Source organism: Pseudomonas sp. Kh14 (genome assembly GCF_900291005.1).
In the GTDB taxonomy this organism is placed as follows: Bacteria; Pseudomonadota; Gammaproteobacteria; order Pseudomonadales; family Pseudomonadaceae; genus Aquipseudomonas; species Aquipseudomonas alloputida.
The window spans coordinates 114,273-226,042 of sequence record NZ_OLKJ01000037.1; the positions used below are offsets into that span (position 1 = coordinate 114,273).

A 111,770-nucleotide genomic window follows, 5' to 3' on the forward strand; every position below is an offset into this window, starting at 1 on the left:
AGCGAATCGCGAAACTCGATGTGGCGCGGTACCTTGTAGCCGGTAACGTTGGCGCGCATGTGCTCCATCACCTGCTCCTTGGTCACGGTCATGCCCGGCTTGACCACGATGAAGACCTTGATCACTTCACCCGACTTCTCGTCCGGCACACCGATGGCTGCGCACTGCAGCACGCCCGGCAAGGCCGCCAACACGTCTTCCAGCTCGTTGGGGTACACGTTGAAGCCCGAGACCAGGATCATGTCTTTCTTGCGGTCGACGATGCGCATGTAGCCGTCCGCCTGGATCACGGCGATGTCACCGGTCTTCAGCCAGCCTTCGCTGTCGAGAATCTCGGCCGTGGCGTCTTCACGCTGCCAGTAGCCCTTCATCACCTGCGGGCCCTTGACACACAGCTCGCCCACTTCGCCAAGCGGCAGCTCATTGCCGGCATCGTCGATGACCTTGCACAGGGTCGACGGCACCGGAATACCGATGGTGCCCACCTGGTTCGCTTCCGACGGGTTCACCGCCGCCACCGGGCTGGTTTCGGTCATGCCGTAGCCTTCGCAGATGGCGCAACCGGTAACGGCCTTCCAGCGCTCGGCCACGCTTAGCTGCAAGGCCATGCCGCCCGACAGGGTGATTTTCAGCGCCGAGAAATCCAGGGCTCGGAACGCCTCGTTATTGCACAGGGCAACGAACAGGGTGTTGAGGCCCACAAAGCCGCTGAACTTCCACTTGCCCAGTTCCTTGACCATCGCCGGCAAGTCTCGCGGGTTGCTGATCAGCACGTTGTGGTTGCCGATCAGCATCATCGCCATGCAATGGAAGGTAAACGCATAGATGTGGTACAGCGGCAGCGGGGTGATGAGGATTTCGCAGCCTTCGTGCAGGTTGGAGCCCATCAGTGCCCGGCACTGCAGCATGTTGGCCACCAGGTTGCGGTGGGTCAGCATGGCGCCTTTGGCCACACCGGTGGTACCGCCGGTGTACTGCAGCACCGCCACGTCGTTGGCCTGCGGGTTGGCTTCGGTCACTGGCTGGCCCTTGCCCAGCGCCAGGGCGTCATTGAAACGCACGGCCTGTGGCAGGTTGTAGGCCGGCACCATCTTCTTCACGTACTTGATCACGCTGTTGATCAGCAGGCGCTTGAGTGGCGGCAGCAGGTCGGCCACTTCAGTGACGATAACGTGCCTGACCTTGGTTTTGGGCACCACTTTCTCGGCCAGGTGGGCCATGTTGGCCAGGCACACCAGGGCCTTGGCACCCGAGTCGTTGAACTGGTGTTCCATCTCCCGCGCGGTGTACAGCGGGTTGGTGTTGACCACGATCAGCCCGGCACGCATGGCACCGAAGACCGCGACCGGGTATTGCAGGACATTGGGCAGTTGCACGGCAATGCGGTCACCCGGCTTGAGGTCGGTATGCTGCTGCAGCCAGGCGGCAAACGCCCCCGACAACGCATACAACTCGCCATAAGTGATAGTCTTGCCCAGGTTGCTAAAGGCCGGTTTGTCGGCAAAGCGTTGGCAGGATTGCTTGAGTACTGCCTGGATATTGGGGAATTCGTCAGGATTGATTTCCGCCGTAATCCCGGCTGGGTACTTATCCTTCCAAAAATTTTCGATCATGGAAGCCCACTCCTTCAGCAACAGCGAAGTTCGATTCACGCGTCGATGCGCTTATTATTGATATGAGATGACGGTTCGTTGCAAACCGGATCATCTGGAAGCGGGCCGAGAGTAACAGCTTTGTCTGGGGTCGCCTAGAGGCCAAAACAGGCCTCTCGGTCACAAAAATGACTCAATGAACAATACAGGTCATTTTTAGAGTAATTATCCAAAATGTCGCAGATAAGGCTGTATATGGCCTGTTAGAGCGGTTTGAGGCATTCGCGGGTAAACCCGCTCCTACATTGGGCGGTGTAGGAGCGGGTTTACCCGCGAAGAAGCCATCCCGGTATCACGCTATATCGCGCAACTCCCGCCGCAAAATCTTGCCCACCGGCGTCATGGGCAACGATTCACGCAGCACGATGTGCTTGGGTACTTTGTAGCCAGTGAAGTTGGCCTTGCAGTAGTCCTTCAGCTCATCAACGCTCAGCCCCCCCTCGCGCGGCACCACGAACAGCTTGACCGCCTCGCCGGAACGCTCGTCCGGCACGCCGATAGCCGCACAGTTGGCGACCTTGGGGTGCCCCATCACCACATCCTCGATTTCGTTGGGGTAAACATTGAAGCCCGAGACGATGATCATGTCCTTCTTGCGGTCGACAATGCGGGTGAAGCCGTCCGGGTCGATCACCGCGATATCACCGGTCTTGAACCAGCCTTCTGCATCCAGTGCCTGGGCCGTTGCTTCGGGCTGCTGCCAGTACCCCTTCATGACCTGCGGGCCTTTGATGCAAAGCTCGCCCCGCTCGCCCAGCGGCAGTTCGTTGCCGTCATCATCGATGACCTTGAACGCAGTACCCGCCACGGGGATGCCCACCGTCCCCAGACGCGCCAGCTGGCCGTATGGGTTGGTGCTGGCTACCGGCGAGGTTTCTGTCAGGCCGTAGCCTTCAACGATACGGCACCCGGTAAGGTTTTCCCAACGCTCGGCGGTCGCTTTGACCAGCGCTGTGCCACCAGAGTTGGTGACCTTCAGCGCCGAGAAGTCCAGCTGACGGAAACCCGGGTGGTCCATCAGTGCGACAAACAGGGTATTGAGGCCCAGCAAGGCAGAGAAACGCCACTTGCCCAGTTCCTTGATGAAGCCGGGAATATCCCGCGGGTTGGTAATCAGCACGTTATGGTTGCCGGTGACCATCATGCACATGCAATTCGCGGTGAAGGCATAGATGTGGTACAGCGGCAGCGGCGCGATCATCACTTCCTGGCCGTCCTTCAGCAGCTTCTGCCCATCGGGGCCGTGCTGCGAGAAGCAGGCCAGCACCTGCAGCATGTTGGCCACCAGGTTGCCATGGGTGAGCATGGCGCCCTTGGCCAGGCCAGTGGTGCCGCCGGTGTACTGCAGCACGGCGATGTCATCGAGGTTCAGCGACACCGGTTTGGGCGACAGCCCGCGGCCCTCGCGCAGCACCTGCTTGAACGGCACCGCCTGGGGCAACTGGTAGGCCGGCACCATCTTCTTCAACTTGTCGACCACGGTGTTGACCAGCCAGCCCTTGGCGGCCGGCAGCAGGTCGCCCATCTTTGCCTCGATCAGGTACTCGATACCGGTATCGGGCAGCACCTCCTGCACGCGCTTGCCGAACATGTTCAGGTACACCAGCGCACGCGCGCCACTGTCCTTGAACTGGTGGCGCATCTCGCGCTCGGTGTACAGCGGATTGGTATTGACCACGATCAGCCCGGCGCGCATGGCACCGAATACGGCGATGGGGTACTGCAGCACATTAGGCATCTGCACGGCAATGCGCTCACCCGGTTTGAGGTCGGTGTGCTGCTGCAACCAGGCAGCGAAGGCTGCCGAATGGCGTTCCAGTTCCGCGTAGCTGAGGGTCACGCCCAGGTTGCTGAACGCCGGGCGGTCGGCAAAGCGCTTGCAGGAGCGCTCGAACACCTCGACGACCGAGGCGTAGGCATTGATGTCGATGGTGGAAGGCACGCCTGCCGGGCGCTTGTCATTCCAGAAGTCGGCTTGCATTTATTATTGTTCCTCTGCCTGGACCTGCACTGCGTCCTTTAGTCCTTTACCTGACCGCCTGCTGGCGAAAAGGCGTTGATTCGACGTTAGCAGGTAAACCCAAGGTGGCATATACGCCAAGTGCCGCCATTAACATTGTGAATCTTATTTGTGCCCCTCCTGCAATCCGGCCGGTTGTGCATACACTGTTCGGGTAACCGCGCGCACAAGGACCCGCCATGCCTCACGATGCCTTCTGGCTGCCCGCCAGTGAGCACTGCAGCCTGTACGTACACCAATGGCTGCCGGCCACACCGGTAAAGGCCGTGGTGCTGCTGGCCCATGGCATGGCCGAGCATGCCGGGCGCTACCACCGTCTGGGCCAGGCCCTGAGCGAGGCCGGCTTTGCCCTGTTCGCTGCCGATCAGCGTGGCCACGGGCGCACTGCCGAACTGGGCAGTCTCGGCCTGTTTGCCCGTCATCATGGCTGGAATGCCGTGGTCAATGACCTGGGGTGTGTGGCCCAGCACATCGGCCAGCAGTTCCCGTGCACGCCGCTGTTCCTGTTCGGCCACAGCATGGGCAGCTACATCGCCCAGGCTTACCTGCTGCATCACAGTGGCAGCCTGCACGGGGCGATCCTCAGCGGCTCCAACTATCAACCGGCCGTGCTGTACCGCTTTGCGCGGCTGATTGCCCGGCTGGAGTCCTGGCGCCAGGGGCCACTGGGCAAGAGTGCACTGATCGAATGGTTGTCCTTCGGTTCGTTCAACAACGCCTTCAAGCCCAACCGCACGGCCTTCGACTGGCTCAGCCGCGACCCGGGCGAGGTCGATCAGTACGTGAATGACCCGTTGTGCGGCTTTCGCTGCACCAACCAGTTGTGGCTCGATCTGCTGCAAGGCTTGGCGCAGATCAGTCAGCCGGGTAACCTCGCGCAGATCGATCCCAACCTGCCGATGCTGGTGATCGGCGGTGAATGTGATCCGGTCAGTGCCGGCAAGCGTCTCACCCATCTGGCCGACGCCCTGCGCGCGACCGGCAACCGACATGTACAGCTGCGCATCTATCCTGAGGCGCGGCATGAAGTACTCAACGAAACCAACCGTGGCGAGGTCATCGCCGATATTCTCGGCTGGCTGGAACAGGCGCTGGCCCTTGGCCGCCCTGCGCGCAGTGAATGATAGCCGCCCTCGCCCAACGCTTAAGGAAGCATCGATGTCCCAGGTCACCAACACGCCTTACGAAGCCCTCGAAGTCGGCCAGAAGGCCGAGTACAAGAAGTCCGTTGAAGAACGCGACATCCAACTGTTCGCTGCGATGTCCGGTGACCACAACCCGGTTCATCTGGATGCCGAGTTCGCCGCCAAGAGCATGTTCCGCGAACGTATTGCCCATGGCATGTTCAGCGGCGCGCTGATCAGTGCTGCAGTGGCCTGCACCCTCCCTGGCCCTGGCACCATCTACCTGGGCCAGCAGATGAGCTTCCAGAAACCGGTGAAAATCGGCGACACCCTGACCGTGCGCCTGGAAATCCTCGAGAAGCTGCCCAAGTTCAAGGTGCGCATCGCCACCAATGTGTACAACCAGAACGACGAGCTGGTGGTCGCGGGTGAAGCCGAGATTCTGGCGCCGCGCAAGCAGCAGACCGTCGAGCTGGTGTCGCCGCCGAATTTCGTGGCGAGCTGAGGTGTGATGCAGCCAGCATCTTCTTCAAGGCTGCTCTCCTGGGTAACCCGCTAACGCGTTGATTTGGCAGGCATCCTGTGGGAGCGGGCTTGCCCGCCAAGAGGCCGGCACACCTCACATCATTCGATAGCCTGCAAACGCCGCTCGATATACCGCCGCTCAGGCGCCTGCCGGGTCAAGGCCAGCGCCTGCCGCCAGGCCGCCCGCGCCTCTTCCACCTGTCCCAGCTGGCAATGCAACTCGGCGCGTGCCGCATGTGCCAGGTGATAGTCCAGCAACTCCCCCCGTGCCAGAATCCCTTCGACTTCCCGCAAGCCAGCCTCCGGCCCATCCCGCTTCGCCAGCGCCACCGCCCGGTTAAGCGCCACCACCGCTGATGGCCAATACCGCTGCAACACGTCATACAGCCCGACGATCTCTCCCCAGTCCGTCTCTTCAGCCGTCGCCGCTTCGGCATGCACGGCAGCAATCGCCGCCTGGATGGTATAGGCCCCGAATGCACGGCTCTGCAGGGCCTGGCGCACCAGAGCACAGCCCTCGGCAATGAACTGCCGGTCCCACAAGCTACGGTCCTGCTGCTCCAGAACCACCAAATCGCCTTTGCCATCGATGCGCGCCCGCTGCCGGGACGCCTGCAACAACATCAACGCCAGCAGGCCGACCGCCTCCGGGTCGGGCAGCAACTGCACCAGCAACCGCGCCAGGCGAATGGCTTCATCGCTCAGCGCCTGCTGCAGCAGTGTCTCGCCCGATGACGCCGAATAGCCCTCGTTGAACACCAGGTAGATCACCCGCAACACGCTTTCCAGGCGCTCGGGCAGTTCACTCAGCTCCGGTACCTGGTACGGTATGCCCGCGTCACGGATCTTGGCCTTGGCGCGCACAATACGCTGGGCGATGGTGGCCGGGCTTTGCAGAAAGGCGCGGGCGATCTGCTCGGTCGTCAGGTCGCAGACTTCGCGAAGCGTCAATGGCACCTGAGCGTCGGCCGACAGGGCCGGATGGCAACAGGTGAAGATCAGCCGCAGGCGGTCATCCACCAGCAGCTCTTCTTCACTGGGATCCTGCGCCTGGTCATCCAGCAGCATGCTCAAGTCCGCCTGGGAGCGGTCGAAGCGGACGCGCCGGCGCAGCGCGTCGATGGCCTTGAAGCGCCCGACAGAAACCAGCCACGCTCGCGGGTTGGCGGGAATACCGTCGCGTTGCCAGCGTTCGACGGCAATGAAGAAGGCATCATGCATGGCCTCCTCGGCCAGGTCGAAATCACCCAGCAAGCGGATCAGTGTCGCCAGTATGCGCCGCGACTCCTGCCGATACACAGCCTCGACTTCGGCGCGCACCTGGGCCAGTGCGGCCATCAGTCGGGCATCCGCTGGGTCACCACCTCCACCAGGCGGTCCAGGCTTTCTCCCCAGCCTTGGTGGAAGCCCATTTCTTCATGGGCCCGGCAGTCGGTGGCATTCCAGTGCCAGGCCCGGGCGGTGTAGCGGGTTTTGCCCTGTTCCTCGTCAAAGCTGATCACGGCGGTCATGAAGGCCTTGTCCGATGGCACCCAACCGGGGCCGAAGGCATCAGTGAACACCAGCCGGCGTGGCGCGGCAATTTCCAGAAAAACGCCCTGGTTGGGGTACTCGCTGCCATCCGGCGCCCGCATCAAGGTGCGAAACAGGCCACCGGCCCACAGCTGCATTTCACACTCCGGGGTGGTCATGCCGTGCGGCCCCCACCACTGCATCAGCCACTGGGGTTCGGTCCAGGCGCGAAATACCTTGGCCGGTGGGGCGTCGATCAGGCGGCTGATGGATAACTCGTGTTGCGCCTGGGCAATGGGGGCAAGGCTCATGCTGATTGTTCTCCTTGGCTGTCAGGGTTGCAGCTCACGCACCGGTCGCACCTCGACACTGCCGACCCGCGCGGCAGGGATGCCTTTGGCGATATTCAGCGCTTCGTTTAGGTCGCGGGCCTCCACCAGGTAAAAGCCGGCCAGTTGCTCCTTGGTTTCGGCGAACGGGCCGTCGGTCAGGCTCATGTGTCCGTTGCGCATGCGTACCGTGGTGGCCGTCTGCACCGGCTTCAGCGCCTCGGCCGCCAGCATGCGCCCGGAACCCTGAATGGCTTCGGCGTAGGCCATGCATTCGGCGTCTGCCGGGCTGTCGGGCAGGCTGTGCAACAGCCCCTCGTCACAATAGACCAGGCACAGGTATTTCATGGTCGCCTCCAGGGTATTGGCAAAGTGCGTTTGGCGATAACGGCTCAGGGCTTGAGATCGAACAGGGCTTTTTGCGTTTCCATATCGAAAGGCGCCGACCAGTGTTCGTGAATTACCTGCCACTGGCCGCCTTGACGACGATAGCCCACCGTGGCGCGCATGAAGCCGCACTGGCTTTCGTCGTCGCCCGGGCCGCAGCGGTTCAGCCAATGGGCCAGGGCCAGATCGCCAGCGGCGTGCACGGTGAGTTGGGCAAGTTCGAACACCATGGGGCCGGGACACATGCCCATGCACATTTCCCAGTGCGCCGTGTAGGCTGACTTGCCTTTGAATTGCAGAGCCTGGATGGCATCGAAGGCGACGATATCGTCGGCGTAGGGGGCGATGATGCCCGGGATGTCGCGATCGCGCACGGCTTGCATCCAGCGCTCGATCAATTGACGGATTTCGGATTCGGCTGCGGTGCTCATCGGGGTACCTCCGAAAGATCATAGGGGGTGGGGCACGGTGTGAAGCGTGCCTTCAGCTATGGTCGAACGGTAAGCGGAGGATTCGACAGGCGGGGGAAATTATTCTGTATTGGCGGAGCACCTGTGAGATCGCATCAGGGTTAGCAAGTGCCCGCCACAGCGTTTTCAGACCCTGTGGCGGGCACCGCCAGTCAACCCTGCTGGCAACCTTCACCCATGGCCCGGTACTGAATGGTGTGCACCTGGCCCTGATGGTCTTCATAGGTCATGGTCGCAGGTACCACTTCGCAGACATTGGGGATGGTCGACAGGTTGATCACCCGCTTGATGTCCAGGTTCATCGAGTAGTCATACTGCTGAGCCACAGGCTCGCTGGAGACGGGTTTGGCCTCATCGGCGAGGGCGAACGAGGACATACCGACCAATGCAAGAATCAGTAATGGTTTCATGTGGTTTTGCCTTTTGAGCGTTCAAGCTGATCGATTGACTTCTATTGCCGTATCCGGCGCGGAGAAGTTGTCATCTAGGGTCTAGATGGCACGAAGTACCGATCCCGCTTCGTACTGCCAGGGGGGATGAACAAAATTCTACTCCCGGCCAGTAATAGTTGAACCCCGGAGTCGGATATTCACCCTTGCCGGTTTTGCAACAATCTGCGACAAAGTGGCCGCAAGTCATTAGGCCAGAGCCTCTGGCCACGTTTCAGGGTAGGACTCGCCATTTCTGAAAAATTGTCCTGTTCGAGGCTTTCGGACACAGAACGCCGTTTGCTGGACCACTTCTACCGCCAGCACAGCTCACGCATGCGCGCTGCAAGCGACGCCGCACTTTGGGTAGCACGGGCCCCTGGCATCATCGCCGGACTGAGCCTGAGTGCGGTGGGTGAGGGATTCTGGCTGACGGGCCTGTTCGTCGCCCCGCGGCGGCGCAACCAAGGGGTGGCTGCACGGTTGGTCGAGGCAGCACTGGCGCAGGTTGACGGGCCCGTCTGGCTGTTCTGTCATCCCGACCTGACGCCCTTCTACCAGCGCCTGGGTTTCGACCTGGCCCAACAGCTGCCAGAACCCCTGGCCAGCCGCCTGCAACGCTATCAGCGCAACAAACGCCTGGTAGCCCTGCAGCGAGGTCAGTCGTCGCTGACCTCAAGCCCAGGGAACAGCACCTCGGTGTAGCCGAACCTGGCAAAGTCCTGGATGCGCGAGGGGTATAGCCGGCCGATCAAGTGGTCGCACTCGTGTTGCACCACCCGCGCATGGAAGCCATCGGCAAAGCGGTTGATCGGGCTGCCCTGGGGGTCGATCCCTTGGTAGCAGATATGCTTGAAGCGCGGCACCACGCCGCGCAAACCAGGCACCGACAGACACCCCTCCCAGCCGTCCTCGACCTCGCTGGAGGTCGGGGTGATGACCGGATTCAGCAGAATGGTCTGCGGCACCGCCTCGGCATCGGGGTATCGCTCGCTGCGCTCGAAGCCGAAGATCACCAACTGCAGGTCGATGCCGACCTGCGGGGCGGCCAGGCCCACACCGCCGACGTGACGCATGGTTTCGAACATGTCGTCGATCAATTGCTGCAGTTCGGCACTGCCAAGCATGTGCTCGGGCACTGGCGGAGCGATGCGCAGCAGGCGTTCGTCGCCCATCTTGAGAATGTCACGGATCATCAGGGGTTCGGCTCGACGCTATGAGGCTTGCTCGGGTTCGGGTGCTCGTGACCCAATACAGTCAAGGTTTCCTTGGGTTTTTCCCCGTCGAAGTCTTTCTCGCCCGGGTTCTTGCCTTCGGCTGACATGTGCTCGATCACCGCATTCATTTCGGCGCCGAGCAGCAGCACGGCAGCCGAAATATAGAAATACAGCAACAGCACGATGATTGCACCAATGCTGCCGTACATGGCGTTGTAGTCGGCAAAGGTCTTCACGTAGTAGGCAAAGCCCAGTGAGGCCACGATCCACACTACAACCGCCAGCACCGAGCCCGGGGTGATGAAGCGAAACTGCTGTTCCACATCAGGCATCACGTAATAGATCAGGGCCACTGCCACCATCAGCAGAATGATGATCACCGGCCAGCGCAGGATGGTCCACAGTGTGACGATGAACTCCTGCATGCCGATCTGGGCAGCTATCCATTCCATCACCTGCGGGCCGAGCACCATCAGCGCTGCGGCCGCCAGCAGCATGCCAGCCAGGCCCACGGTGTAGAAAATGGAAAGCGGGATACGCTTCCACACCGGGCGACCTTCGGGCACATCGTAAGCGGCGTTCATGGCGCTCATCATCAGGCGCACGCCGGCGGAGGCGGTCCACAGGGCGATCACGATACCCACCGACAGCAGCCCACCCTTGGATTGTTGCAACTGGTCGATCACCGGATTCACCTGCTCCAGCGCCTGGGGCGGCAATACCAGTTCCGATTGCAGACGCAGCCAGGAGAAAAAGTCCGGCAAGTGCAGGAAACCGATCAGGGCAATCAGGAACAACAGGAAGGGAAATAGCGAGAACAGCGCCTGGTAGGCCAGCGCTGAGGCATAGGTGGACATCTCGTCGTCGAGGAATTCCTTGACGGTGCGAACCAGCACGCGGTGCAGGGGCAAGCCGCGCAGGTCGGGGAAAATCATAGCGTCTCCTTTCGCCGCTTGATCGTTACACAGGCAAGTCTAATAGACCCTGTCCGTGCTGTGCTGCTCCCGGCCGTGGTTGAAGAATTTGCTTACCAATAGTGCGGGTCTCTTCGCGGGTTCGCCCGAGAAGAGACCCGCACCGCCTCAAGTCAAGGTTTCTTCACCGCATCCTTCACATTGCCCTTGACCTGCTGCGCCTCGCCTTTGAGCTCCTGCGCCTTGCCTTCGGCCCGCAGCTTGTCGTTGTCGGTCACCTTGCCAACACCCTGTTTCACGTTGCCGATCGCTTCGTTGGCCAAGCCTTTCGCTTTGTCTTTAGTACCGCTCATGGCAAAACTCCTGCAAATGGAGACACGTGAACCGTGTCGACAGAAGGTTGACCCAACGCCTGGGCCAGGAGTTTCAACGGATTTCCCGGCCAGAAGCCGAACGGTAAAACTGCAGGCGAATACCGTCCAAGCCCGCGAAGAGGCCGGCACTGGCACCGCAAGTCACAAACCTTGCTCCGCCCCGTGCCACCCCTCACAATGCAGGCCTTCATAGCGTCAACGCGCAGGAACCTGCATGAAACTCGACAAACCCGCCGCCATCGCCCGGCGCAACGAAGCACTGGCACGGCCGGTGCTGACCAGCAGCAATACTCTGTTCGCCACTCTGGACAGCAAACGCAACCTGTGGTGGTTCGAAGTGCCAGTGGCACTGCTGGGCAAGGGCCAGGCCGACTGGGTCAACCTGCTGCTGCACACGCCGGAAAGCGATGAGCTGCAGCACCTGAAGGTGCCCACCAATTTCCTCAAGGCTCACCTTGAGCAAATGGAAGTGCGCAAGCCTGGCAAGCGCCGCTCCACCATCAGCCTGGCCCTCAGCGCCGACCGTGACTCGCTGCTGCGCGACACCCGTCCGGGTGGCGAGCAGCTGGACTTCCGCAACTTCGTACAGGCGTAAGGCCGTCAGGCTTTCTCGATGCGATCGTCATGGATGACGATCAGGCCCTGCTTGAACAACCCGCCAATGGCCTTCTTGAAGTTGCCCTTGCTGACGTTAAACAGCTTGCTGATCAACGCAGGGTCACTCTTGTCGCACACCCCCAACACCCCGCCTTCGGCTTCCAGGCGCGCCATGATCTGCTCTTGCAGGGTGTCCGCCAGGGCGGCGCCTACCGGCTGCAGGCTCAGTGAAATCTTGCCGTCCTGGCGCACTTCCTTGATGAAGCCCTTCTCGTGCATGCCCGAGCGCAAGAACTTGAACACCTCGTTCTTGTGGATCAGGCCCCAGTGGCGGTTGTTGATGATGGCCTTGAAGCCCATCGGCGTTTCGCCGGCCACCAGCAGCTCGACCGGCTGGCCAACCTTGTAGTCGGCCGGGGTGACATCGAGGTAGCGGTCCAGGCGCGACGTGGCAGTGATCCGGCGGGTGCGCTTGTCGAGGTACACGTGCACCACGCAGTAATCACCGATCTTCAGAGGCCGTGCCTCTTCCGAGTACGGCATCAGCAGGTCCTTGGACAGGCCCCAGTCCAGGAAGATACCGGCACCGTTGATGTCCTTGACCTTCAGGCTGGCGAACTCGCCAACCTGCACCTTGGGCTTCTCGGTGGTGGCGATCAGCTGGTCTTCGCTGTCCAGGTAGATGAACACGTTCAACCAGTCATCGACTTCGGTCTCGGCGTTTTTCGGGATATAGCGCCCGGGCAGCAGTATTTCGCCATCGGCGCCGCCGTCCAGGTACAGACCGAAGTCCACGTGTTTCACGATTTGCAAACTGTTGTAACGCCCAAGCAGAGCCATTTCCGATGATCCTCAAGACAAGGCGGCTATTCTACACCTGAAGCCACCACATGGCCCGACCACTCATGCAGTGGAACCGCCAGGCCGCACTTGCATCTACCTTCTGGCCAGCCTGAGGAAGGAACAGCACATGCCGCTACGCCTGCCCAAAGCCCTGCTTATCGCCATCGGCTTCGCCCTGGCCTTGGCCGCCTGCAGCCGCATCGACCTGGCCTATCGCAACCTCGACCGCCTGGTGCCGTGGTCGCTGAGCGACTACCTGGACATGAACCGCGAGCAAAGGGCGCTGCTGGACGATCGGTTGCGCGAGCACCTGGCCTGGCATTGCAAGACTCAACTGCCCGGCTACCTCGACTGGCTCGACCGGCTACGTGACATGGTCGCCGACGACCAGGTCACCGACCAGGCCCTGCAGCAAAGCACCCGCGAGGTCCGTGAGGCAATTGGTCGAGTGGCCGAGGAAATCACCCCTTCGGCCACCGAACTGCTGCGCGGCATGAGCGACAACCAGGTAGCGCAGATGCGTGAAGCCTTCCGCGATGACATCAGTGAACGGCAGAAGCAGTATGTGGATACGCCATTGCCGAAGCAGATGGCCCGCCGTAGCGAACGCATGGAAAAACGCCTGACGCCATGGTTTGGCGAGTTGACGGCGGTACAGAAGCAACGCATCCAGACCTGGTCTCAAGCGCTGGGTGACCAGAACCGTGAATGGATCGCCAACCGTGCCCACTGGCAGCAGCAATTACTGTTGGCAATGAACCAGCGCAACGACTCCAGCTTCCAACCGCGCCTGGCGACCTTGTTGCAACGCAAGGAGAGTTTGTGGACACCCGAATACCGGGCGGCATATCAGAATGCCGAGCAGCAGGCACGCAGCCTGCTGGTGGACCTGGTGCGACAAAGCACCCCGCAGCAGCGGAGATTCCTGCAGGAACGGCTGGGCAAGGTGCGGACCCATTTGAGCGAGATGAAGTGTTTGAAGGAGTGACAGGCCTGTTCGAGCTGATTCACCGGGCCTTGCGCCGATACGGAAACACATCGATCACTTTCCCTTCACGTATCGCCGCCTGCAGCCCCTTCCAGTAATCCGCGTCATACAGTTCCCCATGCAAGCGGCTGAACAACCGCCGCTGGCCCATATCGGCAAACAGAAACGGCGGAAACTCTTCGGGAAACACATCATGCGGCCCGATCGAGTACCACGGCTCGCCCGACATTTCGTCCTCCGGGTAACGCGGTGGCGGGATGTGGCGGAAATTCACCTCGGTCAGAAAGCTGATTTCGTCATAGTCGTAAAACACTACCCGGCCATGACGGGTCACACCAAAGTTCTTCAGCAACATGTCGCCGGGGAAGATGTTCGCCGCCGCCAACTGCTTGATGGCCAGGCCGTAGTCCTCCAGCGCCTCCAGCACCTGGCCCTCGGTGGCCTGCTCCAAGTACAGGTTCAACGGCGTCATGCGCCGCTCGGTCCAACAGTGGCGAATCAGCACCGTGTCGCCCTCCAGCGCCACCGTCGACGGTGCCACCTCCAGCAACTCGGCCAGGCAATCCGGCTCGAACTTGCTGCGCGGAAAGCGAAAATCGGCAAACTCCTGGGTGTCGGCCATACGCCCCACCCGGTCGACGCTCTTCACCAGCCGGTACTTGTCGATCACCGTGGCGCGGTCCACGGTTTTCGATGGCGAGAAGCGGTCCTTGATGATCTTGAACACGGTATTGAAGCCGGGCAAGGTGAACACGCTCATGACCATGCCCCGCACCCCTGGCGCCATGACAAAGCGGTCATCACTGCTGGCCAGGTGGTTGATCAGTGCGCGGTAGAACTCCGACTTGCCCTGCTTGTAGAACCCGATCGAGGTATACAGCTCGGCAATGTGCTTGCCCGGCAGGATGCGCTTGAGGAAATTGACGAACTCGGCGGGCACCGGGACATCGGCCATGAAGTAAGAGCGGGTGAACGAAAAGATGATCGACACCTCGGCCTCGTCGGTGATCAGTGCATCGGCCTCGATGCCGTGGCCCTCGCGGTGCAACAAGGGAATCACCAACGGCCACTGCTCATCGCTGTTGTACAGGCGGCCGACCAGATAGGCCCCCTTGTTGCGGTAAAGCACGGGTACAAACAGCTCCACGGCCAGCGCCGGGTCCTTGCACACCCAGTCGGGCAGGCATTCGCGCAGTTGTTCTTCCAGCCGCGCCAGGTCGCCTTCCAGGTCGCCATAAGGCATGTCGAACGGGTAATCGGCGAACACCGCACGCAGCAAGTTCCTGAGACTGCCGTCAAGCCGATAGGTACGGGTTTGCGCGGCGCGCTCGCGGCCGCGCATGGAAGGCCGGGTAGTGTGGATGAACATGCAGCCGTCGCTGATCAGGTCATGGCTGAACAGGCTGCAAAACAGCGAGTTGTACCAGGTCTCTGCCAACTCGTCGTCCAGGCGGGGGTCAATCAGGTGGATATAGGCGTTTTTCACCAGAGGCCACTGTTCCACGTCCAGCAGCACCTCTGCGGCAAAGGCCTGGCGCAGCCAACCGTTGACTTCGGCGACTTTCTCTTCATAGAGATTGATGCGGGCAGCGGCGGCCTGCTGAATATCCTGCCAACGCGCCTGCTCGAAGCGCTGGCGAGCACCAAGGGTGATGCGCTGGAAATGATCGCGGTAGTCGTCGAAGCCGGCGAGGATCATCCGGGCGATTTCGACAGCGGGCCAGGGCTGGGACATGCGTGGTGCCTCGGAGCTGGGATTGAGTACAGAGCTTAGCCGCCCTTGGCTTCATGGGTTACTGCCATTGAAGGCCAGAGCTGTAGTTGCAGCTGCCTTGCCCAGAGCCCCGCAGCCCCAAGAGGAATTACACAGCAAGAAAGCACAAGAATCCCCCCGCCCCCTGGCGTACACTCGCGCCCCTGCCTTACCTCCGGAGACCGTTGTGAGCCCCATCGCCCTAGCCCGCCTGCTGACCCTTGCCGCCGTCTGGGGAGCGAGTTTCCTGTTCATGCGCATCATCGCCCCCGAACTGGGTACGGTGCCGACCGCGTTCTTCCGGGTCTCCATCGCCTGCCTGGGCCTGATCGTGATACTGGCCGCCGCCCGTGTGCGCTGGGACTTCCAGGGCAAGCTCGGCGCGTGCCTGGTGCTGGGCATGATCAACTCCGGCATCCCCGCCACCTTCTACTCGGTGGCGGCCCAGGTGCTGCCGGCCGGCTATTCGGCAATCTTCAACGCCACCACCCCGTTGATGGGCGTGCTGGTCGGCGTACTGTTCTTCCGCGAGCCAATGACCCTGGCCAAACTCTGCGGCATCTTCCTTGGCCTGTTCGGCGTCGGCATCCTTAGCGGCGCCGGCCCGGTGGCACTGGACATGGCCCTGCTGCAAGGCGCCCTCGCCTGCCTGGCGGCCACCACCTGCTACGGCTTTGCCGGGTTCCTCGCCCGCCGCTGGATCAGTGGCCTGGACAGCCGTCTTTCCGCGCTGGGCAGCATGCTCGGCGCAACGCTCATGCTGACCCCGCTGTTCGGCTGGAGCGCACTCACCCAACCACCCGCCAGCTGGGGGGGCTGGGAGGTGTGGTTGTCGTTGCTGGGGCTGGGTTTGCTGTGCACCGCCTTTGCCTACATCCTGTACTTCCGCCTACTGGCCGAGATCGGACCGGTCAAAGCCAGTACCGTGACCTTCCTGATCCCGGTATTCGGCGTATTGTGGGGGGCATGGCTGCTGGATGAGCCGTTGTCGATGGCGCACCTATACGGCGGCCTGCTGATTGGCCTGGCCTTGTGGCTGGTGCTGCGCCCGGCGCGCAGCTGAAGCGGAGTACGGCATGAACAGCGCGTACAAAAAGGTCCTGTTCCGCCTGGAACAGGACGAGAACGGCTACCCACCGGCCTCGGTCGAGGGCCTGTGGGCCAAGGCTGTGGAAGGCGGCTATGCCATCGACAACATACCCTTCCATGTCTATGGCATCGCCCCGGGCGACGTGATCGACACTCGCGAGGAAGCAGGCGAAACCTGGTTCGCAGAACTGCGCCACAGCAGCGGCAGCTCGGTGTTCCGGGTGGTCGTCAAACCACCGGAAACCCTCGACCAGGTACGCGCAGCATTGCTGGATTTCGGCTGCGCCTGTGAAACCGAACAAGCAGTGAAGATGTTGGCGGTCGAGGTCCCGCCGCAACGCTCGCTCGATACCCTGCTCTACTACCTGCTCACCCAGCGCGAAGCCGGCCTGCTGGACTTCGAGGAAGGCGTGTTGCGCCACGCCATCCCCGAAGAGTTCCGCTAGGGCCTACGCTTCCGCCAGGCGCGCGGCGGGCTTGCGAAACACGAACAGCAGCCCAACCACGATCAGCCCCATGCCCAGCAGGCTGAGTGGTGCCAGGCGGTTACCGAAGATCAGCAAGTCCATCACCGCAGTCACCGCCGGCACCAGGTAGAACAGGCTGGTGACATTGACCAGGTTGCCCTTGGCGATCAGCCGGTACAGCAGCAAGGTTGCCAGCAGCGAGACCACCAGGCCCATCCACAGCAGCGCACCGACGAAGCTGCCGGTCCACTCGACATGAAGCGGTTGCAGAGGTGCGAACAGCGCGCACATGGCAAAGCCGGCCAGGTACTGCAGCGGTAGTGTGCCCATGGGGTTGTCGGTAATGCGCTTCTGCAGGATCGAGCCAAAGGTCATGCTGACCAGCGCCAGCAGGGCGAACAGCATGCCCGCCAGCGAAACCCCGCCCAGGTTGATGCCCTGGTAGACCACCATGATCAAGCCGCCCAACCCCAAACCCAGGCCGAACAAACGGCTCCAGGAGCGCTGGCGTTCCATCAGCACCACGGTGAGGATCGGTTGTACCCCCATCACCGTGGCCATGACGCCGGGGGTGACATGGGTATCAAGCGCCAACAGATAAAAGATCTGATAGGCACCGAGCAGCACACACCCTGTACCAAGGGCGCGCAGAATGCTCCCGCGAGTACGCGGCCAGCGCAGCCCTAGCAACGGGCCGATCAGCAACAGGCCAGCCAGGGCCAGCGCCGAGCGCAACAGCAGGAAGGCGAACGGGCTGGCATGCGCCAGGCCGAGCTTGGAGACGATCGCCCCGCTGCTCCACAGCAGGACGAACAGGCAGGTAGTGGCCGCAGAGGCCACGGACGTTTTGGTAAAGACAGACATGAATTGCCACCTGATAGTAGGCAGATAAGCCAAACGGACGGCGTGCGCTTCAACGTGAGCAGTGGCCGACCGTGTTCAGTAGGTTGCGCGTGTGAAGGGGTACGGCAAGAAGCCGATCAGCCCAGCACGACCACGCAATGAGGCGGAGCTACGCCGCCTACGACGCCACTGACAGGTGGTGGGGAGTGACAGATCATGACCGGCTGCTGGCTACCACGCACGACCATGCCCGCGACTGGCGCGATGGCAAAGCGTGTGGTGGAAGGGATGGCGGGCATGACAGGGTTCTTTGCAGAAGTGAATGTTCTGGAATATAGCGAGTGATTCTTCGCAGCACAACCCCGCTTCCACGCGCGCGCCCTCGTCCTTGAAGGATGAGGCGCACAGGTGGCAGCGGGCTGGCCCCGCAAAGATGCCGGTTAGACCAGAAGAAATCAGAACAACCAGCGATACAACAGATACGCCACCACCACCGCCAGTACCGGCCGCAGCACGCGGTAAGCCTTGGGGTTGGCGCGCTTGAACTGCTTCACGTGGTTGCTGATCCTGTTGCTGAAGCGCTTGCTCCAGGCGTACGCCTGGTTGATCCCGCCCACGCGCTCGTCGTCGGTGTTCTGCGGCGCGGTGGCGCGGCCGAGGAAGGCACTGACCTTACGGTTGATGCGCGTCATCAGCGGGCTACTCAGCGGGCGCTCGATGTCGCAGAACAGGATCACGCGGGTAACGTCGGTTTCGTTCTTGACCCAGTGCACGTAGGTTTCGTCGAACATCACGTCTTCGCCATCACGCCAGGCGTACTGCTCACCGTCCACGTAGATGCGGCATGCGTCGGAGTTGGGCGTGGACAGCCCCAGGTGATAACGCAGCGAGCCTGCGAACGGGTCGCGGTGCGGGTTCAGGTGGCTGCCGCCGGGCAGCAGGGCAAACATTGCGCCCTTGACATTGGGGATGCGGCTGACCAGCTCGACAGTGCGCGGGCACAGGGTTTGCGCCGAAGGCAGAGGTTTGTCGTACCACTTCAGGTAAAAGCGCTTCCAGCCCTTCTTGAAGAACGAACCGAAGCCGGCGTCGTTATCTTTCTCAGCGGCACGGATATAGCCTTCGTCGAACAGGCGCATGGCCTCTTCGCGGATTTCCTGCCAGTTGTCCTTCAATACGTCCAGCTCGGGGAAGCGCTGGCGATCCAGGTAGGGCTTGGACGGCACGCCGGAAAACAGGTACATCAACGCGTTGTAGGGGGCGAACAGCGCCGAATGGTTGACGAACTGGCGCAACACCGGCAAGCGGGCCTTGCCACGCAAGTGCACGAACAGCACGCTGCCGAAAAACACCAGCAAGACACCCGCCTTGGCTGCAAAGGAAAAGGTCATGCTTTCACTCCTTGAGGAAGAGTCAGGGCTGCGCTGCCTGCTCTCCAGAAAATCATCCTGCCATCATAAACCGATCCCGCCGCGGTAAAAACAACCCGGGCGGGATCGCATTCATGAAGATTTTGCAATAAACCAGGCCGCCGATTGTTGCGCCGGATCAGCGGCAAGGCCGATTACTGCTGGTTTTCCTGCTCGCTGAACATGTCGCTGAACAGCATGCTCGACAAATATCGCTCGCCCGAATCGGGCAGGATTACGACGATGGTCTTACCCTGCATTTCCGGTTTTTCGGCCAGGCGCACAGCTGCCGCCATTGCCGCACCGCAGGAAATACCACAAAGGATGCCCTCTTCCTGCATCAGGCGAATCGCCATGGCCTTGGACTCTTCGTCGGTCACCGTCACCACTTGGTCTACGATCGACAGGTCGAGGTTTTTCGGCACGAAGCCAGCGCCGATGCCCTGGATTTTGTGCGGGCTGGGCTTGAGTTCTTCGCCGGCCAGGGTCTGGCTGATCAGCGGCGATGCCACAGGCTCCACTGCCACCGACAGGATGGCCTTGCCCTGGGTATGTTTGATGTAACGCGACACGCCAGTAATGGTACCGCCAGTGCCCACGCCCGCCACCAGCACGTCGATGGTGCCGTCCGTGTCGTTCCAGATCTCAGGGCCGGTGGTTTTCTCGTGAATGGCCGGGTTGGCCGGGTTTTCGAACTGGCCCGGCAGGAAGTACTGCTCCGGGTCGGAGGCGACGATTTCGTTGGCCTTCTCGATCGCGCCCTTCATGCCCTTGGCCGGATCGGTCAATACCAGCTCGGCGCCCAGTGCCTTCAGCACCTTGCGGCGCTCCAGGCTCATCGAGGCGGGCATGGTCAGCATCAGCTTGTAGCCGCGGGCGGCGGCAACGAAGGCCAGGCCGATACCGGTGTTGCCCGAGGTGGGCTCGACGATGGTCATGCCCGGTTTGAGCCTGCCGCTGCTCTCGGCGTCCCAGACCATGTTCGCGCCGATGCGGCACTTGACCGAGTACCCGGGGTTGCGCCCTTCGATCTTGGCCAGGATGGTCACACCGCGCGGGGCGATGCGGTTGATCTGCACCAGCGGCGTGTTACCGATGGAGTGGGCGTTGTCTGCAAAGATACGGCTCATGGCAGGGGTCCTTGGCATGAAAAAGCAGGGAAATGCCTCAAGGGTAAGCCTGCGGCGGTGGCCCGTAAAGCCTGTTCGAACTCAGCCCGCCACGTTGCGGTCAACCGCACATCCCGCCTTGGAGACAGCCTCATGAAAGCCCGCTATCGCTGGCCGCTGGTCGGCCTGGCCAGCCTGATCGTGCTGCTGGTGGCGCTGCACCTGGCCCTGCCCTACCTGGTGCGCGACTACCTAAACGACAAGCTGGCCGACATGGGTGACTACCGCGGCCAGGTAGCCGATGTGGACCTGGCCTGGTGGCGCGGTGCCTATCAGATCAATGGGCTGAAAATCGTCAAGACCACCGGCAAGGTGCCCGTACCGTTTCTCGACGCCCCACTGATCGACCTTTCGGTGAGCTGGCGTTCGTTGTGGTACGACAAGGCAGTAGTGGCGGAGGTGACCTTCGTGCACCCCGAGCTGAACTTTGTCGACGGTGGTAGCAAACAGGCATCGCAGACCGGCCAAGGTACCGACTGGCGCCAGCAGCTGGAAAAACTCCTGCCCATCACCCTCAACGAAGTGCGTATCGACAATGGCGTGCTGACGTTCCGCAACTTCAATTCCAAGCCACCGGTCGACCTCAAGGCCACCCGGTTGAACGCCAGCATCCACAACTTGACCAACGTGCGCGACCAGCAAGGCCGTCGCGATGCAAGTTTCGAAGGGACGGCGCTCATCGCGGGGGATGCGAAGGTAGAAAGCCGTGCCACCTTCGACCCTTTCAGTGATTTCGACGACTTCGAATTCAGGCTTCGCGCCACCGGCATCGAGCTGCGCAAACTGAATGACTTTGCCAGCGCCTACGGCAAATTCGACTTCAATGCCGGGCACGGAGACGTGGTCATCGAGGCCCAGGCAGAAAACGGCCGGCTGAACGGCTATATAAAACCGCTGCTGCGCGATGTCGACGTGTTCGACTGGCAACAGGACGTCGAGGAAAAGGACAAGGGCTTCTTCCGCTCGGTGTGGGAGGCCCTGGTGGGTGCGACGGAGACGGTGCTGAAGAACCAGCCGAAAAACCAGTTCGCCACCCGGGTGGAACTCAGCGGCAGTGTGCGCCAACAGGATATCAGTGCCTTCGAAGCGTTCTTGCAGATCCTGCGCAATGGGTTTGTCCAGGCATTCAATGCGCGCTATGAGCAACCAGCGCCGAAGTCTGACTGAGACAGCGTGACGGGGCATTCAGGGACTGAATACCCGGTCTGCGTTTGCAGCCGCCTGGCCCCGCGTTATAGTCGGAAACAAATCCAGATCATGTGCTGCCTGTTCGGGCCTCTTCGCGGGTAATCCCGCTCCTACAACGTTATTAGGCGCGGGTTTACCCGCGAAGAGGCCCGCAAAGCCCTAAACAGAGGACAACCCCCCATGAAGTTCGAAGGCACCCGCGACTACGTCGCCACAGACGACCTGAAACTGGCGGTAAACGCGGCCATTACCCTCGAACGCCCGCTGTTGGTCAAGGGCGAACCGGGCACCGGCAAAACCATGCTCGCCGAGCAGTTGGCGGCCTCGTTCGGGGCGCGCCTGATCACCTGGCACATCAAATCCACCACCAAGGCCCACCAGGGGCTCTATGAGTACGACGCGGTCAGCCGCCTGCGCGACTCGCAGCTGGGCGTGGACAAGGTGCACGATGTGCGCAACTACCTGAAAAAGGGCAAGCTCTGGGAGGCCTTCGAGGCCGACGAGCGGGTTATCCTGCTGATCGACGAAATCGACAAGGCCGATATCGAATTCCCCAACGACCTGCTGCAAGAACTCGACAAGATGGAGTTCTACGTCTACGAAATCGACGAGACCATCAAGGCCAAACAGCGTCCGATCATCATCATTACCTCGAACAACGAAAAAGAGCTGCCGGACGCCTTCCTGCGCCGCTGCTTCTTCCACTACATCGCCTTCCCCGACCGCACTACCCTGCAGCAGATTGTCGACGTGCACTACCCGAACATCAGCCAGTCGCTGGTCAGCGAGGCGCTGGATGTGTTCTTCGACGTGCGCAAGGTGCCGGGCCTGAAGAAAAAGCCGTCCACCTCCGAGCTGGTCGACTGGCTCAAGCTGCTGATGGCCGACAACATCGGTGAAGCGGTGCTGCGCGAACGCGATCCGACCAAGGCCATCCCGCCGCTGGCCGGTGCGCTGGTAAAAAACGAGCAGGATGTACAACTGCTCGAGCGCCTGGCCTTCATGAGCCGGCGCGGCAACCGCTGACAGGAGCAGGACCATGCTGCTCAATCTGTTCAATGAGATGCGTGCGGCCAAGGTGCCGGTTTCGGTGCGTGAACTGCTCGACCTGCACCAGGCCTTGCAAAAGCGCGTGGTGTTCGCCGACATGGACGAGTTCTACTACCTCGCCCGCGCCATCCTGGTGAAGGATGAACGCCACTTCGACAAGTTCGACCGTGCCTTCGCAGCCTATTTCAAGGGCCTGGAAAACCTTGACCGGCACATTGAGGCACTGATCCCAGAAGACTGGCTGCGCAAGGAATTCGAGCGCTCGCTGACCGATGAAGAACGCGCGCAGATCCAGTCGCTCGGCGGCCTGGACAAGCTTATCGAGGCCTTCAAGCAGCGCCTCGAAGAGCAGAAGGAACGCCACGCTGGCGGCAACAAGTGGATTGGTACCGGCGGCACCAGCCCATTCGGCTCGGGCGGCTTCAACCCCGAGGGCATCCGCGTTGGTGAGGCCGGCAAGCGCCAGGGCAAGGCGGTAAAAGTCTGGGACCAACGCGAGTACAAGAACCTCGACGACCAGGTCGAGCTTGGCACCCGCAACATCAAGCTGGCCCTGCGCCGGCTGCGCAAGTTCGCCCGCGAAGGCGCCGCCGAAGAGCTGGACATCGACGGCACCATCGACCACACCGCGCGTGATGCCGGGTTGCTGAACATCCAGATGCGCCCCGAGCGGCGCAACACCGTGAAGCTGCTGTTGCTGTTCGACATTGGCGGTTCGATGGATGCCCACGTCAAAGTCTGCGAAGAGCTGTTCTCGGCCTGCAAGACCGAGTTCAAGCACCTGGAGTATTACTATTTCCACAATTGCGTTTATGAGTCGGTGTGGAAGAACAACCTGCGCCGCACGTCCGAACGTTTTTCCACCTTCGACCTGCTGCACAAGTACGGCGATGACTACAAGGTGGTGTTCGTCGGTGACGCGGCCATGGCGCCCTACGAGATCACCCAGCCGGGTGGCAGCGTGGAGCACTGGAACGAAGAAGCCGGGTATGTGTGGATCCAGCGTTTCATGGAAAAGTTCAGGAAGGTCATCTGGATCAACCCGTACCCCAAGCAGGCCTGGGAGTACACCGCCTCGACCCATCTGGTGCGCGACCTGATCGAGGACAAGATGTATCCGCTGACCCTGCAAGGGTTGGAGGACGGGATGCGCTACCTGTCCAAGTAACATCGCCGTCAAGGCATGCACAGCACGTGTGTAGGAGCGGGTTCACCCGCGAAGAGGCCGCCCGCTCTACCGCCAACGGTTCAGGTAATCCTGCTGCTCTCGCCAGGCCTCGTCCTGCACCACCGCCCTGAACCGCACCACCGCCCCCGGCATGCACTGCGCCAGTTGCGCCAGCGCCAGCGGCGTCAGCGCGCCCAGCCGCGGGTACCCACCAATGGTCTGCCGGTCATTGAGCAATACGATCGGCTGCCCGTCCGGCGGCACCTGTACCGCCCCCAGCGGGATCCCTTCGGAGATCATCGGCGCGCCTTGGTACACCAGCTGCGGCCCTAACAACCGGATGCCCATGCGGTCGGCCCGGCTGTCCAGCGTCCACTCCCGGTTGAATGCCTCGAACAAGCTGGTACCGCTGAATTCACCGATCTGCGCGCCCATCACCAGGTCCAGCACCGGCTTTTGGGCGAACTGCGGGCACAACGCTTGCGGCACTTCGCGCAGGGGGGCATTGCCACCGGTAAAAGCCAATGCCTGGTGTTTAGCCAGCGCAGCACCCTGGCCATCGATGCCACCCAGTGCTTCACGTACCACGGTGGCACAGCTGCCCAGTACATCCTCGCCCAGAAACCCACCCGGTGCCGCCAAATACGCCCGCACACCGACTTTGGGCTGCTTCAGGGTCAAGCGCTGCCCCTTGGCCAGGGCAAAGCTGCGCCATGGCGCCAGGGGCTGATCATCGACACACGCACCCAGGTCGGCACCGGCCAGGGCCAGCACGCAATCCTGTTCGGCCACCACGCAAAAACCACCCAGCGCCACCTCGACCACCGGCGCCCCCAACGGGTTGCCCAGCAGCCAGTTGGCCCAGTGCATCGCCACCCAGTCCAGCGCCCCGCCCTGGGTCACGCCAAGGTGGCGCACGCCAAAGCGCCCGGCATCCTGTAACTGGCACAACGGCGTACTGGCCTCGATCATCAACTGCTTCATCCCTGCGCCTCCACATCACCACCCATGGCCAGGAATTCGCTGCGCGAAACCGGCACGAAGCGCACACGGTCACCGGGTTGCAAGAGGCTGTAACCCTCACGTTCACGGTCGAACAACCGCACCGGGGTGCGCCCGATCAGGTTCCAGCCACCCGGCGATACTGCCGGGTAGGCCGCCGTCTGGCGCTCGGCAATACCCACGCTGCCCGCCGCCACGCGCTTGCGCGGGGTACTCAGACGAGGGCTGGCCAGGCGCTCGTCGACCAGGCCCATGAAGCCGAAACCAGGCGCGAAGCCCAGGGCAAACACCGGGTAATCACGTTCACCGTGCAAGCGAACAATCTCGGCTTCACTCAAGCCGCTGCGTGCCGCCAGCACAGGCAGCTCGGGGCCGACACTGACGTCATACCACACCGGGATCTCGTGTCGGCGGCCGCCACTGCCGGTGTCAGGCTGCAAGCCCTCCAGCGCCTGAGCGATTCGCGCCCTGGCTTCGCCTGGCGGCAGGGCAGACTGCACCATCAGCGTGGTATAGGACGGCACCAGGTCCAGCAAATGCTCGCCGAACGCCGCGCTCAAGCACCGGCTGGCGGCGAGCATCCATGGCATGTTGGCCTCATCGATACGGTCGAACAGGCGTACCATCAGGCTGTCGATGGCGACCACTTCGATTCGCGGCTTCATCACACCTCCAGCCCATCGAGGGCTTGGCGAATCTGCCGCACCGCCGCCACCGAACTGTCGTTGTCGCCATGCACGCAGAGGGTGCTGGCGGCAAGCTGCAAGGCACTGCCATCGTCAGCCAATAGCGTTTCGCCTCGGGCCAGACGCACCGCCTGCTCCACCACCCGCGCCGGGTCGTGATGCACCGCACCCGGCAGGCGCCGCGACAGCAGATGGCCGCTGGCGGTGTATGCGCGGTCTGCGAACGCCTCGAACCACAGCGGCACGCCGATTTCATCGCCCAGTGCCTGGGCGGCACGGTTGTCGGCGGTGGCCATCAGCATCAATGGCAGGTTGCTGTCATAGGCCGCTACGGCCTCCAGCACGGTACGCAACTTGAGCGGGTCGGCCATCATGTCGTTGTACAGCGCGCCATGCGGCTTCACATAGGCCACGCGACCACCCAGCACTTTGCAGATGCCATCCAGCGCACCGATCTGATAATGCAGCAGGTCACGGACTTCTTCCGGGCTGCAGGCCATGGAGCGGCGGCCGAAGCCGACCAGGTCCGGGTAGGCCGGATGAGCGCCAATAGTCACCCCGTGCTCCAGCGCCAGGGCCACGGTGCGGCGCATGATGCCGGGGTCGCCGGCGTGGTAGCCGCAGGCGATGTTGGCGCAATCGATGTAAGGCATGACCTCGGCATCCAGGCCCATGCGCCAGCTGCCAAAACTCTCGCCCATGTCGCAATTGAGTAGCAGGCGTTCCACCACGCAGTCTCCCTTGTCGTTGTGCATATGCCTACCTTACCGCGCCTGCAGCTGTTTGCCGCGTGTTTCCGGCAAGCTCAAGGCCGCCACGATCACAATGCCGTAGGACACCGCAGAAAACACGCCGATGCCCAAACCCAGCGGAACGTTCTGGCCGAGCATGCCAATCATCAACGGAAACAGCGCGGCAATGACCTTGCCGATGTTGTAACAGAAGCCCTGCCCCGAACCCCGAATGCGCGTGGGGAACAGTTCGGTCAGAAACGCCCCCATGCCGCTGAAGATACCCGAGGCGAAGAAGCCCAACGGGAGGCCCAGCCACAGCATCACGCCATCGCTGACCGGCATCTGCGTGTACAACAGCACAATGACGAAAGAGCCCACGGCGAACAGGATGAAGTTCTTCTTGCGCCCCAGCAGGTCGGACAGATAAGCACTGACCACATAGCCCATGTACGAGCCGACGATCACCATGGCCAGATAGCCACCCGTGCCCAGCACACTCAGGCCGCGTTCGTTCTTCAGGAAGGTTGGCAGCCACGAGGTGATGGCGTAGTAACCGCCGAGCGCGCCGGTGGTCAGCAGGGATGCCCGCACGGTGGTCCAGAGCATGCCCGGGGCGAAGATTTCGTAGAAGCGCGAAGGTGCCTCGGCGTTTTCCACTGCCTTGGCCTTACGATAGACCTCAGGGTCCTTGACCAGGCGGCGAACGAAGATCACGAAGATTGCCGGTACCAGCCCCAGCAGGAACAACGCACGCCAGGCCTGCTCTGCCGGCAGCCAGGAGAACAGCAGCGCATAGAGGATGGCCGTGAGGCCCCAGCCGATTGCCCAGCCGGACTGCACCATGCCCACCGCCTTGCCGCGGTCCTGGGCGCGGATCACCTCGCCGATCAACACTGCACCGGCGGTCCACTCGCCACCGAAGCCAAAGCCCATCAGGGTTCGGGCAATCAGCAATTGCTCGTAGTTCTGAGCGAAGCCACACAGGAAGGTGAAGAAGGCGAACCACAACACCGTCAGTTGCAGGGTACGCACCCGGCCGATGCGGTCGGAGAGGATACCGGCCACCCAGCCTCCTACAGCCGAGGCGATCAGCGTGCTGGTGTGGATCAACCCGGCTTCAGTGGTGGTGATACCCCACAGCATGATCAGCGTAGGGATGACGAAACTGAGCATCTGTGTGTCCATGCCGTCCAGGCCATAGCCAATCTTGCAACTCCAGAAGGTACGTCGTTGCTGTTTGTCGATGTCGCGGTACCAGGCGAAAGGCCCGGACGAAGGGAGGGTACTGACCTGCTGCTGCACGCCGGTGGGGTTCATGGATGCCTCGGCTTGTTGGTATTGTTTTATGGGCGACATGAAGCGTCGCGGCCTGGGCGCCATTGTTCAGAGGCCGCCTCGCCTGCGTCCAACGAAAAAAACCGCCGGTCTGGAACAAGAAAAACTGATCATGAACCTTCGCTTCCTCGAAACCTTCGTCTGGGTCGCCCGGCTCAAGAGCTTCCGCCTGACGGCAGAAAAGCTGTTCACCACCCAGGCTTCGGTATCCAGCCGCATTGCCGCACTGGAGGCCGACCTGGGCGTGAAACTGCTGCTGCGCGACTCTCGCGGCGTCAGCCTGACCCCGGAAGGCGGCAAGGTGCTGGAATACGCCGAACGCATGCTGGAAACCGCCAAGGCCATGAAGCAGTCGCTGGACAGCGACCGGGCCAAGGTCGGGCGCATTCGCATCGGGGTGATGGATACTGTGATCCACACCTGGATGAGCGCGCTGGTGGCGGAGCTGACCGAGCGCTACCCGCAGGTGGAAATCGAACTGGTGGCCGACACCGCGCTGAACTTGCGCGAGCAGCTGCAGAAGGGCTTTCTGGACGTGATTTTGCAGACCGACTTGCTGCGCGAGCAATCGATCCGCAGCCTAGACCTGGCGCGCTACCCAATGGGCTGGGTGGTGGCCGCAGGCGCCCACCAGCACCGGGACTATGCGTCGCTGGCCGAACTTGGGCGCGAGCGCATCATCACCTTCTCGAAGAATTCACGGCCGCACCAGGAGGTGCTGAGCTTGCTGCAGGCTGCGGGGGCAGAGGCACCACGGTTGAATTGTGTGAACTCGGTGGCGGCGATTACCCGGCTGTTGCGCGACGGCTTTGGCATTGGCGCGCTACCGCCGGCGCTGGTGGATGCCGAGTTGGGCCGGGGCGAGCTGGTGCTGCTGGAAGGGTTGCAGCCGCCGCCGAGCCTTGAGCTGGTGGTGGCGTGGCAGACCGGGGTGGCGTTGGTCGATGAGGTGGTTGGGGTTTGCCGGCAGGTGTTGGCGCGGTATGCGCGGGATGTGGGTGGGCAGCGGATCGTACTGGTCTGAACGGCAGTCTCTGCCTGTACCGGCCCTTTCGCGGGCCCGCCCGCTCCCACAGGATCATCACAGGCCTGGCGGGCCAGGTTGTACCTGTGGGAGCGGGCAAGCCCGCGAAAGGGTCGGTACAGGTACAGCAGACCTTAGCGCCAGCTCTCTTTCACCACCCTGCGCCGCCCGCCCAGGATCAGCCAGCCAATCCCCAACAACAGGCTTTCGACCACAAAGGCCAGCACAAAACCGGCACCCACACCCCAGCCAATCGCCTCGGGCACCAGCAGAATCTGGTAGCTGTAGCCATTGAGGGTTTCTTCACGTAACTGCGGGTCGGCCTGTACCAGCACATGCCAGGTACGCTCGGCCCATGACCCTTGCAGCACCTGCCATTCGTTTTCCAGCAATTCGTTGCGGATCATCAGGCTTTCGATGCTGTTGGCGTCACTGTTGAACACCGGATCGTCGCTGCTGCGGTAGTGCTGCAGCAGCGCCTGCAAGTCGCCCTTGAAAAAGCGCTCGGCCGTTTGCCGGAACCCATCGAGCGCCTCGCGCGATTCGAACAGGTGCGCCTCGACCCGCTGGCTATAGTCCTTGACCAGCCCCGGGACCTGGATACCGGCCAGCAGGCCGAAGGTGAACAACAGCAATCGCAGGTAACTTCTGAACATGCAGCGTCCTTAGCTCTGGCCGTGCGCCACGCACTCTCCGTGCCGCCACAGGGCCCACTGACCCGGCGCGTAGCGGTGCCAGGTCTCGTTCTCGGTCAGGGCCTCGGTGGCAATCACCGTGACCACGTCGTTGGGGGTGGTTTCGGTATGAAAATCGACGATCAGGTCGACATCCTTCAACCGTGCGGCACCGAATGGCGCACGGCGGGTAATGTGCACCAGCTTGGTCGAGCAAAAGCAGAACAGCCAGTCGCCATCGCTGAGCATGCAGTTGAACACGCCCTGACCACGGTAGCCGGCACAGGCATCGACCAGCACTGGCAGCAGCTGTTCCACCGGCACCGGTTCGGGGAAGGCGCTGCGGATGCGGTTGAGCAAGTCGCAGAAGGCCGCTTCGCTGTCGGTGTCGCCCACTGGCCGGTAGAAACTGGCCAGGCCCTTGAAGTCACCCAACTGGCCGTTGTGCGCGAAGCACCAGTTGCGGCCCCACATTTCCCGCACGAACGGGTGGGTATTGGACAGGCACACCCTGCCGACGTTGGCCTGACGGATATGACCGATCACCACTTCGCTTTTGATCGGGTAGCGCTGCACGAGGTTGGCCACTTCCGACTCGCTGCTCGCGGCCGGGTCCTGGAACAGGCGCAAGCCGCGGCCTTCGTAAAAGCCAATCCCCCAGCCGTCACGGTGCGGGCCAGTACGCCCGCCCCGCTGCATCAGGCCGGTGAAGCTGAAAACGATGTCGGTAGGGACGTTGGCACTCATGCCCAGCAGTTCGCACATAGGCGTGTCTCCGTTTACAGACGAGGCTCGACCCGGCCTGTGCCACGCGCAGCGGCTGGCGGCAAGTCGTCACGGTAACGGTCGCTACGCTCGGCAGCCAGCGGCGCCTGGGTGCCGAGCTGGTCATCCTCGGCCCGCTGACGCCTGGCGGCGGCTTCGGCCTGCTCACGGCGTGCGTGCGCGCGCTTTTCCAGCGGCCAGCGCAGCAGCACGAAGAGGAAGTACAGGCCGAAGGCGATCATGCCGTACATGGCGAAGTCGGACACAGCGCGCCAGGCGTTGTTGCCGACCTTGAAAGCGACATCCAGCGCAGTGATGGCGATTGCAGGGGCGAAGCTGTCCTTGACCGGGTCGACGATGGTCGGGGTCAGCAGCAGCACCGCCAGCACCACCCGTAGCGGTTCGCGCAGCCAGCGCCACATCCAGCCGGTGAGCTTGAAGCCCACCAGCAGGCACCCTAAGGCGGCTACTGCGTACAAGCCCCAGGCGAAGGTGTAGTCGTTCTCGGTCATGGTGTTCGTGCAAGCCAGGCAAAGAGATGCCTATGATAAACACTTTTCCGGGCGCAGACAGTGTTTGCCTGTGCCGGCCTCTTCGCGGGTAAACCCGCTCCTACACGATCTGCGACGGACTTGGGAACGGTGCGACCCTGTAGGAGCGGGTTTACCCGCGAAGAGGCCGGCACAGGCAACTCCAATCAAGAGACCTTCAATGCCAACCAAGCCCCAACCCCCGATTGCCCAAGCCGACCAGGCCACCGACCCGTATGCCTGGCTGCAACAGCGCGATACCCCCGAGGTACTCGCTTACCTGCAAGCTGAAAACGCCTACCAGGAAGCCTGCCTGGCCGACCAGGCACCGTTGCGTGAGCGACTGTTCGAAGAAATCAAGGGCCGCATCCTGGAGACCGACCTGTCATTGCCGGCGCCTTGGGGCCCCTACCTGTACTACACCCGTACCACCGCCGGTGACGAATACCCGCGTCACTACCGCTGCCCACGTCCGGCCGACGACTCGAACACCGTCGATGAAAGCCAGGAGCAACTGCTGCTCGACCCCAACGTCCTGGCCAACGGCGGCTTCCTCTCCCTCGGCGCGTTCAACATCAGCCCTGACCACCGCCTGCTGGCCTACAGCCTCGACACCAGCGGCGACGAAATCTATACCCTGTACGTCAAAGACCTGACCAGTGGCCGTGTCACTACCCTGCCCTTCGACGACTGCGACGGTAGCCTGACCTGGGCCAACGACAGCCAGACGCTATTCTTCGCAGAACTGGACGACACCCACCGCCCATGGCGCCTGCGTCGCCACACCTTGGGCACCGACGCCGCACACACCGTGTTCGAAGAGCCGGACGGGCGTTTCTTTCTGCACTGCTACCGCACCAGTTCCGAGCGCCAGCTGGTGCTGCTGCTGAACAGCAAGACCACCAGTGAGGCCTGGGTACTGGACGCCGAAACCCCGCAGGCGCCGTTCACCTGCCTGGCGCCGCGCGTCGAAGGCCACGAATACTTCCCCGACCACGGCCAACTCGACGGCCAGTGGCGCTGGTTCATCCGCACCAACCAGGATGGCATCAACTTCGCCCTGTACCACGCGCCAGTCGCGCCAGTGCCAAGCCGCGAACAGTGGCAGGTGCTGGTGGCGCACCGCGATGCGGTCATGCTCGAAGGCCTCAGCCTGAACACCGGCGCCCTCACCCTGAGCCTGCGCGAAGGCGGCCTGCCGATCATCGAAGTACGCCCGCAGGGCTTGCCGGCCTACCGCGTCGACTTGCCAGACGCCGCCTACAACCTTTACGTGCAGGACAGCCTGGAATTTGCCAGCACTCGCATACGCTTGCGCTACGAAGCACTCAACCGCCCGGCCCAGGTGCGCCAGCTGGCGTTGCCCACGGGCGCCCAGGTGGTGCTCAAGCAAACCCCGGTGCTGGGTGCATTCGATGCCGATGACTATGTCAGTGAGCGCCTGTGGGCAACCGCAGCGGACGGCACCCAGGTGCCGATCAGCCTGGTACGCCGCCGCCAGGACCTGGGCAAGACGGTGCCACTGTACCTGTACGGCTATGGCGCCTATGGCGAAAGCCTCGACCCCTGGTTCTCACATGCGCGCCTGAGCCTGCTGGAGCGCGGCGTGGCCTTCGCCATCGCCCACGTGCGTGGTGGTGGCGAACTGGGGGAGGCCTGGTACCGTGCCGGCAAGCAGGAGCACAAGCACAACACGTTCAGCGACTTCATCGCCTGCGCCGAGCACCTGATCAGCCAGGGCGTGACTGCCGCCGACCGCCTGGCCATCAGTGGTGGCAGCGCCGGCGGCCTGCTGATCGGCGCGGTGCTCAACCTGCGCCCTGAGCTGTTCCGCTGCGCCATTGCCGAAGTGCCATTCGTCGACGTGCTCAACACCATGCTCGACCCGGAGCTGCCGCTGACCGTGACCGAGTACGACGAATGGGGCAACCCTGAGGAGCCGGAGGTGTATGAACGGATCAAGGCTTATGCGCCGTACGAGAATCTGAAAGCGCAGGCCTACCCGGCGATGCTGGTGGTGGCGGGCTACAACGACAGCCGCGTGCAGTATTGGGAGGCAGCCAAATGGGTGGCGAAGTTGCGCACACTCAAGACTGACAACAACCTGCTGCTGCTCAAGACCGAGATGGGGGCTGGGCATGGCGGGATGAGCGGGCGGTACCAAGGGTTGAAGGATGTGGCCCTGGAGTATGCGTTCGTATTTGGCGAGCTGGGTATCCTTTGAGAGAGCTGGGGGCGCGTTGCGCCCCTTTCGCGACACAAGGCCGCTCCCACAAGACAGTGGACTACACCCCAGATGTTGGACATCTGTCCATCTTCTGGGGTGCAGTCCACAGCGCGGAATCCAGTCCAACCTGTGGGAGCGGCCTTGCGTCGCGATGGGCTGCAAAGCAGCCCCAAACGCCCCCAGCTACCGCCCGTCAATCATCCTCCACAACCGGCTTCGGCGGGTCCTGCCGCAACCCGGGCAATGGCTGATCCTTCGGCGGGCCGGGCACTGGCATCGGCGGCAACAAGGGCGCCCCCGGCTGGCTGTCATAAGCCTTGGGCGGCGTACTCGGGGTAATCTGCGGGTATGGCGTAGGCGTCGGCGTACCGGGCGCGGCGGGTACTGGCGGCGTGAGCCTGGGTGGCGGGCTGGCAGCTTCTGCCAGGGGCAGGCCAGCCATCACCAGAGCGGCGAGGATCGCGTGAAACATCAGCAACCTCCTGTCGGGAACCTTTCTACAGGCTACGCCTAAATCAACGCTTTCGCCTGTCCGCCGGACCTGCAAGCGCGCTAGACTCAATGGCATAACCGTCACCTGCCTGATCAGAACAAAGGAAACACCATGAGCTCCACCTCTTCTGCCGCCGCTACCGCGCGCCTCGACCGCATCCTGGCCGATGCCAAGCGCGACAAGGAAATGGGCTACCGCGACAAGGCCCTGAGAATGTACCCGCACGTGTGCGGTCGCTGCGCCCGCGAGTTCGCTGGCAAGCGCCTGAGCGAGCTGACCGTGCATCACCGTGACCACAACCACGACAACAATCCTCAGGACGGCTCCAACTGGGAGCTGCTGTGCCTGTACTGCCACGACAACGAACACTCGCGCTACACCGACCAGCAGTACTTCAGCGAAGGCTCCACCAGCACCCCGAGCATTGCCAAGGCTACGCACAACCCGTTTGCCGGGCTGGCGGGCATGCTGAAGAAAGACTGACCATCGATTCGCCCCCCGCTGCTACCGGGCAGCCCGTATAATCGCGCTTTTTTCGCGAAGGGCCCCGGTACGTGGCAAACAAACGATACAGCTGCATCGGCCTGTTCAACCCCAAGTCGGCAGAAAACGTCGGCTCTGTGATGCGCGCAGCGGGCTGCTATGGCGTCAATTCGGTGTTCTACACGGGCAAACGCTATGAACGCGCACGTGACTTCGTCACCGACACCAAGCGCGTGCACTACGACATCCCGCTGATCGGCATCGACGACCTAAAGCGCATTATCCCGCTGGGCTGCACGCCCGTGGCGGTAGAACTGGTGGAGGGAGCGCGACCATTGCCGGATTACACCCATCCGGACCGGGCCATTTACATCTTCGGGCCAGAGGATGGTTCGTTGAGCGAAGAGGTGCGGGGATGGTGTGAAGAGACTATCTACATCCCGACCGAGGGCTGCATGAACCTGGCAGCGACGGTGAATGTGGTGCTGTATGACCGCATGGCCAAGGGGCTGAATACCCGTTCGGGGCCCAAGTTCAAATAGAAAGGCCGCCACTGCGGCAACAGGACAGACCTGCCAACACAGGGCGACCGAGTGCTGAGCTCCGTCAGAACAGCACCGAAACCGGGCCGAACATTGCCTCGACAAACCATGGGTTGTCGCAATCAACGTTGCCGACGATGGTTGGCTGCACGCTCCCCCTCCTCGGTTTCGCCCCGTGAACAATGCTGAGTTTCTGCTCCGCGGTGTATTCCAGGTACGACTTGATACGCTTGAAATGCGACTTGCAGACGATGCCGCCCTGCCGATTGTCAGGCGCAGGGATGCCTAGTGCAGCACCTTGCTCTGCAGCACATCGGAACGCCGCCCCAGCACGTTCTCGCTGATCTGTACGAAGTCTTCAGTACTGACGCTGGGCAGGCGCATCAGCCCACGTACCACATCGTCCAACGAACGTTTGGCCTGGGTGTGAATGCGGATTTCCTTGTCCAGCGCTTGCAACAGCATCACGCCGCGGGCCACCTGGGCCGGGCTTGCGCGTTCACCCTTGAGCCGGTTGACCTTGGCGCCCTGCTTGCTCAGACGCGCCTGCCAGACCTGGTAGCGGTCATCACTCATCCCGCCCGAGCGGCGTAGCAATTCGTTGGCGTAATAATCGGTCAGGCTCTCTACCAGCCAGTCACTGCCGTCACGCCCGTGAATCTGCGCGAACAGTTGCACCAATTCGCGCAGCAACGGGCTATTGCCGTTTTCGCTGACCATGGGCCGGGCACTGTTCAGGTACAACGAGCCCTGCGCAGCCATAGCCCCTCGCCACATGCCGTCACGCGCCCCGACCAACAGCAGCTTGGGCGGGTTACGCGGGAACACAGCTTGTAGTTGTGGCCAGACGAATGTGAGCAAGGTCAGGCTGTCCATGCGCCGCATGCCCTGCCCCACCGGCGCGGCCACGGTCACTTCGGTCTCGCCCAGGCGGGCGCGGCGGCTGCCCAGGTCGCCGGCAAGCATCCAGCCGGTCGGGCGATCGAACAGGCGCGACACGTTGTCGATGCGAAACTTCCCCTTGCCGATGCGCGGCCAGGACGTTTCGATGCTCTTCCAGCCCTCGGGCAGGTCGAAAGCCAGGCGCGCCACCAGCTCGGTACCATCCTGCTGGTCGAGGCGCGCAGGGGGTATCAGCTGGTCGCCGAGGAACAGTGCCCAGTGCGGGGTGACACGTGATGAATAGGCGCCGCTGGCCAGCTTCTGGTCCAGCTGCACGCGGTAGCTAAGGCTGGTCTTGCCGGCCGCTGGCTGCCATATGCCACGCTGCCCCTTCAGCTGCCATTGCCCATCAGCCTGGAAGCCGCTGTAGGCCCCAGCCTTGCCCAGGTCGAAGTCCAGGCTGCGCACGGCGCTGCCTTCAGCCAATGTAACGCGGACCTCGGCCTGGCCACTGGCAGGCAGAAGGCGCACCTGGTAGTCGAGGTCGACCTTTTTCGCCCAGGCCGGCGAACTGGCCATCAGGCCCAACAGCAACAACAGCTGGCAACGCATACAGAAACTCCTTGTTTCCCCGAGGCAGCGGGCCGCGCCGGTCAGCTGGCGCGAAAGATCAGGTGGTCTTCCCAGTCGTCTTCGTGCACATCGTGTTCACTGAGCATACGCCCCGACTGGGAAATGCGCTGTTCATGAACCTGTTGCCGGTCGCCACAGACCAGGTGATGCCAAGCCGGCAAATCCTTGCCCTCACTGACCAGACGGTAACCGCAGGTACTCGGCAGCCACTTGAACTGGTCGGCCTTGCCCGGGGTAAGCTGGATGCAGTCTGGCACTTGGGCGAAGCGGTTGGGGTAGTCGCTGCACTGGCACGTATTAAGGTCCAGCAATTTGCAGGCGATGCGCGTGTAATAGACGCTGTTGTCGTCTTCGTCCTCGAGCTTTTGCAGGCAGCACAGGCCGCAGCCATCGCACAGCGACTCCCACTCTTGCTGGCTGAGCTCTTCGAGGGTCTTGCGCCGCCAGAACGGCGCGTTTTCAGCGATCATCACACAGGGTTCCTGCCTTCATCTTGGGGGCCACGGCGCGCGGCGGCGCCAGTCTAGAGCCTGGCCTTCGGCAAATCCAGACCGCTTGTCAGTCGCGACGGCAGGCAGTAGCGTGCGCTTTTCCCGTCCGTTTGCAGGAGCCGCCATGAGCGCCAACCCCCGCATTGCCGATTACGCCATCAACGAGCAGTTCATCAACCGCTGGTCGCCACGCGCCTTCACCGCCGAGCCGATCAGCGAAGAAACCCTGCTGAGCTTCCTCGAAGCCGCCCGCTGGGCACCTTCGGCCTATAACTCGCAGCCTTGGCGCTTCCTGTATGCCCGCCGCGACACGCCGAACTGGGAGCGTTACCTGAGCCTGCTGGTGCCCTTCAATCGCAGCTGGGCGCAACAGGCGTCGGCGCTGGTGCTGGTCATTTCCAAGACCACGTTCGCGGCCCCGGGCGCTACGGAAGAAAAACCGGCGCTGTGGCACACCTTCGACACGGGCTCTGCCTGGGGGCACCTGGCCCTGCAGGCCAGCATCAGCGGCTGGCATACCCATGGCATGGCCGGCTTCGATCAGGACCTGGCACGTCAGGAACTGAAGATTCCCGAGGGTTACGTACTGCATGCCATGGTGGCGATCGGCAAGCTGGGGGACAAGGCCAGCCTGGATGAAGCCCTGCAGGCGCGTGAAGTGCCGAGCCCGCGCAAGCCGCTGAGCGAGCTGGCTGCTGAAGGCGACTTCAGTCTGTAAGGTTTGTGTTGGCAGTGCTGGCCTCTTCGCGGGCAAGCCCGCTCCTACGGGGGGTATCACCACCCTGAGCTGGAGCGGGCTTACCCGCGAAGAGGCCGGTACAGGCCACAGCGATCAGTAGCCCCGGGCGAAATCGACTTCACCCCGCAACCTCTGCCCCGCTTCATAAGCCCGCACATTCTCGACAAACAAGCGCACCATCGCTGTCGGCGAAGTGGGCGCCGAGCTGTGCCCGGTCAGCAGCAAGCCCCAGGCGGTCCAGAACGGGTGTTGCTTGGGCAACGGCTCCTGGCGGCACACATCGATCACCGCACCGGCCAGATGGCCCTCTTTCAACGCCTCGACCAGGTCGGCATCGACCACCGCCACACCACGTCCGGCATTGATGAACAAGGCCGAGGGCTGGAAGCATTTGAACAGCGCGGCGTCATACAGGTCATGAGTCGCCGGGGTATCCGGCAGCAGATTCAGCACATAGTCGACCTGGCCGACCATGCGCGGCAGGTCGGCCAGCGCCGCCACCTCGACGAACGGGGCCTGTTCACGGGCGCTGCTGGCAACCCCGTACAGCTCCACACCAAACGGCTGCAGGAACTCGGCCACACGCTGACCAATGTCGCCTACACCCACAATGAGGACCTTGCGCCCTTCCAGGCTGCGCCCCGGGCGTTCATCCCAGCGCCGCTCGACCTGGCTGACCAGGCGTGACAGCACCTCACGCTCATGGCCTAGCATATAGGTGAGCATGTACTCAGCCATTACCTGCCCAAAGATGCCTACTGCGCGGCTCAGGCGGTAATCACGCGGCAGGCCATCGGCCAGCAACGGCGTGATACCGGCCCATGTCGACTGTATCCAGCCAGGCTTGTGGCCTTGGCGCAGCAGACTGGCCAGCAAGTCCGGCTGGCCCAGCCACACCGGGCACTGCGGTGCCTGGCGGGCCAGTTCGGCAGAGTCGCCGCTGGTCAGCACTTCCACTTCTGGCGCGGCTGCGCGCAAAAGCCCGGCGTATCGAGCATGGTCATGCTCAGCGATCAGTACACGCATGGTCAGACGGGGTCGTTACGGCGCAGCAGCTCTTCGGGCAGGTGCTCGATGTACTCATCTTCCAGCGGCGGCATCTGCAGGTGGTAGCCTTGGCTTTCGAGGTTCTCCAGCACCTTGGTGATGTCCTCGCGGGCCAGCTTGCGCTCAGGGCTGAGCACCAGGTCGAAAGCGTGCACGGGGGTGCCGAAGAACGGCAGCAGGCCTTCAGGCACGCGCTCCAGGCCGTCAGCCTTGAGCACATACAGGTACATTTCGTTCTTGCGTGGGCTCTTGTAGATCGAGCAAATGCGTTTCATCGGGTTTCTCCGGCGCCTGCCAGGTTGTCCAGCAGGGCCTGGCCCATGCGCTCGCGGCGCCAGCCGCGCAGCGAATCGGGCAGTTGATAAGGGCCATTGGGGTATCCGCTCTTGAGCAGCGCCTCCAGGGCTTTCTTGCGCAGCATCAGCTCGGGCGCAATCCCCAAGCGCTCGCCTTCGGCCTGGCCGATGGCACGCAGCTGCTTGAGAAGGCCGGCAGCCTCGATCGGCAGCGGCTCGGGCAAGGGCGCTGGCCATTGCTCGGCCGGCAGGCTGGCGGCGCGCTTGATCAGCTGAATGAGGAACTCACCGTCCTGACGAATGGTGCGCGGGTGCATCTCGTCGATCTTGGCCAAGGCCGACAGGTTGTTCGGCTGGCTTTTGGCCATTGGCCACAGCGAGTGCTCCTTGAGGATACGATTACGCGGCACATCGCGGTTGCGCGCTTCGCGCTCGCGCCAGGCGCACAGCTCACGTAGCACTGCCAGTTGTTGAGGCGCCAGCTTCCAGGCCAGCTTGACGTCGCGGTAAAGGCTTTCAGGCTCGACTTCACGGCGCAACGCAGCCACCAGCTCGGCGCCGTCTTCCAGCACCCAGGCATACTTGTCGTCACTCAACCGCGGACGCAGCACGCTGAACAGCTCGGCCAGGTGCACGGCATCTTCGGCAGCGTAGCTGACCTGGGTTTCCGAGAGCGGGCGTTGCAGCCAGTCGGAGCGGGTTTCGCCTTTGGGCAATTCGATGCCCAGCACTTCCTGCACCAGCCGCGAATAGCCCATGGAGAAGCCCAGGTTCAGGTAACCGGCGGCCAGCTGAGTGTCGAACAGCGGCTGAGGCAGCTTGCCGGTCAGGCGCAGCAGCACTTCAAGGTCTTCGCTGCAGGCGTGCAGCACCTTGACCACACCGCTGTCTTCCAGCAGGTCGGCCAAGGGTTGCCAGTTGCCGATCAGCAGCGGGTCGATCAGAAAGGCGCGTTGGCCGTCGCCGATCTGAATCAGCCCGGCTTTCGGGTAGAAGGTGTCGACCCGCATGAATTCGGTGTCGACGGCGACGAAGGGCAGCTGGTGCCAGTCGCGGCAGTGTTCGGCCAGGCTCTGGTCGTCACGGATCCAGTGAATTTCGATGGCCACAAGGCTCTCCCACTAACATTGGCGCGCAGTATATACGGCGCGGGCACTACGGGTGAAACTGTCCCGCTTTTCGGGGGCAGTCCACCCTGTGGGAGCGGGCGCACCCGCGAATGAAGGCAACACGGTGTAAGGCCCGGGCTTGCCCGCTCCCACAGGGATCGCGCAAGCTTGCATGACACCCGACTGGCTTCAGCGCTTGGCCGCCAGCCAAGGCCGGCAACTGGCGAACATGTCCAGCGACTGTTGGTAGAGCTCGGTATGTACCTGCAACAGGCCAAGCATCGAGTGGAACAGGTTGTCCTGGGACAGCGGGGCATCGCTGAGCCGTGCCAGGCAGTCGGTATCGACGCCGAAGTCCTCCTTGTAGCTGTCGGAGAACCAGGTCAGCAGCGGCACGTGCTTCTGCGGCTCGGGAGCGATGGCGTAGGGCGTGCCGTGCAGGAACAGGTTGTACTCGCCCAGCGACTCGCCGTGGTCGGACAGGTAGATCATCGCCGTGTCGACCTTGTCTTGCTTGCTGCGCAGGGTATCGATCAGCGAGGCCAGCACCTTGTCGGTATAGGCAAGGGTGTTGTCGTATCCGTTGATGATTTGCTCCTTGCTGCACTGGTTCAACGCGTTGCTCTGACAAACCGGGGCGAAGCGCTCGCCATCACTGGGGTAGCGCTTGAAGTACTCGGGGCCGTGGCTGCCCATCTGGTGCAGCACCAGCACGGTGTCCTTGTCGAGGTTGTCGATCAACGCGTCCAGACCTTGCAGCAGGATCTGGTCATGGCATTCGCCATCGGCGCACAGCTGCGGGTCCTTGAGGTTACTGACGTCGATGAACTGCACGCGATCGCACGTGCCTTTGCAGCCCGACTGGTTGTCACGCCACTGCACGGCCAGGCCGGCACGCTGGAGGATGTCCAACAGCCCTTCACGGTTCTTCGCTACGCGGGCGTCGTAGTCCTTGCGCTTCATGCCCGAGAACATGCAAGGCACCGAAACCGCCGTTTCCGTACCGCACGAGTGCACGTCGGAAAACGCCAGCAGGCCCTGCTCCCTGGCGAGATTGGGCGTGGTATCGCGGTCATAGCCCAGCAGACCGAAATGGTCTGCCCGGGCACTTTCCCCGACCACCAGCACGGTCAGCGACTTGCGCTCATGTTTTTGCCAGGCCGCATCACGCTTGGCATCTTCGCCATAATGCTGGAACGGGCGCGAGGCCGTACCGACACGCTCGTCGACATAACTGATGGAGGCCCCGACGATATTGCTGGGGGTGAGCATCAGACGCAGTTCATGGTGATTGCGAAACAGCGACGACAGCCCTTGATAATTGACCAACGCGACCGAGCCGATGGTCACTACACAGGCACCACTGACCACCAACTTGCCCAGCAGCTCGCGGTGCCAAGGGCGGTAGGCGATCTGCGCCTTCCACAGCAGCACCGATGGCAGCACACCCAGCAGCAGGATATACGCGGCAAACTTGAACGACATCAAGTCGCGCACTTCCGCAACATTGGTCTCGGCCATATTGCGGAACATGGCGGCGTCAATAAGTACGCCGTACTGGTTCATGAAGTAAGCCACGCCCGCGCCACTTATGAACAACACGATAAGTACTGGCTTCAATACATACCGGAAGGCAAGTAACGTGAGTATGAGATTGAAGGCGAAGAGCATCAGCACAGCAAACGCCAGACTCAGCCACAACCCCGACAGGCCGGCAGGAACCGCCGCTTGCAGATGCTCCCAGAGGAACATGTTGAAGCCGATCAGCAGGTAAAGACTGGCCAGCAGCGTGACCCATTCAGTCCGCAGGGATTTGAAGTTGAGCATTAGCGTTCGCAATCAAGAGTGATTATCAACCCCAGACCAGATGGCACTGTGGGAAAGTTGGCCGAACTCTAGAAAGTACGTCATCAATTTTTTGTGAAAAAGTTGGTAACAATTTCGTGAGGGCGCGTCTTTTACCAATTATCTCAAAACCATTCAGCTGCCATTCAGCCTGCACCGCCGTCACAAGCCTGCGCAAAGACAGCTATCCTCAATGGTCAGGACCTTACCGACAACCCTGACAGAGGTGAAGAAATGCCAGTTCCGCACGATCTGCTCGCTGACCTGCACGTTACCGCTGATGCATTCCAGGCACTCATGGAGAAGGATCAGGACCTGCACAAACTGCACAAGGAGTACAACGCCAAGGACAAGGAGGTGGTAGCCGCCGAAGGCAACGGCACCAACGACGAAGCCGTCAACCGCCTGCGCAAGGAAAGGTTGCTGATCAAGGACAAGATCGAACGGATCATTCATCCGCCCAAATCCTGACAGGCATCTATTGAATCCACCGGCCTCTTCGCGGGCAAGCCCGCTCCTACACCGATGCGCAGACCGTCGTAGGAGCGGGTTCACCCGCGAAAGGGCCGGGCCTGCTGGCCAGTGGCCCTGGCCGTTCACCGTTGCCGCCGCCACCGTATTCGCGGGCAAGCCCGCTCCTACATTGAACTGCGACACCTGCAGGAGCGGGCGAGCCCGCGAAGAGGCCAACAGCCCTTACACAGCAACCAGCGCTTTCAACGCCCCATCCAGGTCCTCGACCAGGTCACGGTAATCCTCGATCCCTACCGACAACCGCAGCAGGTTTTCGCTGATCCCCATCACCCCTTTCTGCTCTGGGCTCAGTGAGCAGTGCGACATGCTCCAGGAGTGGTTGATCATGCTCTCCACCCCGCCCAGCGAGTCGGCCAGCACAAAAATCTGCAGCGCCTCCACCAGGCGGTTGAGCGCGGCCCGGTCGCCTTTTACTTTCATCGCCACCACCGCCCCGCCACTGCGCATCTGGCGTTTGCACAGTTCATGCTGCGGGTGGCTTTCCAGGCCCGGGTAATACACCTGCTCGACCTGCGCGTGGTTTTCGAGGAAGCGCGCCACCTGCAGGGCATTGGCACACTGGCGCTCCATGCGCACATCCAGGGTCTTCAGACCGCGCAGAGCCAGGTAGCAGTCGAACGGCCCCTGCACTGCACCAATCGCCATGCTGATACGGCGCAGGCGTGCCAGCAACGCATCGTTGGCCGCCACCACCACACCGCCGGTGAGGTCGGAGTGGCCACCTATGTACTTGCTGGCCGAGTGCATCACCAAGTCCACGCCCAGGGTGATCGGGCGCTGGTTCCACGGCGAGCAGAAGGTGTTGTCGATGCAGGTGAGGATGCCCTTGGCCTTGGCCAGGTCGCACACCGCCTTGATGTCGACCAGGTGCAGCAACGGGTTGGTCGGCGACTCGATCCAGATCAGCTGGGTTTCCGGCTTGATCGCAGCCGCTACGGCTTCAAGGTCGTTGAGATCGACATAGGTGGTGGTCAGGCCAGAGGTGCGGCTGCGGTAATCTTCCATGATGCGGAATGTGCCACCGTACACGCCGTTCATCACCACCACGTGGGCATCCTTGGGCAGCAGCTCAAGCACGGTTGCGGTGGCATTGACTCCCGAGGCGCAGGCCACAGCGCCCACGCCTTCTTCCAGGGCAGCGACACAGGTTTCGTAGGCATGCCGGGTGGGGTTGCCGACGCGGCTGTAGGAATATTCCGGCTTATCGTCCAGGCTGCGCTTGGTGAACGAACTGGCGGTGACGATGGCCGGAAAAATGGCGTTATCGGCAACGCTGAACTGCTCGCCGGCGTGAATGGTACGGGTGGCGAAATTGCGCGGCTTGTCGGACATGGTCAGGCCCATTGGCAGAATGAAAGCTGCAACTATCGCACAACCCAAATCGTCTGGCCTTGGGGTAATCTGTGAAATATTTTTCTGCACGGCCAGCGCGCGATATGGACAGTTTCGACCAGCACATTCTTACCCTGCTACAGCGTGATGCCTCCATCTCGCTGAAGGACCTGGCCGAGGCCGTCAACCTGTCCACCACACCGTGCTGGAAGCGGGTCAAGCGCCTGGAGGAAGAGGGCTACATCCTCGGCCGCGTCGCCCTGCTGGACCCCGAACGGCTGGGGTTGGGGCTTACCGTGTTCGTCCAGCTCAAGACCCAGCGCCACGACAGCGCATGGCTGGAGCAGTTTGCTGCGACCGTGACCGGGTTCGAGGAAGTGATGGAGTGCTACCGCATGTCCGGGGACTGGGACTACATGCTGCGGGTGGTGGTAGGTGATATTGCGGCGTATGACCGGTTCTACAAAAAGCTGATTACCCGTACCGATGGGCTATCGAACATCACCTCCAGTTTTGCCATGGAGCAGATGAAGTACACCACGGCTTACCCGGTGCATCGCGCCTGACTGGTGCTGGATTCTTCGCGCCCCCCAGGATCACCTCAACCTCAAGCGCTGTGAGGTCCCGTAGGAGCGGGTTCACCCGCGAAGGGGCCCGTACAGGCCCCCCATCAATCCGAGGCCAACACCGCCGCAATGCGGTTCCCCACCTTGGCTTTCACGACCTTGATCGCGACAAATTTCGAGGTCGGGGTATAGGTCCCCTCACCATAACTTTCCAGCGGTACCAACGGGTTGGTTTCCGGGTAATACGCCGCCGCCTGCCCCTCGGGCACGTCATACGCCACCAGGCGGAAGCCCGACACCCGCCGCTCCACGCCATCCTCCCACAGCGACACAAGGTCCACCTGCTCACCCGGTTCGAAGCCCAGGCGACGGATGTCCGCCTCATTGACGAACACCACTTCACGCAGGCCGAACACCCCACGGTAACGGTCGTCCAGGCCATACAGGGTGGTGTTGTACTGGTCGTGCGAACGCAGGGTCTGCAAAATCAGATCGGGCTTGTCACCACGGGCCAGTACCTTGGCGTTGACCAGTTCCTCGGGCAGCGCGTGGGGCATGAAGCGGGCTTTGCCCGTGGCCGTGCGGAAGTTGCGATCGGCGGCATTGTTGCCAAGGTGGAACCCGCCGGGGCTGTTCAGGCGTTCATTGAAACCGGTGAAGCCCGGAATCACGTCAGCGATCATGTCGCGAATGCGGTTGTAATCGGCCACCGCGTACTCCCAATCGATCGGCTGGTTGCCCAGCGTCGCCTTGGCCATACCGGCAATGATCCACGGTTCCGAGCGCATATGCGGCGAGCGCGGGCGCAACTGGCCGTGGGAGATGTGCACCATGCTGAACGTGTCCTCCACGGTCACGCCTTGCGGCCCTTCGGCCTGCAGGTCGATTTCGGTACGGCCCAGGCACGGCAGGATCAGCGCATCGCGGCCGGTGACCAGGTGCGAGCGGTTGAGCTTGGTGGAAATTTGCACGGTCAACGCACAGTTCTGCAGCGCCGCGTGCGTGCGCGCGGTGTCCGGGGTGGCTTGGGCAAAGTTGCCGCCCAGGCCGATGAACACCTTGGCCCGCCCCTCTTCCATAGCCTTGATCGCCAATACCGCGTTGTGCCCATGGGGACGCGGCACACTGAACTGGAAGCGTTGTTCGATGGCATCGAGTAGCGCCGCCGACGGCTTCTCGTCAATGCCCATGGTACGGTCACCCTGCACGTTGCTGTGGCCACGCACCGGCGACAGGCCTGCGCCGGGTTTGCCGACGTTGCCGCGCAGCAGCTGCAGGTTGACGATTTCCTGCACGGTCGGCACCGAATGGCGGTGCTGGGTGACGCCCATGGCCCAGCACATGATGACCCGCTCGGCCTTGCGATACATGCGTGCGGCCAGCTCGATCTCGGCCAGGGTCAAGCCCGACTGTTTGACGATGTGCTCCCAGGACGTGGCGTCCACCGCCGCCAGGTAATCGTCGACGCCGCTGGTGTGCTCGGCGATGAAGGCATGGTCGAATACCGCCGGCTCGCCTTTGGCCTGTGCCTCGCGCTCCCATTGCAACAAGTACTTGGCAATACCGCGCATTGCCGCCATGTCCCCACCCAAGGCCGGGCGGAAGTAGGCGCTGGAGGTCGGCTCGGAGCCATTGCTGAGCATTTCGAACGGGTGCTGCGGGTGCTGGAAGCGCTCGAGGCCTCGCTCTTTCAGCGGGTTGAAGCAGACGACCTGAGCACCACGCTTGACCGCTTCGCGCAGGGGTTCGAGCATGCGCGGGTGGTTGGTGCCGGGGTTCTGCCCGATGACGAATATCGCGTCGGCCAGCTCCAGATCGTGGAACACCACGGTGCCCTTGCCCACCCCGAGGGTTTCCGACATGCCCGCGCCGCTGGCTTCATGGCACATGTTCGAGCAATCCGGAAAGTTGTTGGTGCCGTAGGCACGTACGAACAGCTGGTAAAGGAACGCCGCCTCGTTGCTGGCCCGGCCCGAGGTGTAGAATTCGGCCTCATCCGGCGACCGCAGCGCACGCAGGTGCCTGGCGACCAGCTCGAAGGCCTCCTGCCAGGTAGTTTCGACATAGTGGTCGGTGGCGGCGTCGTAGCGCATCGGGTGGGTGAGGCGGCCCTGGTATTCAAGCCAGTAGTCGGTCTGCTCCTTCAGCGCGCTGACGCTGTATCTGGCGAAGAAAGCCGGGTCGACCGAGCGGCCGGTGGCTTCCCAGTTGACCGCCTTGGCGCCGTTTTCGCAGAACTTGACCATGTCGCTTTCCGGCGACTCGCCCCAGGCACAGCCGGGGCAGTCGAAGCCGCCGTTCTGGTTGGTCTTGAGCATGGCCCGCAGGTTCTTGAAGGCGTTGTCGCTGCCCAGCCAGCTCTTGGTCACGCTTTTGAGCGCCCCCCAGCCGGCAGCGGCGCCCTTGTAGTCCCTGATGTGTTCGTCCTGGCTCATGCGATGAATCCTCACGCTTCGATGCTTTTTTCCAGCCTATGGAGCGTGGGAAGGGGCGTCCAATCGAAAGATCTTACGGCGTGATAAGCGGTTTCGATCATGGCTGCCAGATGCTGCACCAAGCGATAGAGGCCATCGATCAACCGGTCAGGCAAAGCAATTTGACGCCCTTGCGGCCAGGTTATAGCTTGGAGTCATGTCCCAACCCATTCGAGTGCGAACGTGGAACAGAACAGCCGGGCCCTGATCGACGGCTTCAACCGGAAAATCGACTACCTGCGGATGTCGGTCACCGACCGCTGTGACTTCCGTTGCGTGTACTGCATGGCCGAAGACATGCAGTTTCTGCCGCGCCAGCAAATCCTCAGCCTCGAAGAACTGTTCCAGGTGGCCGAACGCTTCGTCGCCCTCGGCACCCGCAAGATCCGCCTGACCGGCGGCGAGCCGCTGGTACGCCAGGGCATCGTCGACCTGTGTGGGCGCATCGCCGCCCTGCCCGGCCTGCGTGAGCTGTGCCTGACCAGCAACGGCTCGCAACTTGGCCGCCTGGCCCAACCGTTGTTCGACGCTGGCGTGACACGCCTGAACATCAGCCTCGACAGCCTCGACGCCGAGCGCTTCAAGCAACTGACCCGCACCGGCGACCTGCGCCAGGTCATCGCCGGCATCGATGCCGCCCGCCAGGCCGGGTTCAAGCGTACCAAGCTAAACTGCGTGGTGCTCAAAGGCCGCAACGACCATGAGCTGGTCGACCTGGTGCGCTTCGCCATCGACCGCGAGCTGGACATCACCTTCATCGAAGAAATGCCGCTGGGCGTGATCAGCGAGCATGAACGCGGCGAGTCGTTCTGCTCCAGTGATGAGGTACGTGCGTTGCTGGACGAGCAGTTCACCCTGATCGAGTCGACCGAGTCTTCCCAAGGCCCGGCCCGCTACTGGCGCCTGGCCGAAGCCGCGAACACCCGGGTCGGCTTCATTTCCCCGCACAGCCACAACTTCTGCGCCACCTGCAACCGCGTGCGCCTTACCGTCGAAGGCCGCCTGCTGCTGTGCCTGGGCAACGAACACTCGGTCGACCTCAAGCACGTACTGCGCGCTCACCCTGGCAACCCCGAACGCCTGGAAAAGGCCATTCGCGACTCGCTGCACCTCAAGCCCTATCGCCATCACTTCGAAGTCGGTGGCGATGTGCAGATCCTGCGTTTCATGAACATGACCGGCGGCTGAGCAGCCGTCTCTGGACTTCCATGATCGTCCCCCCCTCCACCGATGTGTTGCGCGTGTTGTTCACCCTCAAGGGGTCGATCGTCAAACGCATTGCCCTGCGTTGCCTGATGGTGACACTGCTGGCCGCGCTGATCGTGCTGGTCGAGCGGCATTACCCGGCGTATTTCTACCCGGTCAGCGCCACGCCGTTCACCTTGCTGGGCCTGTCGCTGTCGATCTTCATGAGCTTTCGCAACAACGCGTGCTATGACCGTTGGTGGGAGGGGCGCAAGGCCTGGGGCAAACTGATTATCGAAACCCGCTCGTTCGTGCGGGAAAGCGTGGCGATTGCCGACGAAACACTGCGCACCGAACTGCTGCGCAACCTGTGTGGTTTCGCTCATGCACTCAATGCCCGGCTGCGTAACGAGGACGAACGGGCAGCTGCCAGACCGTGGCTGGCCCGGCCCGATGCGATCAGCCCGCACAATGTGTGCGACGGCATCCTGCGTGAAATCGGCGAACACTGTTCACGGTTGGCCACACAGCAACAGATCAGCGAATGGCGCTACAACCTGCTGGAGCAACGCCTGGTGGGCCTGACCGAAGTGCAAGCCACCTGCGAGCGGATCAAGGGCACACCCTTGCCGTTCCCCTACACGCTGCTGCTGCACCGTACCATCTACATTTTCTGCCTGCTGCTCCCGTTTGCCCTGGCCGAGCCACTGGGCTGGCTGGCACCGCTGTTCACCACCATCGTGGGGTACACGTTCTTCGGGCTGGATGCGATCGGCAACGAGCTGGAAGACCCGTTCGGGCGCGATGAAAACGACCTGCCGACCGATGCCATGGTGCGGACTGTGGAGCGCGATGTGCTGGCCGGATTGGGGGAACAGCAGCTGCCTCCCGCCTTGTTGCCGGTGGGGTATGTGTTGAGCTGACGGTGGGTGGTTGCCTGTTCTGGCCTCTTCGCGGGTAAACCCGCTCCTACATCGGCAACAGGTGTTTGACGAAGTTGCATGGCCGGTGCCGTGCATCCAGCTGCTCGGCCAGAATGCCTTCCCAGGCGGTGCGGCAGGCCCCGGTCGAGCCCGGCAGGCAACACACCAACGTGCGGTTGGACAACCCGGCCAACGCCCGGCTCTGCACGGTCGAGCTGCCAATATCGAGAATCGACAATGCCCGGAACAACTCGCCAAACCCATCGATACGCTTGTCCAGCAGGCACTCGACCGCTTCCGGCGTGCTGTCGCGCCCGGTAAAGCCGGTACCGCCAGTGATCAGCACCACCTGGACCTGTTCATCGGCAATCCAGCTGGCCACCTGAGCGCGGATCTTGTACAGGTCGTCCTTGAGCAGCGCTCGCGCCACCAGCCGGTGACCGACCTCGACCGAGCGGTTGGCCAGCAGCGCGCCGGAAGTATCGTTATCGTAGGTACGGGTGTCGCTGACAGTCAGCACGGCGATGTTCAGCGGTACGAAGACCGCATCAAGTTGGACGCGCACGGTGAAGCTCCTTGAAGGGCATTTTCACCACGCTAGAGGCATACCCCCAGAGGCGTCCAATCGATATGACGTACCGGCCGATCAATGACATCTATCGCAGACGTGGGTTAAGGTCTGCATAACCAGACGCCAGGCACTTCCATGGACATCAAGCAGCTCAAGTTCCTCATCGCCCTCGACCAGACCCGCCACTTCGGCCAGGCGGCGGCGCTATGCCATATCACCCAGCCGACGCTGTCCATGCGCCTGCGCAACCTGGAAGACGAACTGGACCTGGTGCTGGTCAAGCGGGGCCAGCGCTTCGAAGGTTTCACCGAGGCCGGCGAGCGCATCCTGGCCTGGGCCCGCACCCTGCTCGCTGCCCATGACGGCCTGCAGGCCGAGGCTGCCAGTTGCCGTGGCCAGGTGGTCGGCAGCCTGCGCCTGGGCACGGTGCCGCTGGCCAGTTTCAACCCCATGCACCTGCTGCTGCCCCTGCGCGAAAAATACCCCGAACTGCACTTTCAGCTCAGCTCGCTGAGCTCGGAACAGGTCATCGACGGCCTCAGCCGCAACCAGCTCGACCTGGGTATCTGCTACCTGGACCAGGTCAACACCAGCTTCTTCGAAGTGATCGAACTCGGCACCACCACCATGGGCCTGCTGCACGATACGCGGCACTTCCAGTTCGCCAGCGACCGGCTGCGCTGGGACGAGCTCGGCGATATTCCGCTGGGGCTGCTGAGCAAAGGCATGCACTACCGCCAGTCGCTGGACCTGAGCTTCCGCAGCCGTGGTCTGGAGCCCAATGCGGTGCTTGAGAGCGACTCGAGCTTCCAGCTCATCCAGGCCATCAACACCGGCATATGCTGCGCGATCATGCCACTGAACTGCGGCCTGGAAGACCTCAGCGAGCACCTGCGCATCGTACCGGTGGCCGACGCCGCCATCCACAGCCCGGTCGGGCTGCTGCTGCGCCGCAGCGAGCCACGCTCGGCGATTGCCGAGCAATGCTTTACCGAAGCCCGGGGGCTGTTTCAGGCCACCTGATCGGCGGTAGCCTGGCGATACTGGCGTGGCGTAAAGCCGGTCAGTTGCTTGAACTGGCGGCTGAAGGCGCTGTGGTCAGTGTAGCCGCAGCGCATCGCCACTTCAGTGATCGGCAGCTCCGAATGCAGCAGGCGATGGGCATGCTCCAGGCGTGCCTTGTGGATCATCTGCCGGGGCGTGAGGTGGAACACCCGCTTGCAATAGCGCTCCAGCTGGGCCACGGAAATACCGGCGATGCGGGTCAGCTCGCCCATGCTGATCGGCTGATGGAAATGCTGGCGGATGTGCTCGTCCACCGCGGCCAGGCGTTGATAGGCGGGGTGGCTGTCGGCAGCTGACTGCAAGTCGACCGAGATGCCGACCAGGCCGATGATTTCGCCGGCAGGGTTGTACAGCGGGCGCTTGTGGGTCAGGCACCAGCCTGGCTCACGGCTGCCGTAGAGGTGCAGCTCCAATTGGTCCTCCAGCACCAGGCCTTCCTTGAGAACACGTCGATCCTGCTCGGTATAGCCGGGGCCAAACTGTGCCGGAAACACCTCGGCACTGGTCTTGCCCAGCAACGGTTGCAGGCGCTTGAGGCCACAGCGCTGGACCAGTGTGTTGTTGGCCAACGCATAGCGGGCAGCAGAATCCTTGATGAAGATCGCGGCGTTGGGGATGGCGTCGAGCATCGGCAGCAGCAGCGATACACCGGCGAGCAGGGCCTCGAGGGTGGCGGGGCGGTGCTGGTCCACGGACTGGTAGAGGGTTGCCAGGGGGGTGTCGGTCATCTGTCGGTTCTCTGCTGGCTGTGCTGGCCCTTTCGCGGGCTCGCCCGCTCCCACAGGTCCTCCACACATTTCGAATGTCTGCGCCGTACCTGTGGGAGCGGGCATGCCCGCGAAGAGGCCGGCACTATCAACACACCCCTACAGGCCTTGTGCGGTGTGGCCTACAGCCTATCCATCAGCCCACCCTGACCGCCAGCATTTTTCACAACTGTGCCGATTTCGTCATTCCCTCTGCAGAAAACCATCAAGAACCGTCGCCCCGACCGGTTCACTCTATGCCCCACGCAAGCCGCCCAAGTCCTACAAGAGCGCGGCCCAAAAAGCCGCATCTCGTGACATCAGACCTGCCTATCCAATAACCAACAAAAAGGCGAACCCATGTCAGGCAAATTCAAAAAACAGTTATCACTGCTGGACCTCACCTTCATCGGCCTAGGCGCCATCTTCGGCTCCGGTTGGCTGTTTGCCGCCAGCCACGTCTCGGCCATCGCCGGCCCGGCCGGCATCCTCTCCTGGTTCCTGGGCGGGTTCGCCGTACTGTTGCTGGGCATCGTCTACTGCGAGCTGGGCGCCGCCTTGCCCCGCGCCGGTGGCGTGGTGCGCTACCCGGTGTACTCGCACGGCCCGCTGTTGGGCTACCTGATGGGCTTCATCACCCTGATCGCCTTTTCCAGCCTGATCGCCATCGAAGTAGTCGCCTCACGCCAATACGCCGCCGCCTGGTTTCCCGGGCTCACCAAGGCCGGCTCCAGCGACCCGACCGTGCTCGGCTGGCTGGTGCAGTTCGCCCTGTTGGGGCTGTTCTTCTTCCTCAACTACCGCAGCGTGAAAACCTTCGCCAAGGCCAACAACCTGGTCAGCGTGTTCAAGTTCATCGTGCCGCTGCTGGTGATCGGCGTGCTGTTCACCTTCTTCAAACCGGAAAACTTCGAGGTCCAGGGCTTTGCCCCGTTCGGCCTGTCCGGGGTGGAAATGGCGGTATCCGCCGGTGGCATCATCTTCGCCTACCTGGGCCTGACGCCGATCATCTCGGTGGCCAGCGAGGTCAAGAACCCGCAGCGCACCATTCCGATTGCGCTGATTCTTTCGGTGTTGCTGTCCACCGCGATCTACGCCTTGCTGCAACTGGCCTTCCTCGGCAGCGTGCCGACCGAAATGCTGGCCAACGGCTGGGCCAACGTGACCAAGGAACTGGCCCTGCCCTACCGTGACATCGCCCTGGCGCTGGGTGTGGGCTGGCTCGCCTACCTGGTGGTGGCCGACGCAGTGATCTCGCCAAGCGGCTGCGGCAACATCTACATGAACGCCACCCCGCGCGTGATCTATGGCTGGGCGCAGACCGGCACCTTCTTCAAGTACTTCACCCGCATCGATGCAGAATCCGGCATCCCGCGCCCAGCCCTGTGGCTGACGTTTGGCCTGTCGGTGTTCTGGACCCTGCCGTTCCCGTCGTGGGAAGCGCTGATCAACGTGGTATCCGCCGCCTTGGTGCTGAGCTACGCCGTGGCCCCGGTGAGCGTCGCCGCCCTGCGCCGCAATGCACCACACATGCCGCGCCCGTTCCGGGTCAAGGGCATGGCCGTGCTCGGCCCGCTGTCGTTCATCATCGCTGCGCTGATCGTGTACTGGTCGGGCTGGAAAACCGTGTCGTGGCTGCTGGCCCTGCAGATCGTGATGTTCGTGCTGTACCTGCTGTGCAGCCGTTTCGTGCCCACCCAGCACCTGTCGCTGGCTCAGCAAGTTCGCTCGTCGGCCTGGCTGATCGGCTTCTACGCGGTGACCATCCTGCTGTCGTGGCTGGGCAGCTTCGGCGGCCTGGGCGTCATCGGCCACCCATTCGACACCGTGGTCGTGGCGGCCTGCGCACTGGGCATCTACTACTGGGGCGCGGCCACGGGTGTGCCTGCCCACCTGGTGCGCCTGGAAGGCGACGACGAAAGCGAAGCCTGCGCTGAAACCACTACCGGCCGCCCTGTCGCCGTCGCTTCCTGATTTTTTACGCAAGGGACAAGCCCATGAAACAGATTCACGTCATCGACTCCCACACGGGTGGCGAACCCACCCGCCTGGTGATGAAGGGGTTTCCGCAACTGCGGGGCCGAAGCATGGCCGAACAGCGTGACGAACTGCGCGAACTGCACGACCGGTGGCGCCGCGCCTGCCTGCTGGAGCCACGCGGCAACGATGTGCTGGTTGGCGCACTGTACTGCCCGCCAGTGTCGGCCAACGCCACCTGCGGGGTGATCTTCTTCAACAACGCCGGTTACCTGAACATGTGCGGCCACGGCACCATCGGCCTGGTCGCCTCGTTGCAGTACCTGGGCCTGATCGCACCGGGTGTGCACAAGATCGACACCCCGGTCGGCCAGGTCAGCGCCACCCTGCATGACGACGGCGCCATCACCATCGGCAACGTGCCCTCCTACCGCTACCGCCAACAGGTTGCGGTGGACGTGCCCGGCCATGGCGTGGTGCACGGCGACATCGCCTGGGGCGGCAACTGGTTCTTCCTCGTTGCCGAACACGGCCAGCGCATCGAGCTGGATAACCGCGAGGTGTTGACCGAGTACACCTGGGCCATGCTCAAGGCGCTCGAAGCACAAGGCATCACCGGCGAGAACGGCGCGCCCATCGACCATGTCGAGCTGTTCGCCGACGACGCCAACGCCGACAGCCGCAACTTCGTGATGTGCCCCGGCAAGGCCTACGACCGCTCGCCGTGCGGCACTGGCACCAGCGCCAAGCTGGCCTGCCTGGCTGCCGACGGCAAGCTTGCCGAAGGCCAGACCTGGGTGCAGGCCAGCATCACCGGCAGCCAGTTTCACGGCCATTACGAGCGCGAAGGCGAGCGTATTCGACCGTTCATCACCGGCCGCGCCCACATGACCGCCGACAGCACCCTGCTGATCGACGAACAGGACCCGTTCGCCTGGGGCATCTGAGCCCCCGGCCTTTTGACCAAACCCAATTTCGCCAGGAGTAACAACAATGACCAACAACATTTTCACCGGCACCATGCCCGCCCTGATGACCCCATGCACCGCCGAGCGCAAGCCGGACTTCGACGCCTTGGTGCGCAAGGGCCGCGAACTGATCGAAGCCGGCATGAGCGCGGTGGTGTACTGCGGCTCGATGGGTGACTGGCCGCTGCTGACCGAGGCCGAGCGCCAGGAAGGCGTGGCGCGCCTGGTGGCGGCCGGTATCCCGACCATCGTTGGCACGGGCGCGGTGAACACTCGTGAGGCAGTTTCGCATGCTGCACACGCCGCCAAGGTTGGCGCCGCCGGCCTGATGGTCATCCCCCGCGTGCTCAGCCGCGGTGCTTCGCTGATCGCCCAGAAGCACCATTTCTCGGCGATCCTCGCTGCCGCACCGAAACTGCCGGCGGTGATCTACAACAGCCCTTACTACGGCTTTGCCACCCGTGCAGACCTGTTCTTCGAACTGCGCAGCGCGTTCCCCAACCTGATCGGCTTCAAGGAGTTCGGCGGTGGCGCCGACCTGCGCTACGCCGCCGAACACATCACCTCCAAGGATGACGATGTCACCCTGATGGTCGGTGTCGACACCCAGGTGGTGCATGGCTTCGTCAACTGCAACGCCACCGGCGCCATCACCGGTATCGGCAACGCGCTGCCGCGCGAAGTGCTGCAACTGGTGAGCCTGAGCAAACAGGCCGCCAAAGGCGACGCCCGTGCCCGGCGCCTGGCGCGCGAGCTGGAAGCGGCGCTGGCGGTGCTGTCGTCGTTCGATGAAGGCTGCGACCTGGTGTTGTATTACAAGCACTTGATGGTGCTGAACGGCGACACCGAGTACAGCCTGCACTTCAACGAGACCGACGTCCTGACCGACGCCCAGCGCAACTATGCCGAACAGCAGTACGCGCTGTTCCGCAGCTGGTACGCCAGCTGGTCGGCTGAGCAGAACATCGCCTGAGCAGCCACTGCTCTACCTGTGGGAGCGGGCATGCCCGCGAATCAGGCGACCCGGTGCATGGCACCGGCTTCGCCGATGTTCGCGGGTGAACCCGCTCCTACAGGGGTCGTAATCCCCCCATGCATCTGCATTAGATTTCCAAGGAGGCTCCATGCCCCTCACAGGCAACCTGCTGATCGGCCAGAGGCCGGTAACCGGCACCCGCGACGCCGTCCATGCCATCGACCCAACCACCGGTCAGACGTTGGAGCCGGCCTACCTCGGCGGCACAGGTGAACACGTGGCCCAGGCCTGCGCGCTGGCCTGGGCGGCATTCGATGCCTACCGCGAAACCTCGCTCGAACAACGAGCAGACTTCCTTGAAGCCATCGCCACACAGATCGAGGCCCTCGGCGATGCCCTGGTCGACCGCGCCGTGATCGAAACCGGCCTGCCCAAGGCGCGCATTCAGGGTGAGCGTGGTCGTACCTGCACCCAGCTACGCACCTTTGCCCGTGTAGTGCGGGCCGGCGAATGGCTGGACGTGCGGGTCGACAGCGCCCTGCCTGAGCGCCAGCCCCTCCCCCGCGCTGATCTGCGCCAGCGCCAGGTGGCCCTGGGGCCAGTCGCCGTGTTCGGCGCCAGCAATTTCCCGCTGGCCTTCTCGGTGGCCGGTGGTGACACCGCGTCGGCATTGGCCGCTGGCTGCCCAGTGGTGGTCAAGGCCCACAGTGCCCACCCCGGCACCAGTGAGCTGGTCGGCCAGGCAGTGGCGCAAGCAGTGAAGCAGTGCGGCTTACCGGAGGGCGTGTTCTCGCTGCTTTATGGCTCGGGCCGTGAAGTGGGCATTGCCCTGGTCAGCGACCCGCGCATCAAGGCCGTCGGTTTCACCGGCTCGCGCAGCGGTGGCATGGCACTGTGCCAAGCCGCCCAGGCGCGCCCGGAGCCCATCCCGGTGTATGCCGAAATGAGTTCGATCAACCCGGTGTTTCTGTTCGACGCCGCCCTGCAGGCCCGTGCCGAAGCACTGGCACAAGGTTTCGTCGCCTCGCTGACCCAGGGCGCCGGCCAGTTCTGCACCAACCCTGGCCTGGTAATCGCCCGGCAGGGGCCGGCACTGCAGCGGTTCATCACCGCAGCCGCCGGGTACGTGCAGCAGGCCGCCGCCCAAACCATGCTCACCCCTGGCATTTTCAGTGCCTACCAGGCCGGTATCTCAGCCCTGGCAGACAACCCCTGTGCCCAGGCCATCGCCAGTGGCCAAGCCGGTCAGGGCCCCAATCAGTGCCAGGCACAGCTGTTCGTGACCCAGGCCGAAGCGTTTCTCGCCGACCCGGCGTTGCAGGCTGAAGTGTTCGGTGCAGCGTCGCTGGTCGTTGCCTGCACCGACGATGAGCAGGTCCGCCAGGTTGCCGAACACCTGGAAGGTCAGCTGACCGCCACCCTGCAACTGGACGAGGCCGACATCGACAGCGCCCGCGCCCTGCTCCCCACCCTTGAGCGCAAAGCCGGGCGCATTCTGGTCAATGGCTGGCCAACGGGCGTCGAGGTGTGCGATGCCATGGTCCACGGCGGGCCGTTCCCGGCCACTTCCGATGCCCGCACCACCTCGGTGGGCACCGCGGCGATCCTGCGTTTCCTGCGCCCGGTTTGCTATCAGGACTTCCCCGATGCGCTGCTGCCGCAGGCATTGAAACATGGCAACCCGCTGCAACTGCGGCGCCTGCTTGATGGTAAACGGGAAGACTGAGCATGGTCGAAACCGCTGAAACCGATATCGCCGTGGTGGGCGCCGGCATTGTCGGCGTCGCCTGTGCCCTGCAATTGGCCCGCCAGGGCCATCGGGTAACGCTGGTCGACCGCCAGGCGCCCGGCCTGGGCGCGTCCTTCGGCAATGCCGGGCACCTGGCAACCGAGCAAGTGTTCCCGATTGCCGACCTGGCGATCCTCAAGCGCCTGCCTCGCATGCTGCTTGACCCGATGGGCCCGCTGCGCCTGGACTGGAAATACCTGCCCAAGGCCATGCCGTGGTTCACCCGGCTGCTGCTCAACCTGCGCCCGGCGCCCTTCCAGCGCAGCGTGGCGGGCATCCGCACGTTGAACGAAGGCAGCCTGGGCGCCTGGCAACGGCTGTTGGGCTCGATCGGGCGCAATGAATTGTTTCAAGAGGATGGTTCGTTGCTGGTGTTCGAGAAGCCGGAGTCACGCCAGGCGCTGGAGGCGTTGCGCACACGCATGCAACAGCAGGCGGTGCCGGTGGACTTCTGGTCCGCCGAAACCGTGCGCGAAGCGGCGCCGCAACTCAGCCCGTCACTGTTGGGCGGCCTGTTCTTCCCGCGCACGGGGCACTTCATCGACCCTTATCGGGTGGTGTGCGAATTGTTCGAAGCGGCCAAGGCCTGCGGGGTGCGCTTTGTCCAGGCGCAGGTCGATGGCGGGCAGTTGCACAGTGCCGGCGTGAGCCTTGCCAGCGACCGGGGCACGCTCAAAGCCCGCCAGGTGCTTGTCAGCTGTGGCGCCCATTCTGCGAAACTGACCGCCGCGCTGACAGGCAAGCGGGTGCCGCTGGATACCGAACGCGGCTATCACCTGATGTTGCCGGGTGAGCACCAGCGCCTGCCGTTTGCAGTCACCTCGCTTGAGCGAAAATTCATCATGACGCCCATGGCCGAAGGCTTGCGCCTGGCTGGCACAGTGGAGTTCGCCGGGCTGCGGGCACCTCCGAGCATGCAGCGGGCTTGGCAGTTGCACCGGTTGAGCAAGGGGTTGTTCCGGCACGACTTGAGCGCCGAAGGGGCAACGCCGTGGATGGGTTTCAGGCCTTCGTTGCCAGACTCATTGCCAGTGATCGACAGGGTGTGTGATGGGCGGGTGCTGTTGGCGTTTGGGCATCAGCACCTGGGGTTGACCCAGGCGGCGGTGACGGCGGAATGGGTGGGGCGGTTGGCTGAGCAGGCTGGTGGGCCTGAGATGGGTGCATACCGACTGGATCGGTTTTAGCCTCTACCGGCCCATTCGCGGGCAAGCCCGCTCCCACAGAGAGGGAGCAGCATCTGAAATCTGTGGTGTCTCTGTGCGAGCGGGCTTGCCCGCGAATGGGCTGCAAAGCAGCCCCTCCAAGCCTCAGCGGTAACGCTCGAGCCAGTGCGCATAAGGCGCCGGCAAGGTCCAGGACGCTTTTTCCACCCCCAGCTCCTTGGCCGCAAAGTAAGCCCAGTGCGGGTCGGCCAGGTGCGCGCGCCCTACCGAAACCAGATCCAGCTGGTTGGCCTGCAATGCGGCCTCCGCCAACTGCGGCGTACCAAAGCCCCACGCCGACGTCACGGGCAGCTTCGCTTCGCGGCGCACGCGCTCGGCAATCGGCCCCATGAACGCTGGGCCCCAGGGAATGTTGGTGTCGGGAATGGTGAAGCCGACACTCACGCTCAGCAGGTCGAGCCCACCGGCCTTGAAACGGCGGGCCAGTTCGATCGACTCTTCCAGGGTCTGCTCATCGCGGCCATCGTATTCCAACACACCAAAGCGCGCGGTCAGCGGCAGGTTCTCCGGCCACACTTCGCGCACGGCAGCCAGTGTTTCCAGCAGGAAGCGGCTGCGGTTGTCGAAGCTGCCACCGTAGGCATCGGTGCGCTTGTTGGAATGCTCGGAGAAGAAGCTCTGGCCCAGGTAGCCATGGGCAAAGTGCAGTTCTATCCACTCGAAGCCGGCATCACGCGCACGGCGGGCGGCATCGACGAAGTCCTGCTTGACCCGGGCGATATCGTCCAGCGTCATTTCCCGTGGCACTTTCGGCAGGTGCGCGCCAAAGGCAATGGCAGACGGGGCAATGGTCTCCCAGCCGCGCGCGTCGTCGGCGGCAATGTGGTCGTCACCCTCCCACGGGCGGTTGGCGCTGGCCTTGCGCCCGGCGTGGGCGATCTGGATACCCGGCACCGAACCGGCAGCCTTGATGGCCTGCACCACCGGAACGAACGCCTGAGCGTGGGCATCGCTCCAGATCCCGGCGCAACCGGGGGTGATACGCCCTTCCGGGGCCACAGCAGTGGCTTCGACCACCAGCAAGCCGGCACCACCACGGGCCAGGCCGGCCAAGTGTACGTGGTGCCAGTCGTTGATCATGCCGTCTTCGGCCATGTACTGGCACATCGGCGGAATGGCGATACGGTTACGCAGGGTGACGTCTTTGAGGGTGTAGGGTTCGAACAGTGCGGACATGGGAAACTCCGGGTTCAGTTGAATACTGTTGTTCGATCATAATCGAACTATGGCAATTAATGGAACCCCCGTTATCATGTCAATCATGCGAGCCTATAAACATCCCAACCCCGAAGACCTCATCCTTGAACGCCTGCTCTATGCGCTCAGCGACCCCGTGCGCCTGGAAATCGTCCGCCACCTGGCCGGTGTGGCCGAGGCCAGCTGTGGCGAGCTGGACGGAGGCAGGCCGAAGTCGAGCATGTCTCACCACTTCCGTGTGTTGCGTGATGCAGGGCTGGTGCAAACCCGCAATGTGGGGACGACCCATATGAATTCGCTGCGTAGCGAGATGCTGGATAAACGGTTCCCGGGGTTGCTGGAGTGCATCCTGCGCCAGCAGTGATACCTGGGCAGGCCTCTTCGCGGGTGAACCCGCTCCTACAGGGATGGCGATAAACCTGAGGGTTGCGCTGTGTTTGGCAACAAAAAAGCCACGAGGTCTCCCCCGTGGCTTTCTTTCACAACAATGGCCGTTTACAGCGCCATGTCGTTCTCAGGCTTGCTCTCGACCGGCTTGCTTGCCGCGCCACCGAATTCAACGCTGGCGTCGATCACCGGCGGTTTACCCAGTTGCAGCACTTCAGCGGTGTAGTTCCACTCTTTCTGGGTGGCCGCTGCCGAGTCGTTCAGCTTGGTGCCGTAGCTCGGCACGATTTCCTTGATCTTGGCCTGCCACTCTGGGGTAGCGACCTTCTCCTTGAACACTGTTTCCAGCACGTGCAGCATGATCGGCGCAGCAGTCGAAGCACCCGGCGAGGCACCCAGCAGGCCAGCGATGGTGCGGTCTTCGGACGCCACCACTTCAGTGCCCAGCTTCAGCACACCGCCCTTCTCGGCATCACGCTTGATGATCTGCACACGCTGACCGGCCTGCCACAGGCGCCATTCTTCTTTCTTGGCGTTCGGGAAGTAGGTGCGCAGGGCTTCGAAGCGATCATCGTCAGACAGCATCAGCTGACCAGCGAGGTACTCGACCAGTGGGTACTGCTCGATACCGACCTTGGTCATCGGCCACACGTTGTGGGTGGTGGTGCTGCTCAGCAGGTCCAGGTACGAGCCGTTCTTCAGGAACTTGGTCGAGAAGGTGGCGAACGGGCCAAACAGGATCACGCGCTTGCCATCCAGCACACGGGTGTCCAGGTGCGGGACCGACATGGGTGGCGCACCGGTCGAGGCGATACCGTAGGCCTTGGCCATGTGCTGCATAGCCACGGTCGGGTTCTCGGTCACCAGGAACGAACCGCCCACCGGGAAGCCTGCGTATTCCTTGGCCTCCGGAATACCCGACTTCTGCAGCAGCTTCAGCGCGCCGCCGCCGGCACCGATGAACAGGAACTTGGCGTCGGTGGCCGACTCGGTACCGTCCTTCAGGTTCTTGTATTCGACGTGCCAGGAGCCGTCCTTGTTGCGGGTGATGTCCTGCACTTCGCTGGACAGCTTCAGGTCGAAGCCTTTCTGGGTCTGCAGGTGGCCGACGAACTGGCGGGTGATCTCGCCAAAGTTGACGTCGGTGCCGATCGGCGTCCAGGTCACGGCCAGCTTCTGGTTCGGGTCGCGGCCTTCCATCATCAGCGGGACCCACTTGGCGATCTGCGCGTGGTCCTCGGAGTACTGCATCGGGCGGAACAGCGGGCTGGCCTGCAGTGCGTCGTAGCGTTTCTTGAGGAACTTGATGTTGTCATCGCCCCACACGAAGCTCATGTGCGGGGTGGTGTTGATGAACGAGTGCGGGTTCTTCAGTACGCCCTGGCGTACCTGCCACGACCAGAACTGGCGGGAAATCTGGAAGGCTTCGTTGATTTCGATGGCCTTGGAGATGTTGACGTTGCCGTCCTTGTCTTCCGGGGTGTAGTTCAGCTCGGCCAGCGCGGAGTGGCCGGTACCGGCGTTGTTCCAGCCGTTGGAGCTTTCTTCGGCCACGCCATCCAGGCGCTCGACCATTTCCATCGACCAGCTTGGCTCCAGCTCGTGCAGCCACACGGCCAGGGTGGAGCTCATGATGCCGCCGCCGACCAGCAGCACGTCTACTTTCTTGGTTTCTGCAGCGTGCGCTTGCATGACGCTTGCAGCGACCGCCAGACCCAGCAAGGTCTTGCCAGCTTTCTTGAACATTGATCAATTCCAGTCAGGAGAACAGAGTGAGGGCCTGTGGCTGGCCCCGGTAAAGCGTGTTCTTCAGCGCAGGCTTTTTGTTGATCATTGTTCAGCAGCCAGAGAACCAGAAAACGGCTCGGCCTTTGGTCGAATTGACCGACAAGGCTGAATCGTTTTTCCGATTGTATCTGAAATGCCAGCACAAACAAATTGCAGGCCGGAGCGTCAAGGCGACCGGTTGCCCCAGCGGCAGTTTGTCACGTCAAAAACAAAAAACCCCCGGCCATGTGCATGACCGGGGGCCTTGGATCACGCCGCAAGCGTCGCGATCAGGGTACCGCCAAGATTACTGCTGCTGAGGCAGTTTATCGATCGGGCCGCAGCCACCGATGATCTTGGAGATGGAAACCGAAGGGTGGAACAGGTAGTCGTAGGTGCAGTTTTTCGGTTGGTTGTAAACTTGGCCAGTGCAACCCGACAGCAGGGCAACACCCGAAACGACGGCAACGGTGGCCTTGAACAGCTTTTTCATTACTCAGTCCTTTAAATGAATCATCTTCGACCATCGTCTGATGGCCGCGGAATCATACAGACTCCAGGCATTGGATCCAAGCCGCACTTGGCACAGGTTCTTTGCAACTGTGCAACAACAGGTTGAAAAGCGCGCCTTTGGCGACGATAGTTCAGCGCACTGCCTTCGCAATGCCCAACAGGAACTCACCATGCTTGGCGTCACCGACTACGGCGCATTCGTCATCGCCTTCCTTATTCTTCTAGCCATCCCCGGCCCGGGCAATTTCGCCCTGATCACCGCCACCGGCAAGGGCGGTATCAAGGCAGGCCTGGCCGCGACCTGTGGCGTGATCGTGGGTGACCAGGTGCTGCTGTGGCTGGCGGTAGCCGGCGTCGCCACCCTGCTGGCCACCTACCCTGCCGCCTTTCATGTGGTGCAGTGGGCGGGGGCTGCATACCTGGCCTATTTGGGCCTGCGCATGCTGCTGAGCAAACCCGGTGGTGCAGCACACACCTGCCGCATGGACAACGGCCAGTACCTGCGCCAGACCATGATGATCACCCTGCTCAACCCCAAGGCGATCATGTTCTACATGGCGTTTTTCCCGCTGTTCGTCGACCCGGTGAAGCACCAAGGGCTGGTGACGTTCGGTTTCATGGCGGCGACAGTGGCGGTGGTGACCTTCCTGTATGGGCTGATTGCCGTGGTGCTGACCCATCAACTGGCCGAGCGCATGCGCGCCAGCCCGCGGATTGCCAATATGTTCGAGCGGCTGGCGGGGGCTTGCCTGGTGGGATTCGGCATCAAACTGGCGGCGATGCGCTGATCCCACGCCCGACAGGGTCCGGGTACGCCTGACAGCAACCCTAAAAAAGCCCCCGGCAACTCCTGGTTCCCGAGGGCTTGTTCACTCAGCCATTACCCAGTCAATTGGTTTCCAGCTGATACGCCTTGCTCACGAACAACGCCGCAAACAGGCTCTTGCCTTCCTTGAAGGTGTACTGCTCTTCGAACATGCCGTCTTCGACCAGCTTCTGCCCGATGGCGCATTCCGAGTCGCTGTGGTTCTTGGCCTTGGCGCCAAAGTCACTGCTCCAAGACGACAGCCCAACCTCCTGGCAGAAGGCTGCGAACTTTGCCTTGGGGACTTGCTGCTGGTATTCGCTGAAAGCCTCTTTCAGCGATTTGAAGCCGCTGTAGCTCACCGAGTAGTTCTCGACCTTGGCCTTGCGGGCAAAGCCGCTCACCGCTTCAGCCAACACCGCCTGGCCGGAGTACGGGCTGTATGCCCCGATCAGCATCGCGCTCAGGGCACTTTTGAGCTGGGTTTCGACATCGTCCAGCTCCGGCAGCGTTTGGAAGTCGGCCTTGCGCACGATCTCTCCCACCTTGGAGCCGTCGTTGCGGTGGGTGACCACGAACGTCATCGAGCCTTCGCCATCGCTGGAGCGCTTGATGGTGAAGTCCAGGTCGACCGTGGTACCAAAGTCACCGGTGCTGCTGACCAGAAACGCGCCAGTCACTGGCTGGCGCACCGCCATGTTGGCGCCCCAGGTGAAGTTCGACGGGGCGGCCCGACCATTGGCGGCCAGCTCGGCACGTGGCTGGACCTCGTCGCTGACATCAGCCACCAGCACGACTTCGGCACCCTTGCTGGCAACGTAAGGGTTGCCCATCTGCATGCCCAGCAACTGGATATGAATGCTGCCATCCTTGCTGTCTCCGTCATGGGCCAGCTTCAGCGCATCAGCCTTCAGGTACACCCCGGCCACATTGCGGCTGACATTGAGCTGGTACTTGGCCCAGCCCGCCAGGCCTTCCTCAGCCGAACCACCCTGTACGGACTCCATCAAGCCCGACAGGCCGCGCATGAACTGCTGGGCACCATTGGTCTGCGCCGCCGCCACGCGGATCTCCGGGTCGGCTACCGTCAGGTTGCCGGAAAACGCCGAGTAGGAAATGTCCCCCTCAGACAGCACATCCTCAAGGAAATAGCGCTCCTTGAAGTCGTCGTAGTAGGCCAGCGCAGCCTTCTTGCCCGAGCTGGAGACCATTGCATAGCCACCACCGAGCACCAGCACCGCTGCGGCCACACCGCCAATCAGCAGCTGCTTCTTGTTCATCTGTTTGATCATGGTGTTTGCCTCACTGGACCATGGCGGAAGCGTTGTTCCAGTCGTTCACGTACTGTTGGGAGACCTCGGGGGTCCAGCTGAAATCGATACCGGCGTTGGGGAATTCCTTGGCCAGCACGGCGCCGAACGACACGCGGTCGGCACAGTGGTCCTGCTTGCAGGCCTCGGGTTCACCGGCGCTGTAGGCACGGTAGGTAGGCACGGCGCGGCCGTCGTCCAGCGGGTAGTACGGCGTGGCGTTGGCCACCTGGGTCACGTACCAGCCTTCGCTGTATTCCACGTCCGCAACCAGGCGGCCGTTGCTCGGGAAGTCGATGCTGTAGAAGTCACCTTTCTTGCCGGTGACGTGCACCATCATTGGCACCACGCTGGCCGAGGTCGCAGGGTTTTGCTGCTCCAGTGGCGAAGCGAAGCGCACCTTGATACCCGCCATCTGCGCCAACGCCTCGGTTTCGCGCCCCTTGAATTCGCTCATGCCGTCCTGCAACTGCTGGTAACGCTCCAGCACACGGGTGTGCACGCGGGCCAGTTCCTGTTGGCGCTGACGCTGCTCACGCACACGCTGCTGCTCACGCTGTACCGCCCAGTTGGCACCGTCGCGCACATCGAAGAACAGGCCTTGGCGGTTGATGCCGATGCGGTTGCGGGTGATCTTCTGCGCGTCGTTGCCCCAGATGTTGTTCGAGATCGCCGACAGGTCTTTGACGATGAACAGGTTGGCTACATCGGTGGTGGTCGGCGAGGTGGTCTTGATCAGGTCGAAGATTTCCAGCGCAGCTTCCTTGTACTTGGTCGCGTCCAGGGCAAACGACTCGTCCGGGGTGACCGCGACGTAGTAAGGGTCGCTGCCGAACGGGCGGAGCACGCCGTAGCTGGAGCGGGTGAACGTCAGGTACACCTTCATCTGCCGGCCTGGGATCTCGCCGACCAGGAACGCGGCCTGGTCAGCTTGCGGCGTGAGATAAGAAACGGCCTTGTCCTTTACCGCAGGCTCAAGGCTCTTGTTGAAGATCAAACCACTCGGGTGAGCATAGACGCGGGTCCAGTTATCACCCCGGTAGGTACCCACAGCCTTCCAGCTGATTTTGTCGAAGCTGCCTTCACCAAAGCCGGACGCCGGGCACGGCATGGCCGGGGTGGTGCCGAACGACAGGGTGTCGCCATCGCCGATGATCGAGGTACTGAGCACCCATTTGCAGCCGGTGCCGTCCGTTACCTGCATCAGGTTGCGGTTTTCCAGGACCACCGAGCGACCGAAGTCCGAAGTGGGGGCTGCGGCGACTGCTGTGGCAGGTGCCGGAGCGGGCGGCACAACAGGGGCTGCTGCCGGGGCTTCGGGGGTTGGGGTTGGGGTTGGGGCTGGCTCTGCAGCTAAGGCTGGCGCGGGCGCGGGGGCCGGAGCGGGTTTTGCCTGCGCAGGTGCGGCTTCGACTACTGCCGGGGCCGCTGCAGCAGCAGGGGCTGGGGCTGGGGCCGGTGTCGGTGTCGGTGCAGCAGCAGCCGGTGCTTCTGGCTGCGCAGGTGCCGGAGCGGGGGCAACTGCTGCAGCCGGCGCCGGGGCGGCAGTGGCAGGCGCAGCAGCCAGAGTTACCAGCCCCAGGTTGCTGGCATTGCCCGAGCCGCTGGCGTACAGGTTGCCCTTGGCATCGACCGCCTTCCAGCTCACCTTGGCGGTCGAGCAGTCCTTGGCGAACACGAACGGCAGCTTGGTCAGCAGGCCTGACAGCAGTTCCTGGTTATCCCAGGCCGGGCGGGTGATGGTCAGGTCTACCTGGGGTTTGCACCAGGTGGTGGCATCCCCAGGCACTTCGACCTTGATGTTGTCTTTCTTGGAAAAGGCCAGCTCGTGGGCGAACGCCTGCGGTACCAGACCACAAGCGCCGATCACAGCCAGCGCGAGCGCGTGCTTTTTCATGGAGTTCCTCAGATCAGTTCCCAGGTGCCGTTGGCTTGTTTGCAGAAGGTGTTCTGTTCTTGTTCGGTCTGGCCGCTTTGCGATTTCAGGCTGACGGTGACCGGGCGGCAGGCCGCTTCGGCGGCAACTGTCTGGGTCGGCAGCGACTGCACCGAGTCCAGGTCGAAGCCTTGGGTTTCCTTGCTGGCGGCAACGTCCAGCTCGTCCAGGTTGACGGCTGGCGTTACACGCTTGGCAACCGCTTGTGCCTTGGGCTCTACGTAGTTCTTGTGCACATAGCCCACGGTCACACCCTTGCGGCCGACCAGAATCCAGTCACCGGTGGAGCCCACGGCGGTGAATTCGGTGTGGTTCTTCAGGCTGCCGACCTTCTCGCCAGCCTGGTTAGGCGCGGCGCGCACGTTGAGGTTGTCGCTGATGGTCACATACGGCTCGTTGATCAGCTTCATCGACGGCACCGCCTGGATCTTCGGCGCGCGCTTGACCTCGACCTGCTTGGTCTTGGTGTATTCCTTGCCAGGCACGATCTGCGCGGTGGCGCCGGAGTGGTCGGACTTCCAGGTCACTGGCTGGGCACTGGCAGTGGTTTGCTGCTGGCTCAGCACTTCCTGTGTACGCAGTGCCAGGGCTTGCTGGTCCTTTTCATCGAGCATGTGGCCGATGCGGTTGCCCACGTAGGCGCCAATGCCACCTGCGATCAGCGCGGCGGCGATCTTGCCGTTGCCACTGCCCATGGTCGAGCCGATGGCCACACCGGCCAGGCCACCGATCACGGTGCCCGCTTGCTCTTTGCTGATCCCAAGCTGTGCACAGGCCGTGGTAGAGGCGATGGCGACCGCCAGAAGGGACGCGACGAATTTCTTACGCAAGTGGAGCACTCCATTTTCGGTGGGGCGCACAGCCGCGTACCGCAGCCAATGGTTGGCGGCAGCATTCAAAGTTGTGCGGGGTTTTCAGAAAGTGTGCAGCACTGGCCGCAGACGACAATTCAGCCGTCCAGCGAGGGGCGCAGGGGGAGACCAGTACGGCGCAAAGCATCCAACGAATCCATGTCAGGAAGAGTTCATCGCCCAGCGCGCGTAATCATTACGGCGTGTGGCCTGGGCGTGAGTGGCGTATCAGAGCGCCGCATTGTAGCCCAAGGTGCCATTGGCAGTTCAAGACAAAATGTTGCAGGAAGCCTGTCTGATTGATTAGTAGAAATCCGTCCTACAACTTCTACTCAGAATTATCCCCTTCCTTGTAGGGCGTTTCCCAAACATACTGCCAACCCGCTCAAACGGTTGCGACGGATTCGGTCGCGCTCTAGTCTCGGCTCGTCGTTGTGAAATCAGCGACCGGCTTTGACAGGCCGACTACTCAAGTTTCCGTTGCAGCGCTTAATGGCAGCTGTGCATGGGGCACATTCGTGTGCGCCGGGTCCTTGGGTACCGGTCTGTCAACCCATGTATAGCTGCCTCCATTCGTTTGACAGCGTTGCCAGGCGGCTCCACTACCCAAGGAGCTTACATGCGCAAGACAGTCCCCGATCCACCCTACTCCCCCCATTCCACCCAGATCCTGCAAGACACCCTGGTCCAGTCCTCAGAGTACGTGCTCTGCGCCCTGTCCGTGGCCCGCCAATCCGTGCAACTCAAACCTACCGCCCACAGCTCGATCGTGATGCAGGCCGTAATCCATGAAATGGAAGCGGTACAGGGGCTGGTCGAGTCGGCGTTGATGCAGTTGCAGATGCGGCCGCATTTACCCACAGAGCCTCACACCTTGCATTAGCAGGTCAGGCCTCTTCGCGGGCACGCCCGCTCCCACAGGGTCACCACAGCCGTCACGCACTGCACAGCACCTGTGGGAGCGGGCGTGCCCGCGAACAGGCCAGCCCAGGCAACCCAGAATCCAGGGAAACAAAACAATGCCCACCGACAACACAAAAGAACCCACCACAGTCGGCAAGACCTGCTTCTACCAAGGCGAAAACAACACCCACCCGCTGTTCCGCATCGAACCCGGCATCCCCTGCCAGGACGCCCGCGAACAGGCCTCCGAACTGATGGGTTACGTGCGCGACCTGATCATCACCGGCCTGATGGACGGCGACCAGAAACTGATCTGGGCCTCGCATTACCTGAGCGCGATGGCCAAGGCGCTGTTGGATGATGCTGAGTTGGGGATGATGAAAAAGTAAGTACGAGGAAGCCCTGGAAACGCAAAATATCCCGGGGCTTCACCGGTCGCATCATGTCGCAAGCGCACCTAAGCGAGCCCCCACGCTGACAGCTGGAGTGCGACATTCTCTACCGCCATGTAGTCCATTTCCCAAACGCTCAGCAAACCCGCGCTATCCGTTGCCAGCGCTCCGCTCGCGCCCTAGCCTCATCACGTCACGGCCAAACCAAGCGCCGACGATGGGAGGCGAACATCGCTGCAGGCGTATGCACCCGTTGCGTAATGGGCAACCCACTCCGTTTATAGAGCCGCAGGCCCACTCGGCCGCTCACTCAAACGAGCAAAGGAAATTTTTGATGCTTTACGAGGTAAAAAATGATGAGCAAAAAAATTTCGCTGCAAGACATGCCAATCCTTGATCTGGATTTGAGCAAAACAAAACGCTTCGAGGCCTCCCGGTTTCTCGACAGCCCGGAAACCATCGCGGCATTTCTGGCAGAAGCAATGAAGGCTAATGACGCTCAGCCCCTGATGCATGCATTGGGTGAAGTGGCAAAAGCCAAGGGCGTGAATCAGTTTGCGCAAGACGCAGGGGTCAATCGAGAGTCTCTTTATAAAACGCTGAAGGGCGGAGAAAAGACCCGTTTCACTACTATTCAAAAACTGATGGTTGCCTTAGGCGTAGAGCTCACAGTCAGGCCGCTCGAGAAGCTTCCGGGCTCTTGATTTAACCGCTCGGGCAATTAGCATGCTGGCTGTAAATCTTTGCCTTCCATAACGAAAAAGCCCCCGGGAGCTTTCGCTTCCAGGGGCTTGATCTTGTATGGCGGAGAGATAGGGATTTGAACCCTAGGTACTGTTGCCAGTACAACGGATTTCGAATCCGTCCCGTTCGACCACTCCGGCATCTCTCCAATGCCGCGCATCATACCAGCGTTCTTTTAAAACGCAAATCTTTTTTTCAAAAAAATCGCGTGGTATCAGGCGCTTGCGTGAACGTGCCGCTTACAGCGGCACGCCCAGGCGCTTGGCAACTTCTTCGTAGGCTTCGATCACGTCGCCCAGGCCCTGGCGGAAGCGGTCCTTGTCCATCTTCTTGCGGGTTTCCTTGTCCCACAGGCGGCAGCCGTCCGGGCTGAACTCGTCGCCCAGCACGATCTGGCCGTGGAATACGCCGAACTCCAGCTTGAAGTCGACCAGCAGCAGGCCGGCGTCATCGAACAGCTTGCTCAGCACTTCGTTGACCTTCAACGACAGCTTCTTCATTTCTACCAGTTGCTCGGCGGTGCCCCAGCCGAACGCGACAACGTGGGATTCGTTGATGAAGGGGTCGCCCTTCTCGTCGTTCTTCAGGAACAGCTCGAAGGTGGACGGCTCCAGCTTGATGCCCTCCTCCACGCCCAGGCGCTTGACCAGGCTGCCGGCAGCGTAGTTGCGCACCACGCACTCGACCGGGATCATGTCCAGCTTCTTCACCAGGCACTCGTTGTCGCCCAGCAGCTTGTCGAACTGGGTCGGCACGCCGGCTTCTTCCAGTTTCTGCATGATGAAGGCGTTGAACTTGTTGTTCACCATGCCTTTGCGGTCGAGTTGTTCGATACGCTTGCCGTCGAACGCCGAAGTGTCGTTACGGAACAGCAGGATCAAGCGGTCGGCGTCGTCGGTCTTGTAAACCGATTTGGCCTTGCCGCGGTAAAGTTCTTCGCGTTTTTCCATGATTGGGCTCCGCTTGCTTGAGGTGTTGGGCTAGGCGATTTCGCGCCAGTCGAGCCCGTGTTCCTGATTCGCCACCTGGAGCCAGTCCGGGTCGCACCCAAGGGTGTCGACAAAACACTGGCGGGCCAAGTGTGGCAGGTTGTTCTTGCTGCTGAGGTGGGCCAGCACCAGGTGTTGCAGGTTGCTCCAGCCCAACTCGTGCACCAGGCGCGCAGCCTGGTGGTTGTTCAAATGCCCTTGCATGCCACCCACCCGCTGCTTCAAGAAGGCCGGATAGTGACCGCGTGCCAGCAGGTCGCGGCAGTGGTTGGCCTCGATCAGCAGTGCATCCAGGCCCTGGTAACGCTCCAACAGCAGCGCGTCGTACGAGCCCAGGTCAGTGAGCATGCCAAAACGCCGCTGACCATCGCTGACCACGTACTGCAATGGCTCGTAAGCGTCGTGCTCGACCCGCGCCGCGGTCACTTCCAGGCTGCCGATGCGCAGGCTTTGGCCACAAGCGAGAAAACCGGCCACCTCTACCGGTTTGCGCATGCCGCGCAAGGTCCCTTGGCTGAGGTAGACCGGTACATTGTAGCGCCGCGACAGCAAGCCGACCCCATGCACGTGGTCGGCATGTTCGTGGGTGACCAGCACTGCACTGAGCTGAGCTGCAGAAACCCCGAGCAACGCCAGGCGCCGCTCGGTTTCACGCAGGGAAAAACCGCAATCGACCAGGATGACCGTGTCACCACTGGCGATCAGCGTGCCGTTCCCTTGGCTGCCGCTTCCGAGTACCGCGAAGCGCACTTAGCCCAGGTGGTCCTGAATGGCGCTCAGCACGCGGCGGGCGACATCGGCCGGAGCCACGGTGTTGATGTTTTTCTCGACCGTGACCTGCACGCTCTCACCCACCTTGCTCAGGCGAACCTGGTAACGCTCGGCACGGGCTTCACGCTCTTCCTTGGTCGGTTCGCTGCCGAACAGGCGGCTGAAGAAGCCAGGCTGGTTCTGCTTGTCGTCAGGCTTCTCGGACAGGTTGATGTAGTACAGGCCCAGGCTGCGGTTGATGTCTTCAACACGCCATTCGCCACCCTGCTCCAGGGCACGGCCCACACCAGACCAGGCGCGGTCCAGGTCGGAGCCCAAGTACAGTACCGGGTTGCCGCTGCCGTCTTCGCTCAGGCTGACGCGGCTTGGTGCGTCGAAATCGCGCGCGGCCAGCAGCGACACCGAACCGCCCTTCTCGGCGCTGCGGTTCATGCTGGCAAGCATTTCGTCGACCAGCAGGGCATCGGTGCCGGTATTGCTGGAGGTGGACGGGAACGCAGGATCGGCAGTGCTGCCCGCCGGGCGCTCGACGCTGACCACATACACCTCGGAGGTGTTGCGCTGCACGCCAGGCTCCATGCGCACACGTACACGCACCTCGCTGTCGCCGCTGCTGGCAGTACTGGCCAGACGCTGGCCAAGCGATGCCGACAGTTCGTCGAAACGCTGCCAGGCGGTATTGAACTCACCTGTCTGCGGGCGCTCTTCAGCAATGCGGAAGCCGTTGTCCTCGAAGAACTGCCGGGCAACCGGCCACACTTCGGCTGGCGAATGCTGGGCCAGCACCCAACGGCTGCTGCCGCTGCGCTGCAGGCTGTAGTCGGTGACCTGGGCGGCACCGCCAGTCAGCGGTTGCGGGCGAGGCACTTCGAACTCACCCTTGACGGTATCGTCAGCGACGTTACGCGGAATCGGCAGCAGCGGGTCAAGGCGCTTGACGTTGCTGGCGTCCGGCGGCAGCTGCATCGGCGCGGTCGGGTGCGCCTGCAGGTAGTCACTGCCGCGGTCGCGGAAATAGCCATCCTCGCCCCACAGCCAGCCACACCCGCTGGTGCTGGAGATAATCAGGGCAAGGGCGGAAAGACCAGCCAGTCGCTTCATGCGGTGTACTTCCTCTTAAACCAGTACGCCGGACTGGCGCAAGGCAGTACGGACTTTTTCGTGGCAGCCTTCGCTCAGCCAGGTCAGGGGCAGGCGAATACCTTTTTGCATCAGGCCCATTTCGACGAGCGCCCATTTCACCGGGATCGGGTTGGACTCGCAGAACAGGTCTTTGTGCAGCGGCATGAGTTTTTCGTTGATTGCGCGGGCCTTCTCGGCATTGCCCTCAAGGGCGGCCTCGCACAGGTCCGCCATTTCGCGCGGAGCGACGTTGGCGGTGACGGAGATGTTGCCCTTGCCGCCCATCAGGATCAGCTCGACGGCGGTCGGGTCGTCGCCGGACATGACGATGAATTCCTTGCTGACACCATCGAGAATGGCCTTGGCGCGGGCCAGGTCGCCCGTGGCTTCCTTGATGCCGATGATGTTCGGCACGGTCGACAGGCGGATCACGGTCTCGGCCTGCATGTCGCAGGAGGTACGGCCGGGAACGTTGTAGAGGATCTGCGGGATGTCGACGGCTTCGGCAATGTGCTTGAAGTGCTGGTACAGGCCTTCTTGCGTCGGCTTGTTGTAGTACGGCACAACCAGCAGGCAGGCGTCGGCGCCAGCATTCTTGGCGTTCTGGGTCAGGTGCACGGCTTCGGCGGTGGAGTTGGCACCGGTGCCGGCGATGACCGGAATCGGTTTGGCGCTGCGTTTGACGCGCTCGACCACGTGCTTGATGACCAGGATGTGTTCTTCGACATCCAGCGTGGCCGACTCACCGGTGGTGCCGACAGCGACGATCGCATGGGTGCCGTTTTCCAGGTGGAAGTCTACAAGTTTGTCGAGGCTGCCCCAGTCAACACGCCCTTGTGCATCCATGGGTGTGACCAATGCCACCATACTGCCCGCAATCATGTAACTGCTCCTGCCGGAAAAAGAGAGCGGTAATGGTACTGGGGGCATCGACCTTGCACAAGCGAAGCAGGCGGGTGGAGCATTCCCCTCGGCGGCTTATTTCGCTACCCTTGGCCCTTTGATCGGTGCAGCGCGGCCCGCCGGGCCGTCGACCTTGCTCCCCGCCAGCGTCCAAGACCTCGCATGCGAGCCCCGGGCCCTGCCGACAGGAGGCTTTTGCCCGTCCTGTGCCGACCGCTCATCGCTTTAGGAATGCTGCATGTCCACCCCCACCGTCCGCGAACAATTCCTTGTCATCAGTGCCTTGGGCCCGAACCCCATGGAGCTGGCCAACGTCCTCAGCCGCGCTGCCTTCGAAAACCGCTGCGCGGTGGTCACCTCGCGCCTGAGCCGCCACGGCGAGACCAGCGCCCTGGTGCTGCAGGTGGGCGGCAGCTGGGACGCCCTGGCACGTCTCGAATCCACCCTGCCAGGTTTGGGCAAGAAGCACGGCCTGACCCTCGACGTGGTCCGCAGCGCGGACCAGGAAGTGCGCCCGCAGGCCCTTCCGTATGTGGCCTACGTCAGCGCTGCCTACCGCCCGGACATCATCAACGAGCTGTGCCAGTTCTTCCTTGACCACCGCGTCGAGCTGGAAGCCATGACCTGCGACACCTACCTGGCGCCGCAAACCGGTAGCAGCATGCTCAACGCCCAGTTCACCGTGATTCTGCCGGCCGGCACGCAGATCAGCTGGCTACGCGACCAGTTCCTGGACTTTGCCGATGCCCTGAACCTCGACGCACTGATCGAGCCTTGGCGTCCCCAGAACCCAATGTAAGGAAACCGATCATGGCTGTAGCACTCGACCAACCTGTCGCCGACTTCCAGGCCCAGGCCACCAGCGGGCAAACCGTCAGCCTTGCCGAACTCAAGGGCCAGCAGGTGGTGGTGTACTTCTACCCCAAGGACAGCACCCCAGGCTGCACCACCGAGGGCCAGGGCTTCCGCGACCAGCATGACGCCTTCGCCGCGGCCAACACCGTGGTATTCGGTGTGTCGCGTGATGGCATCAAGTCGCACGAGAACTTCAAGGCCAAGCAAGGCTTCCCGTTCGAGCTGATCAGCGACAAGGACGAGGCCCTGTGCCAGCTGTTCGACGTGATCAAGCTGAAGAAGCTGTATGGCAAGGAATACATGGGCGTTGACCGCAGCACTTTCCTGATCGACAAGGACGGGGTGCTGCGCCAGGAATGGCGTGGCGTGAAGGTGCCCGGGCATGTGGATGCCGTATTGGCGGCCGCCCAAGCCTTGAACAAGGCTTGAAATTGAATGGGGCTGCCTTGCAGCCCTTCGCGGGCACGCCCGCTCCCAATGGAACTGTGCAGGGCCCGCGAAGGGGCGCAGAGCGGCCCCAATTACCTTCAAAGCATCGGTGAAACGCTAGGCTCCTGCTTGGGCCACGCATCCAGCACGGCCTTGATCAGCGTCGCCAGGGGGATGGCGAAGAATATCCCCCAAAACCCCCATAGCCCGCCAAACAGCAGCACCGCGCAGATAATCGCCACCGGGTGCAGGCTCACCGCCTCGGAGAACAGCAGCGGTACCAGCACGTTGCCATCCAGCGCCTGGATGATCGCGTACACCGTCATCAGGTAGATGAACTGGTCGCCCCAGCCCCACTGGAACAGCGCAATCAGGGTCACCGGCACGGTCACGACCACCGCGCCCACGTAAGGCACCACCACCGACAGCCCCACCAGCAACGCCAATAGCGCTGCGTAATTGAGGCCCAGGCTGATAAAGGCGATGTAAGTGGCAATGCCGCAGATCAGAATCTCGATACCCTTGCCACGGATGTAGTTGGCGATCTGCCGGTTCATCTCGCTGCCCACCCGGTTCAGCAAGGTGCGCTGGCGCGGCAGGTAGCCGCTGACCCAGCGGCCAATGAGTTCGCGATCCTTCAGGAAGAAGAACACCAGAATCGGCACCAGCACCAGATAGATCATGGCATTGACCAGCAGGGGCAGGCTGGACAGCGAGAAGGTCAGCGCCCATTGACCAAACTTGCCTATTTCACCGCGCACCGATTCGATGGCATGCAATACCTGCTCGTCCGACACCAGGTGCGGATAGCGCTCCGGTAGCAGCAGCAACAACGACTGCCACTTGCCGAGCATGCCCGGCAGCTCGTTGAACAGCGTGATCAGCTGGTGCCACAGCAGCGGTACCAGCACCAGCATGAACACCGCCAGTGCGCCCATGAACAAGGCGAACACCAGCATCACCGCCAGCCGTGTAGGTACGCGCACGCGCTCCAGGGCGTTGACCAGCCCCTGCATCAGAAACGCCAGCACCATGCCCGCCAGCACCGGCGCGAGCATGCCGCCCAGGGTGAGCACGGCGGTAAAAGCCAGGAACAACAGGACCGCCAGCACCACCGCTTCCTCATCGGAGAAGTAGCGCTGCACCCAGTCGCGAAGCACTTTGAACATTGACGATCCTTGGAAAAGACTCAGGCCTTGCGCAGCCAGTAAGTGTAGGTACCGGCCTCGGCCGTTTCTTGCAGCAGGGTATGACCGGCCAACTGGGCGAAAGTGCGGAAGTCGCGCTGGGAGCCTGCGTCCGTGGCGATTACCTTGAGCACCGCGCCACTGGCCAGGCGATTGAGCTCCATCTTGGCCTTGAGCAGTGGCAAAGGGCAATTCAGCCCACTGGCGTCCAGTTCGGCGTCGCAGGTCAGGGTGTTACTCATCGCAGGGTCTCCAAAGGCATCGCCAGGCTGCTTCTTGGCATGGCTGGCTAGGATAGCGCCACTGGTCGCCAACGTGTGAGCCCGCTACAGTAGGTATCTTTGATCCGACGCGAGCTTCATGCATGAATCTACTGCGCCCTACCCTGCTGACGCTGGCCTGCCTGATGGCCCTTCCCGGCCATGCTGACGACCTGCCATCACTGGGTGATGCCAGTTCTGCGATCGTCTCGCCGCAACAGGAGCACCAACTGGGCCGTGCCTGGCTCAGCCTGCTGCGCGGCCAGGTCAATCAGCTCAATGACCCACAGCTCAAGGACTATGTCGAAACCAGCGTGTACAAGCTGGCCGAAACCAGCCAGCTGCAGGACCGGCGCCTGGAATTCATCCTGATCGACAGCCGCGAGCTGAACGCCTTTGCCGCCCCGGGTGGCATTGTAGGGGTCAACGGTGGGCTGTTCCTCAACGCCCAGACCGAGGGCGAATATGCCTCGGTACTGGCCCACGAACTGGCGCACTTGTCGCAACGCCACTTCGCGCGGGGTGTCGAGGCCCAGCAGCGTATGCAGTTGCCGATGATGGCGGCGCTGCTGGCCGGCATCGTACTGGCCGCAGGTGGCGCCGGCGACGCGGGCATCGGCATGATTGCCGGCACCCAGGCAGCGGCCATTCAGGAGCAACGGCGCTTCTCGCGCCAGAATGAACAGGAAGCCGACCGTATCGGTATCCAGAACCTGGAAAAGGCCGGCTACGATCCACGCAACATGCCGACCATGTTCGAGCGCCTGGCACGCCAGTATCGCTATGACGCCAAACCGCCGGAGTTCCTGCTGACCCACCCGGTGACCGAATCACGTATTGCCGACACCCGTAACCGCGCCGACCAAGCGCCCAAGGGTGGTATCGAAGACAGCATGCGCTACCAGCTGATCCGCGCCCGGGTGGCGCTGACCTACGAAGGCACGCCGGGGCTTGCCGCCAAGCGCTTCCGCGCCCAACTGGACGAAGACCCAAAGCTGGACGCCGCACGTTATGGCCTGGCCTTGGCACAGATCAAGGGCGGGCAATTGAACGAGGCCCGTGAAATGCTCAAGCCGCTGCTGGCCAAGGCGCCCAACGACATCACCTACAACCTGGCGCAGATCGACCTGGACATCACCAACAACCGTCTTGCCGACGCCCAGCAGCGCGCCGAACGGATGCAGGGGCTGTACCCGGGCAACTACCCGTTGAAACAGGTGCGCGCCGACCTGCTGGTGAAACAGAACAAACCGGCTGAGGCCGAGAAGGTGTTGAACGAGCTGGTGAAGAGTCGGCCGGATGACCCGGATGTGTGGTACGACATGGCCGAGGTGCGTGGCTTGTCGGGCAATACCATTGGCTTGCACCGGGCGCGTGCCGAATACTTCACGCTGGTCGGCGACTTTGATCAGGCAATCCAGCAGCTGGATTACGCCAAGCGTCGGGCGGGCGGTAACTTCCCGCTGGCCTCACAGATTGACCAGCGCCAGCGCGAGATCATGGAGCAGCGGCGCATGGTTCAGGAAATGATGGGGCGCTGAAGGCGATTCGCGGGCAAGCCCGCTCCCACAGGTACTCCACCGCCTTGGTAAACGGTGCAATATCTGTGGGAGCGGGCGAGCCCGCGAAGAGTATGACGCGGTCTGGCGTCAGGCATTACCAGACAGCTTCAGCCGCGCCGCCTGGGTAAAGTCCAGCATGCGATTAAGCGGCTTGATCGCCTTGGGCACCAGCGCCGGGTCAACGAAAATCTCGTTGGTGCCGTTACGCAGGCAATCCAGCACCCGCTCCAGGGTGTTCATCGCCATCCACGGGCAATGCGCACAGCTGCGGCATGCCGCGCCGTTGCCGGCGGTGGGGGCTTCGACGAATTCCTTGTCCGGGCACAGCTGCTGCATCTTGTAGAAGATGCCGCGGTCGGTGGCGACGATGAAGGTTTTGTTCGGCAGGGTCTGGGCAGCCTTGATCAGCTGGCTGGTGGAGCCCACCGCGTCGGCCAGCTCGATCACCGCTTCCGGCGACTCGGGGTGCACCAGGATCGCAGCATCCGGGTACAGCGCCTTCATGTCGGCCAACTGGCGCGACTTGAACTCTTCGTGAACGATGCAGGCACCGTCCCACAGCAGCATGTCGGCACCGGTTTGCTTCTGGATGTAACGGCCCAGGTGCTGGTCTGGTCCCCAGATGATGGTTTCGCCGTTGTCCATCAGGCTTTCGACAATTTCCAGTGCACAGCTTGAAGTCACCACCCAGTCGGCGCGTGCCTTCACCGCTGCGGACGTGTTGGCGTAGACCACCACGGTGCGCTCAGGGTGCTGGTCGCAGAAGGCCGAGAACTCTTCCACCGGGCAGCCCAGGTCGAGCGAGCAGGTGGCCTCCAGTGTCGGCATTAGCACGCGCTTTTCCGGGGTGAGGATTTTTGCCGTCTCGCCCATGAAGCGCACTCCGGCCACGATGACCGTTTTGGCCGGGTGGTTCTTGCCGAAGCGGGCCATTTCCAACGAGTCGGATACACAGCCGCCGGTTTCTTCAGCCAGCGCCTGGATGACCGGGTCGCAGTAGTAATGGGCAACCAGCACGGCATTCTGGGCTTTGAGCTCGGCAGCGATGGCCGCACGGTATTCGGCCTCCTGCTCGGTTGTCAGCGGGTTGGGCTGCTTGGCGTCGAGGTGGGCCTGAACCAATAGGCGTTCGGAAATCTGGGTCATGATCGCTGGACCTGCAGGCGCGCTTGCGCGTCAAATCGAGTGTATCACCCGGCCCTGGCAGATCGGCTAAGGGCGCCGGACGGCATGCTGACCGCCACGGCCCTCTGCGGGCGCGGATTATTATCGGAGGCCGAAGGCTACAGACAATCCAGCGATTACTAAAGGGGTTTTTGTGTTGCCTGTGCTGGCCTCTTCGCGGGTAAACCCGCTCCTACACGGTGAAATCCTGGTAGGAGCGGGTTTACCCGCGAAGAGGCCGCAACAGGAGAAACCATCACCCCTGCGGCGACAGGGCCCCCAGATGCGCCGCCATGAACATGGCAAATTCTTCCACGGTCATTTTTCTGCCATTGAAATCGACCATGCCATCGGCATAGTGCAGGCTGCTGACCACATCATCGCCCTGCACGGTAGCCATGCCGCTCTGCAGCGCCATCATGCCGACCATCTCCCCCGCCTGGCTCGACTGCATGGCAATCGCTTGGGCGTCGGTCTGGCCATCCAGCAACGCCTGCAAGGTCGCCAGGTCACCGATCATCGGCTTGGACAGCGACAGCTTGCCTTTCACCTCCGTGATAATCTGCTTGCTCAGCTGGTCCGGCGGCAAGTCGAAGCTGGCCGGCGCGGCGAGGTCCATCGACAGGTTGAAGCGGCTCTCGCCATTGGCGGTCTTGAACGACAGGTTTTCTACCGCCAGCTTGGGCTTGGCGGCCAGTAATTTCTGCAAGTCACCCTGGAAGCGGGCCTTTTCGGCGTCGTCCATCTGGATCTGCGGCACCGGCTGGCCAGCAGCACTGGCGGCCTCGAACTCCGGCAAGTGCGACTGGTACCACTTCGACAAGGCCTGCAGCGCCGGGGCGTTTACCGAAGTCACGCTCACCGCCATCTGCGCCTTGCCTACCGCACGGCCATCCCAGCTGATGTCGCCGACCTTGTACTCCGCGCGGCCACCTACGGTGTCCGTGCCGTCGAGGGTTTGCAAGGCGTTCTGTTCCAGGCCCTTGATCAGTAGCACCTGCTGTTTCGGCCCAAGGGTGACCTTGGTTTCGGCCAACGCCAGATCGACGTTACCGACATAGATGGCATCGTGCGCGGTGGCTGCGAGGTTACCGCCAAACGTCAGCCCTTTGAGCTCGAAGGTGGCCGGCGGCTGGTCGTCATGCACCCATTTCATCACCAGCCTGTCGGCCTGGCCTTGGAACTTCGAGGCCTTGCCCTCCTTGTCCCCACTCACTTCGAACTGCATGCCCGAGAAGTCAAGGCTGTTGCCATCCGCTTCGTCAAACTTGAGCGGCGCCAGCTGAACCTGGCTGACCACACTACCGCCGTAACCCAGGCTGGTCTGCGCGCTGATCGGGGCCTTTTCACCCGCAGCGGCGAACCATGGCGCGACGGCGTCATCCTTTTGCAGCGTGCTGTTGCTGACCGCCATTACCGGCATCAGCTTCAGTGCCCTGACCCTCGACCACGGAAACGGGCCGTGCTCGATCTGGTCGGTCATGCCCACGTCAAAATTGATCACCTCGCCCTGACCCACGTTGATGTCGCGAGCCTTGAGCCGGTACTGGGCAGTGCTGCTGAAGAGATGCTGCTCCAGCGACACACGCTCGATGCTCATGCTACCACCGGTACTGACCAGGGCCTTTTTGAGTTCGGCGTTGCTGCGTGCAAGGGCGTTGTCCAGCTCTGCCGGCAGCTGCTTGCCGGTGTACCAGGCGCCTGCGGTAGTTGCGACGGCAATGGCGATAGCCAGGCCGGAAAGGATGCCAACTGATTTCTTCATGAATAGAACCGATTGCTGTCCGTAAGGGCTTCGAAGGCGGCCAAAGGCCACGCAGAAATCGAAGAGTACCACCCCCGATTGGGCCGAGCGCTGGCCCAGGTCGAGAAATGCCATTTTTCGGACACATCCGACATCACGGTGAGACAAGCAAATAGCTCGTTAATTTTTACGAACACACAAATTGATCATAATCGCAAAAAAACGCGCAAAAACCGAATAAACCCCGTATTTAATCGATAGATATTTCAATCTTGCAACATCTTGTCATGTTTAACTTGACACCCACCTAGCCATCGTTTTTTATTTTCACCACTTTGCGCGCCCCTCCGCGCCTTCCGCCGCTCCAACATAAAAGGTGAACAACATGGAGCCCACCCGCTCGCCCTTGCCGCATGCGCAATACACCGTGCCCGTCGTTTACGCCCAGCAGCAGGAGCCATGCCAGCATGCAGCCTGACCACAGCGCTTCCGGCAACGGCCAACTCCGCAAAACCCTGCGCCTCTGGCACGTGATCATCATCGGCCTGGCCTACCTGACCCCGATGACCGTGTTCGATACCTTCGGCATCGTCAGCGGGATTACTGCCGGGCATGTACCCAGCGCCTACATCCTGGCATTGGCTGGCATCCTGTTCACCGCAGTTAGCTATGGCACCCTGGTAAAACGCTTCCCGCAGTCGGGCTCGGCCTACACCTACACCCAGCGCGCGATCAACCCGCACGTGGGCTTCCTGGTGGGCTGGTCTTCGTTACTGGACTACCTGCTGCTACCGATGGTCAACGCACTACTGGCCAAGCTGTACCTTTCGGCCATGTTCCCGGAAGTGCCTGAGTGGATGTGGGTGGCCGGCTTCGTCACCCTGATCAGCCTGATCAACATGCGCAGCGTGAATCTGGTGGCGCACTTCAACCTGCTGTTCGTGGGTGTGCAGGTGGCGATCATCGCCGTGTTCATCTACCTGTGCGTGCGCGGCCTGGACCAGGGTGAAGGGCTGGGTACCACCTGGAGCCTGATACCGTTCGCCGACAGCCAGACCCAGTTCAGCGCCCTGGCCGCCGGTGCGACCATCCTGTGCTTCTCGTTCCTGGGCTTTGACGCGGTCACCTGCCTGTCCGAGGAAACCCGCGATCCGGCCAAGACCATTCCCCGGGCGATCTTCCTCACCGCACTGATTGGCGGTGTGGTGTTCATCACCGTGTCGTACTTCATTCAGGCCTACTTCCCGACCATGGCCCGCTTCCACGACCAGGAAGCAGCCCTGCCGGAAATTGCCCTGTACGTTGGCGGCAAGCTCTTCCAGTCGATCTTCATCGCCTGCACCGTGATCAACACCATCGCCTCGGGCCTGGCCTCGCAAACCAGCGTGTCGCGCCTGCTGTATGTAATGGGCCGCGACAACGTGATCCCGGCCAGCGTCTTCGCCCGCCTGCATTCGCGCTACAAGACGCCAGTGCTGAACATTGCCGTGGTAGGGCTGATTTCGCTGTCGGCGATCTTCTTCGACCTGGTCACCGCCACTTCCATCATCAACTTCGGCGCCCTGGTCGCGTTCAGCTTCGTCAACCTGTCGGTGATCAACCACTGCTACCTGCGCGAAGGCAACCGTAAAGGCCTGGCCAACCAGCTGAAGTACCTGGTGCTGCCGACCATCGGCTTCTGCATCATCGTCTCGCTGTGGCTGGACCTGAACGCACATTCGCTGATGTTTGGCGGTATCTGGGCTGCGCTCGGGCTGGTCTACCTGGGCTGGCTGACCAAAGCCTTCCGCGCGGCACCGCCCAACTACGTCGCCGAATGAGCCTCGCTGCCAACAACGCCCGCGCCTGATTGCGGGCGTTGCATTTGTTCGAAAAGGAAAGCCCTCATGCCGCTGCGTCGCCTCTCCATCCAGTGGAAGATCACACTCCTCGCCGGCCTGTGCCTGCTGGCCATTGTCGCCTTGCTGGTAGCCACCTCGCTGACCCAGGCCCATCGCAGCGCCGCCCTGGTCAACCAGGCCAACACTGCCATGCTCGAAGACAGCGCCCGCCAGCGCCTGCAGGCCCACGCCGAAACCCAGGCCTTGCGTATCCAGCGCTACTTCATGGACGCCTACCAGTATGGCAATGGCTTTGCCCGCCTGGTACACGTGCTGAAGGACCGTGGTGGTAGCGACCTGCGCGCCGAACTAACCCGCCAGGCGCGTGCCAGCCTGGCCGGCAACCCGGACGTGATCGGCCTGTACCTGGTGTTCCAGCCCAATGCCCTGGACCAGCAGGACAGCCAGTACCTAAGCCAGGACGCCATGGGCAGCAATGAGAGCGGGCGTTTCTCGCTGTACTGGTCACAACCAAGCCCCGGCACCCTGGAACTTGAAGCCATGCCGGAAACGATGCTCGGCGACACCAGCATCGGCAGCAACGGCGCGGCGAAGAATCGCTGGCTGACCTGTCCGCAGGACACCGCCAGGGCCTGTATGCTCGAACCGTACCTCGACGAGGTCAACGGCCGTCAGGTGCTGATGACCAGCATCGCTCTGCCATTGCTGGAACACGGCAAGGTAGTTGGCGTGGTCGGCCTGGACATCGGCCTGGCCAACCTGCAGCAACTGAGCGTGGACGGCCGCCGCGATCTGTTCGACGGTCAGGGCCAGGTGAGCATCGCCACCGCCGCCGGCCTGCTGGCGGGCAACAGCCGCGACGACAGCACGCTCGGTAAGCCCATGGACAAAGCGGTAGCCGACGGCCTGCTGCGCGTGGCCCACCCCTTCACGCCAATCCCTGACACAGCCCCGTGGCAGGTAGTACTGGAACTGCCGGAAAGCGTGCTGCAGGCCCCCGCCGCAGCCCTCAACCAGCGCCTTGACGCCCATAACCAGAATGCCAACCTCACCAGCCTGCTGATAGGCCTTGGCACGGCTATCGCCGGTTTGCTGCTGGTGTGGCTGACCGCGCGCGGCGTTACCCGGCCAATCCTGGCCGTGGCTGCACGCCTGGAAGACATTGCCAGTGGTGAAGGCGACCTTACCCGTCGCCTGGACTACGCCCGCCAGGATGAACTGGGCCAGCTCACCGGCTGGTTCAACCGCTTCCTCGACAAGTTGCAACCGGTCATTGCCCAGGTCAAGGGCTCGCTGCAGGAAGCCCGCGATACCGCCGACCAATCGGCTGCCATCGCCAGTCAGACCAGCAACGGCATGCAGCAACAGCATCGCGAAATCGAACAGGTGGCCACAGCGGCCAATGAAATGAGCGCCACCGCACTTGATGTCGCCCACAACGCCTCGCAGGCGGCCCAGGCCGCACGCGCCGCGGATCAGGCCAGCCAGGAAGGCTTGCAACTGGTGGACAGCACGCGCCAGGGCATCGACCGCCTGGCCGCAGGCATGAACACTGCCATGGACGAGGCACGTGCACTGGAAGACCGCAGCGGGCAAATCGGCTCGGTGCTTGAAGTGATCCGCACCATTGCCGAGCAAACCAACCTGCTGGCACTGAATGCCGCCATCGAAGCGGCCCGCGCAGGCGAAGCCGGGCGTGGCTTCGCCGTGGTTGCCGATGAGGTGCGCGGCCTGGCCCAGCGCACGCAGGTTTCGGTAGAGGAAATTCGCCAGGTCATCGAAGGCCTTCAGCAAGGCACCCAGGACGTGGTGGGGGCCATGCATGCAGGCCAACGCCAGGCCCAGGACAGCGCCGCACGCATGGAGCAGGCATTACCGGCACTGCAGCGTATTGGCGAGGCCGTGGCGGTGATCAGCGACATGAACCTGCAGATTGCCTCGGCGGCGGAAGAGCAGAGCGCGGTGGCCGAGGAAGTGAACCGTAACGTGGCCGGCATTCGAGACGTGACAGAATCACTGGCCGGGCAGGCCGATGAATCGGCACGCATCAGTCAGGCCTTGAACCGGCTGGCCAACCAGCAGCAGGCGCTGATGGAGCAGTTTCGCGTCTAGCCTGTGAGGGCCTCTTCGCGGGCACGCCCGCTCCCACAGGTTCGGCGTGCCCTAAGGGGCTGTGGAGTTCCTGTGGGAGCGGGCGTGCCCGCGAAGAGGCCCTGACAGGCACCGCACCATTGTTATTTTTGAGCACAACTTATGCCTAATCCAACCCGATCCACCTTCTTCGACATCACCAGCGAACAAGGGCTTTTACGCACCTCGATCGCCGCGACCCTGTTCATCGCCACCATCGGCATCGCCTTCGGCCTTGCCTCCGGCTCGTTCTCCATCGTCTTCGACGGTGTGTACTCGCTGGTCGACGCCAGCATGAGCGGGCTGTCGCTTGTGGTGGTCAAGCTGATCACTTCGCACACCACCAGCGTGCAGATGTCGCGCAAGCTGCGCGAGCGCTTCACCATGGGTTTCTGGCACCTGGAGCCCATGGTACTGGCGCTCAACGGCATTCTGCTCGGCGGCGTGGCCATCTACGCGCTGATCAACGCCGTCAGCAGCCTGCTGCAAGGCGGGCGCCACCTGGAGTTCGGCATTGCCATGGTCTACGCGGCGCTGACGGTGATCACCTGCGTGACCATCGCCGTCATCGAGGCCCGCGCCAACCGCAAACTAAAGTCAGACTTCGTGCGCATGGACGTCAAGGGCTGGGTGATGTCGGCCAGCATCACTGCCGCGCTGCTGATCGCCTTCTGCTTTGGCTATGCAGTACAGGGCACTTCGCTGGAATGGGTATCACCGTACATCGACCCGGCGGTGCTGGCGCTGGTGTGCCTGGTGATCGTGCCGTTGCCGATGTCGGTGGTGCGTCAGGCACTGTCCGAAATCTTCCTGGTCACCCCCGGCGACCTCAAGCTGCACGTAGATGAAGTTGCCAAGGCCTTCGTCGCTCGCCACGGCCTGCAGTCTTACCGCGCCTATGTCGCCAAGGTCGGGCGTTCGCGGGAGATTGAGCTGTATTTCATCGTGCCCAAAACCATGGCGGCGAAGACTATCGATGAATGGGATGCCTGGCGCAACGAGATTGGCGACGCGGTAGGCGGCGAAGGGCCGGACCGCTGGCTGACAGTGGTGTTCACTGGCGACCCGGAATGGGCCGAGTAATTCGTGGGCGCTCTGCGCCCCTTTTTTCCGAACACCCGTAGCGCAAACGAAAAAGCCCGCGACCATTTCTGGTAGCGGGCTCTAACGTACTGCGTATGGTGGGTCGTGTAGGATTCGAACCTACGACCAATTGGTTAAAAGCCAACTGCTCTACCAACTGAGCTAACGACCCATTTGATGGCGCGTATAATACTGATTTCTAACGAGAATTCAACACCCAATCACGATTTTTTCAAAAATACCGAGTCGGGTCTTCGATACCGGCGGCCTTGAAACCATCGGCGCGCAGGCGGCAGCTGTCGCATTTGCCACAGGCGCGGCCGTCATCGTCGGCCTGGTAGCAGGAAACGGTCAGGCTGTAGTCCACACTACGGGCCATACCCGCCTGCACAATCTGCGCCTTGCTCATGTTCTGCAGCGGCGCCTGGATGCGGAAGCCCTGCCCTTCTACGCCAGCCTTGGTCGCCAGGTTGGCCATGCGCTCGAAGGCCTCGACGAACTCGGGACGGCAATCCGGGTAGCCAGAGTAATCGACGGCGTTGACGCCAATGAAGATGTCGCGCGCTTCCAGCACTTCTGCCCAACCCAGCGCCAGCGAAAGGAACACGGTGTTGCGCGCCGGCACGTAAGTGACCGGAATGCCTTCACCCGGGGCTTCCGGCACGTCGATGCTGCTGTCGGTCAATGCCGAACCGCCGATGCCGTCGAGGTTCAGCCCAATCACCTTGTGCTCGACCACACCCAGGTCGCGGGCCACGCGGGCAGCGGCGTTCAGCTCGGCGCGATGACGCTGGCCGTAATCAAAGCTCATGGTGTAGCAGCTGTAGCCCTCGGCCTTGGCCATGGCAACCACGGTGGCCGAGTCCAGGCCGCCGGACAACAGGATTACTGCGCGTTTTTCTGTCATGTGTACGTGCTCCTCAATCAACGTCCGGGCTCGTCGTTCCACAGCAGCTTGTGCAGCTGCAGTTGGAAGCGTACAGGCAAGTTGTCAGCAACGATCCAGTCAGCCAGGTCACTGGCGTTCACCTGATGATGGCTGGGTGAGAACAACACCTCACCGGCACGCTCTGCCAGGTTGTACTGGATCAGCTTGGATACCGCCCAGTCATAATCCTCGCGGGAACAGATGACGAACTTGACCTGGTCGTTGCGTGTCAGCTGCTCGATGTTCTCGTAGCGGTTACGGTGCGACTCTTCGGAGCCAGGGGTTTTCAGGTCGACCACACGGCTGACGCGGGTGTCGGTGCCGGCAATATCCAGCGCGCCGCTGGTCTCCAGCGACACCTCGTAACCGGCATCACACAGCCGCTGCAGCAACGGCAAGGCGTTGGGCTGGGCCAGTGGTTCACCACCGGTGACACAGACGTAGCGCGGTTTGAAGCCGGCCACTTGTTCGAGGATCGAATCAAGGGTGCGTACGGTACCGCCACTGAAGGCATAGGCACTGTCGCAGTACTGGCAACGCAGGGGGCAACCGGTGAGGCGCACAAATACCGTGGGCAGCCCGGCCGTTCGCGTCTCACCCTGCAAAGAGTAAAAGACTTCGGTGATGCGTAATGTGTCTTGCATGCTCGCCACGGGCGTGACAGCTAAACAGGCTGTCCGCCTCCGTCAGGCACTGTCGCGGACTCGACATAGCGTTATCCGCAGCAGCGTGTTTACGAAAAAAGGGCAGTGATTCTAACGAAAAAACCCGCGACTGGCGCGGGTTTCTTTCGAGCGGTACAGCGACAACGCCTAGAGCTTCTGCAGGTCACGCTGGGCCAGTTGAGCGGCAGAGGTGCCGGGGTACTGGGTGACGACCTGCTGAAGGATGCCTTTTACCTTGTCGGTATGGCCCATACGGCGCTCGACATCAGCCAGTTTGTACAGCGAATCTGGCACCTTGCTGTGCTTCGGGTACTTTTGGCTGACTTGGGCAAAGGCCTGGCTGGCGCCTTGCAGGTCACCCTTGGCCAGGTTCACTTCACCCAACCAGTATTGGGCATTACCGGCGTACTGGCTGTTGGGGTACTTGCGCAGGAAGGCGTTGAACGCCTGGCTGGCCTTGTCGAAGTCTTTCTGTTTGATCAGATCGAAAGCTGCGTCGTAATAGAGCTTCTCTTTCGCCGGATCACCGGGCTGGCTACTGCCGGCCGGTTGTTGCGCAGCAGCACCTGCTGCGGCATCGGGGGCGGCATTGGACGCACCACCACCGGAGGAATTGTCAGGGGTTGCGGCAGGCGCAGCGCCACTGTTGATGCGACGGTCCAGGTCCTGGTAACGCTCCAGGTTTTCCTGCTTCATGCGCGACACATCGTTTTGCAGCTCTTCGATGATGCCTTGCTGGCGGGAAAGCTGATCCTGCATCTGTTGCAGCTGCATGAACAGCTGGCCCTGTGCAGAGGCAGGGGCCGAAGCCCCTGACCCGGCATAGGCGCCGCTCGTGCCATAACCCGCAGGCGGATAGCTGCCTGCGTTGTCATCTACTACAGGGACCTCAGCCCAGGCCGCAAGCGGCAGGCTGAGTGCGAGGACGGTTACTACACGGCGGCACATACGCATAAGAACTTACTTACGCAGTTCTACGCGACGGTTCTGAGCCCAGGACTGCTCGTCGTTGCCGGTAGCAACTGGACGCTCTTCGCCGTAGGAAACCAGTTCCAGCTGAGCAGGGGAAACGCCCTGCAGAACCAGGTAGCGCTGAACGGCTTTCGCACGACGCTCACCCAGAGCCATGTTGTACTCGCGGGTGCCGCGCTCGTCGGTGTTACCTTCCAGAACAACACGGTTGCCGTTGGCTTTCAGGTCCTTGGCGTGAACATCCAGAGCGCGCATGGCTTCTGGCTTCAGGTCCGAGCTGTCGTATTCGAAGTAGAAGGTGGTGATTGCGCGCAGGGCGGCTTCTTCGCTCAGGGAGCCGTCAACAGCGCCAGTGTTGGCACCGTAGCCAGCGTTAGGGTCTACAGCAGCGCCTTCGCCTGCGTTGTCACCGCCCTTCGAGGAGCAACCTACAGCTACGGCCATGGCCAGAGCCAGCGCAGCAAATTTACCAAACTTCAGCATTTCCATCGTGAAACTCCTAATGAAACCCCAGTGTGTTAAGCAAAATGTATTACGCCGCAATCAGTTCAGGTAAGGGGACCAGGACGGTTCTCTGACTTCGCCTTGAGCGGTAGGAAGTGGGAGCCTCACGCGGCCGTTCAGCGACACGAGCATCAAGACTCCCCGGCCCTGCTGGCGGGTGGCGTAGATTAGCATGGTGCCGTTTGGCGCAACAGTGGGAGACTCATCAAGACTTGTTTCAGACAGAATCTTTACACTTCCGCGTTGCAAGTCCTGTGCCGCCACTTTGAAGTTGGTAAAGCCCTGTTGGCGATGAATCATTACCAGGGTCTTTTCGTCCGCCGAAAGTTTCGGGTTGGCGTTGTAGTTACCTACGAACGTTACGCGCTCGGCACCACCACCACTGACCGACTGTTTATAGATCTGCGGTTTGCCGCCACGGTCGGAAGTGAAGTAAAGGGTGTTGCCATCTTTGCCCCAGAACGGCTCGGTGTTGATACCCGGGCCTGCAGTAACACGGCTGATCTGGCGCGAGGCCACGTTCATCACGTAGATGTCCGGGTTGCCGTCCTTGGACAGTACGAACGCCAGGCGCGAGCCGTCCGGTGACCAGGCCGGCGCACCGTTCAGGCCTTCGAAGTTGGTCACCTGCTCGCGGCGGCCAGTATCGATGTTCTGCACGAAGATACGTGGGCGCTTCTGCTCGAACGAGACGTAGGCGATACGTTTGCCATCAGGCGCAAAGCGCGGCGACAGGATCGGCTCACGCGATTGCAGCAGGGTCACCGCACGCGCACCGTCGTAGTCCGAACGCTGGAGGGTGTAGCGGGTGTTGTTGGTGGAGAAACGCTCGGCCGTCACGTACAGCATGCGCGTAGAGAACGCGCCCTTGATGCCGGTGAGCTTCTCGAACGACTGGTCGGCAATGTAGTGCGCCATATCGCGCAGCTGGTCGGTGCTGCCCGCCACGCTGCCGGTCAGCACTTGCTGCTCGGTGGCGACGTTGAACAGCGCGTACTGCACCTGCAGGCGACCGCCCGACGGCACGATGCTGCCGACCATCACGTACTGTGCACCCAGCGCTTTCCAGTCACGGAAGATCACTTCGCTGGCCTGCGACGGCTGGCTGATCATGTTCTGCCGCGGAATTGGCGAGTAGTAGCCAGAGTTGCGCAGGTCGTTGCCGATGATGTCGGCGATGTCTTCAGGCAACACGCTACCGCCCTGCAGACCGAACGGTACTACCGCGATGGGCGTGGCCCGGTCGCTGCCGCTGGTAACCAGGATGTTCTTTTCTTCTGCCACCGCCATGCCTGCCACGCAGCAGAGCATGACCAGCAGTCCTCTCAGACGTTTAATCACAACGCTAGATCCTCAGGTGTAAATGTCATCTTGAACGAACGATATTGGTTGAAATCGCTCGGCTTCATACCCTGCATCTCGGTCAAACGACCAATGTTCTTCACCGCAGCCACCGCCGAACTGTCATACGGGCCGTCACCACTGGACCGGGCCACGCTGACACTGGTGATGGTACCGTCCGGCAACATGTTGATCTGCAGGACCACCGTCATGCCCTTGCGCGCGGAAGGCGGACGTGCCCAGCCCTCGGCCGCGCGCATGCGGATCAGGTCGTCGAAATCGCCGGCCACCTGGTCACCCTGCTCGTCGGCCAGCGCCTGCTGCCGCTCGGTGGTATCGGACAACAGCTCGGCCAGTGCCTGGGCTTTCTTGTCTTCTGCCGCCTTGCGGGCCGCTTCCTGTGCCTTCTTCTTCTGGGCATCTGCAGCGGCCTTTTTCTTGGCCTCTTCAGCTGCCTTCTTCTTCGCGTCCTCGGCCGCCGCTTTCTTCTTGGCGTCCTCGGCTGCTTTCTTCTTGGCCTCTTCGGCTGCCTTTTTCTTGGCGTCCTCGGCGGCTTTCTTCTTCGCCTCTTCAGCGGCCTCTTTCTTGGCCTCTTCTTCGGCTTTTTTCTTGGCTTCGTCCTCGGCCTTCTTCTTGGCGATGTCGGCCTGCTGTTTCTCGGCGGCTTTCTTCGCCTCGTCGGCCTTCTTGGCTTCGGCGGCTTTCTTGGCCTCGGCGGCCTTGGCGGCTTCAGCGGCCTTGGCAGCATCCTCGGCTTTTTTCGCCTCGGCGGCTTCGCGGGCCTCTTCGGCCTTTTGAGCGGCGTCAGCTTTCTTTTGTTCCGCGGCCTTCACGGCCTCCTGCTCGACCTTCTTCTGTTCCAGCTGCTCGACTTCGGTCTGGCGCGAAGCGGTTTTCTTCGCCTCCCCGGCAATCTTCTGATTGGTCTGGGTAGTTGCCTGGCTCTTGGACTTGAGCTGGTACAGGGTCGCCTGAACGATCGGCTTGGAAGGCGGCAGCTCCGGCGTCATGGCAAAACTGACGAACAGCAGGGCGAACACCAGCACATGCAGGCCGATGGCCCAGACACTGGGCCAGAAGTAGCTTTCCGAGGCGGATGGCTCTCGCTGTTGCATCAGGGCGCCTCGGTAATCAGGCCAACGTTACCGACACCGGCCTTCTGCAACCCGCCCATGGCACCCATGACCGCGCCATAGTCGACAGCCTTGTCGCCACGAATGAACACCTGGGTCTGCTTGCCCTGGTCACGGCCGGCAGCAATGATCTTGGTCACGGCGTCGGTCATGGCCGGCAAGGTCATGGCTTTGTCCATCTGCTTGTCGGTATCGACTTCGCTGCCGAGGTTCCAGTAATAGGTTTTATCGGCCTTGATGGAGATGGTGAGGATCTGGACGTTGTTGTCCTGCGGCAAGGCTTCGCTGGAAACCTTGGGCAGGTCGACCTTCACGCCCTGGTTGAGCATGGGCGCCGTCACCATGAAGATGACCAGCAGCACCAGCATCACGTCGATGTAGGGCACCACGTTCATCTCGGCGACGGGCTTGCGTTTGTGGCGAACTCGGGCCATGGGCTTCTACCTGATTACTCTTCGCTGGTGTGCACTTTGCGGTGCAGGATCGCCTGGAACTCGTCGGCGAAGGTGTAGTAACGGCCGATCAGTACTTCACTGCGCGCGGCGAAACGGTTGTAGGCAATAACAGCCGGGATTGCCGCGAACAGGCCGATGGCGGTAGCGATCAGTGCTTCGGCGATGCCCGGAGCAACGGTAGCCAGGGTCGCCTGCTGGGCGCTGGCCAGGCCGCGGAAGGAGTTCATGATGCCCCACACGGTGCCGAACAGGCCGATGTACGGGCTGGTCGAACCAACGGTGGCCAGGAACGGCAAGCTCTGCTCGAGTTTTTCTTCCTCGCGCGAGATGGCCACACGCATGGCACGGCCAACACCTTCCATGACGGCGTCCGGGTCAACACCCGGCTGCTGGCGCAGGCGCGAGAACTCCTTGAAACCGGCACGGAACACCTGCTCCACGCCGGAGTCCGGGTCTGGGTTGCTGCCTGCCTGGCGGTACAGCTTGGACAGGTCGATGCCCGACCAGAAGCGCTCTTCGAAGGCATCCAGCGCACGACGACCGGCGCGCAGCATGGTGCTGCGCTGGAAGATCATGATCCATGAGGTGACCGAGGCGGCCACCAGGGTCAGCATTACCAGCTGTACCACCACGCTGGCATTGCTGACCAGACTCCACATGGAGGTATGGTCGACGACGTTAGCTTCCACGCTTATTCTCCTGCATTCGATTGATTACCCGAGCCGTCCGCCGCAAAGGCGTCGCGCAGCTGGGGGGGTAGGGCTCGGGGTTTGAAAGTGTCGGCGCGCACGGCAGCCACCAGGAATTGCCCTTCGCAAAGCAGCGTTTCATCCTTTTCCCGCCAGACCTGCTGTACGAAACGCAAGCTGGCGCGATTGAGTTCAAGGACCTGCGCGGTCACCCGCAATTCGTCATCCAGCCGCGCCGGCGCGTGATAGCGCGCTTCGCTGGAATGGACCACGAACAGCAGGTTGTCTTCAGCCAGTTGCGACTGGGAAAAGCCCAGGTGCCGCAGGCGTTCGGTGCGCGCGCGCTCCATGAATTTCAGGTAGTTGACGTAATACACCACGCCGCCCGCATCGGTATCTTCGTAATAGACGCGACACCGATGTGCGAACGGTTCGAGCTGATTTTGCGCGCGCATACTCTAGTGCTTACTCCTCAGCTTGCCAATCCGCTGTGGCAACTGTTTTTTCTTCATTAATGTCTTATTGCCAGCGCACCAGGGGCATGCCAGCGGTAGGACCACAAAAAGTCGCTTTCGATCTGTCATTCATCGCCTGGCTCGGAAAAATCGCCCCCCTCCCCCAAGCGCCCGGGGATATTCAGCCCAAAGTGCAGGTAGGCATGCCGGGTGACCACGCGGCCGCGTGGCGTGCGCATGATGTAACCCTGCTGAATCAGGTACGGCTCCAGCACATCTTCGATGGTATGACGCTCTTCGCTGATGGCTGCAGCCAGGTTGTCCACGCCCACCGGGCCGCCATCGAACTTCTCGATCATGGTCAGCAGCAGGCGACGGTCGGAATGGTCGAAACCACGCTCGTCGACATCCAGCAGGTTCAGCGCCATGTCAGCCACGGCCTTGGTGATCTGGCCCTTGCCGCGTACCTCGGCATAGTCACGCACGCGGCGCAGCAGGCGGTTGGCGATGCGCGGCGTGCCACGGGCACGGCGGGCGATCTCGTAGGCACCCTGGTCTTCGATGGCCAGGCCAAGGATGTTGGCCGAGCGGCTGACGATGGTGCTCAGATCCTTGTCGTTGTAGAACTCCAGGCGCTGGACGATACCGAAGCGGTCACGCAGCGGGTTGGTCAGCATGCCGGCACGGGTAGTAGCCCCCACCAGGGTGAAGGGTGGCAGATCGAGCTTGATAGAACGGGCTGCCGGGCCTTCGCCGATCATGATGTCGAGCTGGAAGTCCTCCATGGCCGGGTACAGCACCTCCTCGACAACAGGCGACAGGCGGTGGATTTCGTCGATGAACAGCACGTCGTGCGGCTCGAGGTTGGTCAGCATGGCTGCCAGGTCGCCGGGGCGCTCGAGAATCGGCCCCGAGGTACTCTTCACCGACACGCCCATTTCATGGGCGATGATGTTGGCCAGGGTGGTCTTGCCCAGGCCGGGCGGGCCGAAGATCAGCGTGTGGTCAAGCGACTCGCCGCGGCCGCGGGCGGCCTGGATGAACAGCGCCATCTGCTCGCGCACCACCGGCTGGCCGATGTACTCGTCCAGGCTCAGCGGGCGAATCGCACGGTCCTGGACTTCTTCGCGGTCGCGGCCACTGGCGGCGATCAGGCGGTCGGCTTCGATCACTTGGAAATCATCCCTTTCAGGCTGCGGCGGATCAGCTCTTCACTGCTCAGGCCGGCCTTGTCCTGGATCGCGGCGATTGCCTTGCTGGCTTCCTGCGGCTTGTAGCCCAGCGAGACCAGGGCACTGACTGCATCGGCCTCGGCACTGGACTCGCTGGCGACCGGTAAAGGCCCATCGGACACCAGGGTGAACATGGCCGGCGAGGTTTCCCAGGCTTTGAAACGGTCCTTGAGCTCGACCAGCAAGCGCTCGGCGGTTTTCTTGCCGACGCCCGGTACGCGCACCAAGGCTGAGGTGTCCTGGGCCTGCACGCAGCGCACCAGTTCATCCACTTCCAGCCCGGACATCAGCGCCAGGGCCAGCTTCGGCCCTACGCCGTTCAGGCGAATCAGCTCGCGGAACAGCTCGCGCTCGCGCTTTTCGGCAAAGCCGTAGAGCAAGTGGGCATCTTCGCGCACGACCAGGTGGGTATGCACCGTGACGGTTTCACCCACTTTGGGCAGACGGTACAGCGTGGTCATGGGTACTTCCAGTTCGTAACCCACGCCGTTGACGTCGATAATCAGGTGAGGCGGTTGTTTTTCCGCCAGGGTGCCGCGCAAACGTCCAATCACGTTCCGATCCTTCCTCTCGGGGAGCCGGTCAAAGACCGCTCAACCCTATCAGCAAATGCAGCGGGTGAATGTATCACCCGAACAAAATGTGTATCAGCGCATGAAGCGCTTACAGACGCAAGCGCCCGCCGCGTCGCCGCGCTGTGCTCAAGCCATGCGGCACCAGGCTGGAGCGGGTGTGGGCGTGGCACAGAGCGATGGCCAGGGCATCGGAAGCGTCGATCTGCGGTTTTTGCGTCAATTTCAGCAGGTGCATGACCATCATCATCACCTGCTCCTTGTTGGCCCCACCCGTGCCGGCTACGGCCTGTTTGACCTGGGTGGCGCTGTACTCGGCGATCTCCAGGCCGGCCTCGGCGGCGGCGACGATAGCCGCGCCACGTGCCTGGCCAAGCTTGAGCGCCGAATCGGCGTTGCGGGCCATGAACACCCGTTCGATGCCCATGGTCACCGGGCCGTGCTGGGCAATGATTTCACTGACACCACGAAAAACAATCTGCAGCCGCTCGTGCAGCTCACCGCTGCCGGTGCGGATGCAGCCCGACGCCACGTACTCGCAACCACGGGCGGTCTGGCGTACCACGCCATAGCCGGTGATGCGCGAGCCGGGGTCGATACCTAGAATCAGAGTCATAAAGCCCGTCGAAAAAATGATGCATCTCTACAAACTGCGCCGGCCCTTTCGCGGGTAAACCCGCTCCTACAGGTACTGCACCACATTTGAAAGGGGCGTAATACCTGTAGGAGCGGGTTTACTCGCGAAAGGGCCGGCACAGGCGCTATCAAACGCTCAGAGTTGGCACAAAATGCCAAATCACCTTAGCCGAGGCTTTCCATGATCTCGTCGGAAATCTGGGCATTGGAATAGACGTTCTGCACGTCGTCCAGGTCTTCGAGCATGTCGATCAACTTGAGCACCTTTTCGGCACCGTCCTGGTCGAGCTCGGCACTGGTGGTCGGCTGCATGACGATTTCCGCGTCAGCGGCCTTGAAGCCTGCCTCTTCCAAGGCATTACGCACGGCATAGAAGCTGTTGAACGAGGTGAACACGTCGAACGAGCCGTCGTCGTTGGCGACCACGTCGTCGGCATCGGCCTCCATTGCCGCTTCCATCAACGCGTCCTCTTCCACGCCCGGGGCAAAGCTGATCTGGCCTTTGCGCTCGAACAGGTAGGCCACCGAACCGTCAGTACCCAGGTTGCCGCCACACTTGGTGAAGGCATGACGCACGGCCGCGGCGGTACGGTTGCGGTTGTCGGTCATGGCTTCGACCATGATCGCCACGCCACCCGGGCCGTAACCTTCGTAGCTAAGCTCTTCGACATTGTCGCTTTCATTGGTGCCAGCGCCACGGGCCACGGCGCGATCGATGATGTCGCGGCTCATGTTGGCGCCCAACGCCTTGTCCAGGGCCAGGCGAAGACGTGGGTTGGATGCCGGATCAGGGCCACCCTGCTTGGCAGCGACCGTCAGTTCACGGATCCACTTGGTGAAGACCTTGCCCCTCTTGGCATCCTGGCGCTCTTTGCGGTGCTTGATGTTCGCCCACTTGGAATGACCAGCCATAACGACTCCGAATCCTTTGAATCACAAACGGCCCCGCCCCATGACGGGGCGGGACGGGAAAAAACCTGCGTCGAAACGCAAAGGCGCATCCATGTGGATGCGCCCGAGGACTGCTTACTCGACCTTGGTCTGTTCACGCAGTCGGATGTGCAGCTCGCGCAGGGCCTTGGCGTCGACCATGCCAGGGGCCTGGGTCATGACGCATGCAGCGCTCTGGGTTTTCGGGAACGCGATCACTTCACGGATCGACTGGGCGCCGGTCATCAGCATGACCAGACGGTCCAGACCGAACGCCAGGCCACCGTGAGGCGGTGCCCCGAACTTCAGAGCGTCGAGCAGGAAGCCGAACTTCTCTTCCTGTTCTTCCGCCTCGATACCCAGCAGACGGAATACCGCCTGTTGCATCTCTTTACGGTGGATACGGATCGAACCGCCGCCCAGCTCGGTACCGTTCAGCACCATGTCGTAGGCACGGGACAGGGCAGTGGCCGGGTTGGCCTCGAGCTCTTCCGGGGTGCACTTCGGCGCGGTGAACGGGTGGTGCAATGCAGTGAAGCTGCCGTCCTCGTTCTCTTCGAACATTGGGAAGTCGACGACCCACATCGGCGCCCACTCGCAGGTCAGCAGCTCGAAGTCGTGACCCAGACGAATACGCAGCGCACCCAGGGCTTCGCTGACCACCTTGAACTTGTCGGCACCGAAGAACACGATGTCACCGTCTACGGCGCCAACGCGGTCGAGGATGTTGTTGAGGTTGGCCTCAGGGATGTTCTTGACGATAGGCGACTGCAGGCCCTCGACGCCCTTGGCGCGCTCGTTGACCTTGATGTAGGCCAGCCCCTTGGCACCGTAGATACCGACGAACTTGGTGTACTCGTCGATTTTGCTGCGCGGCATGCTGGCACCACCTGGCAGACGCAGGGCGGTAACACGGCACTTCGGATCGTTGGCCGGGCCGGCGAACACCTTGAAGTCGACATCCTTCAACTGGTCGGCAACGTCGACCAGTTCCAGCGGAATACGCAGGTCTGGCTTGTCGGAGCCGTAGCGGCGCATGGCCTCTTCGAAGGTCATGTGCGGGAACTCGCCGAATTCCAGGTCGAGCACTTCCTTGAACAGCTTGCGGATCATGCTTTCGGTCAGGCCCATGATCTCGCTTTCATCGAGGAAACTGGTCTCGATGTCGATCTGGGTGAATTCCGGCTGACGGTCGGCACGCAGGTCTTCGTCACGGAAGCACTTGGCGATCTGGTAGTAACGGTCGAAGCCAGCGACCATCAGCAGCTGCTTGAACAGCTGTGGCGATTGCGGCAGGGCGAAGAAGCTACCGGCGTGGGTACGGCTTGGCACCAGGTAGTCGCGCGCGCCTTCCGGGGTGGCACGGGTGAGAATCGGGGTTTCGACGTCGAGGAAGCCGTTTTCGTCGAGGAAGCGACGGATGCTGCTGGTGATGCGCGAGCGCAGGCGCAGCTTGTCGGCCATTTCCGGGCGACGCAGATCGATGAAGCGGTAACGCAGGCGGGTCTCCTCGCCGACGTCGGAGTATTCGTTCAGGGGGAACGGCGGGGTTTCCGCTTCGTTGAGCACGTTCAGCTGGTAGCCGAGGATCTCGATGGCACCGGAAGCCATGTTGGCATTCACTGCACCCTCAGGACGCTTGCGGACCTTGCCGGTGATCTGCACGACGTATTCGCTGCGCACACGGTCGGCGGCAGCGAAGGTTTCGGCGCGATCCGGGTCGAACACGACCTGGGCCATGCCTTCGCGGTCACGGATGTCGAGGAAGATCACCCCGCCGTGGTCGCGGCGACGATGGACCCAGCCGCAAAGGGTGACTTCCTGGCCGTCCAGGCTCTCGTTCAGTTGGCCGCAATAATGGCTGCGCATCATGATGGTGGTTTCGCTTCTCGTGATTCGTGTATTCGGTGGAGGCCTTGGCCGCCCGGAGGGCTAATACTGCAAGACCCGGTCACAGCATTCAACTCAGTCGGCCTTGTCGCCGCCTGCCAGATTCTTTTTCGCCCCGGTCTTGAAGTCGGTTTCGTACCAACCGTTACCGCTCAGGCGAAAGCCTGGCACCGACAGCAGCTTTTTCAGTGCCGGCGCCTGACAGGCCGGGCAATCGGTCAGCGGCGCGGCGCTGATCTTCTGCAGCACTTCCATGCGGTGCTCGCAGGACGCACATTGATAGTCATAAAGGGGCATGGGTGTCTCTCGTCAACCATAACGCTGGCTGCCGGGGGGCAGCAAAAAGCGGGATTATATATGGTTAGCAAGCACTGCGCAGCCCGCCTGGCGATCAGCGCGCACTTGGCGGGTCCTGCAGCCACGCCACGCAGATTACCCGGATCAGCCCGCTGAAATTGCGCACTCCGCCCTGGCGCAGGTGCACCTCACGGTCCACGTAGGACAACACGGCACTGACCGAGCAACGGTTGGCGGCGGCGATGCGCTCAAGGATACCCCAGTAGACAGCCTCCAGGCGCAGACAGGTAGAAAAGCCGTTGAGCCGCACGGAACGTGACACCGGCTGCGTCTGCAACATGTCGAAGTCCGCCTTGAACGGGTCAATACACTGTTTTCCTGGCCAGCTGCCCTGGCCAGCCCTACGCTTGCTCGCTTGCATCATGCGCCACACTTCCTCGTCACAGGTACCAGGTGACCTATGAAGCGCTGACGGGCGAGCTTAAAGCAGCGGCAAAATGTTCCTTCGCAAATACCAGATTGCCAGGCGGAGCCTGTGGGAGCAGACAATGCGGTGAATGGCACCGGCTACGCCGGTGTTCGCGGGCGTGCCCGCTCCCACAGGGGTGGCGCAAGCTTTCCGTCTTGAGCAACGGTTACTTGCCGTCGAGCAGTACCCGCAGCATCCAGGCGGTTTTCTCGTGTACCTGCATGCGCTGCGTCAGCAGGTCGGCGGTCGGCTCGTCACTGACCTTGTCCACCACAGGGAAAATGCTGCGCGCAGTGCGTACCACGGCCTCCTGCCCCTGAACCAACTGGCGGATCATCTCGTCTGCCGGGGGGACGCCTTCCTCCTCCTTGATCGACGAGTGCCGTGCATAGAATGCATACGAACCCGGTGCAGGGAAGCCCAAGGCACGGATGCGCTCGGCGATCGAATCGACTGCCAGCGCCAGTTCGTTGTACTGCTCTTCGAACATCAGGTGCAAGGTGCGGAACGACGGGCCGGTGACGTTCCAGTGAAAGTTATGGGTTTTCAGATACAGCACGTAGGTATCCGACAACAGGCGGGACAGCCCATCGACGATGGACTTGCGATCTTCTTCACTGATACCGATATCGATTGCCATGAAGCTCCCCTTTCCATAAGGCTTGAGACTCAAGCGGTCGCCGACCACTGTAGCAACACTTGTCGCATGCCGCATGTGACATGGCGCAATACATCGCCCACTGGGCGGCCTGCGGTTTGAGTAGGCTGCGGCTTTACTGTTAAATAGGCACTGTGCCACCCGTGCGGATTGTCATTGCCGGGTGCATAGGCTGGCCTGCCACGTGTTCGCGCCCTATATCTCATGCGCACCGTGCTGCCAGCTCTTCCTGTGATCGGCCTTATCAACAGTGAGCCAACCCCATGTTCAAGATCGTCCATCTGGTGACGGGCGTGGCAGCTTTGCTGCTATCGCTCATACCCAGCCTGAAAACCGATGCGACACCCTTCCTGCAACAACCCGACGCGGTCTACCTGGCCCTGCTCGGCCTGCTCAACCTTGTGCTGGCCCCGGTCGTGCCGCTGTATCATCGCGGCGCGCGACAACAACTGCAGCACCTGGCCTGCGCCCTGCTGGTAGTCGCCGTCGTGCTGCAGACCCTGACGCTACTGGCCCGCCCCGAAATGGGCAACCTGGCAGCCCTGGTGTGTGCGGCGCTGGCCGTGGCCGTGCATCTGGCCGTGGGCTTTGCCCGCAGCCCGCGCAAGGCACGCGGCACTCAACACGTGACACAAGATGCTGGCAACCGTGATACCGGCACCGTCAAATGGTTCAACACATCGAAAGGCTTTGGTTTCATCTCCCGAGACTCGGGCGATGACATCTTCGTGCACTTTCGGGCCATCCGCGGTGAGGGCCACCGCATTCTGGTCGAAGGCCAGCGCGTGGAGTTTTCGGTGATGCACCGCGACAAGGGCCTGCAGGCCGAAGACGTGGTTGCAGTAAACCGCCGTTGACCAACGGCTGACCGGCCGACGCTATCAACGGCAAACCAGCGTCCACAAGGGCCGTGCTGCCCCTGAAGGCAGCATCATACCTGTGGGGGCTGGCTTGCCGGCGATAGCAGCCTGGAACAACTCAATAATGAGGAGGCGGGGCCTCTTCCCCTTCGCTGCCATACTGGCCAACCATCTCTTCATGACGCTTGATCAGCTCGGCCATCTGCAATTGCAGCCGCTCGATCACCCGCGCTTGCTCCACCACCACGTCATTCAGCGCCTGGATAGCGTCATCCTGAAACGCCTGACGGGTTTCCAGTTCGACCATCCGCATTTCCAGTGTCATCTCAGGCCTCTTGGTATCCAGCAAGTTGTAGCCCGCGCAGGCGCTGGCGAACAGCTTGCAGTTGATCATCGGTGTAGCCCACAGGCGCACACTTGCCCCATACCGGTGCCGGCCATGCGGCGTCGTCGCGCTGGCGCACAATCACATGCATGTGCAACTGGCTGACCACGTTGCCCAACGTAGCCACGTTCATCTTGTCGGCCCCATAGCTGGCCTTCAACGCCTCTGCCAACAAGGTGGTTTCCTGCCACAACTGCTGTTGCTCTGCCACATCCAGCTCGAACAGCTCACTGATACCAGCGCGCTTGGGCACCAGAATGAACCATGGGTAATTGGCATCCTTGCTCAGCAGCAACTGGCACAGCGGAAACTCTCCCAACACCAGCGAATCCTGCTGCAAACGCGAATCGAGGACGAACACGGCATATCTCCTTCAGGCAATACCATCCCGCTTCAGGCGGAAAACAGGCCAGCAAGGATACCTTGCACACTCCCGGTAACACAGCGCTACTTTTCGCACCAAAATGAGGCCACCTGCCCGCCCTCCCCACACTGACCACCCCACAAACGATGCTGGATGAACAAGTTGCGGTAACACTTTGACTCTAAAGGCAAGTTTTTAATTTCTAATGATTCTCGATCGCATAAATCACACAAGCAGCCTTCGTCCCGCATTTACGGGACTTTCCGACCCTCGGTAGCAGGTTTTGTGAAAATTTCATGAACTGTTGCGAATTTTGAGCACGCTTGTTGCATTCCCTTCACGCCAAGTCGGCACGACATCTGCAGTAGCAGGTGTACGCGACAAATAACAACAGCGACATGGGTTACCAGGGAGTTTCCTCAACCGGAATCGGCGGTTACAGATTCGTTACGGTGCCAGGAACAGCGCTGAGGTTATACGGCCCCTGAACCGGGGCGTGATTTGCGACATGGAAATACTTAAAAGCGACACGGTGAAAAAGTTCCGCAAAGAGTGCTTATAGCCATATCGCCAACAACAGTCTGCGTGCTATACATTTTCGCCGACATAAAAAGAAAGAGCTGCCCCATATAACTAAAAGACTTGGACGCAGCGGTACTCTTCCTAAAAACCAAAGGAGCAAATCACGATGCGCGTGATGAAGTGGAGCATGATCGCCCTGGCCGTTTCGGCAGGGACCTCGCAGTTGGCAATGGCCTCGGCACAGGACGAGTCCAAAGGTTTCATCGAAGACAGCAAGCTGAGCGTCAAGACCCGCATGCTGTACTTTAGCCGTGACTTCCGTAACAACGCGCCTGGCTCCCAGAGCCGCGTTGAAGAAACCGGCCTTGGCTTCCTCGGCACCTTCGAATCGGGCTTCACCCAAGGCACCGTAGGCTTCGGTGTCGACGCCATCGGCATGCTGGGCCTCAAGCTGGACAGCGGCAAAGGCCGCGCCGGCACCGGCCTGTTCCCGACAGGTGCCGACGGTCGCTCGCAAGACGACTACTCCGAAGGCGGCGGCGCAGTGAAAATGCGCATTTCCAACACCGTGCTCAAGTTCGGCGACCAGTTCACCGCCCTGCCAGTACTGGCTACCGACGACAGCCGACTGCTGCCGGAAGTGGCTGAAGGCGGCCTGATCACCAGCAACGAAATCGATGGCCTGACCCTGCATGCCGGTCACTTCACCGCACTCAACGCCCAGGCTCAGACCTACCACGACAGCCTGAACCTGACTGAAGCCAACGTCTTTGGTGGCACCTACGCCATTACCGACAGCCTCAGCACCAGCGTCTACTACTCGCGTATCGAAGATCACTTCCGCAAGTGGTACGGCAACATCAACTGGGCGCTGCCGATCAGCGACAAGCAAGGCCTGGTGTTCGACTTCAACATCTATGACACCAAGTCGATTGGCAACAACCTGACCGGCGCCTACGTCAGCAAGTCCGACGGCACCAATGAGCTGGACAACATCGCAGCCAGCCTGTCGGCCGCTTACAACGTTGGCGCCCACACCTTCACCCTGGCCTACCAGAAAGTCAGCGGCGACGGTGATTACGCTTACGGCGTGGACGGTGGCGGCACCGTCTTCCTGGCCAACTCCGTTGCCCGTTCCGACTTCAACGCCGAAGACGAAAAATCCTGGCAAGCGCGCTACGACCTGAACTTCGCCGAGTTCGGTGTACCTGGCCTGACCTTCATGACCCGCTACGTTAGCGGTACCGGTGCCACCACCCGCACCACCGACAGCGGCAAGGAATGGGAACGCGACATCGACGTCAAGTACGTGATGCAGAGCGGCCCGGCCAAGGACCTGAGCTTCCGCGTACGTCAGGCCACCTACCGTTCGGGCGATGGCGTGTACTACGGTTCCCCATCGATCGACGAACTGCGCCTGATCGTGGAGTACCCGCTGAGCATCCTGTAAGCCTGGCTTGCAGTGCCCCGCACCTGAAAAAGCCCGGCAATCACGCCGGGCTTTTTCTTGGCTGACAAGTGTCACGCCCTGGGGCATCCTGTACGCCTTCGTTTCCCCCCCGTACAATGCGGGGCTATTTCAACGTCTTAGGCAATCGACACGGCTAACCATGCGCACCAGTCAATATTTGCTCGCCACCCAGAAAGAAACCCCTGCCGACGCAGTGGTCATCAGCCATCAGCTCATGCTGCGTGCCGGCATGATCCGCAAACTGGCCTCCGGCCTGTACACCTGGCTGCCGATGGGCTTGCGGGTAATGCGCAAGGTCGAAGCCGTGGTGCGTGAGGAAATGAACGCCGCCGGCGCCCTGGAAGTGCTGATGCCGAGCATCCAGCCCGCCGAGCTGTGGCAGGAATCCGGTCGCTGGGAACAATACGGCCCTGAGCTGCTGCGCCTGAAAGACCGCCACCAGCGTGACTTCTGCGTCGGCCCTACCCACGAAGAAGTGATCACCGACCTGGCCCGTAACGAGCTGTCCAGCTATAAACAGCTGCCGCTCAACCTGTACCAGATCCAGACCAAGTTCCGTGACGAGATCCGCCCGCGCTTCGGCCTGATGCGTGGCCGCGAGTTCATCATGAAGGACGCCTACTCGTTCCATGCCGACCAGGCTTCCCTGCAGGAAACCTATGATCGCATGCACCAGGCGTACACCAATGTGTTCACCCGCCTGGGCCTGGACTTCCGCCCAGTGCAGGCCGATACCGGCTCGATCGGTGGCAGCTACTCGCACGAGTTCCACGTGCTGGCCGAGTCTGGCGAAGATGACGTGATCTTCAGCGACAGCTCCGACTACGCCGCCAACATCGAGAAGGCCGAAGCCATCCCGCGTGAAACCGTGCGCCCTGCCCCTACCGAGGAGCTGCGCCTGGTCGACACCCCGAATGCCAAGACCATCGCCCAGTTGGTGGAGAACCACGGCCTGCCGATCGAAAAGACCGTCAAGACCCTGATCGTACGCGGTGCCGAAGAGGGCAAGCTGATTGCCCTGATCGTCCGTGGCGACCACGAACTGAACGAAATCAAGGCCACCAAGCTGGAACAGGTTGCCGACCCGCTGGTCATGGCCACCGAAGCCGAACTGCGCGACGCCATTGGCGCCGGCGCCGGCTCGCTCGGCCCGCTCAACCTGCCACTGGAAATCATCATCGACCGCTCGGTTGCCCTGATGAGCGACTTCGGCATTGGCGCCAACATCGACGACAAGCACTACTTCGGTGTGAACTGGGAGCGCGACCTGCCGGTTCCACAAGTCGCCGACCTGCGTAACGTGGTCGAGGGCGACCCGAGCCCTGACGGCCAGGGCACCCTGGTTATCAAGCGCGGCATCGAAGTGGGCCACATTTTCCAGCTGGGTACCAAGTACAGCGAGGCGCTGAAGTGCCAGGTGCTGGGCGAGAACGGCAAGCCGGTCGTGCTGTCGATGGGTTGCTACGGCATTGGCGTGTCCCGTGTTGTTGCAGCTGCCATCGAGCAGAGCTATGACGACAAGGGCATCATCTGGAACGACGCCCTGGCGCCATTCCAGATTGCCCTTGTCCCACTGCGCTACGAAACCGACGTGGTCCGCGAAGCAACCGACAAGCTGTATGCCGAACTGACTGCCGCCGGCTATGAAGTGCTGCTGGACGACCGCGACAAGAAGACCAGCCCAGGCATCAAGTTTGCCGACATGGAGCTGATCGGTATCCCGCACCGCATCGTCGTCAGCGATCGCGGCCTGGCCGAAGGCAACCTGGAGTACAAGCACCGCACCGAGCAGGACGCCCAGGCGTTGCCGCTCAATGAAGTGCTGACCTTCCTGCAGGCCCGCGTTCGCCGCTGATAACCAATGCACGAGTGATCATGTACAAGCGAAGTACCTTTACCCTTGGGGGCGCCGCACTGTGCGGCGCCCTGCTCGTCAGCGGCTGCGCCAACCAGATGTCCCAGCGCAGCGACCATGAGGAGCGCGTCGAGCGCAAACTGCTCGAGCACACCCTGCAGATCGATGTCGGCGAGCCGAAGGTGATGGAGCTTCCGCAGCGACGTGTGCGCGTGCATGAGCAAAAGCGCTTCGAAGTCACCGAATTCGAAGTGACCCGTCGCTATGACCGCTACACGCCTTACCAACCCTGGCGGGAGATCTATGAGATCCCGCTGGGTGCAGTGGCCGTGGTGGCGGGAGTCGGCGCCAATGTGGTCAACGTCTTCGCCTTGGGTAACCTGCCGCAAAGTATCACCCACGACTGGCTCAGCTATGGCGTGGATGGGCTCAACCCGTTCATGAACGTGCCATCCAACGGCCGCGCCCAGCAGAACCTGGCCGGGATCAGCGAAGTGCAGAAAGGCAAGCGCGAGGAACCCATCAGCCTGCCCTGGAGCGAGCGCCTGGTCGAGGTCAAGGCCGGCAAGATGACCCACGAGCTGACCACCGACCGCAACGGCGTGCTGCGCCTGAACCTGCTCGACAGCCCGTTCTCCGAGCAGAACCTCAACCACGTCGGCACCCTGCACCTGCAAGTACTTGACGAGGACAATGCGGTACGAGGCGATGCCAGCCTGTTGGTCAGCGCCACCCTGCGCAATAAGCTGCTCGAAGCCCATGAGCTGATCTTCGATGACCTCGAAGATGATGATGTCGGCCAGTGGGTGCACCGGGTCAAGCGCCTGTCCGAACTGGGCCTTGAAGAGGAAGCCAGTGAAATGGAACAGAGCCTGATCGAGCTGACCCGCAACGATCCGGAGCTGCAGCAGGAATTCTTGCAGTCGCTGACCAAGGCCACTGGCCGGTTGGTGGCTGATCCAGGCGTGCATTGACAGAAAGGGCTGCATTGCAGCCCCTTTCATTTGGACGGGAACAGCTCCAGCTGTTCATGCGCGCCCCGCAAGTCACGCAACCTCACCCCTACCCCTAGCAAGCGTACCGGCTTGCCGCCACGGGCGAACGCCTGCCCCAGCAATTGCCGATAACTCTCCAGGTCCCGGCCCGCCCCGGCCTGCTCCATGGTGGTCTGGCTGAAGTCATGGAACTTGACCTTGACGAACGGTTTGTCTGGCCGGTAACTGCTGTCCATTCGGGCGATGCGTTCGTTCAGGCTAGCCAGCAGCTCTGGCAGCCGCGCCAGGCAACTGGCCAGGTCTGGCAGGTCGGTGTCGTAGGTGTTTTCCACACTCACCGACTGGCGTCGGCTGTCGTTATGCACCGCACGCTCATCGATCCCACGCGCCAACCCCCACAACCGCTCGCCAAAACTGCCGAACTCGCGCACCAATGCCAGCCGTGACCACTCACGCAAATGCAGGCAGGTTTCGATGCCCAGCCGCGTCAGTTTGTCGGCCGTCACCTTGCCCACCCCATGCAACCTGGCCACCGGCAAGGCTGCAACGAACGTTTCCACTTCATTTGGGGTAATCACGAACAGCCCATTGGGTTTGCGCCAGTCACTGGCGATCTTGGCCAGAAACTTGTTAGGCGCCACGCCAGCCGACACAGTGATATGCAGGGTGCGGGCAACACGCCGGCGAATATCTTCGGCAATGCGCGTGGCGCTGCCCGAATACCACTGGCTGTCGCTTACATCCAGATAGGCTTCGTCCAGGGACAAAGGCTCGATGAGCTCTGTGTAGTCGCGAAAGATCGTGTGGATTTCCCGCGAGGCCTCACGGTAGGCCTCGAAGCGCGGCTTGACGATCAACAGGTCGGGGCAAAGCTTCAGCGCATGCCGCGATGACATGGCCGAGCGCACGCCATAGGCACGTGCTTCATAGTTGCAGGTGGCGATTACCCCGCGATGGTCGGGCGAGCCCCCCACCGCCATGGGGCGACCGGCCAGGCGCGGGTCGTCACGCATCTCGATCGCAGCGTAGAAACAATCGCAGTCGACGTGGATGATCTTGCGCAAGGACATGGACGACCGTCAGCACTGTAAATTCATACAGATAGTATCGCATGCGCGCTGCTCTGAAACAGCTCACCTGCTTTGCTACACGATAATCGGCCTGAAAGCCCCGCCGTGACTGAGCTGTACATGGCCATGAAGCGCTAAGGGTTTGAACAAAAAAGGTTTTTCCAAAACAATTGCTTGACATCAGTGCGTAAATCCGTAGAATTCGATCTCACAGGCGCGGGATGGAGCAGCCTGGTAGCTCGTCGGGCTCATAACCCGAAGGTCGTCGGTTCAAATCCGGCTCCCGCAACCANCGCGGGATGGAGCAGCCTGGTAGCTCGTCGGGCTCATAACCCGAAGGTCGTCGGTTCAAATCCGGCTCCCGCAACCAGATTCGAGAAAAGGCCACTGTTAACGCAGTGGCCTTTTTCTTTGCCCGTTAAAAAGCTTTTTCGAAAAAACATCGACAAATCAAAGCCTAGCGCTTGACATATAAACTACACGCTGTAGAATCCGCCCCACTGACGCGGGATGGAGCAGCCTGGTAGCTCGTCGGGCTCATAACCCGAAGGTCGTCGGTTCAAATCCGGCTCCCGCAACCAGATTCAAGAAAAGGCCACTGTTAACACAGTGGCCTTTTTCTTTGCCTGCTGATAAGCATTTTCGAAAAAACTTCGACAAATCAAAGCCTAGCGCTTGACATACACACTACACACTGTAGAATCCGCCCCACTGACGCGGGATGGAGCAGCCTGGTAGCTCGTCGGGCTCATAACCCGAAGGTCGTCGGTTCAAATCCGGCTCCCGGAGCGGNCGCGGGATGGAGCAGCCTGGTAGCTCGTCGGGCTCATAACCCGAAGGTCGTCGGTTCAAATCCGGCTCCCGCAACCATATTCGTCAGAACAAACCCCGCCTGTGTAATGCAGCGCGGGGTTTGTTGCTTTATGCCTCCCTGATTTTTGTCGCCTCGACTTTCCCTACCCTCATGCCAACCCGCAGGCTTGAGGTGTCGTGCCCAGGATGAACTATCTTTAACCCTGCCAAGCCGCTGCAAACGCCTGAGGCCGGAGTAACATTGGATACGTTTTCCTAAGGGACTCTCACTTGGCCGCACCTTTCCTTCACCTCGCGCTGCATGCCCGGGGCAACTCATGACTTCGCACAATCCCGAACCTCCGGTGCCACTCGCTACGGCGCTACCCGGTGCTGTGCAGCGCCTGCCCTTACTCGAACGCCTGAGTCGCTACCGCCAGCCCATAGGCCTGATGGTGACCCTGTTACTGTTCACGATGGCCTTGATTGCCTGCCGCCACCTGCTGAGCGAGCTGGACATTTATGCCTTGCACGATGCCATGCTCAGCGTGCCAACCCAGTCACTGCTCGGCGCCTTGCTGGCAACGGTGATCGGCTTTGTGATCCTGTTGGGCTACGAGTGGTCGGCCAGCCGCTATGCGGGCGTGAAACTGCCAGCACGCAGCTTGGCACTGGGCGGCTTCAGCGCCTTTGCCATCGGCAACGCCATCGGCCTGTCGATGCTCTCTGGCGGCTCGGTTCGCTATCGCCTGTACGCACGGCAAGGGCTTGGTGCTGGCGAAGTCGCACGCATGACCGTGTTTGCCAGCCTGTCACTGGGCTGCGCACTGCCGCCCCTGGCCGCCTTGGCGACATTGAGCAACCTGCCGGCGGCCTCGACAGCGCTCGGGTTGGCGCCCAGTCTGCTGGCAGCTGTTGCCAGCGCCGTGCTGGTGGTGTCTGTCTTACTGGCAATTGGCTTGTACCGCCGACGCCTGACCGAGCAACCGGCGGCCAATAACCTGCTCGTTCAACTGGGCCGGCGCACACTTCGCCTGCCGGATGCACGCCTGGCGGCCCTGCAATTGCTGATTACCGCGCTGGATGTGGCGGCGGCTGCCACCGTGCTCTACCTGTTGCTGCCCGAAGCCCCTCCTTTCGGCGCGTTCGTGCTGGTGTACCTGCTGGCCTTGGCTGCGGGCGTGCTCAGCCACGTACCAGGCGGCGTCGGGGTGTTCGAAGCGATCCTGCTGGCGGCCTTTGCCGACCAGCTAGGTGCCGCACCGCTGGCGGCGGCCCTGCTGCTGTACCGGCTGATCTATGTGGTACTGCCACTGCTGCTGGCCTGCGTGTTGCTGCTGGCCAATGAAGCCCGACGCCTGCTGTTTGCGCAACAGGCCATCAAGGCCGCTTCGGGTCTGGCCGCACCGATCCTGTCGATTCTGGTGTTCCTGTCCGGCGTAGTGCTGCTGTTTTCCGGTGCCACGCCCGAGATAGATACGCGTCTGGAACATATGGGCTTCCTGGTGCCACACCGGCTGATCGATGCCTCTCATTTCGGCGCCAGCCTGATCGGTGTGCTATGCCTGCTGCTGGCCCAAGGCCTGCGCCGGCGCCTGTCCGCCGCCTGGCTACTGACCACCGTGCTGTTGCTGGTCGGCGCCCTGCTGTCGCTATTGAAGGGCTTTGACTGGGAAGAGGCTTGCCTGCTGACCTTTACCGCCGCCCTGCTCGCGCTGTTCCGCCGCTCGTTCTATCGCCCCAGCCGTCTGCTGGAGCTACCTTTCTCGCCGGTGTTCCTGGTGGCCAGCGCCTGTACGGTGGGCGCATCAGTGTGGCTTCTGCTGTTCGCCTACCAGGATGTGCCTTACAGCCATCAGCTGTGGTGGCAGTTCACCCTCGATGCCGACGCGCCACGGGGCCTGCGCGCCGCCATGGGCAGTGCCTTGCTGCTGGCTGCCGTGGCACTGACGTGGCTGCTGCGCACAGCGCCGCCCGTGATCCACCTGCCTGACGAAGAAGAGTTGCAACGCGCCAACCGCATCCTGCAGGCCTCCGACCAACCCGACGGCGGCCTGGCGCTGACTGGCGACAAGGCGTTGCTGTTCCACCCGCGTGGTAACGCGTTCCTCATGTACGCCCGGCGCGGCCGCAGCCTGGTGGCGCTGTACGACCCGATAGGCCCGGCCCAGGAACGCGCCGAGATGATCTGGCAGTTCCGCGATCTGTGCGACCTGCACCACGCACGCCCCGTGTTCTACCAGGTACGCGCAGAGAACCTGCCGTTCTACATGGACATCGGCCTGACCGCATTGAAGCTCGGTGAAGAAGCCCGGGTCGACTTGCGCCGCTTCGACCTTGAAGCCAAAGGCAAGGAGATGAAAGACCTGCGCTACACCTGGAACCGCGGCGGACGCGATGGCCTGAGCCTGGAGATCCATGAGCCCGGCCACGCCCCGCTGGCTGAGCTGAAGGAAATTTCCGACGCCTGGCTCGGCGGCAAGAACGTGCGCGAGAAAGGCTTCTCGCTGGGGCGCTTCAGCCCAGACTACCTGCAGCACTTCCGCATAGCCCTGATTCGCTTCCAGGGCCGCCCGGTAGCGTTCGCCAACTTGCTGGAAACCCATGGAAACGAACTGGCCAGCCTCGACCTGATGCGTGCGCACCCCGATGCGCCAAAGCTGACCATGGAGTTCATGATGATCGGCTTGATCCTGCATTACAAAAGCCATGACTACGGGCGTTTCAGCCTGGGCATGGTACCGCTGTCCGGCCTGCAACCAAGGCGCGGCGCACCCTTGACCCAGCGCTTGGGTTCGCTGGTGTTCCGCCGTGGTGAACAGCTTTACAACTTCCAGGGGCTTCGACGCTTCAAGGACAAGTTTCAGCCGGACTGGGAACCCCGCTACATGGCTGTGCCAGCCGGGCTCGACCCGCTGGTGGCACTGGCCGACACCGCCGCCCTGATTGCAGGCGGCCTGACTGGATTGGTGAAACGCTGATGACCCGACGCTTTTGGTTGTATCTGCTGGCTCCCCTGCTGCTGGCCGCCCTGGGTGGTGCGCTGGCCTTCTGGCTGTGGACGCGCCCGGCCCCCGAGGCACGCCTGGAGCAAATGAGCATCAATGACACCAGCATCACCCGTGTTACCCCTGGCGTGCCCCTCAAGGCCCGGGTGGCCATCGGCGTGCCACAAGACCAGGCACTGACGGGCAAGCAACTGCTCGACCTGAGCCAGGCCGGTGAAGCCCAGCTGGTGCAGGTGATTCTGCCGCCTGGCGATTGCAGCAAGCAGCAACAGGCCATGGACCAGGCGCTGACCCAACTGCAGGAAAAACCGACCTTGGTCGCCGGTATCGGTCCCGGTGCCGCCCAGGCCTGGCGCTGGCTGGCCAGCCAGAACGATGACAAGGCGCGAGCCATTTCCGTGGGCTTCACCCTCGAACAGCCTGGCTGCCAGGCACCGCTGCCCAAATCGGCTGCCCATGGCCACTGGAACGTCGCCTGGAACGACAACCCGGATGACGCCAGCGCCGCCTTCGTGCGCGACCAGGCCAACGCCGAAACCAGCATCAGCGACTACGACATCCACTTGCCACAAGTGCTCAAGGCGCAACTGACCCAAGCCCTGGTCGGCCGCGACGGTAACGCACTGGCCATCCCGGTGGTCGAAGTGCCGGCCGGGCAAACCACAGACACGGTTACCTTGTTCCTCTCTGGTGATGGCGGCTGGCGCGATCTGGACCGCGACGTGGCCGGAGAAATGGCCAAGCTGGGTTACCCGGTGGTGGGCATCGACACGCTGCGCTACTACTGGCAGCACAAGACCCCGGAACAAAGCGCCGCCGACCTTTCCGAGCTGATGCATCACTACCGGCAGAAGTGGGGTACCAAGCGCTTCGTATTGACGGGCTATTCGTTCGGCGCCGACGTGCTGCCGGCGATCTACAACCGCCTGCCCGTCGAGGACCAGCAGCGTATCGATGCGGTGATGCTGCTAGCCTTTGCGCGCAGTGGCAGCTTCGAGATCGAGGTCGAGGGTTGGCTGGGCAAGGAAGGCCAGGAAGCGCCAACCGGGCCGGAAATGGCCAAGCTGCCAGCGTCCAAGGTCGTGTGCGTATATGGCGTCGAGGAAACCGACGAGAGCGGTTGCACGGAAAAGACAGCAGTAGGTGAGCGCCTGAAACTGCCTGGCGGGCACCACTTCGACGAGAACTACCCGGCACTCGCCAAGCGGTTGATTGGCGAGATCGAGACGCGCCAAGGCAAGTCCAGCGTAGCTGAGCAGAACTGACAAGGCTCAGGGCCGCTCTGCGGCCCCGACCCTGCTGCATAAACCCATTCAGATCTCGACCTGGGTCCCCAGCTCGATCACCCGGTTCAACGGCAGGTTGAAGAAGCGCAAGTTGCCGTTGGCATTCTTCAGCAAGAACGCGAACAGGTTGCCCCGCCAGCGCGACATCCCCTCCAGCCGTGACGCGATCAACGTCTCGCGGCTGAGGAAGTAAGTGGTGCGCATGGGCGTGAAGTCCAGGCCATCCAGATGACACAGCTTCAACGCGGCAGGCACGTCCGGCTCATCCATGAACCCAAAGTGCAGCAACACCCGGAAGAATCCGTCGCCATAGGCTTCCACCTCGAAACGCTCATGTTCCGGCACACGGGGCCGGTCCTCGCTGACCACAGTCAGCAGCACCACCTGGCTGTGCAGCACCTGGTTGTGCAACATGTTGTGCAACAGCGCATGCGGCACGGCATCGGAGCGTGCAGTCAGAAACACCGCCGTACCCTCGACCCGGTGCGGTGGCTGAATGCGGATGCTGCTGATGAACAATGGCAATGGCAGCGCCCCTTCATCGATGCGCTCGACCAGAATCTGCTTGCCGCGCTTCCAGGTGCTCATCAGCAGGTACAGCACACCACCGGCCAACACGGGGAAGGCACCACCCTGGACGATTTTCGGCACATTGGCGGCGAAGAACAGCCCGTCGACAAACAGAAAGCCGACCAGAATCGGCACTGCAAGCAGCGGCGGCCACTTCCACAGCAGCAGCATTACCGCGGACACCAGGATGGTGGTCATCAGCATGGTACCGGTGACTGCAACCCCGTAGGCTGCCGCCAGAGCGCCCGAGGACCCGAAGCCGATTACCAGCAGCACCACACCCACCATCAGCGTCCAGTTCACTGCACCAATGTAGATCTGCCCCTGCTCGTCGCTTGAGGTGTGCTGAATCTGCATACGTGGGATGTAGCCCAGCTGGATGGCCTGACGGGTCAGGGAGAAGGCCCCGGAAATCACCGCCTGCGAAGCGATAACCGTGGCCATGGTGGCCAGCCCGACCAAGGGCAGCAGCGCCCAGCCCGGCGCCAGCAGGTAGAACGGGTTGCGCGCGGCCTCCGGGTTTTGCAGCAGCAATG

The 111,770-nt window shown here is 62.1% G+C and carries 112 protein-coding genes and 7 tRNA genes (2 of these 119 cut by a window edge); 47 read left to right on the forward strand and 72 right to left on the reverse strand.

Annotated elements, in window-relative coordinates; all coding sequences use genetic code 11:
- Both fadD1 and fadD2 read right to left on the reverse strand, forming a co-directional pair.
- Positions 1-1,613, reverse strand: partial view of a long-chain-fatty-acid--CoA ligase FadD1 gene (gene fadD1, locus FQ668_RS21590; RefSeq protein ID WP_014590057.1) — the 5' portion only. It extends 85 nt beyond the left edge of the window; the window shows 1,613 of its 1,698 coding nt (coding positions 1-1,613); its start codon is at positions 1,611-1,613; its stop codon lies off the left edge, out of view.
- Positions 1,614-1,944: 331 nt separating this feature from the next.
- Positions 1,945-3,633: a long-chain-fatty-acid--CoA ligase FadD2 gene (gene fadD2, locus FQ668_RS21595; protein WP_019436824.1), complete on the reverse strand. Its 1,689-nt coding sequence runs from the start codon at positions 3,631-3,633 to the stop codon at positions 1,945-1,947.
- A gap of 218 nt (positions 3,634-3,851) precedes the next feature.
- Between fadD2 and FQ668_RS21600 the strand changes: the two genes are divergently transcribed.
- Positions 3,852-4,796, forward strand: a complete 945-nt coding sequence (locus FQ668_RS21600) for an alpha/beta hydrolase (RefSeq protein WP_014590055.1) — start codon at positions 3,852-3,854, stop codon at positions 4,794-4,796.
- 34 nt (positions 4,797-4,830) lie between these two features.
- Positions 4,831-5,301, forward strand: coding sequence for a MaoC family dehydratase (locus tag FQ668_RS21605; RefSeq protein ID WP_003254624.1), 471 nt, complete (start codon positions 4,831-4,833; stop codon positions 5,299-5,301).
- A 119-nt stretch (positions 5,302-5,420) separates the two neighbouring features.
- Here FQ668_RS21605 and FQ668_RS21610 read toward each other — a convergent pair whose 3' ends face one another.
- From FQ668_RS21610 to FQ668_RS21630, 5 genes are all read right to left on the reverse strand, one after another.
- Entirely contained in the window at positions 5,421-6,659 is a 1,239-nt protein-coding gene (locus FQ668_RS21610) for an RNA polymerase sigma factor (RefSeq protein WP_019436823.1), read from the reverse strand.
- Positions 6,659-7,144, reverse strand: a complete 486-nt coding sequence (locus FQ668_RS21615) for an SRPBCC family protein (protein ID WP_014590053.1) — start codon at positions 7,142-7,144, stop codon at positions 6,659-6,661. Before FQ668_RS21615 ends, FQ668_RS21610 begins: the two co-directional genes overlap by 1 nt.
- A 21-nt stretch (positions 7,145-7,165) precedes the next feature.
- Positions 7,166-7,510 (reverse strand): YciI family protein, encoded by a 345-nt coding sequence (locus FQ668_RS21620; protein ID WP_014590052.1) that lies wholly within the window; start codon positions 7,508-7,510, stop codon positions 7,166-7,168.
- A gap of 44 nt (positions 7,511-7,554) precedes the next feature.
- Entirely contained in the window at positions 7,555-7,980 is a 426-nt protein-coding gene (locus FQ668_RS21625; RefSeq protein ID WP_014590051.1) for a nuclear transport factor 2 family protein, read from the reverse strand.
- Positions 7,981-8,171: 191 nt separating this feature from the next.
- On the reverse strand, positions 8,172-8,429 hold the full coding sequence (locus FQ668_RS21630; RefSeq protein WP_003254632.1) for a DUF2790 domain-containing protein: 258 nt from the start codon (positions 8,427-8,429) through the stop codon (positions 8,172-8,174).
- A 318-nt stretch (positions 8,430-8,747) separates the two neighbouring features.
- On the opposite strand from FQ668_RS21630, the gene FQ668_RS21635 reads away from it, so the two are divergent.
- Positions 8,748-9,152 carry a GNAT family N-acetyltransferase gene (locus tag FQ668_RS21635; RefSeq protein ID WP_019436822.1) on the forward strand — a complete coding sequence of 135 codons (405 nt, stop codon included), beginning with the start codon at positions 8,748-8,750 and terminating at the stop codon, positions 9,150-9,152.
- On the opposite strand, the gene def is transcribed toward FQ668_RS21635, so the two are convergent.
- The 3 genes from def to FQ668_RS21650 all read right to left on the reverse strand — a co-directional run bounded on the left by def (position 9,107) and on the right by FQ668_RS21650 (position 10,931).
- Positions 9,107-9,643 carry a peptide deformylase gene (def, locus tag FQ668_RS21640; protein WP_019436821.1) on the reverse strand — a complete coding sequence of 179 codons (537 nt, stop codon included), beginning with the start codon at positions 9,641-9,643 and terminating at the stop codon, positions 9,107-9,109. The two genes, FQ668_RS21635 and def, sit on opposite strands and share 46 nt — an antisense overlap.
- Positions 9,643-10,599 (reverse strand): YihY/virulence factor BrkB family protein, encoded by a 957-nt coding sequence (locus FQ668_RS21645; protein WP_014590049.1) that lies wholly within the window; start codon positions 10,597-10,599, stop codon positions 9,643-9,645. Before FQ668_RS21645 ends, def begins: the two co-directional genes overlap by 1 nt.
- A 152-nt stretch (positions 10,600-10,751) precedes the next feature.
- Positions 10,752-10,931 (reverse strand): CsbD family protein, encoded by a 180-nt coding sequence (locus FQ668_RS21650; protein WP_012051514.1) that lies wholly within the window; start codon positions 10,929-10,931, stop codon positions 10,752-10,754.
- Positions 10,932-11,166: 235 nt separating this feature from the next.
- Between FQ668_RS21650 and FQ668_RS21655 the strand changes: the two genes are divergently transcribed.
- Positions 11,167-11,547, forward strand: a complete 381-nt coding sequence (locus tag FQ668_RS21655; RefSeq protein WP_014590048.1) for a hypothetical protein — start codon at positions 11,167-11,169, stop codon at positions 11,545-11,547.
- Between the two features lie 5 nt (positions 11,548-11,552).
- On the opposite strand, the gene FQ668_RS21660 is transcribed toward FQ668_RS21655, so the two are convergent.
- On the reverse strand, positions 11,553-12,389 hold the full coding sequence (locus tag FQ668_RS21660) for a S1 RNA-binding domain-containing protein (RefSeq protein ID WP_010955234.1): 837 nt from the start codon (positions 12,387-12,389) through the stop codon (positions 11,553-11,555).
- A 130-nt stretch (positions 12,390-12,519) separates the two neighbouring features.
- Here FQ668_RS21660 and FQ668_RS21665 point away from each other — a divergent pair, with 130 nt between their 5' ends.
- On the forward strand, positions 12,520-13,380 hold the full coding sequence (locus FQ668_RS21665) for a DUF6279 family lipoprotein (protein WP_019436820.1): 861 nt from the start codon (positions 12,520-12,522) through the stop codon (positions 13,378-13,380).
- Positions 13,381-13,399: 19 nt separating this feature from the next.
- On the opposite strand, the gene aceK is transcribed toward FQ668_RS21665, so the two are convergent.
- On the reverse strand, positions 13,400-15,115 hold the full coding sequence (aceK, locus tag FQ668_RS21670; protein WP_010955236.1) for a bifunctional isocitrate dehydrogenase kinase/phosphatase: 1,716 nt from the start codon (positions 15,113-15,115) through the stop codon (positions 13,400-13,402).
- 205 nt (positions 15,116-15,320) lie between these two features.
- Here aceK and FQ668_RS21675 point away from each other — a divergent pair, with 205 nt between their 5' ends.
- Both FQ668_RS21675 and FQ668_RS21680 read left to right on the forward strand, forming a co-directional pair.
- The gene (locus FQ668_RS21675) at positions 15,321-16,196 is read left to right on the forward strand and encodes a DMT family transporter (protein ID WP_019436819.1); all 876 of its coding nucleotides are present in this window, start codon (positions 15,321-15,323) and stop codon (positions 16,194-16,196) included.
- A gap of 13 nt (positions 16,197-16,209) precedes the next feature.
- Positions 16,210-16,668 (forward strand): DUF4265 domain-containing protein, encoded by a 459-nt coding sequence (locus FQ668_RS21680; RefSeq protein ID WP_019436818.1) that lies wholly within the window; start codon positions 16,210-16,212, stop codon positions 16,666-16,668.
- Between the two features lie 3 nt (positions 16,669-16,671).
- On the opposite strand, the gene FQ668_RS21685 is transcribed toward FQ668_RS21680, so the two are convergent.
- The 4 genes from FQ668_RS21685 to cysK form a co-directional block, all read right to left on the reverse strand.
- Entirely contained in the window at positions 16,672-17,553 is an 882-nt protein-coding gene (locus FQ668_RS21685) for a DMT family transporter (RefSeq protein ID WP_003254651.1), read from the reverse strand.
- Positions 17,554-17,669: 116 nt separating this feature from the next.
- Positions 17,670-17,831 (reverse strand): hypothetical protein, encoded by a 162-nt coding sequence (locus tag FQ668_RS29075; protein WP_154070663.1) that lies wholly within the window; start codon positions 17,829-17,831, stop codon positions 17,670-17,672.
- Positions 17,832-17,987: 156 nt separating this feature from the next.
- A complete protein-coding gene (locus FQ668_RS21690; protein WP_014590045.1) occupies positions 17,988-18,923 on the reverse strand; it encodes an aspartyl/asparaginyl beta-hydroxylase domain-containing protein in 936 nt (311 codons plus the stop codon).
- Between the two features lie 173 nt (positions 18,924-19,096).
- On the reverse strand, positions 19,097-20,071 hold the full coding sequence (gene cysK, locus FQ668_RS21695) for a cysteine synthase A (protein ID WP_019436817.1): 975 nt from the start codon (positions 20,069-20,071) through the stop codon (positions 19,097-19,099).
- 132 nt (positions 20,072-20,203) lie between these two features.
- Between cysK and FQ668_RS21700 the strand changes: the two genes are divergently transcribed.
- The 3 genes from FQ668_RS21700 (at position 20,204) to FQ668_RS21710 (ending at position 23,516) form a co-directional block, all read left to right on the forward strand.
- Positions 20,204-21,277 carry a DUF748 domain-containing protein gene (locus FQ668_RS21700; protein ID WP_019436816.1) on the forward strand — a complete coding sequence of 358 codons (1,074 nt, stop codon included), beginning with the start codon at positions 20,204-20,206 and terminating at the stop codon, positions 21,275-21,277.
- Positions 21,278-21,478: 201 nt separating this feature from the next.
- Positions 21,479-22,324 (forward strand): MoxR family ATPase, encoded by an 846-nt coding sequence (locus FQ668_RS21705; protein ID WP_003254658.1) that lies wholly within the window; start codon positions 21,479-21,481, stop codon positions 22,322-22,324.
- 13 nt (positions 22,325-22,337) lie between these two features.
- A complete protein-coding gene (locus tag FQ668_RS21710) occupies positions 22,338-23,516 on the forward strand; it encodes a VWA domain-containing protein (protein WP_010955243.1) in 1,179 nt (392 codons plus the stop codon).
- 66 nt (positions 23,517-23,582) lie between these two features.
- Here FQ668_RS21710 and FQ668_RS21715 read toward each other — a convergent pair whose 3' ends face one another.
- Genes FQ668_RS21715 through FQ668_RS21730 form a run of 4 tightly spaced genes read right to left on the reverse strand, consistent with a single transcriptional unit; the run spans position 23,583 to position 27,255 of the window.
- Positions 23,583-24,500, reverse strand: coding sequence for a biotin-dependent carboxyltransferase family protein (locus FQ668_RS21715; protein WP_019436815.1), 918 nt, complete (start codon positions 24,498-24,500; stop codon positions 23,583-23,585).
- Entirely contained in the window at positions 24,497-25,183 is a 687-nt protein-coding gene (gene pxpB / locus FQ668_RS21720) for a 5-oxoprolinase subunit PxpB (protein WP_014590041.1), read from the reverse strand. Before pxpB ends, FQ668_RS21715 begins: the two co-directional genes overlap by 4 nt.
- Complete coding sequence (locus FQ668_RS21725; RefSeq protein WP_019436814.1) at positions 25,183-25,959, reverse strand: 5-oxoprolinase subunit PxpA; 777 nt, start codon at positions 25,957-25,959, stop codon at positions 25,183-25,185. The genes pxpB and FQ668_RS21725 overlap by 1 nt, the downstream gene beginning before the upstream one ends.
- 9 nt (positions 25,960-25,968) lie before the next feature.
- Complete coding sequence (locus tag FQ668_RS21730; RefSeq protein WP_010955247.1) at positions 25,969-27,255, reverse strand: MFS transporter; 1,287 nt, start codon at positions 27,253-27,255, stop codon at positions 25,969-25,971.
- A 130-nt stretch (positions 27,256-27,385) separates the two neighbouring features.
- Between FQ668_RS21730 and FQ668_RS21735 the strand changes: the two genes are divergently transcribed.
- On the forward strand, positions 27,386-28,297 hold the full coding sequence (locus FQ668_RS21735) for a LysR family transcriptional regulator (protein WP_026031813.1): 912 nt from the start codon (positions 27,386-27,388) through the stop codon (positions 28,295-28,297).
- A 134-nt stretch (positions 28,298-28,431) separates the two neighbouring features.
- Here the strand turns inward: FQ668_RS21735 and FQ668_RS21740 are convergent, their stop codons facing one another.
- Genes FQ668_RS21740 through FQ668_RS21750 form a run of 3 tightly spaced genes read right to left on the reverse strand, consistent with a single transcriptional unit; the run spans position 28,432 to position 30,248 of the window.
- Positions 28,432-28,953 carry a DUF2937 family protein gene (locus FQ668_RS21740; protein WP_003254669.1) on the reverse strand — a complete coding sequence of 174 codons (522 nt, stop codon included), beginning with the start codon at positions 28,951-28,953 and terminating at the stop codon, positions 28,432-28,434.
- 9 nt (positions 28,954-28,962) lie between these two features.
- The gene (locus FQ668_RS21745) at positions 28,963-29,736 is read right to left on the reverse strand and encodes a class II glutamine amidotransferase (RefSeq protein ID WP_014590037.1); all 774 of its coding nucleotides are present in this window, start codon (positions 29,734-29,736) and stop codon (positions 28,963-28,965) included.
- Positions 29,737-29,750: 14 nt separating this feature from the next.
- The gene (locus FQ668_RS21750) at positions 29,751-30,248 is read right to left on the reverse strand and encodes a hypothetical protein (RefSeq protein WP_019436812.1); all 498 of its coding nucleotides are present in this window, start codon (positions 30,246-30,248) and stop codon (positions 29,751-29,753) included.
- Positions 30,249-30,447: 199 nt separating this feature from the next.
- On the opposite strand from FQ668_RS21750, the gene FQ668_RS21760 reads away from it, so the two are divergent.
- On the forward strand, positions 30,448-32,490 hold the full coding sequence (locus FQ668_RS21760; RefSeq protein ID WP_019436811.1) for a S9 family peptidase: 2,043 nt from the start codon (positions 30,448-30,450) through the stop codon (positions 32,488-32,490).
- A 196-nt stretch (positions 32,491-32,686) separates the two neighbouring features.
- On the opposite strand, the gene FQ668_RS21765 is transcribed toward FQ668_RS21760, so the two are convergent.
- Positions 32,687-32,965, reverse strand: a complete 279-nt coding sequence (locus tag FQ668_RS21765) for a hypothetical protein (RefSeq protein WP_019436810.1) — start codon at positions 32,963-32,965, stop codon at positions 32,687-32,689.
- Positions 32,966-33,097: 132 nt separating this feature from the next.
- Between FQ668_RS21765 and FQ668_RS21770 the strand changes: the two genes are divergently transcribed.
- Entirely contained in the window at positions 33,098-33,469 is a 372-nt protein-coding gene (locus tag FQ668_RS21770; RefSeq protein ID WP_003254676.1) for a YajD family HNH nuclease, read from the forward strand.
- A 71-nt stretch (positions 33,470-33,540) separates the two neighbouring features.
- Positions 33,541-34,011 (forward strand): RNA methyltransferase, encoded by a 471-nt coding sequence (locus FQ668_RS21775; protein ID WP_019436809.1) that lies wholly within the window; start codon positions 33,541-33,543, stop codon positions 34,009-34,011.
- Between the two features lie 64 nt (positions 34,012-34,075).
- Here FQ668_RS21775 and FQ668_RS21780 read toward each other — a convergent pair whose 3' ends face one another.
- The 3 genes from FQ668_RS21780 to FQ668_RS21790 are packed head-to-tail and all read right to left on the reverse strand — an operon-like array spanning position 34,076 to position 35,996.
- Positions 34,076-34,294, reverse strand: coding sequence for an aldehyde dehydrogenase family protein (locus FQ668_RS21780; protein ID WP_121161120.1), 219 nt, complete (start codon positions 34,292-34,294; stop codon positions 34,076-34,078).
- A gap of 2 nt (positions 34,295-34,296) precedes the next feature.
- A complete protein-coding gene (locus tag FQ668_RS21785; RefSeq protein ID WP_014590032.1) occupies positions 34,297-35,505 on the reverse strand; it encodes a hypothetical protein in 1,209 nt (402 codons plus the stop codon).
- A 41-nt stretch (positions 35,506-35,546) separates the two neighbouring features.
- A complete protein-coding gene (locus tag FQ668_RS21790) occupies positions 35,547-35,996 on the reverse strand; it encodes a YcgN family cysteine cluster protein (RefSeq protein WP_014590031.1) in 450 nt (149 codons plus the stop codon).
- Between the two features lie 145 nt (positions 35,997-36,141).
- Here FQ668_RS21790 and FQ668_RS21795 point away from each other — a divergent pair, with 145 nt between their 5' ends.
- Positions 36,142-36,735: a nitroreductase family protein gene (locus FQ668_RS21795; protein ID WP_014590030.1), complete on the forward strand. Its 594-nt coding sequence runs from the start codon at positions 36,142-36,144 to the stop codon at positions 36,733-36,735.
- A gap of 114 nt (positions 36,736-36,849) precedes the next feature.
- Here the strand turns inward: FQ668_RS21795 and FQ668_RS21800 are convergent, their stop codons facing one another.
- The 4 genes from FQ668_RS21800 to FQ668_RS21815 all read right to left on the reverse strand — a co-directional run bounded on the left by FQ668_RS21800 (position 36,850) and on the right by FQ668_RS21815 (position 41,035).
- Positions 36,850-37,782 carry a D-2-hydroxyacid dehydrogenase gene (locus FQ668_RS21800; RefSeq protein ID WP_144180647.1) on the reverse strand — a complete coding sequence of 311 codons (933 nt, stop codon included), beginning with the start codon at positions 37,780-37,782 and terminating at the stop codon, positions 36,850-36,852.
- Positions 37,783-37,784: 2 nt separating this feature from the next.
- Positions 37,785-38,078: a YcgL domain-containing protein gene (locus tag FQ668_RS21805; protein WP_003254683.1), complete on the reverse strand. Its 294-nt coding sequence runs from the start codon at positions 38,076-38,078 to the stop codon at positions 37,785-37,787.
- Positions 38,075-39,208: a ribonuclease D gene (gene rnd / locus FQ668_RS21810; RefSeq protein ID WP_014590028.1), complete on the reverse strand. Its 1,134-nt coding sequence runs from the start codon at positions 39,206-39,208 to the stop codon at positions 38,075-38,077. The genes FQ668_RS21805 and rnd overlap by 4 nt, the downstream gene beginning before the upstream one ends.
- Positions 39,209-39,397: 189 nt before the next feature.
- Entirely contained in the window at positions 39,398-41,035 is a 1,638-nt protein-coding gene (locus FQ668_RS21815; protein ID WP_119714075.1) for a phosphoethanolamine transferase, read from the reverse strand.
- 252 nt (positions 41,036-41,287) lie between these two features.
- Here FQ668_RS21815 and FQ668_RS21820 point away from each other — a divergent pair, with 252 nt between their 5' ends.
- Positions 41,288-41,524: a YdcH family protein gene (locus FQ668_RS21820; protein WP_014590026.1), complete on the forward strand. Its 237-nt coding sequence runs from the start codon at positions 41,288-41,290 to the stop codon at positions 41,522-41,524.
- Between the two features lie 225 nt (positions 41,525-41,749).
- Here the strand turns inward: FQ668_RS21820 and FQ668_RS21825 are convergent, their stop codons facing one another.
- Positions 41,750-42,931: a PLP-dependent aspartate aminotransferase family protein gene (locus FQ668_RS21825; protein WP_019436806.1), complete on the reverse strand. Its 1,182-nt coding sequence runs from the start codon at positions 42,929-42,931 to the stop codon at positions 41,750-41,752.
- Positions 42,932-43,023: 92 nt separating this feature from the next.
- Between FQ668_RS21825 and FQ668_RS21830 the strand changes: the two genes are divergently transcribed.
- Positions 43,024-43,485, forward strand: a complete 462-nt coding sequence (locus FQ668_RS21830) for an Lrp/AsnC family transcriptional regulator (RefSeq protein WP_014590024.1) — start codon at positions 43,024-43,026, stop codon at positions 43,483-43,485.
- A gap of 104 nt (positions 43,486-43,589) precedes the next feature.
- Here the strand turns inward: FQ668_RS21830 and FQ668_RS21835 are convergent, their stop codons facing one another.
- Entirely contained in the window at positions 43,590-45,920 is a 2,331-nt protein-coding gene (locus FQ668_RS21835; protein ID WP_144180649.1) for an FdhF/YdeP family oxidoreductase, read from the reverse strand.
- Positions 45,921-46,142: 222 nt separating this feature from the next.
- On the opposite strand from FQ668_RS21835, the gene moaA reads away from it, so the two are divergent.
- Both moaA and FQ668_RS21845 read left to right on the forward strand, forming a co-directional pair.
- The gene (gene moaA / locus FQ668_RS21840; protein WP_014590022.1) at positions 46,143-47,147 is read left to right on the forward strand and encodes a GTP 3',8-cyclase MoaA; all 1,005 of its coding nucleotides are present in this window, start codon (positions 46,143-46,145) and stop codon (positions 47,145-47,147) included.
- Between the two features lie 20 nt (positions 47,148-47,167).
- Positions 47,168-48,067: a bestrophin family protein gene (locus FQ668_RS21845; RefSeq protein WP_144180651.1), complete on the forward strand. Its 900-nt coding sequence runs from the start codon at positions 47,168-47,170 to the stop codon at positions 48,065-48,067.
- A gap of 46 nt (positions 48,068-48,113) precedes the next feature.
- Here FQ668_RS21845 and moaB read toward each other — a convergent pair whose 3' ends face one another.
- Complete coding sequence (gene moaB / locus FQ668_RS21850; RefSeq protein WP_003254698.1) at positions 48,114-48,632, reverse strand: molybdenum cofactor biosynthesis protein B; 519 nt, start codon at positions 48,630-48,632, stop codon at positions 48,114-48,116.
- 141 nt (positions 48,633-48,773) lie between these two features.
- Between moaB and FQ668_RS21855 the strand changes: the two genes are divergently transcribed.
- Complete coding sequence (locus tag FQ668_RS21855; protein WP_014590020.1) at positions 48,774-49,661, forward strand: LysR family transcriptional regulator; 888 nt, start codon at positions 48,774-48,776, stop codon at positions 49,659-49,661.
- On the opposite strand, the gene FQ668_RS21860 is transcribed toward FQ668_RS21855, so the two are convergent.
- Positions 49,649-50,431, reverse strand: coding sequence for an AraC family transcriptional regulator (locus FQ668_RS21860; protein ID WP_019436805.1), 783 nt, complete (start codon positions 50,429-50,431; stop codon positions 49,649-49,651). The genes FQ668_RS21855 and FQ668_RS21860 overlap by 13 nt on opposite strands.
- Positions 50,432-50,809: 378 nt before the next feature.
- Between FQ668_RS21860 and FQ668_RS21870 the strand changes: the two genes are divergently transcribed.
- The 5 genes from FQ668_RS21870 to FQ668_RS21890 all read left to right on the forward strand — a co-directional run bounded on the left by FQ668_RS21870 (position 50,810) and on the right by FQ668_RS21890 (position 57,346).
- On the forward strand, positions 50,810-52,423 hold the full coding sequence (locus FQ668_RS21870; RefSeq protein ID WP_014590018.1) for an APC family permease: 1,614 nt from the start codon (positions 50,810-50,812) through the stop codon (positions 52,421-52,423).
- A gap of 23 nt (positions 52,424-52,446) precedes the next feature.
- Positions 52,447-53,373 (forward strand): 4-hydroxyproline epimerase, encoded by a 927-nt coding sequence (locus tag FQ668_RS21875; RefSeq protein WP_134697437.1) that lies wholly within the window; start codon positions 52,447-52,449, stop codon positions 53,371-53,373.
- 46 nt (positions 53,374-53,419) lie between these two features.
- The gene (locus FQ668_RS21880) at positions 53,420-54,367 is read left to right on the forward strand and encodes a dihydrodipicolinate synthase family protein (protein WP_003254709.1); all 948 of its coding nucleotides are present in this window, start codon (positions 53,420-53,422) and stop codon (positions 54,365-54,367) included.
- Between the two features lie 151 nt (positions 54,368-54,518).
- Entirely contained in the window at positions 54,519-56,096 is a 1,578-nt protein-coding gene (locus FQ668_RS21885; protein ID WP_019436802.1) for an aldehyde dehydrogenase (NADP(+)), read from the forward strand.
- Between the two features lie 2 nt (positions 56,097-56,098).
- Positions 56,099-57,346 carry an FAD-binding oxidoreductase gene (locus FQ668_RS21890; RefSeq protein WP_014590015.1) on the forward strand — a complete coding sequence of 416 codons (1,248 nt, stop codon included), beginning with the start codon at positions 56,099-56,101 and terminating at the stop codon, positions 57,344-57,346.
- Positions 57,347-57,469: 123 nt separating this feature from the next.
- On the opposite strand, the gene xenA is transcribed toward FQ668_RS21890, so the two are convergent.
- The gene (gene xenA, locus FQ668_RS21895) at positions 57,470-58,561 is read right to left on the reverse strand and encodes a xenobiotic reductase XenA (protein WP_010952388.1); all 1,092 of its coding nucleotides are present in this window, start codon (positions 58,559-58,561) and stop codon (positions 57,470-57,472) included.
- A 49-nt stretch (positions 58,562-58,610) separates the two neighbouring features.
- Here xenA and FQ668_RS21900 point away from each other — a divergent pair, with 49 nt between their 5' ends.
- Entirely contained in the window at positions 58,611-58,946 is a 336-nt protein-coding gene (locus FQ668_RS21900; protein ID WP_041166859.1) for a helix-turn-helix transcriptional regulator, read from the forward strand.
- A gap of 131 nt (positions 58,947-59,077) precedes the next feature.
- On the opposite strand, the gene mqo is transcribed toward FQ668_RS21900, so the two are convergent.
- Together mqo and FQ668_RS21910 are read right to left on the reverse strand one after the other, a co-directional pair.
- Entirely contained in the window at positions 59,078-60,715 is a 1,638-nt protein-coding gene (gene mqo / locus FQ668_RS21905) for a malate dehydrogenase (quinone) (protein ID WP_135199417.1), read from the reverse strand.
- 328 nt (positions 60,716-61,043) lie between these two features.
- Complete coding sequence (locus tag FQ668_RS21910; RefSeq protein WP_144180653.1) at positions 61,044-61,229, reverse strand: YhfL family protein; 186 nt, start codon at positions 61,227-61,229, stop codon at positions 61,044-61,046.
- A gap of 190 nt (positions 61,230-61,419) precedes the next feature.
- Between FQ668_RS21910 and FQ668_RS21915 the strand changes: the two genes are divergently transcribed.
- Entirely contained in the window at positions 61,420-62,037 is a 618-nt protein-coding gene (locus tag FQ668_RS21915) for a LysE family transporter (RefSeq protein ID WP_019438320.1), read from the forward strand.
- Positions 62,038-62,137: 100 nt separating this feature from the next.
- Here the strand turns inward: FQ668_RS21915 and FQ668_RS21920 are convergent, their stop codons facing one another.
- The 3 genes from FQ668_RS21920 to FQ668_RS21930 are packed head-to-tail and all read right to left on the reverse strand — an operon-like array spanning position 62,138 to position 66,130.
- Complete coding sequence (locus FQ668_RS21920; protein WP_019438319.1) at positions 62,138-63,346, reverse strand: hypothetical protein; 1,209 nt, start codon at positions 63,344-63,346, stop codon at positions 62,138-62,140.
- A gap of 10 nt (positions 63,347-63,356) precedes the next feature.
- Positions 63,357-65,261, reverse strand: coding sequence for a hypothetical protein (locus tag FQ668_RS21925; RefSeq protein ID WP_144180655.1), 1,905 nt, complete (start codon positions 65,259-65,261; stop codon positions 63,357-63,359).
- Positions 65,262-65,269: 8 nt separating this feature from the next.
- Entirely contained in the window at positions 65,270-66,130 is an 861-nt protein-coding gene (locus FQ668_RS21930) for an SH3 domain-containing protein (RefSeq protein ID WP_003254727.1), read from the reverse strand.
- Between the two features lie 640 nt (positions 66,131-66,770).
- Between FQ668_RS21930 and FQ668_RS21940 the strand changes: the two genes are divergently transcribed.
- From FQ668_RS21940 to FQ668_RS21950, 3 genes are all read left to right on the forward strand, one after another.
- Complete coding sequence (locus FQ668_RS21940) at positions 66,771-67,034, forward strand: hypothetical protein (RefSeq protein ID WP_003254728.1); 264 nt, start codon at positions 66,771-66,773, stop codon at positions 67,032-67,034.
- 136 nt (positions 67,035-67,170) lie between these two features.
- Complete coding sequence (locus FQ668_RS21945) at positions 67,171-67,443, forward strand: DUF3077 domain-containing protein (RefSeq protein WP_014590008.1); 273 nt, start codon at positions 67,171-67,173, stop codon at positions 67,441-67,443.
- Between the two features lie 356 nt (positions 67,444-67,799).
- Positions 67,800-68,150, forward strand: a complete 351-nt coding sequence (locus FQ668_RS21950) for an addiction module antidote protein (RefSeq protein ID WP_019438317.1) — start codon at positions 67,800-67,802, stop codon at positions 68,148-68,150.
- A 98-nt stretch (positions 68,151-68,248) separates the two neighbouring features.
- On the opposite strand, the gene FQ668_RS21955 is transcribed toward FQ668_RS21950, so the two are convergent.
- The 5 genes from FQ668_RS21955 to dapA form a co-directional block, all read right to left on the reverse strand.
- Positions 68,249-68,338, reverse strand: a tRNA-Ser gene (locus FQ668_RS21955).
- Between the two features lie 91 nt (positions 68,339-68,429).
- A complete protein-coding gene (purC, locus tag FQ668_RS21960) occupies positions 68,430-69,140 on the reverse strand; it encodes a phosphoribosylaminoimidazolesuccinocarboxamide synthase (RefSeq protein WP_003254733.1) in 711 nt (236 codons plus the stop codon).
- Between the two features lie 30 nt (positions 69,141-69,170).
- Positions 69,171-69,929, reverse strand: a complete 759-nt coding sequence (locus FQ668_RS21965; protein ID WP_019438259.1) for an MBL fold metallo-hydrolase — start codon at positions 69,927-69,929, stop codon at positions 69,171-69,173.
- A complete protein-coding gene (gene bamC, locus FQ668_RS21970; RefSeq protein ID WP_019438258.1) occupies positions 69,930-71,051 on the reverse strand; it encodes an outer membrane protein assembly factor BamC in 1,122 nt (373 codons plus the stop codon).
- Positions 71,052-71,066: 15 nt separating this feature from the next.
- On the reverse strand, positions 71,067-71,954 hold the full coding sequence (gene dapA, locus FQ668_RS21975; RefSeq protein ID WP_019438257.1) for a 4-hydroxy-tetrahydrodipicolinate synthase: 888 nt from the start codon (positions 71,952-71,954) through the stop codon (positions 71,067-71,069).
- 259 nt (positions 71,955-72,213) lie between these two features.
- Here dapA and FQ668_RS21980 point away from each other — a divergent pair, with 259 nt between their 5' ends.
- Both FQ668_RS21980 and FQ668_RS21985 read left to right on the forward strand, forming a co-directional pair.
- Positions 72,214-72,774, forward strand: coding sequence for a glycine cleavage system protein R (locus tag FQ668_RS21980; RefSeq protein ID WP_003254741.1), 561 nt, complete (start codon positions 72,214-72,216; stop codon positions 72,772-72,774).
- 11 nt (positions 72,775-72,785) lie between these two features.
- Positions 72,786-73,259: a peroxiredoxin gene (locus FQ668_RS21985; RefSeq protein ID WP_003254742.1), complete on the forward strand. Its 474-nt coding sequence runs from the start codon at positions 72,786-72,788 to the stop codon at positions 73,257-73,259.
- A gap of 98 nt (positions 73,260-73,357) precedes the next feature.
- Here the strand turns inward: FQ668_RS21985 and FQ668_RS21990 are convergent, their stop codons facing one another.
- A complete protein-coding gene (locus FQ668_RS21990) occupies positions 73,358-74,428 on the reverse strand; it encodes an AI-2E family transporter (protein WP_003254744.1) in 1,071 nt (356 codons plus the stop codon).
- Positions 74,429-74,448: 20 nt separating this feature from the next.
- Positions 74,449-74,688: a sulfurtransferase TusA family protein gene (locus tag FQ668_RS21995; RefSeq protein ID WP_003254745.1), complete on the reverse strand. Its 240-nt coding sequence runs from the start codon at positions 74,686-74,688 to the stop codon at positions 74,449-74,451.
- A gap of 122 nt (positions 74,689-74,810) precedes the next feature.
- Here FQ668_RS21995 and FQ668_RS22000 point away from each other — a divergent pair, with 122 nt between their 5' ends.
- Complete coding sequence (locus tag FQ668_RS22000; RefSeq protein WP_014590004.1) at positions 74,811-76,247, forward strand: M48 family metalloprotease; 1,437 nt, start codon at positions 74,811-74,813, stop codon at positions 76,245-76,247.
- A 108-nt stretch (positions 76,248-76,355) separates the two neighbouring features.
- On the opposite strand, the gene nadA is transcribed toward FQ668_RS22000, so the two are convergent.
- Together nadA and FQ668_RS22010 are read right to left on the reverse strand one after the other, a co-directional pair.
- Entirely contained in the window at positions 76,356-77,414 is a 1,059-nt protein-coding gene (gene nadA / locus FQ668_RS22005) for a quinolinate synthase NadA (RefSeq protein WP_019438256.1), read from the reverse strand.
- Positions 77,415-77,688: 274 nt separating this feature from the next.
- Positions 77,689-79,197 carry a YdgA family protein gene (locus tag FQ668_RS22010; protein WP_026031963.1) on the reverse strand — a complete coding sequence of 503 codons (1,509 nt, stop codon included), beginning with the start codon at positions 79,195-79,197 and terminating at the stop codon, positions 77,689-77,691.
- Between the two features lie 446 nt (positions 79,198-79,643).
- Between FQ668_RS22010 and FQ668_RS22015 the strand changes: the two genes are divergently transcribed.
- From FQ668_RS22015 to FQ668_RS22025, 3 genes are all read left to right on the forward strand, one after another.
- Complete coding sequence (locus FQ668_RS22015; RefSeq protein ID WP_010952372.1) at positions 79,644-80,996, forward strand: APC family permease; 1,353 nt, start codon at positions 79,644-79,646, stop codon at positions 80,994-80,996.
- Between the two features lie 66 nt (positions 80,997-81,062).
- Positions 81,063-83,129: a methyl-accepting chemotaxis protein McpU gene (gene mcpU, locus FQ668_RS22020; RefSeq protein ID WP_019438833.1), complete on the forward strand. Its 2,067-nt coding sequence runs from the start codon at positions 81,063-81,065 to the stop codon at positions 83,127-83,129.
- A gap of 141 nt (positions 83,130-83,270) precedes the next feature.
- Positions 83,271-84,230, forward strand: coding sequence for a cation diffusion facilitator family transporter (locus tag FQ668_RS22025; RefSeq protein WP_014589999.1), 960 nt, complete (start codon positions 83,271-83,273; stop codon positions 84,228-84,230).
- A 96-nt stretch (positions 84,231-84,326) separates the two neighbouring features.
- Here FQ668_RS22025 and FQ668_RS22030 read toward each other — a convergent pair.
- From FQ668_RS22030 to FQ668_RS22115, 18 genes are all read right to left on the reverse strand, one after another.
- Positions 84,327-84,402 (reverse strand) — tRNA-Lys (locus FQ668_RS22030).
- Positions 84,403-84,462: 60 nt separating this feature from the next.
- Positions 84,463-85,155, reverse strand: a complete 693-nt coding sequence (gene queC / locus FQ668_RS22035) for a 7-cyano-7-deazaguanine synthase QueC (RefSeq protein ID WP_144180664.1) — start codon at positions 85,153-85,155, stop codon at positions 84,463-84,465.
- Positions 85,155-85,802, reverse strand: a complete 648-nt coding sequence (gene queE, locus FQ668_RS22040) for a 7-carboxy-7-deazaguanine synthase QueE (RefSeq protein WP_003254753.1) — start codon at positions 85,800-85,802, stop codon at positions 85,155-85,157. Before queE ends, queC begins: the two co-directional genes overlap by 1 nt.
- A 168-nt stretch (positions 85,803-85,970) precedes the next feature.
- The gene (gene ybgF, locus FQ668_RS22045) at positions 85,971-86,777 is read right to left on the reverse strand and encodes a tol-pal system protein YbgF (RefSeq protein WP_003254754.1); all 807 of its coding nucleotides are present in this window, start codon (positions 86,775-86,777) and stop codon (positions 85,971-85,973) included.
- Positions 86,778-86,783: 6 nt separating this feature from the next.
- Positions 86,784-87,284: a peptidoglycan-associated lipoprotein Pal gene (pal, locus tag FQ668_RS22050; RefSeq protein WP_003254755.1), complete on the reverse strand. Its 501-nt coding sequence runs from the start codon at positions 87,282-87,284 to the stop codon at positions 86,784-86,786.
- Positions 87,285-87,338: 54 nt separating this feature from the next.
- Positions 87,339-88,610, reverse strand: a complete 1,272-nt coding sequence (tolB, locus tag FQ668_RS22055) for a Tol-Pal system beta propeller repeat protein TolB (RefSeq protein ID WP_012051477.1) — start codon at positions 88,608-88,610, stop codon at positions 87,339-87,341.
- Between the two features lie 26 nt (positions 88,611-88,636).
- Entirely contained in the window at positions 88,637-89,755 is a 1,119-nt protein-coding gene (gene tolA / locus FQ668_RS22060) for a cell envelope integrity protein TolA (RefSeq protein ID WP_019438834.1), read from the reverse strand.
- The gene (gene tolR, locus FQ668_RS22065; RefSeq protein WP_003254760.1) at positions 89,755-90,207 is read right to left on the reverse strand and encodes a protein TolR; all 453 of its coding nucleotides are present in this window, start codon (positions 90,205-90,207) and stop codon (positions 89,755-89,757) included. The genes tolA and tolR overlap by 1 nt, the downstream gene beginning before the upstream one ends.
- A gap of 14 nt (positions 90,208-90,221) precedes the next feature.
- Positions 90,222-90,917, reverse strand: coding sequence for a protein TolQ (gene tolQ, locus FQ668_RS22070; protein WP_010952367.1), 696 nt, complete (start codon positions 90,915-90,917; stop codon positions 90,222-90,224).
- Between the two features lie 2 nt (positions 90,918-90,919).
- Complete coding sequence (gene ybgC, locus FQ668_RS22075) at positions 90,920-91,372, reverse strand: tol-pal system-associated acyl-CoA thioesterase (protein WP_003254764.1); 453 nt, start codon at positions 91,370-91,372, stop codon at positions 90,920-90,922.
- A gap of 125 nt (positions 91,373-91,497) precedes the next feature.
- Complete coding sequence (gene ruvB, locus FQ668_RS22080) at positions 91,498-92,544, reverse strand: Holliday junction branch migration DNA helicase RuvB (RefSeq protein WP_003254766.1); 1,047 nt, start codon at positions 92,542-92,544, stop codon at positions 91,498-91,500.
- On the reverse strand, positions 92,541-93,158 hold the full coding sequence (gene ruvA, locus FQ668_RS22085) for a Holliday junction branch migration protein RuvA (RefSeq protein ID WP_019438835.1): 618 nt from the start codon (positions 93,156-93,158) through the stop codon (positions 92,541-92,543). The genes ruvB and ruvA overlap by 4 nt, the downstream gene beginning before the upstream one ends.
- Before the next feature lie 109 nt (positions 93,159-93,267).
- A complete protein-coding gene (gene ruvC, locus FQ668_RS22090; protein ID WP_003254769.1) occupies positions 93,268-93,792 on the reverse strand; it encodes a crossover junction endodeoxyribonuclease RuvC in 525 nt (174 codons plus the stop codon).
- A 185-nt stretch (positions 93,793-93,977) separates the two neighbouring features.
- On the reverse strand, positions 93,978-94,724 hold the full coding sequence (locus FQ668_RS22095; protein ID WP_014589996.1) for a YebC/PmpR family DNA-binding transcriptional regulator: 747 nt from the start codon (positions 94,722-94,724) through the stop codon (positions 93,978-93,980).
- A 114-nt stretch (positions 94,725-94,838) separates the two neighbouring features.
- Positions 94,839-96,614, reverse strand: a complete 1,776-nt coding sequence (gene aspS, locus FQ668_RS22100) for an aspartate--tRNA ligase (RefSeq protein WP_004575741.1) — start codon at positions 96,612-96,614, stop codon at positions 94,839-94,841.
- Between the two features lie 93 nt (positions 96,615-96,707).
- Positions 96,708-96,929, reverse strand: a complete 222-nt coding sequence (locus FQ668_RS22105; RefSeq protein ID WP_003254776.1) for an FmdB family zinc ribbon protein — start codon at positions 96,927-96,929, stop codon at positions 96,708-96,710.
- Between the two features lie 94 nt (positions 96,930-97,023).
- Positions 97,024-97,353, reverse strand: a complete 330-nt coding sequence (locus FQ668_RS22110) for a ribbon-helix-helix domain-containing protein (RefSeq protein ID WP_014589995.1) — start codon at positions 97,351-97,353, stop codon at positions 97,024-97,026.
- Positions 97,354-97,564: 211 nt separating this feature from the next.
- The gene (locus FQ668_RS22115) at positions 97,565-98,038 is read right to left on the reverse strand and encodes a Dps family protein (RefSeq protein WP_003254783.1); all 474 of its coding nucleotides are present in this window, start codon (positions 98,036-98,038) and stop codon (positions 97,565-97,567) included.
- Between the two features lie 281 nt (positions 98,039-98,319).
- On the opposite strand from FQ668_RS22115, the gene FQ668_RS29170 reads away from it, so the two are divergent.
- Positions 98,320-98,913, forward strand: coding sequence for a cold-shock protein (locus FQ668_RS29170; protein ID WP_014589994.1), 594 nt, complete (start codon positions 98,320-98,322; stop codon positions 98,911-98,913).
- 121 nt (positions 98,914-99,034) lie between these two features.
- Here FQ668_RS29170 and FQ668_RS22125 read toward each other — a convergent pair whose 3' ends face one another.
- Together FQ668_RS22125 and FQ668_RS22130 are read right to left on the reverse strand one after the other, a co-directional pair.
- Entirely contained in the window at positions 99,035-99,241 is a 207-nt protein-coding gene (locus FQ668_RS22125) for a SlyX family protein (protein ID WP_012051473.1), read from the reverse strand.
- A 1-nt stretch (position 99,242) separates the two neighbouring features.
- Entirely contained in the window at positions 99,243-99,662 is a 420-nt protein-coding gene (locus FQ668_RS22130; protein ID WP_014589992.1) for an HIT domain-containing protein, read from the reverse strand.
- Positions 99,663-100,353: 691 nt separating this feature from the next.
- Between FQ668_RS22130 and FQ668_RS22135 the strand changes: the two genes are divergently transcribed.
- The 3 genes from FQ668_RS22135 to FQ668_RS22145 all read left to right on the forward strand — a co-directional run bounded on the left by FQ668_RS22135 (position 100,354) and on the right by FQ668_RS22145 (position 104,487).
- Complete coding sequence (locus FQ668_RS22135; protein ID WP_019438836.1) at positions 100,354-101,637, forward strand: OprD family porin; 1,284 nt, start codon at positions 100,354-100,356, stop codon at positions 101,635-101,637.
- Positions 101,638-101,797: 160 nt separating this feature from the next.
- On the forward strand, positions 101,798-103,513 hold the full coding sequence (locus FQ668_RS22140) for a proline--tRNA ligase (RefSeq protein WP_014589990.1): 1,716 nt from the start codon (positions 101,798-101,800) through the stop codon (positions 103,511-103,513).
- A 20-nt stretch (positions 103,514-103,533) separates the two neighbouring features.
- Positions 103,534-104,487 (forward strand): hypothetical protein, encoded by a 954-nt coding sequence (locus tag FQ668_RS22145; protein ID WP_019438837.1) that lies wholly within the window; start codon positions 103,534-103,536, stop codon positions 104,485-104,487.
- A 26-nt stretch (positions 104,488-104,513) separates the two neighbouring features.
- Here the strand turns inward: FQ668_RS22145 and dinB are convergent, their stop codons facing one another.
- Positions 104,514-105,572, reverse strand: a complete 1,059-nt coding sequence (dinB, locus tag FQ668_RS22150) for a DNA polymerase IV (RefSeq protein ID WP_162470265.1) — start codon at positions 105,570-105,572, stop codon at positions 104,514-104,516.
- Positions 105,573-105,793: 221 nt separating this feature from the next.
- Here dinB and FQ668_RS22155 point away from each other — a divergent pair.
- From FQ668_RS22155 to FQ668_RS22185, 7 genes are all read left to right on the forward strand, one after another.
- Positions 105,794-105,870, forward strand: a tRNA-Met gene (locus FQ668_RS22155).
- Between the two features lies 1 nt (position 105,871).
- A tRNA-Met gene (locus FQ668_RS22160) sits at positions 105,872-105,948 on the forward strand.
- A 134-nt stretch (positions 105,949-106,082) separates the two neighbouring features.
- A tRNA-Met gene (locus FQ668_RS22165) sits at positions 106,083-106,159 on the forward strand.
- A 134-nt stretch (positions 106,160-106,293) separates the two neighbouring features.
- Positions 106,294-106,367, forward strand: a tRNA-Met gene (locus tag FQ668_RS22170).
- 4 nt (positions 106,368-106,371) lie between these two features.
- Positions 106,372-106,448: transfer RNA gene (locus FQ668_RS22175), tRNA-Met, on the forward strand.
- A gap of 260 nt (positions 106,449-106,708) precedes the next feature.
- Positions 106,709-109,351, forward strand: a complete 2,643-nt coding sequence (gene mprF, locus FQ668_RS22180) for a bifunctional lysylphosphatidylglycerol flippase/synthetase MprF (RefSeq protein WP_019438838.1) — start codon at positions 106,709-106,711, stop codon at positions 109,349-109,351.
- Complete coding sequence (locus FQ668_RS22185; protein WP_019438839.1) at positions 109,351-110,643, forward strand: virulence factor family protein; 1,293 nt, start codon at positions 109,351-109,353, stop codon at positions 110,641-110,643. Before mprF ends, FQ668_RS22185 begins: the two co-directional genes overlap by 1 nt.
- A 48-nt stretch (positions 110,644-110,691) precedes the next feature.
- On the opposite strand, the gene FQ668_RS22190 is transcribed toward FQ668_RS22185, so the two are convergent.
- A protein-coding gene (locus FQ668_RS22190; RefSeq protein WP_144180656.1) for a potassium transporter Kup crosses the window boundary here: on the reverse strand, positions 110,692-111,770 show its 3' portion. It continues 832 nt past the right edge of the window; 1,079 of the gene's 1,911 nt are visible here — the last part of the coding sequence; its start codon lies off the right edge, out of view; its stop codon occupies positions 110,692-110,694.

Bases quoted from the DNA above. Each gene is read 5' to 3' on its own strand.
- fadD2 (WP_019436824.1), bottom strand. From the start codon at position 3,633: ATGCAAGCCGACTTCTGGAATGACAAGCGCCCGGCAGGCGTGCCTTCC.
- FQ668_RS21600 (WP_014590055.1), top strand. From the start codon at position 3,852: ATGCCTCACGATGCCTTCTGGCTGCCCGCCAGTGAGCACTGCAGCCTG.
- FQ668_RS21605 (WP_003254624.1), top strand. From the start codon at position 4,831: ATGTCCCAGGTCACCAACACGCCTTACGAAGCCCTCGAAGTCGGCCAG.
- FQ668_RS21610 (WP_019436823.1), bottom strand. From the start codon at position 6,659: ATGGCCGCACTGGCCCAGGTGCGCGCCGAAGTCGAGGCTGTGTATCGG.
- FQ668_RS21615 (WP_014590053.1), bottom strand. From the start codon at position 7,144: ATGAGCCTTGCCCCCATTGCCCAGGCGCAACACGAGTTATCCATCAGC.
- FQ668_RS21620 (WP_014590052.1), bottom strand. From the start codon at position 7,510: ATGAAATACCTGTGCCTGGTCTATTGTGACGAGGGGCTGTTGCACAGC.
- FQ668_RS21625 (WP_014590051.1), bottom strand. From the start codon at position 7,980: ATGAGCACCGCAGCCGAATCCGAAATCCGTCAATTGATCGAGCGCTGG.
- FQ668_RS21630 (WP_003254632.1), bottom strand. From the start codon at position 8,429: ATGAAACCATTACTGATTCTTGCATTGGTCGGTATGTCCTCGTTCGCC.
- def (WP_019436821.1), bottom strand. From the start codon at position 9,643: ATGATCCGTGACATTCTCAAGATGGGCGACGAACGCCTGCTGCGCATC.
- FQ668_RS21645 (WP_014590049.1), bottom strand. From the start codon at position 10,599: ATGATTTTCCCCGACCTGCGCGGCTTGCCCCTGCACCGCGTGCTGGTT.
- FQ668_RS21650 (WP_012051514.1), bottom strand. From the start codon at position 10,931: ATGAGCGGTACTAAAGACAAAGCGAAAGGCTTGGCCAACGAAGCGATC.
- FQ668_RS21655 (WP_014590048.1), top strand. From the start codon at position 11,167: ATGAAACTCGACAAACCCGCCGCCATCGCCCGGCGCAACGAAGCACTG.
- FQ668_RS21660 (WP_010955234.1), bottom strand. From the start codon at position 12,389: ATGGCTCTGCTTGGGCGTTACAACAGTTTGCAAATCGTGAAACACGTG.
- FQ668_RS21665 (WP_019436820.1), top strand. From the start codon at position 12,520: ATGCCGCTACGCCTGCCCAAAGCCCTGCTTATCGCCATCGGCTTCGCC.
- aceK (WP_010955236.1), bottom strand. From the start codon at position 15,115: ATGTCCCAGCCCTGGCCCGCTGTCGAAATCGCCCGGATGATCCTCGCC.
- FQ668_RS21680 (WP_019436818.1), top strand. From the start codon at position 16,210: ATGAACAGCGCGTACAAAAAGGTCCTGTTCCGCCTGGAACAGGACGAG.
- FQ668_RS21685 (WP_003254651.1), bottom strand. From the start codon at position 17,553: ATGTCTGTCTTTACCAAAACGTCCGTGGCCTCTGCGGCCACTACCTGC.
- FQ668_RS29075 (WP_154070663.1), bottom strand. From the start codon at position 17,831: ATGCCCGCCATCCCTTCCACCACACGCTTTGCCATCGCGCCAGTCGCG.
- FQ668_RS21690 (WP_014590045.1), bottom strand. From the start codon at position 18,923: ATGACCTTTTCCTTTGCAGCCAAGGCGGGTGTCTTGCTGGTGTTTTTC.
- cysK (WP_019436817.1), bottom strand. From the start codon at position 20,071: ATGAGCCGTATCTTTGCAGACAACGCCCACTCCATCGGTAACACGCCG.
- FQ668_RS21700 (WP_019436816.1), top strand. From the start codon at position 20,204: ATGAAAGCCCGCTATCGCTGGCCGCTGGTCGGCCTGGCCAGCCTGATC.
- FQ668_RS21705 (WP_003254658.1), top strand. From the start codon at position 21,479: ATGAAGTTCGAAGGCACCCGCGACTACGTCGCCACAGACGACCTGAAA.
- FQ668_RS21710 (WP_010955243.1), top strand. From the start codon at position 22,338: ATGCTGCTCAATCTGTTCAATGAGATGCGTGCGGCCAAGGTGCCGGTT.
- FQ668_RS21715 (WP_019436815.1), bottom strand. From the start codon at position 24,500: ATGAAGCAGTTGATGATCGAGGCCAGTACGCCGTTGTGCCAGTTACAG.
- pxpB (WP_014590041.1), bottom strand. From the start codon at position 25,183: ATGAAGCCGCGAATCGAAGTGGTCGCCATCGACAGCCTGATGGTACGC.
- FQ668_RS21725 (WP_019436814.1), bottom strand. From the start codon at position 25,959: ATGCACAACGACAAGGGAGACTGCGTGGTGGAACGCCTGCTACTCAAT.
- FQ668_RS21730 (WP_010955247.1), bottom strand. From the start codon at position 27,255: ATGAACCCCACCGGCGTGCAGCAGCAGGTCAGTACCCTCCCTTCGTCC.
- FQ668_RS21735 (WP_026031813.1), top strand. From the start codon at position 27,386: ATGAACCTTCGCTTCCTCGAAACCTTCGTCTGGGTCGCCCGGCTCAAG.
- FQ668_RS21740 (WP_003254669.1), bottom strand. From the start codon at position 28,953: ATGTTCAGAAGTTACCTGCGATTGCTGTTGTTCACCTTCGGCCTGCTG.
- FQ668_RS21745 (WP_014590037.1), bottom strand. From the start codon at position 29,736: ATGTGCGAACTGCTGGGCATGAGTGCCAACGTCCCTACCGACATCGTT.
- FQ668_RS21750 (WP_019436812.1), bottom strand. From the start codon at position 30,248: ATGACCGAGAACGACTACACCTTCGCCTGGGGCTTGTACGCAGTAGCC.
- FQ668_RS21760 (WP_019436811.1), top strand. From the start codon at position 30,448: ATGCCAACCAAGCCCCAACCCCCGATTGCCCAAGCCGACCAGGCCACC.
- FQ668_RS21765 (WP_019436810.1), bottom strand. From the start codon at position 32,965: ATGTTTCACGCGATCCTCGCCGCTCTGGTGATGGCTGGCCTGCCCCTG.
- FQ668_RS21770 (WP_003254676.1), top strand. From the start codon at position 33,098: ATGAGCTCCACCTCTTCTGCCGCCGCTACCGCGCGCCTCGACCGCATC.
- FQ668_RS21785 (WP_014590032.1), bottom strand. From the start codon at position 35,505: ATGCGTTGCCAGCTGTTGTTGCTGTTGGGCCTGATGGCCAGTTCGCCG.
- FQ668_RS21790 (WP_014590031.1), bottom strand. From the start codon at position 35,996: ATGATCGCTGAAAACGCGCCGTTCTGGCGGCGCAAGACCCTCGAAGAG.
- FQ668_RS21795 (WP_014590030.1), top strand. From the start codon at position 36,142: ATGAGCGCCAACCCCCGCATTGCCGATTACGCCATCAACGAGCAGTTC.
- FQ668_RS21800 (WP_144180647.1), bottom strand. From the start codon at position 37,782: ATGCGTGTACTGATCGCTGAGCATGACCATGCTCGATACGCCGGGCTT.
- FQ668_RS21805 (WP_003254683.1), bottom strand. From the start codon at position 38,078: ATGAAACGCATTTGCTCGATCTACAAGAGCCCACGCAAGAACGAAATG.
- FQ668_RS21815 (WP_119714075.1), bottom strand. From the start codon at position 41,035: ATGCTCAACTTCAAATCCCTGCGGACTGAATGGGTCACGCTGCTGGCC.
- FQ668_RS21820 (WP_014590026.1), top strand. From the start codon at position 41,288: ATGCCAGTTCCGCACGATCTGCTCGCTGACCTGCACGTTACCGCTGAT.
- FQ668_RS21825 (WP_019436806.1), bottom strand. From the start codon at position 42,931: ATGGGCCTGACCATGTCCGACAAGCCGCGCAATTTCGCCACCCGTACC.
- FQ668_RS21830 (WP_014590024.1), top strand. From the start codon at position 43,024: ATGGACAGTTTCGACCAGCACATTCTTACCCTGCTACAGCGTGATGCC.
- FQ668_RS21835 (WP_144180649.1), bottom strand. From the start codon at position 45,920: ATGAGCCAGGACGAACACATCAGGGACTACAAGGGCGCCGCTGCCGGC.
- FQ668_RS21845 (WP_144180651.1), top strand. From the start codon at position 47,168: ATGATCGTCCCCCCCTCCACCGATGTGTTGCGCGTGTTGTTCACCCTC.
- FQ668_RS21855 (WP_014590020.1), top strand. From the start codon at position 48,774: ATGGACATCAAGCAGCTCAAGTTCCTCATCGCCCTCGACCAGACCCGC.
- FQ668_RS21860 (WP_019436805.1), bottom strand. From the start codon at position 50,431: ATGACCGACACCCCCCTGGCAACCCTCTACCAGTCCGTGGACCAGCAC.
- FQ668_RS21870 (WP_014590018.1), top strand. From the start codon at position 50,810: ATGTCAGGCAAATTCAAAAAACAGTTATCACTGCTGGACCTCACCTTC.
- FQ668_RS21875 (WP_134697437.1), top strand. From the start codon at position 52,447: ATGAAACAGATTCACGTCATCGACTCCCACACGGGTGGCGAACCCACC.
- FQ668_RS21880 (WP_003254709.1), top strand. From the start codon at position 53,420: ATGACCAACAACATTTTCACCGGCACCATGCCCGCCCTGATGACCCCA.
- FQ668_RS21885 (WP_019436802.1), top strand. From the start codon at position 54,519: ATGCCCCTCACAGGCAACCTGCTGATCGGCCAGAGGCCGGTAACCGGC.
- FQ668_RS21890 (WP_014590015.1), top strand. From the start codon at position 56,099: ATGGTCGAAACCGCTGAAACCGATATCGCCGTGGTGGGCGCCGGCATT.
- xenA (WP_010952388.1), bottom strand. From the start codon at position 58,561: ATGTCCGCACTGTTCGAACCCTACACCCTCAAAGACGTCACCCTGCGT.
- FQ668_RS21900 (WP_041166859.1), top strand. From the start codon at position 58,611: ATGGCAATTAATGGAACCCCCGTTATCATGTCAATCATGCGAGCCTAT.
- mqo (WP_135199417.1), bottom strand. From the start codon at position 60,715: ATGTTCAAGAAAGCTGGCAAGACCTTGCTGGGTCTGGCGGTCGCTGCA.
- FQ668_RS21910 (WP_144180653.1), bottom strand. From the start codon at position 61,229: ATGAAAAAGCTGTTCAAGGCCACCGTTGCCGTCGTTTCGGGTGTTGCC.
- FQ668_RS21915 (WP_019438320.1), top strand. From the start codon at position 61,420: ATGCTTGGCGTCACCGACTACGGCGCATTCGTCATCGCCTTCCTTATT.
- FQ668_RS21920 (WP_019438319.1), bottom strand. From the start codon at position 63,346: ATGATCAAACAGATGAACAAGAAGCAGCTGCTGATTGGCGGTGTGGCC.
- FQ668_RS21925 (WP_144180655.1), bottom strand. From the start codon at position 65,261: ATGAAAAAGCACGCGCTCGCGCTGGCTGTGATCGGCGCTTGTGGTCTG.
- FQ668_RS21940 (WP_003254728.1), top strand. From the start codon at position 66,771: ATGCGCAAGACAGTCCCCGATCCACCCTACTCCCCCCATTCCACCCAG.
- FQ668_RS21945 (WP_014590008.1), top strand. From the start codon at position 67,171: ATGCCCACCGACAACACAAAAGAACCCACCACAGTCGGCAAGACCTGC.
- FQ668_RS21950 (WP_019438317.1), top strand. From the start codon at position 67,800: ATGATGAGCAAAAAAATTTCGCTGCAAGACATGCCAATCCTTGATCTG.
- purC (WP_003254733.1), bottom strand. From the start codon at position 69,140: ATGGAAAAACGCGAAGAACTTTACCGCGGCAAGGCCAAATCGGTTTAC.
- bamC (WP_019438258.1), bottom strand. From the start codon at position 71,051: ATGAAGCGACTGGCTGGTCTTTCCGCCCTTGCCCTGATTATCTCCAGC.
- dapA (WP_019438257.1), bottom strand. From the start codon at position 71,954: ATGATTGCGGGCAGTATGGTGGCATTGGTCACACCCATGGATGCACAA.
- FQ668_RS21980 (WP_003254741.1), top strand. From the start codon at position 72,214: ATGTCCACCCCCACCGTCCGCGAACAATTCCTTGTCATCAGTGCCTTG.
- FQ668_RS21985 (WP_003254742.1), top strand. From the start codon at position 72,786: ATGGCTGTAGCACTCGACCAACCTGTCGCCGACTTCCAGGCCCAGGCC.
- FQ668_RS21990 (WP_003254744.1), bottom strand. From the start codon at position 74,428: ATGTTCAAAGTGCTTCGCGACTGGGTGCAGCGCTACTTCTCCGATGAG.
- FQ668_RS21995 (WP_003254745.1), bottom strand. From the start codon at position 74,688: ATGAGTAACACCCTGACCTGCGACGCCGAACTGGACGCCAGTGGGCTG.
- FQ668_RS22000 (WP_014590004.1), top strand. From the start codon at position 74,811: ATGAATCTACTGCGCCCTACCCTGCTGACGCTGGCCTGCCTGATGGCC.
- nadA (WP_019438256.1), bottom strand. From the start codon at position 77,414: ATGACCCAGATTTCCGAACGCCTATTGGTTCAGGCCCACCTCGACGCC.
- FQ668_RS22010 (WP_026031963.1), bottom strand. From the start codon at position 79,197: ATGAAGAAATCAGTTGGCATCCTTTCCGGCCTGGCTATCGCCATTGCC.
- FQ668_RS22015 (WP_010952372.1), top strand. From the start codon at position 79,644: ATGCAGCCTGACCACAGCGCTTCCGGCAACGGCCAACTCCGCAAAACC.
- mcpU (WP_019438833.1), top strand. From the start codon at position 81,063: ATGCCGCTGCGTCGCCTCTCCATCCAGTGGAAGATCACACTCCTCGCC.
- FQ668_RS22025 (WP_014589999.1), top strand. From the start codon at position 83,271: ATGCCTAATCCAACCCGATCCACCTTCTTCGACATCACCAGCGAACAA.
- queE (WP_003254753.1), bottom strand. From the start codon at position 85,802: ATGCAAGACACATTACGCATCACCGAAGTCTTTTACTCTTTGCAGGGT.
- ybgF (WP_003254754.1), bottom strand. From the start codon at position 86,777: ATGCGTATGTGCCGCCGTGTAGTAACCGTCCTCGCACTCAGCCTGCCG.
- pal (WP_003254755.1), bottom strand. From the start codon at position 87,284: ATGGAAATGCTGAAGTTTGGTAAATTTGCTGCGCTGGCTCTGGCCATG.
- tolB (WP_012051477.1), bottom strand. From the start codon at position 88,610: ATGCTCTGCTGCGTGGCAGGCATGGCGGTGGCAGAAGAAAAGAACATC.
- tolA (WP_019438834.1), bottom strand. From the start codon at position 89,755: ATGCAACAGCGAGAGCCATCCGCCTCGGAAAGCTACTTCTGGCCCAGT.
- tolR (WP_003254760.1), bottom strand. From the start codon at position 90,207: ATGGCCCGAGTTCGCCACAAACGCAAGCCCGTCGCCGAGATGAACGTG.
- ybgC (WP_003254764.1), bottom strand. From the start codon at position 91,372: ATGCGCGCGCAAAATCAGCTCGAACCGTTCGCACATCGGTGTCGCGTC.
- ruvC (WP_003254769.1), bottom strand. From the start codon at position 93,792: ATGACTCTGATTCTAGGTATCGACCCCGGCTCGCGCATCACCGGCTAT.
- FQ668_RS22095 (WP_014589996.1), bottom strand. From the start codon at position 94,724: ATGGCTGGTCATTCCAAGTGGGCGAACATCAAGCACCGCAAAGAGCGC.
- aspS (WP_004575741.1), bottom strand. From the start codon at position 96,614: ATGATGCGCAGCCATTATTGCGGCCAACTGAACGAGAGCCTGGACGGC.
- FQ668_RS22105 (WP_003254776.1), bottom strand. From the start codon at position 96,929: ATGCCCCTTTATGACTATCAATGTGCGTCCTGCGAGCACCGCATGGAA.
- FQ668_RS22110 (WP_014589995.1), bottom strand. From the start codon at position 97,353: ATGATGCAAGCGAGCAAGCGTAGGGCTGGCCAGGGCAGCTGGCCAGGA.
- FQ668_RS22115 (WP_003254783.1), bottom strand. From the start codon at position 98,038: ATGGCAATCGATATCGGTATCAGTGAAGAAGATCGCAAGTCCATCGTC.
- FQ668_RS29170 (WP_014589994.1), top strand. From the start codon at position 98,320: ATGTTCAAGATCGTCCATCTGGTGACGGGCGTGGCAGCTTTGCTGCTA.
- FQ668_RS22125 (WP_012051473.1), bottom strand. From the start codon at position 99,241: ATGACACTGGAAATGCGGATGGTCGAACTGGAAACCCGTCAGGCGTTT.
- FQ668_RS22135 (WP_019438836.1), top strand. From the start codon at position 100,354: ATGCGCGTGATGAAGTGGAGCATGATCGCCCTGGCCGTTTCGGCAGGG.
- FQ668_RS22140 (WP_014589990.1), top strand. From the start codon at position 101,798: ATGCGCACCAGTCAATATTTGCTCGCCACCCAGAAAGAAACCCCTGCC.
- FQ668_RS22145 (WP_019438837.1), top strand. From the start codon at position 103,534: ATGTACAAGCGAAGTACCTTTACCCTTGGGGGCGCCGCACTGTGCGGC.
- mprF (WP_019438838.1), top strand. From the start codon at position 106,709: ATGACTTCGCACAATCCCGAACCTCCGGTGCCACTCGCTACGGCGCTA.
- FQ668_RS22185 (WP_019438839.1), top strand. From the start codon at position 109,351: ATGACCCGACGCTTTTGGTTGTATCTGCTGGCTCCCCTGCTGCTGGCC.